General features: G+C 52.7%; 101 protein-coding genes and 1 tRNA gene (2 of these 102 running past the window's edge). 52 read left to right on the forward strand and 50 right to left on the reverse strand.

Annotation, left to right across the window (positions count from 1 at the left end; translation table 11 throughout):
• Positions 1 to 1,016, forward strand: partial view of a ligand-gated channel protein gene (locus FDW97_RS07455; RefSeq protein ID WP_137350840.1) — the 3' portion only. Its footprint begins 970 nt before the window's first position; 1,016 of the gene's 1,986 nt are visible here — the last part of the coding sequence; the start codon falls outside the window, past its left edge; it ends in the stop codon at positions 1,014 to 1,016.
• An 860-nt stretch (positions 1,017 to 1,876) separates the two neighbouring features.
• Here FDW97_RS07455 and lysP read toward each other — a convergent pair.
• Both lysP and yieE read right to left on the reverse strand, forming a co-directional pair.
• Positions 1,877 to 3,346: a lysine-specific permease gene (lysP, locus tag FDW97_RS07470; protein ID WP_038642000.1), complete on the reverse strand. Its 1,470-nt coding sequence runs from the start codon at positions 3,344 to 3,346 to the stop codon at positions 1,877 to 1,879.
• 195 nt (positions 3,347 to 3,541) lie between these two features.
• Complete coding sequence (gene yieE, locus FDW97_RS07475) at positions 3,542 to 4,423, reverse strand: DNA-binding transcriptional regulator YeiE (protein WP_069323445.1); 882 nt, start codon at positions 4,421 to 4,423, stop codon at positions 3,542 to 3,544.
• A gap of 244 nt (positions 4,424 to 4,667) precedes the next feature.
• On the opposite strand from yieE, the gene FDW97_RS07480 reads away from it, so the two are divergent.
• The 3 genes from FDW97_RS07480 to FDW97_RS07490 all read left to right on the forward strand — a co-directional run bounded on the left by FDW97_RS07480 (position 4,668) and on the right by FDW97_RS07490 (position 7,738).
• Complete coding sequence (locus tag FDW97_RS07480) at positions 4,668 to 5,717, forward strand: YeiH family protein (protein ID WP_038642005.1); 1,050 nt, start codon at positions 4,668 to 4,670, stop codon at positions 5,715 to 5,717.
• Positions 5,718 to 5,789: 72 nt separating this feature from the next.
• Positions 5,790 to 6,647 carry a deoxyribonuclease IV gene (nfo, locus tag FDW97_RS07485; RefSeq protein WP_137350842.1) on the forward strand — a complete coding sequence of 286 codons (858 nt, stop codon included), beginning with the start codon at positions 5,790 to 5,792 and terminating at the stop codon, positions 6,645 to 6,647.
• Between the two features lie 2 nt (positions 6,648 to 6,649).
• On the forward strand, positions 6,650 to 7,738 hold the full coding sequence (locus FDW97_RS07490) for a sugar kinase (RefSeq protein WP_069323444.1): 1,089 nt from the start codon (positions 6,650 to 6,652) through the stop codon (positions 7,736 to 7,738).
• Between the two features lie 42 nt (positions 7,739 to 7,780).
• Here the strand turns inward: FDW97_RS07490 and FDW97_RS07495 are convergent, their stop codons facing one another.
• The 4 genes from FDW97_RS07495 to hypT form a co-directional block, all read right to left on the reverse strand.
• On the reverse strand, positions 7,781 to 9,031 hold the full coding sequence (locus FDW97_RS07495; protein ID WP_121529287.1) for a NupC/NupG family nucleoside CNT transporter: 1,251 nt from the start codon (positions 9,029 to 9,031) through the stop codon (positions 7,781 to 7,783).
• 96 nt (positions 9,032 to 9,127) lie between these two features.
• The gene (locus tag FDW97_RS07500) at positions 9,128 to 10,063 is read right to left on the reverse strand and encodes a pseudouridine-5'-phosphate glycosidase (RefSeq protein ID WP_137350843.1); all 936 of its coding nucleotides are present in this window, start codon (positions 10,061 to 10,063) and stop codon (positions 9,128 to 9,130) included.
• Positions 10,051 to 10,992, reverse strand: coding sequence for a pseudouridine kinase (locus FDW97_RS07505; protein WP_085047870.1), 942 nt, complete (start codon positions 10,990 to 10,992; stop codon positions 10,051 to 10,053). Before FDW97_RS07505 ends, FDW97_RS07500 begins: the two co-directional genes overlap by 13 nt.
• 303 nt (positions 10,993 to 11,295) lie before the next feature.
• The gene (hypT, locus tag FDW97_RS07510; RefSeq protein ID WP_079226151.1) at positions 11,296 to 12,207 is read right to left on the reverse strand and encodes a hypochlorite stress DNA-binding transcriptional regulator HypT; all 912 of its coding nucleotides are present in this window, start codon (positions 12,205 to 12,207) and stop codon (positions 11,296 to 11,298) included.
• A 353-nt stretch (positions 12,208 to 12,560) separates the two neighbouring features.
• On the opposite strand from hypT, the gene FDW97_RS07515 reads away from it, so the two are divergent.
• Both FDW97_RS07515 and FDW97_RS07520 read left to right on the forward strand, forming a co-directional pair.
• Positions 12,561 to 13,280 (forward strand): aspartate/glutamate racemase family protein, encoded by a 720-nt coding sequence (locus FDW97_RS07515; RefSeq protein ID WP_137350844.1) that lies wholly within the window; start codon positions 12,561 to 12,563, stop codon positions 13,278 to 13,280.
• Between the two features lie 74 nt (positions 13,281 to 13,354).
• Positions 13,355 to 14,653: an anaerobic C4-dicarboxylate transporter gene (locus FDW97_RS07520; RefSeq protein ID WP_085047868.1), complete on the forward strand. Its 1,299-nt coding sequence runs from the start codon at positions 13,355 to 13,357 to the stop codon at positions 14,651 to 14,653.
• A gap of 64 nt (positions 14,654 to 14,717) precedes the next feature.
• On the opposite strand, the gene FDW97_RS07525 is transcribed toward FDW97_RS07520, so the two are convergent.
• From FDW97_RS07525 to fruB, 4 genes are all read right to left on the reverse strand, one after another.
• Complete coding sequence (locus FDW97_RS07525) at positions 14,718 to 14,954, reverse strand: YgdI/YgdR family lipoprotein (RefSeq protein ID WP_038642021.1); 237 nt, start codon at positions 14,952 to 14,954, stop codon at positions 14,718 to 14,720.
• A 145-nt stretch (positions 14,955 to 15,099) separates the two neighbouring features.
• Positions 15,100 to 16,788 carry a PTS fructose transporter subunit IIBC gene (gene fruA / locus FDW97_RS07530; RefSeq protein ID WP_085047867.1) on the reverse strand — a complete coding sequence of 563 codons (1,689 nt, stop codon included), beginning with the start codon at positions 16,786 to 16,788 and terminating at the stop codon, positions 15,100 to 15,102.
• Between the two features lie 16 nt (positions 16,789 to 16,804).
• Entirely contained in the window at positions 16,805 to 17,743 is a 939-nt protein-coding gene (gene fruK / locus FDW97_RS07535; RefSeq protein WP_006683781.1) for a 1-phosphofructokinase, read from the reverse strand.
• Positions 17,743 to 18,873: a fused PTS fructose transporter subunit IIA/HPr protein gene (fruB, locus tag FDW97_RS07540; RefSeq protein ID WP_137350845.1), complete on the reverse strand. Its 1,131-nt coding sequence runs from the start codon at positions 18,871 to 18,873 to the stop codon at positions 17,743 to 17,745. The genes fruK and fruB overlap by 1 nt, the downstream gene beginning before the upstream one ends.
• A 368-nt stretch (positions 18,874 to 19,241) precedes the next feature.
• Here fruB and setB point away from each other — a divergent pair, with 368 nt between their 5' ends.
• Positions 19,242 to 20,423, forward strand: a complete 1,182-nt coding sequence (gene setB, locus FDW97_RS07550; protein WP_137350846.1) for a sugar efflux transporter SetB — start codon at positions 19,242 to 19,244, stop codon at positions 20,421 to 20,423.
• Here the strand turns inward: setB and FDW97_RS07555 are convergent.
• Entirely contained in the window at positions 20,420 to 20,674 is a 255-nt protein-coding gene (locus FDW97_RS07555; RefSeq protein WP_005129254.1) for a YkgJ family cysteine cluster protein, read from the reverse strand. The genes setB and FDW97_RS07555 overlap by 4 nt on opposite strands.
• Positions 20,675 to 20,831: 157 nt before the next feature.
• Here FDW97_RS07555 and yeiP point away from each other — a divergent pair, with 157 nt between their 5' ends.
• On the forward strand, positions 20,832 to 21,404 hold the full coding sequence (gene yeiP, locus FDW97_RS07560; RefSeq protein ID WP_038642029.1) for an elongation factor P-like protein YeiP: 573 nt from the start codon (positions 20,832 to 20,834) through the stop codon (positions 21,402 to 21,404).
• Between the two features lie 791 nt (positions 21,405 to 22,195).
• Here yeiP and torD read toward each other — a convergent pair.
• From torD to torC, 3 genes are read right to left on the reverse strand one after another with little or no spacing between them, the layout of a single operon-like run.
• Positions 22,196 to 22,828 (reverse strand): molecular chaperone TorD, encoded by a 633-nt coding sequence (gene torD / locus FDW97_RS07570; RefSeq protein ID WP_087857395.1) that lies wholly within the window; start codon positions 22,826 to 22,828, stop codon positions 22,196 to 22,198.
• Complete coding sequence (gene torA / locus FDW97_RS07575; RefSeq protein ID WP_137350847.1) at positions 22,818 to 25,319, reverse strand: trimethylamine-N-oxide reductase TorA; 2,502 nt, start codon at positions 25,317 to 25,319, stop codon at positions 22,818 to 22,820. The genes torD and torA overlap by 11 nt, the downstream gene beginning before the upstream one ends.
• 9 nt (positions 25,320 to 25,328) lie before the next feature.
• Positions 25,329 to 26,462 carry a pentaheme c-type cytochrome TorC gene (torC, locus tag FDW97_RS07580; protein WP_137350848.1) on the reverse strand — a complete coding sequence of 378 codons (1,134 nt, stop codon included), beginning with the start codon at positions 26,460 to 26,462 and terminating at the stop codon, positions 25,329 to 25,331.
• A gap of 165 nt (positions 26,463 to 26,627) precedes the next feature.
• On the opposite strand from torC, the gene FDW97_RS07585 reads away from it, so the two are divergent.
• The gene (locus FDW97_RS07585; protein ID WP_137350849.1) at positions 26,628 to 28,100 is read left to right on the forward strand and encodes a PLP-dependent aminotransferase family protein; all 1,473 of its coding nucleotides are present in this window, start codon (positions 26,628 to 26,630) and stop codon (positions 28,098 to 28,100) included.
• 45 nt (positions 28,101 to 28,145) lie between these two features.
• Here the strand turns inward: FDW97_RS07585 and uxuA are convergent, their stop codons facing one another.
• Positions 28,146 to 29,336, reverse strand: coding sequence for a mannonate dehydratase (gene uxuA / locus FDW97_RS07590; protein ID WP_137350850.1), 1,191 nt, complete (start codon positions 29,334 to 29,336; stop codon positions 28,146 to 28,148).
• A 202-nt stretch (positions 29,337 to 29,538) separates the two neighbouring features.
• Between uxuA and FDW97_RS07595 the strand changes: the two genes are divergently transcribed.
• The 9 genes from FDW97_RS07595 to yejF all read left to right on the forward strand — a co-directional run bounded on the left by FDW97_RS07595 (position 29,539) and on the right by yejF (position 41,196).
• Positions 29,539 to 31,005 (forward strand): mannitol dehydrogenase family protein, encoded by a 1,467-nt coding sequence (locus tag FDW97_RS07595; protein WP_137350851.1) that lies wholly within the window; start codon positions 29,539 to 29,541, stop codon positions 31,003 to 31,005.
• A 119-nt stretch (positions 31,006 to 31,124) separates the two neighbouring features.
• Positions 31,125 to 32,111 (forward strand): GTP-binding protein, encoded by a 987-nt coding sequence (locus FDW97_RS07600; RefSeq protein ID WP_069323434.1) that lies wholly within the window; start codon positions 31,125 to 31,127, stop codon positions 32,109 to 32,111.
• 34 nt (positions 32,112 to 32,145) lie between these two features.
• Positions 32,146 to 32,859 carry a phosphatase PAP2 family protein gene (locus FDW97_RS07605; RefSeq protein ID WP_069323433.1) on the forward strand — a complete coding sequence of 238 codons (714 nt, stop codon included), beginning with the start codon at positions 32,146 to 32,148 and terminating at the stop codon, positions 32,857 to 32,859.
• A 413-nt stretch (positions 32,860 to 33,272) separates the two neighbouring features.
• Positions 33,273 to 33,842 carry a bifunctional murein DD-endopeptidase/murein LD-carboxypeptidase gene (gene mepS, locus FDW97_RS07610; RefSeq protein ID WP_003027474.1) on the forward strand — a complete coding sequence of 190 codons (570 nt, stop codon included), beginning with the start codon at positions 33,273 to 33,275 and terminating at the stop codon, positions 33,840 to 33,842.
• 168 nt (positions 33,843 to 34,010) lie between these two features.
• Entirely contained in the window at positions 34,011 to 35,570 is a 1,560-nt protein-coding gene (locus tag FDW97_RS07615) for a cyclic di-GMP phosphodiesterase (RefSeq protein ID WP_069323432.1), read from the forward strand.
• Between the two features lie 100 nt (positions 35,571 to 35,670).
• Complete coding sequence (locus FDW97_RS07620) at positions 35,671 to 37,485, forward strand: extracellular solute-binding protein (RefSeq protein ID WP_121529292.1); 1,815 nt, start codon at positions 35,671 to 35,673, stop codon at positions 37,483 to 37,485.
• A complete protein-coding gene (locus FDW97_RS07625) occupies positions 37,486 to 38,580 on the forward strand; it encodes a microcin C ABC transporter permease YejB (RefSeq protein WP_038642053.1) in 1,095 nt (364 codons plus the stop codon).
• The gene (locus FDW97_RS07630) at positions 38,580 to 39,605 is read left to right on the forward strand and encodes an ABC transporter permease (RefSeq protein ID WP_061382084.1); all 1,026 of its coding nucleotides are present in this window, start codon (positions 38,580 to 38,582) and stop codon (positions 39,603 to 39,605) included. Before FDW97_RS07625 ends, FDW97_RS07630 begins: the two co-directional genes overlap by 1 nt.
• 1 nt (position 39,606) lies before the next feature.
• Complete coding sequence (gene yejF, locus FDW97_RS07635) at positions 39,607 to 41,196, forward strand: microcin C ABC transporter ATP-binding protein YejF (RefSeq protein WP_087857387.1); 1,590 nt, start codon at positions 39,607 to 39,609, stop codon at positions 41,194 to 41,196.
• A 3-nt stretch (positions 41,197 to 41,199) separates the two neighbouring features.
• Here the strand turns inward: yejF and FDW97_RS07640 are convergent, their stop codons facing one another.
• The 3 genes from FDW97_RS07640 to rsuA all read right to left on the reverse strand — a co-directional run bounded on the left by FDW97_RS07640 (position 41,200) and on the right by rsuA (position 43,792).
• Positions 41,200 to 41,544, reverse strand: coding sequence for a YejG family protein (locus FDW97_RS07640; protein WP_029139605.1), 345 nt, complete (start codon positions 41,542 to 41,544; stop codon positions 41,200 to 41,202).
• Between the two features lie 334 nt (positions 41,545 to 41,878).
• Positions 41,879 to 43,069, reverse strand: coding sequence for a Bcr/CflA family multidrug efflux MFS transporter (locus FDW97_RS07650; RefSeq protein ID WP_042307254.1), 1,191 nt, complete (start codon positions 43,067 to 43,069; stop codon positions 41,879 to 41,881).
• Positions 43,070 to 43,084: 15 nt separating this feature from the next.
• Positions 43,085 to 43,792: a 16S rRNA pseudouridine(516) synthase RsuA gene (gene rsuA, locus FDW97_RS07655; RefSeq protein ID WP_061382086.1), complete on the reverse strand. Its 708-nt coding sequence runs from the start codon at positions 43,790 to 43,792 to the stop codon at positions 43,085 to 43,087.
• Between the two features lie 151 nt (positions 43,793 to 43,943).
• Between rsuA and FDW97_RS07660 the strand changes: the two genes are divergently transcribed.
• Both FDW97_RS07660 and rplY read left to right on the forward strand, forming a co-directional pair.
• The gene (locus FDW97_RS07660; protein ID WP_137350852.1) at positions 43,944 to 45,704 is read left to right on the forward strand and encodes a DEAD/DEAH box helicase; all 1,761 of its coding nucleotides are present in this window, start codon (positions 43,944 to 43,946) and stop codon (positions 45,702 to 45,704) included.
• Between the two features lie 124 nt (positions 45,705 to 45,828).
• Positions 45,829 to 46,113 (forward strand): 50S ribosomal protein L25, encoded by a 285-nt coding sequence (gene rplY / locus FDW97_RS07665; RefSeq protein WP_006683755.1) that lies wholly within the window; start codon positions 45,829 to 45,831, stop codon positions 46,111 to 46,113.
• Positions 46,114 to 46,213: 100 nt separating this feature from the next.
• On the opposite strand, the gene yejK is transcribed toward rplY, so the two are convergent.
• The gene (gene yejK, locus FDW97_RS07670) at positions 46,214 to 47,221 is read right to left on the reverse strand and encodes a nucleoid-associated protein YejK (protein WP_006683753.1); all 1,008 of its coding nucleotides are present in this window, start codon (positions 47,219 to 47,221) and stop codon (positions 46,214 to 46,216) included.
• Positions 47,222 to 47,355: 134 nt separating this feature from the next.
• Here yejK and FDW97_RS07675 point away from each other — a divergent pair, with 134 nt between their 5' ends.
• From FDW97_RS07675 to narP, 7 genes are all read left to right on the forward strand, one after another.
• On the forward strand, positions 47,356 to 47,583 hold the full coding sequence (locus FDW97_RS07675) for a YejL family protein (RefSeq protein ID WP_003027506.1): 228 nt from the start codon (positions 47,356 to 47,358) through the stop codon (positions 47,581 to 47,583).
• Positions 47,584 to 47,614: 31 nt separating this feature from the next.
• Entirely contained in the window at positions 47,615 to 49,375 is a 1,761-nt protein-coding gene (gene yejM, locus FDW97_RS07680) for an LPS biosynthesis-modulating metalloenzyme YejM (RefSeq protein WP_038642064.1), read from the forward strand.
• A 74-nt stretch (positions 49,376 to 49,449) separates the two neighbouring features.
• Positions 49,450 to 49,526, forward strand: a tRNA-Pro gene (locus FDW97_RS07685).
• Positions 49,527 to 50,257: 731 nt separating this feature from the next.
• Entirely contained in the window at positions 50,258 to 50,818 is a 561-nt protein-coding gene (locus FDW97_RS07690) for a type IV secretion protein Rhs (protein WP_137350853.1), read from the forward strand.
• Positions 50,815 to 51,159, forward strand: a complete 345-nt coding sequence (locus tag FDW97_RS23790; RefSeq protein ID WP_137350854.1) for a putative T6SS immunity periplasmic lipoprotein — start codon at positions 50,815 to 50,817, stop codon at positions 51,157 to 51,159. The genes FDW97_RS07690 and FDW97_RS23790 overlap by 4 nt, the downstream gene beginning before the upstream one ends.
• A gap of 2 nt (positions 51,160 to 51,161) precedes the next feature.
• Positions 51,162 to 51,659, forward strand: coding sequence for a type VI secretion system tube protein Hcp (locus FDW97_RS07700; RefSeq protein ID WP_121529294.1), 498 nt, complete (start codon positions 51,162 to 51,164; stop codon positions 51,657 to 51,659).
• 494 nt (positions 51,660 to 52,153) lie between these two features.
• Positions 52,154 to 52,801, forward strand: a complete 648-nt coding sequence (gene narP / locus FDW97_RS07705; RefSeq protein WP_016153764.1) for a nitrate/nitrite response regulator protein NarP — start codon at positions 52,154 to 52,156, stop codon at positions 52,799 to 52,801.
• 101 nt (positions 52,802 to 52,902) lie between these two features.
• Here the strand turns inward: narP and FDW97_RS07710 are convergent, their stop codons facing one another.
• The 15 genes from FDW97_RS07710 to napF form a co-directional block, all read right to left on the reverse strand.
• Positions 52,903 to 53,952 (reverse strand): cytochrome c-type biogenesis protein CcmH, encoded by a 1,050-nt coding sequence (locus FDW97_RS07710; protein WP_137350855.1) that lies wholly within the window; start codon positions 53,950 to 53,952, stop codon positions 52,903 to 52,905.
• Positions 53,949 to 54,506 carry a thiol:disulfide interchange protein DsbE gene (dsbE, locus tag FDW97_RS07715; RefSeq protein WP_003834613.1) on the reverse strand — a complete coding sequence of 186 codons (558 nt, stop codon included), beginning with the start codon at positions 54,504 to 54,506 and terminating at the stop codon, positions 53,949 to 53,951. The genes FDW97_RS07710 and dsbE overlap by 4 nt, the downstream gene beginning before the upstream one ends.
• On the reverse strand, positions 54,503 to 56,458 hold the full coding sequence (locus FDW97_RS07720) for a heme lyase CcmF/NrfE family subunit (protein ID WP_137350856.1): 1,956 nt from the start codon (positions 56,456 to 56,458) through the stop codon (positions 54,503 to 54,505). Before FDW97_RS07720 ends, dsbE begins: the two co-directional genes overlap by 4 nt.
• Entirely contained in the window at positions 56,455 to 56,934 is a 480-nt protein-coding gene (ccmE, locus tag FDW97_RS07725; RefSeq protein ID WP_038642175.1) for a cytochrome c maturation protein CcmE, read from the reverse strand. The genes FDW97_RS07720 and ccmE overlap by 4 nt, the downstream gene beginning before the upstream one ends.
• Positions 56,931 to 57,143: a heme exporter protein CcmD gene (gene ccmD, locus FDW97_RS07730; protein WP_085047853.1), complete on the reverse strand. Its 213-nt coding sequence runs from the start codon at positions 57,141 to 57,143 to the stop codon at positions 56,931 to 56,933. The genes ccmE and ccmD overlap by 4 nt, the downstream gene beginning before the upstream one ends.
• Positions 57,140 to 57,877 (reverse strand): heme ABC transporter permease, encoded by a 738-nt coding sequence (locus tag FDW97_RS07735; RefSeq protein WP_006683732.1) that lies wholly within the window; start codon positions 57,875 to 57,877, stop codon positions 57,140 to 57,142. Before FDW97_RS07735 ends, ccmD begins: the two co-directional genes overlap by 4 nt.
• A gap of 75 nt (positions 57,878 to 57,952) precedes the next feature.
• Positions 57,953 to 58,612: a heme exporter protein CcmB gene (gene ccmB, locus FDW97_RS07740; protein ID WP_038642180.1), complete on the reverse strand. Its 660-nt coding sequence runs from the start codon at positions 58,610 to 58,612 to the stop codon at positions 57,953 to 57,955.
• On the reverse strand, positions 58,609 to 59,229 hold the full coding sequence (gene ccmA / locus FDW97_RS07745) for a cytochrome c biogenesis heme-transporting ATPase CcmA (RefSeq protein ID WP_038642182.1): 621 nt from the start codon (positions 59,227 to 59,229) through the stop codon (positions 58,609 to 58,611). The genes ccmB and ccmA overlap by 4 nt, the downstream gene beginning before the upstream one ends.
• A gap of 20 nt (positions 59,230 to 59,249) precedes the next feature.
• Positions 59,250 to 59,852: a cytochrome c-type protein NapC gene (gene napC, locus FDW97_RS07750; protein WP_003027548.1), complete on the reverse strand. Its 603-nt coding sequence runs from the start codon at positions 59,850 to 59,852 to the stop codon at positions 59,250 to 59,252.
• Between the two features lie 9 nt (positions 59,853 to 59,861).
• Positions 59,862 to 60,311 (reverse strand): nitrate reductase cytochrome c-type subunit, encoded by a 450-nt coding sequence (gene napB / locus FDW97_RS07755; protein ID WP_038642185.1) that lies wholly within the window; start codon positions 60,309 to 60,311, stop codon positions 59,862 to 59,864.
• Complete coding sequence (napH, locus tag FDW97_RS07760; protein WP_137350857.1) at positions 60,308 to 61,171, reverse strand: quinol dehydrogenase ferredoxin subunit NapH; 864 nt, start codon at positions 61,169 to 61,171, stop codon at positions 60,308 to 60,310. Before napH ends, napB begins: the two co-directional genes overlap by 4 nt.
• Positions 61,158 to 61,853, reverse strand: coding sequence for a ferredoxin-type protein NapG (napG, locus tag FDW97_RS07765; protein WP_038642189.1), 696 nt, complete (start codon positions 61,851 to 61,853; stop codon positions 61,158 to 61,160). The genes napH and napG overlap by 14 nt, the downstream gene beginning before the upstream one ends.
• A 6-nt stretch (positions 61,854 to 61,859) precedes the next feature.
• On the reverse strand, positions 61,860 to 64,346 hold the full coding sequence (napA, locus tag FDW97_RS07770; RefSeq protein WP_038642191.1) for a nitrate reductase catalytic subunit NapA: 2,487 nt from the start codon (positions 64,344 to 64,346) through the stop codon (positions 61,860 to 61,862).
• Positions 64,343 to 64,606, reverse strand: coding sequence for a chaperone NapD (gene napD / locus FDW97_RS07775; RefSeq protein ID WP_137350858.1), 264 nt, complete (start codon positions 64,604 to 64,606; stop codon positions 64,343 to 64,345). Before napD ends, napA begins: the two co-directional genes overlap by 4 nt.
• Positions 64,596 to 65,087, reverse strand: a complete 492-nt coding sequence (gene napF, locus FDW97_RS07780; protein WP_038642195.1) for a ferredoxin-type protein NapF — start codon at positions 65,085 to 65,087, stop codon at positions 64,596 to 64,598. Before napF ends, napD begins: the two co-directional genes overlap by 11 nt.
• Positions 65,088 to 65,500: 413 nt before the next feature.
• Here napF and eco point away from each other — a divergent pair, with 413 nt between their 5' ends.
• Positions 65,501 to 65,998 carry a serine protease inhibitor ecotin gene (gene eco / locus FDW97_RS07785; RefSeq protein WP_038643271.1) on the forward strand — a complete coding sequence of 166 codons (498 nt, stop codon included), beginning with the start codon at positions 65,501 to 65,503 and terminating at the stop codon, positions 65,996 to 65,998.
• A 93-nt stretch (positions 65,999 to 66,091) separates the two neighbouring features.
• Here the strand turns inward: eco and mqo are convergent, their stop codons facing one another.
• Entirely contained in the window at positions 66,092 to 67,753 is a 1,662-nt protein-coding gene (gene mqo / locus FDW97_RS07790; protein ID WP_085047851.1) for a malate dehydrogenase (quinone), read from the reverse strand.
• A gap of 277 nt (positions 67,754 to 68,030) precedes the next feature.
• Between mqo and FDW97_RS07795 the strand changes: the two genes are divergently transcribed.
• Positions 68,031 to 69,275, forward strand: coding sequence for a SulP family inorganic anion transporter (locus FDW97_RS07795; RefSeq protein ID WP_137350859.1), 1,245 nt, complete (start codon positions 68,031 to 68,033; stop codon positions 69,273 to 69,275).
• Here the strand turns inward: FDW97_RS07795 and mgtE are convergent.
• The 6 genes from mgtE to FDW97_RS07830 all read right to left on the reverse strand — a co-directional run bounded on the left by mgtE (position 69,238) and on the right by FDW97_RS07830 (position 76,562).
• Positions 69,238 to 70,674: a magnesium transporter gene (gene mgtE, locus FDW97_RS07800; RefSeq protein ID WP_069323415.1), complete on the reverse strand. Its 1,437-nt coding sequence runs from the start codon at positions 70,672 to 70,674 to the stop codon at positions 69,238 to 69,240. The two genes, FDW97_RS07795 and mgtE, sit on opposite strands and share 38 nt — an antisense overlap.
• A gap of 105 nt (positions 70,675 to 70,779) precedes the next feature.
• A complete protein-coding gene (locus tag FDW97_RS07805; protein WP_137350860.1) occupies positions 70,780 to 72,423 on the reverse strand; it encodes a multidrug ABC transporter permease/ATP-binding protein in 1,644 nt (547 codons plus the stop codon).
• 75 nt (positions 72,424 to 72,498) lie between these two features.
• On the reverse strand, positions 72,499 to 73,149 hold the full coding sequence (gene alkB, locus FDW97_RS07810) for a DNA oxidative demethylase AlkB (protein WP_137350861.1): 651 nt from the start codon (positions 73,147 to 73,149) through the stop codon (positions 72,499 to 72,501).
• The gene (gene ada / locus FDW97_RS07815) at positions 73,149 to 74,213 is read right to left on the reverse strand and encodes a bifunctional DNA-binding transcriptional regulator/O6-methylguanine-DNA methyltransferase Ada (RefSeq protein ID WP_137350862.1); all 1,065 of its coding nucleotides are present in this window, start codon (positions 74,211 to 74,213) and stop codon (positions 73,149 to 73,151) included. The genes alkB and ada overlap by 1 nt, the downstream gene beginning before the upstream one ends.
• Positions 74,214 to 74,292: 79 nt before the next feature.
• Positions 74,293 to 75,345, reverse strand: coding sequence for an FAD:protein FMN transferase ApbE (gene apbE / locus FDW97_RS07820; RefSeq protein ID WP_137350863.1), 1,053 nt, complete (start codon positions 75,343 to 75,345; stop codon positions 74,293 to 74,295).
• A gap of 116 nt (positions 75,346 to 75,461) precedes the next feature.
• On the reverse strand, positions 75,462 to 76,562 hold the full coding sequence (locus tag FDW97_RS07830) for a porin OmpC (protein ID WP_137350864.1): 1,101 nt from the start codon (positions 76,560 to 76,562) through the stop codon (positions 75,462 to 75,464).
• Positions 76,563 to 77,303: 741 nt separating this feature from the next.
• Between FDW97_RS07830 and rcsD the strand changes: the two genes are divergently transcribed.
• From rcsD to FDW97_RS07860, 6 genes are all read left to right on the forward strand, one after another.
• Positions 77,304 to 80,108 carry a phosphotransferase RcsD gene (gene rcsD / locus FDW97_RS23625; RefSeq protein ID WP_137350865.1) on the forward strand — a complete coding sequence of 935 codons (2,805 nt, stop codon included), beginning with the start codon at positions 77,304 to 77,306 and terminating at the stop codon, positions 80,106 to 80,108.
• Positions 80,105 to 81,490, forward strand: a complete 1,386-nt coding sequence (gene atoC / locus FDW97_RS07840) for an acetoacetate metabolism transcriptional regulator AtoC (RefSeq protein WP_137350866.1) — start codon at positions 80,105 to 80,107, stop codon at positions 81,488 to 81,490. Before rcsD ends, atoC begins: the two co-directional genes overlap by 4 nt.
• Positions 81,491 to 81,688: 198 nt before the next feature.
• Positions 81,689 to 82,348: an acetate CoA-transferase subunit alpha gene (atoD, locus tag FDW97_RS07845; RefSeq protein WP_038642220.1), complete on the forward strand. Its 660-nt coding sequence runs from the start codon at positions 81,689 to 81,691 to the stop codon at positions 82,346 to 82,348.
• Between the two features lie 2 nt (positions 82,349 to 82,350).
• Complete coding sequence (locus tag FDW97_RS07850) at positions 82,351 to 83,001, forward strand: 3-oxoacid CoA-transferase subunit B (RefSeq protein ID WP_038642222.1); 651 nt, start codon at positions 82,351 to 82,353, stop codon at positions 82,999 to 83,001.
• Positions 82,998 to 84,320: a TIGR00366 family protein gene (locus tag FDW97_RS07855; RefSeq protein WP_085047840.1), complete on the forward strand. Its 1,323-nt coding sequence runs from the start codon at positions 82,998 to 83,000 to the stop codon at positions 84,318 to 84,320. The genes FDW97_RS07850 and FDW97_RS07855 overlap by 4 nt, the downstream gene beginning before the upstream one ends.
• Positions 84,321 to 84,350: 30 nt before the next feature.
• Complete coding sequence (locus FDW97_RS07860) at positions 84,351 to 85,535, forward strand: acetyl-CoA C-acetyltransferase (RefSeq protein ID WP_137350867.1); 1,185 nt, start codon at positions 84,351 to 84,353, stop codon at positions 85,533 to 85,535.
• A gap of 42 nt (positions 85,536 to 85,577) precedes the next feature.
• Here FDW97_RS07860 and gyrA read toward each other — a convergent pair whose 3' ends face one another.
• Positions 85,578 to 88,214 (reverse strand): DNA topoisomerase (ATP-hydrolyzing) subunit A, encoded by a 2,637-nt coding sequence (gene gyrA, locus FDW97_RS07865; RefSeq protein WP_087857376.1) that lies wholly within the window; start codon positions 88,212 to 88,214, stop codon positions 85,578 to 85,580.
• A gap of 158 nt (positions 88,215 to 88,372) precedes the next feature.
• Here gyrA and ubiG point away from each other — a divergent pair, with 158 nt between their 5' ends.
• From ubiG to yfaE, 4 genes are all read left to right on the forward strand, one after another.
• Positions 88,373 to 89,101 (forward strand): bifunctional 2-polyprenyl-6-hydroxyphenol methylase/3-demethylubiquinol 3-O-methyltransferase UbiG, encoded by a 729-nt coding sequence (ubiG, locus tag FDW97_RS07870; protein WP_038642230.1) that lies wholly within the window; start codon positions 88,373 to 88,375, stop codon positions 89,099 to 89,101.
• 420 nt (positions 89,102 to 89,521) lie between these two features.
• On the forward strand, positions 89,522 to 91,807 hold the full coding sequence (gene nrdA, locus FDW97_RS07875; protein ID WP_085047838.1) for a class 1a ribonucleoside-diphosphate reductase subunit alpha: 2,286 nt from the start codon (positions 89,522 to 89,524) through the stop codon (positions 91,805 to 91,807).
• A 111-nt stretch (positions 91,808 to 91,918) separates the two neighbouring features.
• A complete protein-coding gene (gene nrdB, locus FDW97_RS07880) occupies positions 91,919 to 93,049 on the forward strand; it encodes a class Ia ribonucleoside-diphosphate reductase subunit beta (RefSeq protein WP_003027605.1) in 1,131 nt (376 codons plus the stop codon).
• A complete protein-coding gene (gene yfaE, locus FDW97_RS07885) occupies positions 93,049 to 93,303 on the forward strand; it encodes a ferredoxin-like diferric-tyrosyl radical cofactor maintenance protein YfaE (RefSeq protein WP_038642236.1) in 255 nt (84 codons plus the stop codon). Before nrdB ends, yfaE begins: the two co-directional genes overlap by 1 nt.
• Positions 93,304 to 93,306: 3 nt before the next feature.
• Here the strand turns inward: yfaE and FDW97_RS07890 are convergent, their stop codons facing one another.
• Positions 93,307 to 94,497: an MFS transporter gene (locus FDW97_RS07890; RefSeq protein WP_038642238.1), complete on the reverse strand. Its 1,191-nt coding sequence runs from the start codon at positions 94,495 to 94,497 to the stop codon at positions 93,307 to 93,309.
• A 161-nt stretch (positions 94,498 to 94,658) separates the two neighbouring features.
• Between FDW97_RS07890 and FDW97_RS07895 the strand changes: the two genes are divergently transcribed.
• Positions 94,659 to 95,537, forward strand: coding sequence for a LysR family transcriptional regulator (locus FDW97_RS07895; protein WP_137350868.1), 879 nt, complete (start codon positions 94,659 to 94,661; stop codon positions 95,535 to 95,537).
• Between the two features lie 60 nt (positions 95,538 to 95,597).
• On the opposite strand, the gene glpQ is transcribed toward FDW97_RS07895, so the two are convergent.
• Both glpQ and glpT read right to left on the reverse strand, forming a co-directional pair.
• Positions 95,598 to 96,665, reverse strand: coding sequence for a glycerophosphodiester phosphodiesterase (gene glpQ, locus FDW97_RS07900; protein WP_038642242.1), 1,068 nt, complete (start codon positions 96,663 to 96,665; stop codon positions 95,598 to 95,600).
• A 3-nt stretch (positions 96,666 to 96,668) separates the two neighbouring features.
• Complete coding sequence (gene glpT, locus FDW97_RS07905; RefSeq protein WP_038642244.1) at positions 96,669 to 98,027, reverse strand: glycerol-3-phosphate transporter; 1,359 nt, start codon at positions 98,025 to 98,027, stop codon at positions 96,669 to 96,671.
• A 270-nt stretch (positions 98,028 to 98,297) separates the two neighbouring features.
• Here glpT and glpA point away from each other — a divergent pair, with 270 nt between their 5' ends.
• The 4 genes from glpA (at position 98,298) to FDW97_RS07925 (ending at position 102,969) form a co-directional block, all read left to right on the forward strand.
• Positions 98,298 to 99,926 (forward strand): anaerobic glycerol-3-phosphate dehydrogenase subunit A, encoded by a 1,629-nt coding sequence (gene glpA / locus FDW97_RS07910; protein ID WP_137350869.1) that lies wholly within the window; start codon positions 98,298 to 98,300, stop codon positions 99,924 to 99,926.
• Positions 99,916 to 101,175, forward strand: coding sequence for a glycerol-3-phosphate dehydrogenase subunit GlpB (gene glpB, locus FDW97_RS07915; protein ID WP_085047833.1), 1,260 nt, complete (start codon positions 99,916 to 99,918; stop codon positions 101,173 to 101,175). Before glpA ends, glpB begins: the two co-directional genes overlap by 11 nt.
• Positions 101,172 to 102,362 carry an anaerobic glycerol-3-phosphate dehydrogenase subunit GlpC gene (gene glpC, locus FDW97_RS07920; protein ID WP_038642250.1) on the forward strand — a complete coding sequence of 397 codons (1,191 nt, stop codon included), beginning with the start codon at positions 101,172 to 101,174 and terminating at the stop codon, positions 102,360 to 102,362. Before glpB ends, glpC begins: the two co-directional genes overlap by 4 nt.
• 151 nt (positions 102,363 to 102,513) lie before the next feature.
• Entirely contained in the window at positions 102,514 to 102,969 is a 456-nt protein-coding gene (locus FDW97_RS07925; protein ID WP_137350870.1) for a hypothetical protein, read from the forward strand.
• A gap of 38 nt (positions 102,970 to 103,007) precedes the next feature.
• Here the strand turns inward: FDW97_RS07925 and FDW97_RS07930 are convergent, their stop codons facing one another.
• Entirely contained in the window at positions 103,008 to 104,204 is a 1,197-nt protein-coding gene (locus tag FDW97_RS07930; protein ID WP_085047831.1) for a nicotinamide mononucleotide deamidase-related protein YfaY, read from the reverse strand.
• A 79-nt stretch (positions 104,205 to 104,283) separates the two neighbouring features.
• Positions 104,284 to 104,826 (reverse strand): YfaZ family outer membrane protein, encoded by a 543-nt coding sequence (locus FDW97_RS07935; protein WP_038642254.1) that lies wholly within the window; start codon positions 104,824 to 104,826, stop codon positions 104,284 to 104,286.
• A gap of 315 nt (positions 104,827 to 105,141) precedes the next feature.
• On the opposite strand from FDW97_RS07935, the gene nudI reads away from it, so the two are divergent.
• From nudI to arnF, 8 genes are all read left to right on the forward strand, one after another.
• On the forward strand, positions 105,142 to 105,567 hold the full coding sequence (nudI, locus tag FDW97_RS07940; RefSeq protein WP_137350871.1) for a nucleoside triphosphatase NudI: 426 nt from the start codon (positions 105,142 to 105,144) through the stop codon (positions 105,565 to 105,567).
• Positions 105,568 to 105,858: 291 nt separating this feature from the next.
• The gene (arnB, locus tag FDW97_RS07945; protein ID WP_137350872.1) at positions 105,859 to 106,998 is read left to right on the forward strand and encodes a UDP-4-amino-4-deoxy-L-arabinose aminotransferase; all 1,140 of its coding nucleotides are present in this window, start codon (positions 105,859 to 105,861) and stop codon (positions 106,996 to 106,998) included.
• 2 nt (positions 106,999 to 107,000) lie between these two features.
• Complete coding sequence (arnC, locus tag FDW97_RS07950) at positions 107,001 to 107,984, forward strand: undecaprenyl-phosphate 4-deoxy-4-formamido-L-arabinose transferase (RefSeq protein WP_087857371.1); 984 nt, start codon at positions 107,001 to 107,003, stop codon at positions 107,982 to 107,984.
• Positions 107,981 to 109,963: a bifunctional UDP-4-amino-4-deoxy-L-arabinose formyltransferase/UDP-glucuronic acid oxidase ArnA gene (gene arnA / locus FDW97_RS07955; RefSeq protein WP_137350873.1), complete on the forward strand. Its 1,983-nt coding sequence runs from the start codon at positions 107,981 to 107,983 to the stop codon at positions 109,961 to 109,963. Before arnC ends, arnA begins: the two co-directional genes overlap by 4 nt.
• The gene (arnD, locus tag FDW97_RS07960) at positions 109,960 to 110,862 is read left to right on the forward strand and encodes a 4-deoxy-4-formamido-L-arabinose-phosphoundecaprenol deformylase (RefSeq protein WP_137350874.1); all 903 of its coding nucleotides are present in this window, start codon (positions 109,960 to 109,962) and stop codon (positions 110,860 to 110,862) included. Before arnA ends, arnD begins: the two co-directional genes overlap by 4 nt.
• Positions 110,859 to 112,514 carry a lipid IV(A) 4-amino-4-deoxy-L-arabinosyltransferase gene (arnT, locus tag FDW97_RS07965; protein WP_085047825.1) on the forward strand — a complete coding sequence of 552 codons (1,656 nt, stop codon included), beginning with the start codon at positions 110,859 to 110,861 and terminating at the stop codon, positions 112,512 to 112,514. Before arnD ends, arnT begins: the two co-directional genes overlap by 4 nt.
• A complete protein-coding gene (arnE, locus tag FDW97_RS07970; protein WP_085047824.1) occupies positions 112,511 to 112,846 on the forward strand; it encodes a 4-amino-4-deoxy-L-arabinose-phosphoundecaprenol flippase subunit ArnE in 336 nt (111 codons plus the stop codon). Before arnT ends, arnE begins: the two co-directional genes overlap by 4 nt.
• Positions 112,846 to 113,232 (forward strand): 4-amino-4-deoxy-L-arabinose-phosphoundecaprenol flippase subunit ArnF, encoded by a 387-nt coding sequence (gene arnF / locus FDW97_RS07975; RefSeq protein WP_110497346.1) that lies wholly within the window; start codon positions 112,846 to 112,848, stop codon positions 113,230 to 113,232. The genes arnE and arnF overlap by 1 nt, the downstream gene beginning before the upstream one ends.
• Positions 113,233 to 113,234: 2 nt before the next feature.
• On the opposite strand, the gene pmrD is transcribed toward arnF, so the two are convergent.
• The 3 genes from pmrD to menC form a co-directional block, all read right to left on the reverse strand.
• Positions 113,235 to 113,498, reverse strand: coding sequence for a signal transduction protein PmrD (pmrD, locus tag FDW97_RS07980; RefSeq protein ID WP_087857366.1), 264 nt, complete (start codon positions 113,496 to 113,498; stop codon positions 113,235 to 113,237).
• A gap of 95 nt (positions 113,499 to 113,593) precedes the next feature.
• Complete coding sequence (menE, locus tag FDW97_RS07985) at positions 113,594 to 115,006, reverse strand: o-succinylbenzoate--CoA ligase (RefSeq protein ID WP_137350875.1); 1,413 nt, start codon at positions 115,004 to 115,006, stop codon at positions 113,594 to 113,596.
• Positions 115,003 to 115,343: the end of an o-succinylbenzoate synthase gene (gene menC, locus FDW97_RS07990; RefSeq protein WP_137350876.1), read on the reverse strand. The gene runs 622 nt beyond the window's last position; the window shows 341 of its 963 coding nt (coding positions 623–963); its start codon lies off the right edge, out of view; its stop codon occupies positions 115,003 to 115,005. The genes menE and menC overlap by 4 nt, the downstream gene beginning before the upstream one ends.

Consider the following 115,343-nt stretch of genomic DNA (forward strand, 5'->3'; position numbering starts at 1 on the left):
ATCAGAACCAGATTTTCCTCGGGGCGCACACCCTGACAGTGGGTGGACAGTACCGTTATGAGAAACTGCGCGATAACGGCAATCAGTTGCAAGCTGCCGATGGGCTGAACAAACTGACCCGCTGGAGCTGGGCGCTGTTTGCTGAAGATGAATGGGCTATTACCGATACCTTCGCGCTGACCGGCGGTCTGCGTATGGATAAAGATGAAAACTACGGCGACAACTGGACACCACGCGGTTACGGCGTATGGCATCTGAGCGATCAATGGACCTTGAAAGGTGGCGTATCTGCAGGCTATCGCGCACCGGATCTGCGTCAGTCTTCTGCCAGTTGGGGACAGGTCACCGGCGGCGGCCGTCTGAACGGGATCATTGTCGGCAACCCGGATCTGAAGCCAGAGAAAAGCCTGAGCGAAGAGATCGGGTTATTGTGGGATAACGGCAACGACCTCAACGCGGGCGTGACGCTGTTCAATACCGACTTCAAAAACAAAATTACCGAAGTGCGTCGCTGTAACAGCAGTTCCGACCCGGCCTGCACCATCGGTGGCACCCATTATGATTTCGTCAGCGATCGTGTGAACGTCGATAAAGCCAATATGCGCGGCGTAGAATCCACCTTCGGCTGGAAAATCACCTCCGACGTCAACTGGACGGCGAACTACACCTATACGGAATCTGAGCAGAAAAGCGGTCAGTTCTCCGGTCAGCCATTAAACAAAATGCCAAAGCATATGTTTAACACCACCCTGGACTGGCAGGCAACGCAGGATCTCGGTTTCTGGAGCCGTCTGAATCTACGCGGTAAAACGTCTGAGTACCTGAGCCGTACCTCCATGGCACAGGGTACGCCATCGTATACGCAGGTCGATGTTGGTTTACGCTACTATGCTACCAAGGATCTGCTGATGACCGCCGGCGTGTATAACGTGCTGGATAAGCAAATCGATTATGACACCTACGACACCGTTCTCGATGGCCGTCGTTACACGGTTGGCCTGACTTACAGCTTCTAAGTTTGGCGCAATAAAAAAACCCCGGCAAGGTGAATGCCTAATGCCTGTTAGTTAAGCATGTATGGAGAACATTTTATTCCGCTACGGGGTTCCGTTCACCTCAGCGGTATCACTTCTCTGAATCACAGATACCCGTGAACGTGCAAGGGAGGCTCACCGCCGCCTCCCTTGCATCCCAGGCTCCCGGCGGGAAAATCGTCGCTGCGCGATTCATTCGTCTTATGCCGTCTGCCTGTCGGGTCGGGGCCGAGCCTGCGTCCCTGCAGGCCATCCCCTCTGCCCGCATCCCTGCGGGCAGACCCGGTCAGCCGTCAACGACTCATCGATTTTCAGCCGGACCGGAGTCATCGCTTCAACGCTCTGACTTCCAGTTAAATCTGTTTTGCTGTTCAGACCAAAAAACGCAGATGGTGAAGTGTGGGCTGGTCCGGCTGAAAATTGCCGACGTGTTTCCGTAAGGCCGGGAGAGCCAGCATGGATGCTGGCTCAGGGCGCGCTTTGCAAGGACGCTACCTCGCGCCCGGCCCGGTAGCCTGAAGGAATAAGCGGAGGGTATTGCGCAGCAACAATTTTCCTGCCGGGAGCCGGGATTGTTAAGGGTGCGGCGATAGCACCCTTAACACGTTCACTGGCGTTCAGTGTACAGAGAAGCGATGAACATGAGGTGAACGGAACCCTTTCTCAGAGAGAGCATGTTCATTATCCCGCCAACACATGTTGATGCTTTCTGAAACTGAGATGTTAACTGAACATGGTGAGTGGCGGGGGGGTTATTGTCTGCCGGATGGCAGCATGGAGGGCTTACCCGACCTACACTATCTTACGTAGGTCGGATTAGCACGGTGCCATCAGGTACAAGATTACTTCTTCACGCGTCCAGGGAATTTCATTTCACTGTAGCGAACGAAATGAGTCCCTTTCGTCAGCTTGTAACCAAACCAGATAATCAGGAACAGTGGAATACCGATATAGGTTGCCATCACGCCGCCCCAGTCAATACTATCCTTCAGGAACGCTTCGTAGTTCTGACCCAGAGTGATGATCAGGCACAGCACAAAGGCAAAGATCGGCCCCAGCGGGAAGAAGCCAGAACGATACGGCAGATCCTGCACATCATGCCCCTGCAGCACATAACCACGACGGAAACGATAATGGCTGATAGCAATCCCTAACCAGGCGATAAAGCCCGTCATCCCGGAAGTATTCAGCAGCCACAGGTATACGGTCTGGTTGCCAAACATTGAGGTCAGGAAGCACAGCCCCGCCACCACCGTAGTTGCATACAGTGCGTTACGCGGCACACCGCCACGAGACAGTTTGGCGAAGATACGCGGCGCTTTACCGTCGCAGGCCAGGGTGTAAAGCATACGCGTTGAGGCATACATCCCGGAGTTACCCGCAGACAGTACCGCCGTCAGGATAACCGCGTTCATTACCGCTGCCGCAGACAGCAGACCCGCATGCTGGAATACCAGCGTGAACGGGCTAACGCTGATGTCTTTCACATCGTTACGCAGCAGGCTTGGATCGGTGTACGGAATGATCAGGCTAATAATCAAAATCGCGAACACATAGAACAGCAGGATTCGCCAGAACACCTGACGCACCGCGCGTGGAATATTCTTCTCAGGATCTTCCGATTCACCTGCCGCGATACCAATAAGCTCAGTTCCCTGGAATGAGAAGCCGACAATCATCGCCACGCCAATCATAGCGGCAAAACCACCGGCAAACGGCGCATCACCGGTCGTCCAGTTGCTCCAGCCCACCGGCTGAGCGCCTTTGAAGATACCGAAGATCATCATTACGCCAACCACGATAAAGATAATCACGGTGGTCACTTTGATCAGTGAGAACCAGTACTCCGCTTCGCCAAACCCGCGCACGGAAATGTAGTTCAGCAGGAAGATAACGCCGAGGAACAGCGCACTCCAGATCCAGCCTGGCGTGTCCGGGAACCACCAGCTCATTACCAACTGTGCGGCCACCAGGTCAACGGCAATTGTCACCGCCCAGTTGTACCAGTAGTTCCAGCCCAGCGCGAAGCCGAAGCCTTCTTCTACATAGTTCTGACCGTAGGTGGAGAACGAACCGGAAACCGGCATGAAGGCTGCCAGTTCACCGAGACTGGTCATCAGGAAGTACACCATCAGACCAATCAGAATATACGAGAACAACGCGCCGCCAGGACCCGCCGCAGAAATAGTTGCACCAGATGCAACAAAAAGACCTGTACCGATGGAGCCTCCGATGGCAATCATCGTCAGGTGACGCGCCTTCAGTTCACGACGTAGCGTGGGCGCTTCTGTGGTTTTAGTTTCGGAAACCATGTGAAAATGCTATCCATCCAAAAAATGAGGCGCGATTGTAGCAGACGAATGGGCTTTCTTCCGGCACAAATGCGCTGTTATAAGAGACCTTCATGACTGGCCGCGGATTATAAGTAAAGCAGAAAATGGGCGGAGCATGGCGGTTAAGACGAAACCGCCGTTATACATAGAGGTGATATTACGCCAGTGAGTGCCTTATTCGCCCTGCGCAACCTGATCGCTGTAATGTAAAAAGCGCGTAATGGCATTAGAGAGATGCTTTTGTCGATGATGAACGCGCCAGAGCGTGCGAACTAAACGCGGCAGCGGCACAGGGACTTCACTCAGCGTACCCGCCTGTAACTGTTCTGCAATGACCCGACGCGACAAACAGCTGATACCGAGCCCATGGCGGACCGCATGCTTAATGGCCTCGGAGTTACCCAACTCCATCGCCATCTGGAATCTCGGCAGATGCGATAACAACAGATAATCTACCAGTTCACGCGTACCGGAGCCTCGCTCACGTAAAATCCACGGCGAAGCAGCCAGTTGATCCAGCGTCACGGGACCTTTTGTCAGCGGCGAAGATGGGGCGGCAAACACCACCAGTTCGTCCTCCAGCCATGGTTCAGAGATAATTTCTGTGCTGTGACACGGTCCTTCGATCAGCCCAATATCTACCCGAAAATCCAGAACAGCGTTGATCACATCCTGGCTGTTACCCACGCTTAGCTCCAGCGGTAAATCGGGAAAATCCTGGCGATAGCGGGCGATCATGGCGGGCAAAATGTAATTGCCAATGGTGCTGCTGGCATAGACGCGAATCGCGCCATTATCCTCACGAAAAAGCTGTTCGATTTCTATCGTTTGCTCAAGTAACGCCAGCGCGCGCGGGTAGAGCAAGCGCCCGTGCTCATTGACCACCAGCCGCTTGCCAACGCGGTCGAAGAGCTGTACGCCAAGCTGCCCTTCCAGATCGGTAAGCGCCGCACTCACCGCCGACTGCGACAATGCCAGCATGACAGATGCCTGAGTCGTCGAGCCGCTTTTCAGTACCTCAGCAAACACTTCAAGTTGTCGCAGGGTGATATGCATAGTCGTTTTCCACCGGATATCCGTTACTTATACCCTAAATAATTCAAGTTGCAGGAAGGCGGCAAGAGAGAGCATCCCCGGGAGCGTACTTAAGTACGTGACTGGGGTGAACGAGCGCAGCCAACGCACATGCAACTTGAAGTATGACGGGTATACCACTTATATAGATTAATTATAAATATATAATCAATTTTATTTTTAAACCACATCGCCGTACTCTTTTACCCAGATAAAGGAGAAGGATATGACAGAACTCACCTTACAGACTCATCGTCGTACAGCGTGGCATTTTATTCCGGGGCTTGCCCTGAGTGCAGTTATCACTGGGGCCGCCTTATGGGGGGGATCCATTCCCGCCGTCGCAGGTGCCGGGTTTAGCGCCCTCACCTTAGCCATCTTGTTTGGGATGGTTATCGGCAACACCGTGTATCCACAAATCTGGAAAAGCTGCGATGGCGGCGTACTGTTTGCTAAACAACATTTATTACGCCTGGGGATAATCCTCTACGGTTTCCGCCTTACCTTCGCGCAAATTGCTGACGTCGGCGTCAGCGGTATCGTAATCGACATATTAACGCTCAGCAGCACCTTCATGATTGCCTGCTTCCTTGGGCAGAAAGTGTTTGGTCTGGACCGTCATACCAGTTGGCTGATTGGCGCGGGGAGCAGCATCTGTGGCGCCGCCGCGGTACTGGCAACAGAGCCTGTCGTTAAAGCCGAAGCCAGTAAGGTGACGGTCGCCGTCGCCACGGTGGTTATCTTCGGTACTATCGCTATCTTCCTGTATCCGGCGATGTATCCGCTGTTAGCGCACTGGTTTACTCCCGAGACTTACGGGATTTACATTGGCTCCACCATGCATGAAGTTGCGCAGGTTGTTGCCGCCGGACACGCCATTAACCCGGATGCTGAAAACGCCGCGGTTATTGCCAAAATGCTGCGCGTCATGATGCTGGCTCCGTTCCTCATCCTGCTGGCCGCACGAGTAAAACAACTGTCTCCGGCAACCGGTGGTGAGAAGAGCAAAATCACCATTCCATGGTTTGCCATCATGTTCATTGTGGTGGCGATTTTTAACTCTTTCCACCTGCTGCCGCAGTCGGTAGTGAGTATGCTGGTGACGCTGGATACCGTGCTGCTGGCAATGGCGATGGCCGCACTGGGACTAACCACTCACGTGAGCGCCCTGAAAAAAGCTGGTGCTAAACCTTTGCTGATGGCGCTACTGCTGTTTGTCTGGCTGATTGTAGGCGGTGGTGCGATTAACTTCGCCATCCACGCGCTAATGGCATAAACGATCACGACTAACGTTAGTTGACCCGCTATACTCTTCCTTTTTTGAATTTGAGTATGGCGGGTTTAATTCATGAAATACATCGGAGCGCACGTAAGCGCCGCTGGCGGTCTGGCTAACGCCGCTATTCGGGCCGCAGAAATCGAAGCTACCGCATTCGCCCTGTTCACCAAAAATCAGCGTCAGTGGCGCGCCGCGGCGTTGACCACTGAAATCATTGATGATTTCAAATCCGCTTGCGAGAAGTATCACTATACTTCCGCTCAGATCCTGCCTCACGACAGCTACCTGATTAATCTCGGCCACCCGGTCAGCGATGCGCTGGAAAAATCACGCGATGCATTTATCGATGAAATGCAGCGCTGTGAACTGCTCGGTTTATCGCTGCTCAACTTTCATCCGGGCAGCCATTTGATGCAGCTCCCGGAAGATGAATGTCTGGCGCGCATTGCTGAATCTATCAACATCGCCCTCGCTCAGACCCAGGGGGTTACGGCAGTTATCGAAAATACCGCCGGACAGGGCAGCAATCTCGGATTTAAGTTTGAGCACCTTGCCGCCATTATTGATGGTGTTGAAGATAAATCCCGTGTTGGCGTCTGTATTGATACCTGCCACGCTTTCGCTGCCGGTTACGATTTGCGTTCTGTCGAGGAATGCGAAAAGACGTTTGCGGAATTTGAACGTATTGTCGGTTTCAGCTATCTACGCGGTATGCACCTGAACGACGCCAAGAGCACGTTTGGCAGTCGTGTCGACCGCCACCACAGCTTAGGTGAAGGGAATATTGGCCACGACGCTTTCCGTTGGATCATGCAGGACAGTCGTTTTGACGGCATTCCGCTGGTGCTGGAAACGATTAATCCGGATATCTGGGCAGAAGAGATTGCCTGGCTGAAAGCCCAGCAAACAGAACAAGCGGTGGCGTAATCATGAACGACAGGGAAAAGCAGATCCTTAAGATCCTGCGTCGCAATCCGTTGATTCAGCAGAATGAAATCGCCGATATTCTGCAAATCAGCCGTTCACGCGTCGCTGCGCATATTATGGATTTGATGCGTAAAGGCATGATCAAAGGTAAAGGTTATATCCTTACCGAACAGGATTATTGCGTGGTTGTCGGAGCAATCAACATGGATATTCGTGGTGTTGCAGACATCCATTATCCTCAGGCGGCCTCTAATCCTGGCAGCATTCACTGCTCGGCAGGCGGCGTAGGACGCAACATCGCCCACAACCTGGCGCTGCTGGGCCGTGACGTTCACTTAATTTCCGCTGTTGGCAGTGATTTCTATGGGGAAACATTGCTGGAACAAACGCGTCAGGCCGGCGTTAACGTTGCAAGTTGCATACGCCTGCATGGGCATAACACCTCAACCTACCTGTCGATCGCTAATCAGCAGGAAGAAACCGTACTGGCAATTAACGATACCCATATCCTGCAGCAATTAACGCCGCAGTTGCTGAACGGATCGCGAGATTTGATCCGCCATTCCGGTGTCGTACTGGCAGATTGCAATCTGACCGCCGAAGCCATTGAGTGGGTCTTTACTATTGCTGATGATATTCCGGTATTCATTGACACCGTTTCAGAGTTCAAAGCGGCAAAAATGAAGACATGGTTTACGCGTATTCATACGCTAAAACCAACGCAGAAAGAGCTGGCGATTTTGTGGGGCCAACCTATCCATTCAGATGCCGATCGCGTACTGGCCGTCAATAGTCTGCATCAGCAAGGGGTAAAACGGATCTTTGTCTGTCTGGAAGATGAATCTGTTTTTTGCAGCGAAAAGGACGGAGAACAATTTTTACTGACGCCTCCCAATCATACGATCGTAGACAGTTTTGGCGCCGATGACGCTTTTATGGCCGGATTGCTGTACAGCTTTCTGGAAGGTAGCGAGTTCCGTGAAAGCGCTCACTTTGCCATGGCCTGCGCGGCATTATCGCGAGCCAGCGTCAGCATTAACAACCCAACCCTTTCGGCAGATAACGCCTTATATTTGCTGCAAACAGCTTAAATGTAATGCCGGATAGCGCCACGCTTATCCGGCATTATCTCACTATGCTATACCGATAAAGAAACCCGCTATGGTGGCGCTCATCAGGTTTGACAACGTTGCTGCTGCCAGCGCGCGCATTCCAAGCTGCGCGATTTCCGGGGCTCGCTGTGGTGCTATCGCCGAAAACGCGCCGACAACAACGCCAATCGAACCAAAGTTAGCGAACCCGCACAGCGCAAACGAGATAATCGCAATGGTCTTCACATCCAGTGTCCCGCCGGTTTGCAGATACGGCGAGAAGTTGAGATAGGCGACAAACTCGTTGATTGCCAGCTTCTGTCCAATCAGGCTACCTGCCAGCGTCGCCTCGCTCCAGTCAACGCCCATAATCCACGCCAGCGGGGCTAACACATAGCCGAAGATCCCTTCCAGGGTGGCATGACCAAAACCAAACCAACCACCAATTCCGCCGATAATGCCGTTAATCAGCGCAATAATGGCGACAAATGCCATTACTACCGTTGCCACGCCTGCGGCAATTTTCAGCCCGGTCATCGCCCCACTCGCCGCTGCTTCGATGATGCTTTTCGGCGGCGTTTCGGTAAATGACAGGTTCTCAAAGGTGACGCGAGATTCTTCAGTTGCCGGACTCAGCATACGCGCGAATAAAATACCACCAGGGATTGCCATCAACGATGCCGCCAGCAGATAGTCAATCGGAACGCCCATTCCAGCGTAACCAATCATCATTGAGCCAGCAATCGAGGCCATCCCGCTACAGATAGCGGTAAATAGCTCATTGCGATTCAGCCGGTCAATAAACGGTTTCACGATTGCCGGGATCTCGTTTTGCCCGAGGAAAATCGTGGTTACTGCGACAAATGACTCGATCTTACTGATGTTCAACGCTTTCTGGAAAATACCGCCAAGGATGCGGATCAACAGCCCCATCACGCCAATGTAGTAGAGTAGACTGATCAGCGCGGTCACAAAAATGATGGCCGGGAGCACCCGAAAGGCGAAGATAAACCCGGCTCCGTCGAACAGCACATCCATTTTTGGCCCGACCAGGGAGCCAAAGATAAATGCACTACCCGCGTCACTGTATGACATCACCTTGTGGACACCGAGCGCGGCCTGTTCAACCAGCCATTTCCCCGGCGGGAAATAGAGCATAATGCCGCCGATTGCAATTTGCAGCACCAGTGCTGCCCCGACCGTACGCAGACTAATACGCTTTTTATTTACTGACAGCAGAAACGCGATAGTCAGTAATACCACCATACCCACAACACTTCTCATTATATCCATAATGAAATTCCCTTCATGCCAGGAAACCCGGCGTTACCGCCAGGTTTTGGTAGGTTTGCTATCCGCGGGCGACCGCATTCTGCCCGGAAAATTTGGTCAGGCGAGGCGTTGATACTCCTTCGCAATTTCACAAGCCAGTACCGCGTTGTTGAACACCAACTGAATATTTGATTTCAGGCTGTCACCGCCGGTCAGCTCCGCAACACGCGCCAGCAGGAACGGCGTACTCTCTTTGCCCACAACCCCCTGCTCTTCCGCTTCTTTTACCGCCCGATCGATTGCCGCATTAATTTTCTCTTCAGCCATCGCAAACTGTTCCGGGATTGGGTTTGCAACAACCAGACCGCCGTCGAGACCTGTCTGCCATTTCACCGCCATGGCACGGGCAATCTCTTTTGCGCTGTCCAGACGGATACTGACCTCAAACGGACTGGTTCGGCAGAAAAATGCCGGCAACGCCTTAGTCTGATATCCAATTAACGGCACGCCAAAGGTTTCTAAATATTCGGTCGTTAAACCGAGATCAAGAATAGATTTCGCCCCGGCACAAATTACCGTGACATTGGTATGCGCCAGTTCTTGCAGATCTGCGGAAATATCAAAGGTATGTTCAGCACCACGGTGAACACCACCAATCCCGCCCGTCGCAAATACTTTAATTCCAGCCAGGGAGGCAATAATCATGGTTGAGGCAACTGTCGTCGCACCATTTTTCCCTGCAGCAACCACAAATGGTAAATCACGACGACTGACTTTAGTAACGCTATGCCCCTCTCTTCCAAGCAACTCAATTTCATCTTTGCTTAAACCAACTTTCATTACCCCGCCAATAATGGCAATGGTCGCAGGAACTGCCCCGTGCTTACGAATAGTTTCTTCTACTTCAATAGCAGTCTGGGCATTCTGCGGAAATGGCATACCATGAGAAATAATGGTTGACTCGAGGGCAACAATCGGTTTTTTACTGTTTAATGCTTCCTGTACTTCTGGAGATATTTGTAATAATTCAGAGGAAAGAGTTAATTCAGACATTCTGTGTTCTCCACGATTGAGATAACATTCGCAACAGACAAATCAGGGTTATTGGTATATTCACAGGCTAATGCCATTGATGAACAACCCTGCGCAAATCGAACCGAATCAATAAAGGGCATGCCGTCTACCCAGCAGGAAGCCAGTCCCGCCATCATCGCATCGCCAGCCCCGGTAACATTAATGACGTGAGTTTTAATCGGCAGCGACCAACCGCAATCCCCCGCAATATCACTGTAATAAACTCCGTCACCGCCCATGCTGAGCACCAGGCGATTTAAGCCGCGATCGTGAAACCAGGCGGCCACTTTGCCAACATCATCACGCCCGGAAAGCGCAATACCGCTCAGCGTTTCGGCTTCAAGCCGGTTAGGTTTGAGGGTGTGAATTTGTCCAAGCCGCTCGCGAACTTTGACGCATTTCCATGCCGATACCGGGTCGACAAACACCGGAACATCTCCGGCATTATCCAGCACCCATGCAAGGGCGTCTTCGCTGATATTGCAATCGGCGACGATAACTTTCGCCTGCCGAATAAAATCATGCTGCTGCGATAAAAAACTCGGTGAAATATGTTCGGTAATGCTCATATCATTAATGGCAACCAGCATTTCACCGGTGTTATCAAGCAGAGATAAATAACTCGATGTATTCTCTCCCGGAACGATAAGACACTTATCAACATGTACTCCGGATAGATTAGTTTGCGCCAATAACGATTGACCATAAAAATCATTACCAACCGCAGTCAGTAACCACGAATTTTTACCCAGTAGCGCGAGATTATGTGCAATGTTGCGTCCAACTCCGCCGGGGGTGAATTTTATCTTTCCTGGATTCGAATCCGCATAATTTAGAGAAGCATGCGAATACCCAGCAACATCCATATTGGCTGAGCCAATAGTTACTATGTATTCCTTTTCACGCATAGCACGTCCCCTGGCAATTATCTTGCCACAAATGAGTTCGTTAAGAATAACCACCGCCACACACAAAATTATTAGAGCACATGTTCAGTATCGAACATGTGTTTATAGTAAGCATGTTTTTGACAAAGTAAATCTATCTGCAAGAACCAAAGTCAATAGATATGAACAGAATCACAATTTTTTATAGATACAGTTTGTAAGGGAGAGAGAAAATGAGAGGTAGTACACAAATTAAGCAGGCTAAAAAGTATAACTCCGGTATAACCGGAAATTTTTCAGATGCGCCAGGCGAGCTGGCGCGTCTCAGGTAAGCGAAACCAGGTCCTCTGGCATATGGTTGTACAAAATACGCCAGAAATGTTCAGCCGTTTTATTCAATCGGGTATCCATCCGGTAAATATAGGCCTGAATAGGTACCATCAGTTCAGGTGTCTCCAGGCGCACTAGACGCTTATCGCGCAGCTCGTTGACGATCGACCACGCTGGTAGCCAGGCGATCCCATGCCCATCCAGCGCCATGTTTTTCAACAACTCACTCATCGAAGACATAAACAACGTTCGTGCTGAAATGCCGCCAACTTCCGCTAACTGACGGTTTACCAATCTTCCCATGTAGGATGTGCTGGTATAGTTCAGAATCGGCGCCTGCGGCTGATAGATATCAAACAACGCGTTCCCCTGTCCATCGGTAGCACAGACAGGATAGAGCTCTGACTCAAAAACCTTCAAGCCACAGAAAGGCGACTGCATTAAATCCTCATCACGAAACGAGATAATAAAATCACTTTTCCCCTCGCGCAGGGTATTCACCGCTTGCACCACATCAATCGCCTCGACGTGCCAGACAAATTCTTCCCCCCAGGCCGCCATTGAATGCACTAACCGGGGCAACATGGTCAGCGACAAAGAATGCGCTGCCGCGATTTTTATGTTGGGGACCCCAAGCAGATTGTGACCACTGAGTTCGTCCAGATTACATTCCAGCTGTTGTAGCAGGCTACGCGTTTGCGAATGGAATAACTTGCCCTCCTCCGTCAATTGCAGCGGCGTCGTCGTGCGATCAAACAGCTGCACCCCCACGGCTGATTCGAGCGCTTTGATCCTCCGGCTAAATGCCGGCTGAGATATATTGCGCTCCTCCGCAGCCTGGGAAAAATGACGGCATGCCTCCAGCGTCAGGAAATCATATAACCATTTTGTCTCAATATTTTTCATGCCTGTCACGCGGATGTTTAAATATGTTGATGAGCCTAACAACATCATGCCTGAAGAATTCCAGAGATGGTATTGACGATTAGCCCATAATGATTCGTTTTTTGCATCAAGCCTTCGTTTTTGACATTGACATGTCAGCGTCACCATCCAGCCGCAACCCTACTCTGCTTGCAGATCTTCAGGCTCCGCACCCTATCCTGACCTCATGGAACGGCGAAAAAAACTACAGTCATGCGGTTTTTGCATTAAGCCAAACATTATTGCATTTCTCGTCGCGACGCTCTGCTGTTAAACATTAGGGCAAGATAAAACACAGCCTGAATATTATTTAATGGTTAAACGAGGTATATATCGTGAAAGGTTTAATTGGCGTACTTGGTGGTATGGGACCTGCTGCAACCGTCGATCTATTTAATAAATTCGTCACATTTACTACAGCGCAACGCGATCAGGAACATATTCCATTAATTATTTCATCCATTCCTGATATACCCGACCGTACTGACGCATTAATGCGTCATGGTAATTCCCCGCTTCCGGCCATGCGCGATTATATGCATAAACTCGAAGATGCTGGCGCGGAGTGTATTGTGATCCCGTGTAATACCGCCCACTTTTGGTTTAAAGAGTTAAAAGAATCCTGTCATACGGAGTTGCTGAGTATTGTGGAGACAACCCTGGGTGAGGTCAGAAGCTGCGGAAAATCGCGCATCGGACTGCTGGCTACCAATGCCACGTTGTACATGGGGCTCTACCAAAAAGGGATAGAGTCTCTTGGGTTAACCTGCGTCAGCCCTGATTCTTCCAGCCAGGAAAAAGTCATGGAAAGTATTTATTGCCTGAAAGCAGGAGAGGTTAAGCAAGCACAAAAATTAATGAATGAACAGGCTGAAGCACTTTTTGCACGCGGCGCGGAAGTCATCGTTCTGGGATGTACTGAAGTCCCCGTTATCCTTGCTGAAGCCGTCAAGAAATCACCAGCAAAATATATTGATTCAACCGGTTCATTGGTTCGTGCCGGAATTAAGTGGTATGAAAAACGCGTTGGAAAAAGCCACCTTCTGGCGCAATAAATAAAACCACAATTTAATCATCACATTTAATAAAAGCCATTCTTATAGCGAATTATTATCTGGCGGAGGCCATTATGCTTTGGTTGGAAATTATCGTAGTATTAGGCGCAATATTTTTCGGCATCCGCCTCGGCGGAATTGGTATCGGTTTATGCGGTGGGTTGGGGTTGGCTATTTTAACCCTGGGGTTTGGTCTGAAAATTGGCTCGCCGCCTGTGGACGTCATTCTTATTATTATGACGGTGGTTGTGGCGGCATCAGCGCTACAGGCAGCCGGAGGCATGGATTATCTGGTACGCATTGCCGGTAATTTTATGCGTCGTAATCCTAAATATATCAATGTTATTGCACCGATTATCACCTGGTCGATGACCATAATGGCGGGAACAGGTTTCATTGTCTTTTCCACCCTGCCGGTGATTGCCGAAGTTGCGAAAGAGTCAGGCATCCGCCCTTCTCGTACGCTCGCAGGCTCCGTAGTGGCATCTCAGGTTGCAATATCCGGCTCGCCGATCAGCGCCGCAATGGCCGCGATGCTGACCATCATGGAAGGCAACGGTATCAGCTTTATCCAGGTTATGGCGGTATGTCTGCCCGCCTCGTTTGTTGCCGCGATGGTTGGGGCATTCATCGCCTCGCGCCAGGGATGTGAACTCCAGGACGATGAGGTCTATCTGGAACGCCTGCAGAAAGGGCTGGTGCGCAAATACGAAGGGCAAAACAGTACCACACCGGGTGCAAAACTTTCCGTCGCCCTGTTTATGCTGGCCACGGTGCTCATCGTTATTCTTGCCGCATTCCCGCAGCTACGCCCTGGATTTGATGTTGGCAGCCCAATGAATACGCGGGATATCATTATTATCTGCATGCTGGCTGCCGCTTGCCTGATGGTGGTGCTGTGCAAAACATCTACAGATGCCATTGTCCTGACGTCAACTTTTCGCGCCGGGATGAGTTCGCTGGCAGTCATTCTCGGCATTGTTACGCTGGGAACCACATTCATTGACGCGCACCTAGCGGAGATTAAGGACATCGCGGGGAATATTCTGCAGGCCTACCCGATGCTGCTGGCTCTGGTATTGTTTGGCACCTGCGCGCTGCTCTATTCGCAGGGAGCCACCACGCCGTTGATTATCCCGCTTGCCGTCGCGCTTGGCGTTCCTACCTGGGCAATTCTGGCTTCCTATGTGGCTGTGACCGGCGTGTTTGTTCTCCCAACGTACCCGACTTCACTGGCGGCGATGGAGTTCGACACCACCGGGACAACGCGCGTAGGTAAGTATGTCTTAAACCATCCGTTTATGTTGCCAGGACTGGGTGGGATCATCGCGGGCGTTGCCTTTGGCTTTATCATCGCCCCAATGATTGCCTGAGCCGTCTTATTCAGGGGCGCGAAAGATTTCGCCCCTGAATGATTCTCTATTCACTTGACCCGGCTCACCACATCAATACCGTCTTACCTTTATCTATTTGCTTCACATCGCTGCTTTTAATCACGCGGTGATAACCATAGGCGTCAGCATATTTTGTCAGTCCTGTCCCGGGGTCTTGCTCAGGCTTGCCTTGCGTCTCTATTGTTGCACCTGATGTTGTCGTCATCACCCAGGTGGTTGAACATCCCGTCAGCAGCAGCGTCGCGAGTGACAGAGCAGCAAAAATGGGCGCTTTTTTCATATTCGATTTCCGTGACCAGTTTGATTTAAAGGCACTTTATCGAATTTGCTTAAGGCAGGATGGATTATTGTGGCGATGCTGCAACGGTAAGGGTTAAGGCATAAAAAAGGGCAGAGATTTCTCTGCCCTGGATTTCAGCGCTTAATCAGACCGCCTTTGCCACAACCTCTGCTTCCGGGCGCTTCAGCACCGCGTAGGAGAGACCGGCTACCAGCGTACCGGCAATAATGGCCAGCAGGTAGCCAACCACCGGTGTAATTGCGCCAGGGATTAACAGCACGAACAGACCGCCGTGGGGCGCCATCAGCTTAGCCCCTACCGCCATGGAGAGAGCGCCGGTAATCGCACCGCCAACGATACAGCAAGGCAGAACGCGCATCGGATCACGCGCGGCGAATGGGATAGCCCCTTCGGTGATAAAGCACAGGCCCAGCACCAGCGCAGCTTTACCGCCCTCCTGCTGGGCTTTGTCGAACTTACGACGCGCAACCAGCGTTGCCAGACCCAGCGCCAGCGGAGGTACCATACCCGCCGCCATAATGGCAGCCATCGGCGCATAAGTTTGCGTACTCAGCAGGCCCACACCAAAAGCATACGCCGCTTTGTTAACCGGACCGCCCATGTCAGTGCACATCATGCCGCCAAGAATCGCACCGAGCAGCACCGCATTCGCCGTACCCATGGTTTGCAGCCAGTGGGTCAGACCTTCCAGAATGCCGGCTACCGGTTTACCGATCAGGTAGATCATGGCCAGACCCACCACCAGGCTTGAAAGCAGCGGAATGATCAGAATCGGTTTCAGCGCTTCCATACTCTGTGGGAGTTTCAGCCTGGTGCTAATGAGCTTCGCCACATAACCGGCAAGAAAACCGGCAATAATCCCGCCAATAAAGCCAGAACCGGTGCTCACTGCCAGCATACCGCCGATAAGACCTGGCGTCAGACCCGGACGGTCAGCGATGGAAAACGCGATATACCCCGCCAGAACCGGCACCATCAACGCAAAGGCTGAACCGCCGCCAATCTGCATCAGCGCCGCCGCCAGCGTGCCCTGCTCTTTAAACGCTTCAATACCAAAGGCGAATGAGAGCGCAATACACAGACCGCCAGCAACAACCATCGGCAGCATGTAGGACACGCCCGTCAGCAGGTGGCGATACGCGCCAGCGCTCTCTTTCTTCCCTTCGGTTGCCGCAGACTGCGCCTTGCCGGTTGGCTGATACGGCGTCGCCTCTTCCAGCGCTTTATCCAGCTCCTGTTTGGTTTTCTTCAGCGCCAGGCCAGTAGACGTGCGGTACATTGGTTTTCCGGCAAACTTCGCCAGATCAACTTCAATGTCAGCCGCCACAATCACCAGATCCGCCTGAGCCACCTCTTCCGGGGTAATGGCATTGCCTGCCCCGACCGAGCCACGGGTTTCAACTTTTACCCACCAGCCACGTTTTTTCGCTTCTGTTTCAATAGCTTCAGCAGCCATAAACGTATGGGCAACGCCGGTCGGACAAGCCGTCACCGCCACCACGCGTTTTGGGCCACTGCTGGCAACAGACGTTGTCGCAACCGGGGCGCTGTAAGGTTTTGCATGACCTTTCGCTTCGCTGAGGAAGAGTTCAGGATGCGCAACCGCACGACCGATATCGCCGAGCCAGACTTTTTTGCCGTTCAGCGAACTGTCAGCAGGAAGCGTGTCGCCCAGAACAATCGCCAGTTCTGCATCATTCGGATTATCAATAATTTCCAGATGCGCTTTTTGCGCCGCCGCTCCAAGCAGGGTTTTCGCCATGTAAGCGCGAGCCTGGCCGAGATTGGCGTCAATAATCAGCAGCGTTTTCATTATGCCTCTCCTGCTGTCAGTTAAACGGTTTTAAGTCGACACGCGCCATCATTGCGGCCAACTGAGGACGATCGGTAATGCCCACGTTACTTTGGCTTACCGCCAGAGCGGCAACAGCCGTTGCCAGACGCAGGGTATGTTCGCTGGACTCACGCATCAGCAGGCCATAAATCAGACCACCAACCATCGAATCACCCGCGCCAACGGTGCTGACCACCTCAACTGACGGCGGTTTTGCGATCCACTCACCCGAAGCGTTGACCCACAGCGCGCCTTCCGCACCGAGGGAAATCACCACATGAGCAATACCCTGCTCGCGCAGCGCATGCGCCGCATCAATCACATCTTTCATTTCAGGCAGTTTACGACCCGCCCAGATTTCCAGTTCACGACGGTTTGGTTTCACCAGCCACGGCGCCGCCTTCAGACCTGCCACCAACGCTTCACGACTACTATCAAAGATAATGCACGGACACTGACTGCGCAGACGCGTCATCCAGTCGGTGAAAGCTTCCGGGCTCACGCCGGTCGGCAAACTACCGCTAACGCACACCATGTCGAACTGGCCCAGCCAGCTCAGCGAATCGTTCACAAAGCGTTCCCAGTCAGCGGGGGTGACTTCAAAGCCAGAGAAATTGAAGTCGGTGACTTCACCGTCTTTTTCGGTCAGTTTGACGTTGATACGGGTACGCCCTTGTACAACCTGAAAACGGTTGGCAATGCCCAACTCGCTGAACAACTGCTGAAAACCATCCTGGTTGTCTTTACCCAGAAAACCGCCCACCGTGACATCGATACCTAAATCTTTCAGGACTTTAGCGACGTTAATCCCTTTTCCCGCCGCATGCAGACCGGTGGTTTTCACCAGGTTCACTTCGCCACGTTCAATTTCCGGGCAGAAACCCACAAGGTCGTAGGCCGGGTTAAGGGTGATAGTAGCAACACGTCTGCTCATTACGCGCCCTCCCCAAGACCTGCAGCGATGGCTTCGCCAATCGCTTTCAGCGCCTGTTCAGCATCCTCGCCCTGGGCGGTAAAGCGCAGGTGATGTCCTTTTTTCACGCCTAATGCCACAACTTTCATCAGACTGCGTCCATTTGCCGGTTTGCCGGTTCCATCAAGATTTGTCACGGTAATTTCACTGTTAAATTGTTTAATCGTATTCACCAGCATGGTGCCCGGACGGGCGTGTAAACCATGCTCATTGCGCACAACAAATTCGGCGCTCAGTACATCATCGGTTAAGGCGTCATCGCTGGTCAGCAGCGCCAACACCGTTGCCGCATCCGCTTTCAACAAACGGTCAGCTTTATTATTCAGCAGCAGATCGCCAAGGCGCTTCAGCACCGCAACCGGTTGATCGTCATTCATCGCGACGGTTACCAGCAGGGCTGCCGCATCCCCCTGGACATCAAACGGCGTTGCTGCGCGGCTGACCGCAACGGCACTGCGCACGTTACCTTCAGCACAGTCATTCAGCCAGATCCCCTGACCGAGATTCATCGGCTGCTCATTGATTGCCCTGGCGACAAATGCGGCATCAACCGCACCAATTTCTTTCAGCCGCGCAGCGTTGAGCGCCTGCAGCGTCACCAGCGAGCTAGCAACGACGTCCAGCGACAGCGTTTCGTTATCAAGCTTTAATTGTTCGCTCTGCTTTTCGCCCATCAGCAACGCGCGCAGCTCTTCCGCCGAAGTCGCTGATTTCAGCTGTTCAGCAACGGAGTCATCGCTCAACACATGCGTTAGCTGACGCAGTAAACCGAGGTGCTCATCAGAGCTGGCGGCAATACCGATCGCCACATACGCGACCTGTCCTTCGCCCCAGACCACGCCCTGCGGAAACTGAAACACCTGCACACCGGTTTTCAGCACCCGATCGCGCGTGTCCGTCGTCCCGTGAGGAATAGCAATACCGTTGCCTAGAAACGTGGACGTTTGTTGTTCACGCGCCAGCATGCCATCGACGTAGCCTTCCGCAACGTTACCCGCTTGCACTAAGGCCGCGGCAACCTGGCGAATAGCCTCTTCTTTATTCCCGGCCTGTTCGCCCGGGTGAATATCCTGAACAGATAACTGGAACATGGTTCTCCTCTCCCGCTGAATTGAAACGATTCAGCCAATATGAGAAAAAAGGCGTCACCTGACTCCATTAGTTATGGCAAGATGACGCTGAAACGTTTCAAGAAGTCTTGATCTTTTTTCTTCAGCACACAAGTAAAGTTGACAAATTACTTGCTGAATTTAGAGATAACGCACATTTTCTTCTGGGGAGAGATAAAATTGCTGAAGCAAAAATGGCGTCAGCGTGTCAGATTCAGCAACATCAGCAAACAGCATTCTTTGACTGAAATGCTATTTTGATTTTTGATGCCGATTTTGATTTGGCTACCTGTTTATTTTCTGGCAAGCAGCGTAAACTCCGCGTCTCTTCACATCATTGATATCAAAACATGCATAACACCCCCGTAGCCGCCACACCTAAGGCGTTCGATTTAACGTCTGCGGCGTTCCTGCTTGTCGCGTTTCTGACGGGTATCGCCGGCGCTTTGCAGACACCAACGCTGAGTCTTTTTCTGACCGATGAAGTCCATGCCCGTCCCGGTATGGTCGGGTTCTTTTTTACCGGCAGCGCCGTAATCGGTATCCTGGTGAGTCAGTTTCTGGCCGGGCGCTCGGATAAAAAAGGCGATCGCAAAAACCTGATTGTCTTCTGTTGTGTACTGGGCATGCTGGCCTGCGTGCTGTTTGCCTGGAACCGTAACTATTTTATTTTGCTGTTTGTCGGCGTCTTCCTCAGCAGCTTTGGTTCAACCGCCAACCCGCAAATGTTTGCTCTCGCTCGCGAGCATGCCGACCGTACAGGCCGGGAAGCGGTCATGTTCAGCTCAATTTTACGTGCGCAGGTATCGCTGGCCTGGGTAATTGGCCCGCCGCTGGCCTACGCACTGGCAATGGGATTTAGCTTCACGGTGATGTACCTCAGCGCGGCGGTTGCTTTTATTGTCTGCGGCGCAATGGTTTGGTTGTTCTTACCGTCAATGAGTAAAAATGTGCCTCTCACCACTGGCGTGGTGGAGGCGCCACGGCGCAATCGTCGCGACACGCTGCTCCTTTTTGTTATCTGCACATTAATGTGGGGGACCAATAGCCTCTATATCATTAATATGCCGCTGTTTATTATCAATGAACTGCATCTGCCGGAAAAACTGGCGGGTATCATGATGGGAACCGCTGCCGGGCTGGAAATCCCGACCATGTTGATTGCCGGATACTTTGCGAAGCGTCTGGGCAAGCGTCTGTTGATGCGAATTGCCGTCGTGGCCGGCTTTTTCTTTTATGCCGGTATGCTGTTGGCCCACTCTCCGGCGGTATTGCTTGGTTTACAGCTGCTGAACGCGATTTATATCGGCATCCTTGGCGGGATTGGCATGCTCTATTTCCAGGATTTGATGCCAGGACAAGCAGGTTCAGCCACGACCCTTTATACGAATACCATTCGCGTAGGCTGGATTATTGCCGGATCGTTGGCAGGTATTGCCGCTGAAATCTGGAATTATCACGCCGTGTTCTGGTTTGCGCTGGTGATGATCGTCGCCACCATCGTGTGCCTGGCGCGCATCAAAGATGTTTAAGGCGCGGTCAGCGCTTCAAGCTCAATAAGATACAGCATGGCCTGGTGCGTCGTCTTCCCACACATTTCCGCACTGGGCTGCAAACCGGCACATACTTTTGGCCGCAGCGGCGAAGCAAAAATTTTGCAGCGCAAGGATTCATCCAACTGAACGCATGGCGTATTAGCGGGCTTGCCATCAGGCATACCAGGGATAGGGCTGGAGATTGAAGGCGCGGTGCAGCATGCACCACAATCCGGACGGCATTCCATACAGTATTCTCTTTATCGTAAACCATCGGATTGTGAGAGAAGCGCACAGTAACACCTTTTTTGCACCAGCAAAAGCATCAATTCCACTTGCCTGAATGCCCCGGCGCGAGTAGTTTTACGCGATATTTTAGACACTCCTCACTACAGGATTTTTTCGATGCCAAGAGCGAACGAAATTAAAAAAGGTATGGTACTGAATTACAACGGCAAGCTGCTGATTGTAAAAGATATTGATATTCAATCACCAACCGCACGTGGCGCCGCCACGCTGTACAAAATGCGTTTTTCTGATGTCCGTACTGGCCTGAAAGTTGAAGAGCGTTTCAAGGGCGATGATATCGTTGATACTGTCACCCTGAGCCGTCGTGGCGTCGACTTTTCCTATGTCGATGGCAACGAATATGTCTTTATGGATAAAGAAGACTATACCCCGTATACCTTCACCAAAGACCAGATTGAAGAAGAACTGCTGTTCATGCCGGAAGGCGGGATGCCGGACATGCAGGTTCTGACCTGGGACGGCCAACTGCTGGCGCTGGAACTGCCGCAAACGGTAGACCTGGAAATTGTTGAAACAGCGCCGGGCATTAAAGGGGCATCAGCAAGCGCGCGTAACAAACCTGCGACCCTGACTACCGGCCTGGTGATCCTGGTTCCTGAGTATTTGAGTGCGGGCGAAAAAATCCGTATTCATATCGAAGAACGTCGCTACATGGGCCGTGCAGACTAATTTTCTGCTGCCCATTGACGAAAAGGGACAGCGCAGGCTGTAAGGCTTGTTAGTTTACAAAGATGAATGATCGTAACGATATCTGAGAGTGGAACAATCGGAGGTATTGAATCTTTTACCTCCGGCGTATTGTGACGTTCACCCTATGTTTATCACTTCTCTGAAACGATACTGTCTGTGAACGTGTTAAGGGTACTATCGCCGTACCCTTAACAATCCCGGCTCCCGGCGGGAAAATTGCCACTTCGTGGTCCCCTCCGCTTATTCCTTCAGGCTTTCGGGCCGGGCGCGAGGTAGCGTCCTTGCAAAACGCGCCCTGAGCCAGCATCCATGCTGGCTCTCCCGGCCTTACGGAAACACGTCGGCAATTTTCAGCCGGACCAGCCTACACCTGACCATTTGCGTTTTTTGTTTAAACAGCAAAACAAATTTAACTGGAAGTCAGAGCGTTGAAGCGATGACTCCGGTCCGGCTGAAAATCGATGAGGCGTTGACGGTTGACCGGGTCTGCCCGCAGGGAGGCGGGCAGAGGGGACGGCCTGCATGGATGCAGGCTCGGCCCCGACCCGACAGGCAGACGGCATGAGCCGAATGAATCGCATCGCGACGATTTTCCCGCCGGGAGCCTGGGTTGCAAGGGAGGCGGCGGTGAGCCTCCCTTGCACGTTCACGGGTATCTGCGCTTCACAGAAATGACTCCGCTGAGGTGAACGGAACCCTATGCTGCAATAAAATATTCTCCATAATGCTTAACTGGCTGGCATTACAGCACCAGCTGTCCCTTTTTATTTTCAGCGCTGACTGCTGAGATAAAAATCATCCATTAACAGCGATTCCAGATACTGTTCATCCTCGCGCATAAAACTCACTATCAGATTGACCGCCTGCGGGTAAAACCCCTGTTCATCTCGCGCCAGGCAGGCATCGCGTAGCAATGGCGCCCAGCACATCATATGGTGATGCAAAAAGTAATACTGCGCAGATACCGCCTCCTCTTTAGCAACCATCTTCGCCATCAATGCCAGTTGAATGGCGATATGATCGGATGGCTCATTTTCCCGTGCGGTCAGACCGTGTTCGATCAGCAGCACATTCATTTGTTGACGTTCTGCTGACGCGGTCGTATGCGGATAGTGCCCTGCATAGGGAGAGACTCCGCCAGGCGGCGCCAGCAGAAACAGCGAGGCAAAATCCGCGGCGAGTTCCAGCTGTCGGGAATCACGGCGTAAAATCCGGGTCAGACTACGCTCAAAATGCTTAACCTTGCCAGACAATCCAGGAATCGCCGCCAGTGAGACAATCCACGCCCGATTATCGTCGTTTTCAAGGCTGGCAAGTTGCTTTTCGTCCAGCTCACGGAACAGCAATTGCGAGAACCACTGGTACATGTCCACCCGCTGCTGATGTATTTGGTTATGCTGCACTTCCCCCCTCCTCTTTTACTGTCTCCGGGCCGCCGAATGCCGTTACCGATGGCGCTTTTTTCTGCTGATAACGTTCGACCTCCACCAGCACGGTATGCGCTGAAGGGCCTTGCGCCAGCTGTGAAGTACCAATATCGGCGCTCAGGACATTCGGGTCGCCATAAGTGCATAACGTCCCGGCTTTTCCACCCTCCTGCGGGGAATACCAGGCCCCTTCATGAATGCGGATTACGCCAGGGGTAAAATCCGGGCTAATCACCACCCCAGCCAGCACCTGACCACGGTCATTGAAGACGCGAGCGATATCACCTGCTTTCAGACCACGGGCAGTGGCATCCTGCGCGCTGATATAAAGCGGTTCTCTTCCGGTAACCGCATAGGTATTGCGAAACGCCTCGCTCGAGCACAACTGTGAGTGCAGACGTTTATCCGGATGGCAGGATTGCAGATGCAGCGGATATTTATTTTTTTTAGCGGCATGATTACGTTCAAACGGTTCCATCCATACCGGATGACCGGGACAATCCTCGTAGGCAAAGCCAGCAATGGTTTTACTGTAGATTTCAATCAGACCTGACGGCGTTCCCAGGGGATTAAGATCTGGTTGGTCGCGAAACTCACCGTGACGCACCCACGGCTGTCCGGCCGGATATTCAATGTATCCTTCGCCCTGCCAGAACGTAGTAAAGTCCGGTAAGGAGACACCGAGCGACGCGCCCATCTTCACACCTTCGTCGTAGAGCGCCTGTATCCACTGCATTTCATCACGGTTCTCGCGGTACACCGCCTCTTTATCAAAGCGCTTACATAATCCGGCAAAAACGTCAAAATCATGCCGCGCTTCATATTGCGGTTTAACAATCTGATGCAGGGCCATCAGCCCTTTGTTCGAATGCGTACCAAACTGTTCAATATCGTTACGTTCAAAGCGGGTGGTAACAGGCAGGACGATATCGGCAAATCGACACGACGCGGTCCATTGATGATCCAATACCACCACGGTTTCCAGCTTCTTCCATGCCTTGATCATGCGATTACGATCCTGCTGCGCATGGAATGGATTCGCCGCGCTGTAGATCGCCATTTTAATATCAGGCCAGGTTAACGTTTCGCCGTTAAAGGCAACCTTTTTGCCCGGCTCCAGCAGGCAGTCAACGATGCGTGAGGTGGGGATATGCTCCGATGCGCCGCGAAAATCCGCTTTATACTTCGCCGGTGGAGGATTCGCGATCCCTCCCAGCCCGGACAGTACAGGTCCGGCGGATGTCACCGTACCACCGCCGTTGTAATGCCAGCCAAACCCTACGCCGCCGCCCGGCAAGCCAATTTGCCCAACCATACTGGCCAGCACCACCAGCATCCAGGGATACTGTTCGCCATGATGCATGCGTTGTACGCACCAACCGCCCATAAATTGGGTCCGGCCTTTGACCAGCAGGCGGGCGAAATCACGGATCTGCTCCGCCGTCAGGCCACAGATTTGCGCTGCCCATTCGGCATTTTTCGGCTGCTTATCACTCTCCCCAAGCAGATAGGGCAAAAACTGCTCAAAACCCACGGTGTAATCGTTAATAAACGCCGTGTCATACAGTTTTTCTTCATACAGCGTATGGGCGAGTGCCAGCATTAACGCGACATCGGTTTGTGGTCGTAGCGCCAGTTGTTCACAGCCAAGGTAGTTTTGCGATTTGCTACGCACTGGATCGACGCTGATAACGCGCATTTTACCCTGCGCAACCGCTTCTTTAATCTGTTGCCAGTAGCCAAACGCATCGTGATCGGGAACCAGGAACTCGATCTGCAAGTTTTTGATCGGATCGCATCCCCACAGCACGATGGTATTACTGTTCTGAATAACCAGCGGCAGTGACGTTTGCTGTTCATAAACTTCCAGCGAACCAATCACATGCGGCAAGATAACCTGCGCAGCTGCTGCAGAGTAGTCGCCAACGGTCGTCACATAGCTACCATGCAGACCAAGCCCTCTGTCCATCGCCCCGCCCGCTTTATGGTATTTCCCTACCATTTGCCAGTCGGCCAGCCCGGTAAATACCCCCGATGAGCCGTAGGTTTTTTGTACCCGTTCCAGCTCTTCGTAAAACAGATCCAGCGCCTGATCCCAACTTACCCGCACAAAACGATTATCTCCGCGCTGGCTGCGATCCGATTTCTCGCGTTTACGTAACCAGTCCAGACGAACCATTGGATAACGCACCCGCGACGGGTTATAGACCACTTCACGCACCGCGTTCAGCATATCGCAAGGGTATTTGTCATGTTTGAAAGGCCGGGTTTCTGTCCACTCGCCGTTGACAACCTTGGCTTCAAAAGCGCCAAAATGCGAACCGGATTGAATCCACTGTGCGGGGTTTTCTCCCGCTGCCCATACTTTTGATATCAGCGGATTCGGCGCCAGCGCACTGGCCGCGCCCACCGCTAGCATACCGCTCAGAAAACGGCGGCGAGACGGGTTAAATTCATGAATATCCATATATTTTCCTTAATTTTTGTTAGGTTCAGACACATCACTGGCATGGGTCTGGAGGTATTTCAACAACGTACGTTCTTCCACCGGATTCAGTCGGTAATAGGTGGACATCGCTTTCAATCCGGCGATCCAGCCGTTGGCGGTATATCGGGTCGTAGGAGGAGTGCTATGACAGGCGCTACAGGTGGATTGCAGCATTTGATCCGAATATTCCCAGATCGGTGCAATATTGCTGATAAGCCCCTGGGCGGAGGTCCAGGCGGTCACGCTCACCTGCTGCCATTGCTGGTGTGAGTCAGGATCGACCTGGGTTTGTAGTACTTTTACGTTCGCCATCAAGGCGTCATCAAGCACGGCCGAGAACACACGCTTACCCATATACTGGGTTATCACCCGCCCGCGTCCTTTGCTTTCACGCCAGCCCGTCAGTTCAAGCTGCACGTTGCTGCCCTCTTTTTTCAGCACTTTGACCTCGGTGGCAGGAAATAACAGCGCTTTACCTGCGGGGCTTCCGGCCGTTGCCGTCAATGCTTTTTCGCTTAACGAGAACAGCGTGCTCGCATTCGATAAAGACGCTCCCTGCTGCTGCAACTGCTTATAGCGATCGCGGAAACCGCTGCTCATATCGGGTTTGTGATGGGCAATACCTTTATGGCAATCAATACAGTTGCTGTCTTTTGCCGCCGCCGCGGTCATTTGCGCCGCCGCATTCGCAGATTGTTTGCCGTGATCCATCGCCTCATAGCTGTGGCAAGATTTACATGCCGCCGAATTGTTAGCGCTCATTCGCGCCCACTCTCGCTGGGCCAATTCCGCTCGTTTTGCGGCAAATTTTTCAGGGGTATCAATCGAAGGAGAGATAAAGGTGTGGTAGAGGTCGTTTAAGGCTTCCGTTTTACGAACCAGCGTCGGGACGATCCCTGGCGGAATATGACAATCCTTACACTCAGCACGCACGCCAGAAGCATTGCGAAAATGCACGCTGGTTTTATATTCCTCTCCTGGTGTACGCATCGAGTGACACGATAAACAAAATTCGGTGGTACTGGTGTAATGAACGCCTTGCCACGTCCCCCAAATTGCAAGGGCCATTGCTACTGCCCCGACGAATGCGCACCACAGTGCGTTCTTTCTTATCCACGACATGCTTGCCTCCATTTTTTTAATAGCGACACGCTAAGCGATCATAAAAATCAAAAATAGAGACAGCAAAAGCAGCTTATAGGAACAGCATCTACTCTATGAGGTGCATCAAAACGTAAAGAAGAGAAGCTCGTAATATAGTGCGTATATATACATAAGGAATTCCTCATGCTAACACTGACTCTCGATCGAGAAAGCCGTACCCCGCTGCAATTGCAGATATTTCAATTTTATTTCCAGGCCATTCAGCGCGGTGATTTGCTTTGTGGAGATAAACTTCCCTCTATTCGCGAGCAGGCACAGGTATTAAACGTTGCCAAAATAACGGTCGTGATGGCCTATGATAAGCTCATGGCCGCGGGATTAATTAAGAGTCGACAAGGTATCGGCTACGAGGTCATCTTCACCACACCTGTACGCACAACGCCAGCAATCGTGCCCGTCGCGCAGGGTTCCCCGCCGATGAAACCTAAAGCGGCTGGGATCCCCACCGATGTTTATGCAGAGCCTGGGCGAGAGTGCTATTGCCAAATGAGCGTTCCCGATCCCAATGCTTTTCCCTGGTCAAGCTGGCGCAAATGGAATAACGCCCCCAGCGTCCTCAAGGAACAATTATTCACCCGATATCATTCACCAAATGGATTATTTTCACTGCGTGAACAATTGGTCAGATACCTTAATTTATCTCGCGGTATTAATACTCGAGCAGAGAACATCATTATTACTAACGGGATTCAGGAAGGACTGTCACTGATCAGTCAACTCTTTATTAACCATCATACTTTCAGTCAGCAAAAAAAGTGCCATATTGTAACCGAGTCCCCTTGTTATTCGGGGGCCTGGCATCTGTTTAATTATTACGGCGCAGACATTACGCCAATTGCTGTCGATAACCACGGACTGCAAACAGATAATTTACCGGAATATGCTACCCAGCTTTGTTATGTTACTCCAGCGCATCAGTATCCGCTGGGTAGCGTCCTGTCACTGGAGCGGCGTCAGGCATTATTAACATGGGCGCAGCGCGTCGGCGCTTACATTATTGAAGACGATTACGATGCCGTTTTTACCTATGGAGAAAATCCCCTTCCCGCGCTGAAAGCCATGGATTATCACAACCGGGTTATCTATATAGGGACATTTTCCAAAACATTGGGACCAGGAGGACGTCTTGGCTATCTGATTTGCCCTGACGAACTGCTTCCGGCCGTACAGAATATGAAAGCGCTCAACAACAACGGGAGCCAGTGGTTGTTGCAGCAATTTTTGGCCGAATTAATGCAAAATCAGGTGTTTTATACGCATATCAGCAAGCTGGCCTGCAATTATGCGGCACGTCTTACGCTATTACGCGACGGCCTATCCGCACTGTTTCCCGAAGGGAAAATCGCTGGCGCAACGGCAGGTCTGCACCTCTCATTACGCATTGCCTGGTCCCCCGAAATTATCGCCAGGCTACAACAACGCTGCCTGCTGGCCGGGATTCGTTTCGATACGTTGCCAGATATAGAGAATGGCTCAGAAGCCGCATGGCGTGAAGAGAACAGCGACGCAGTTATGTTTTTTGGATTTGGTGGATTGCAGTTACAGCAGATAAAAAGAGTCCTGGCGGTACTGGAGCAGGCGCTATCGCAGCCTTAATGGATTACAGGGATCGAGCCTGCCGCTCAATCCCTGTTGTTCGCCTTACAGCAGATCGCGGAACTGTGTTTGTTTCAGCGCCAGCTCAACGCCACGGACTTCCGCCAGTCCTTTCAGACGACCAATCGCAGAGTAGCCCGGGTTGGTTTTTTTATGCAAATCATCAAGCATCTGGTGCCCGTGATCGGGGCGCATCGGGATTGGACGCAGATCGCCCGCCTTTTTACGACGCTGCTCTTCGCTCAGAATCGCCGCCACCACCGATACCATATCCACATCGCCCTGCAAATGCGCACCTTCGTGGAAGGTTTTCGGGTTATCTTCACGGCAAGTTGAACGCAGATGCGTGAAGTGAATACGATCGCCAAAGGTTTCAATCATTTTCACCAGATCGTTATCGGCGCGTACGCCGTAGGAGCCGGTGCACATGGTGAAACCGTTATTGATGCTGTCGACGGTGTCTTTCAGCCACTGCATATCTTCGATGGTCGAAACGATGCGCGGCAGGCCAAGGATCGGACGCGGCGGATCGTCCGGGTGTACGGCCAGACGCACGCCGACTTCTTCTGCCACTGGCACTATCGCCCTCAGGAATATCGCCATGTTATTGCGCAAGTCGTCTTTGCTGATGCCGTCATATTCAGCAAGGCGCGCACGGAACTGATCCAGGGTATACCCCTCTTCGGCACCGGGCAGACCTGCGATGATATTGCGCGTCAGTTTTTCAATATCGGCCTCGCTCATGGCATTGAAATAGTCCAGCGCCTGGCGTTGTTCTTCCGGGGTGTAATCCGCCTCAGCCCCTGAACGTTTGAGGATATGCAGCTCAAAGGCAGCAAAAGCGATCTGGTCAAAACGCAGCGCTTTGGAGCCGTCCGGCAACTGATATTCGAGGTCAGTACGCGTCCAGTCGAGGATCGGCATGAAGTTATAGCACACGGTATCGATGCCGCAGGTCGCCAGATTACGGATACTCTGCTGATAGTTAGCAATCCACGTTTGATATTGACCAGAGTGCGTTTTGATATCTTCGTGGACGGGGATACTTTCCACCACTGACCAGGTCAGCCCTTTTTCAGCCAGAATAGCCTGCCGCTTTTTAATCTCTTCAACCGGCCAGACTTCACCGTTGGCAATGTGGTGCAAGGCGGTCACAACACCCGTTGCGCCAGCCTGACGCACATCATCAAGCGATACTGGATCGTTAGGTCCGTACCAACGCCAGGTTTGTTCCATGGTTTCACCTCACAAGTTGTTATACCAAATTAGATTCACTTAATGACGACTACCATACAGGCATCTGGGCGAGGATCAACGAATCCGCAATGATTGGTTGATCCAGCTCACATTACCCGGATAAATGAGGCACACCAATTCAATTTGCTGTCATATAACTTTATACTGCCATTGTTAATTAATGGTTAATCAGGTGTATTGAATGAAAACTATTGCCTCAGTGCCGCTCGCGAAAAATGTCATGATGCCGCAGTACGATCGCCAACAATTAAAAACGCGGATTGTGCATTTTGGTTTCGGTGCTTTTCACCGTGCCCATCAGGCATTACTGACCGATCGGGTACTGAATGCACAGGGTGGGGACTGGGGAATTTGTGAGATAAGTCTGTTCAGCGGCGATCGACTAATGAGTCAGCTTCGCGAGCAGGATCATTTATTTACCGTGTTAGAAAAAGGGGCGAATGGCAACCAACCGATTGTTATCGGCTCCGTCAAAGAATGTCTGAACGCCACGCTGGATTCGCTGGCGGCCATTATCGAAAAATTCTGTGAACCTCAGGTGGCGATTGTCTCGTTAACGATTACGGAAAAAGGCTACTGCATCGATCCGGCAACAGGCTCGCTGGATCTTTCTCATCCACGCATTATTCATGATCTACAGACTCCGGCTGAGCCACATTCCGCACCCGGCATTATTGTTGAAGCGCTGCACCGCCGACGTGAACGCGGGCTGCAACCTTTTACCGTCCTCTCCTGCGATAATATCCCGGATAATGGCCATGTGGTAAAAAACGCCGTACTGGGAATGGCGGAGAAACGCTCACCTGAGCTGGCCCACTGGATCCAGGAACATGTCAGCTTCCCGGGTACCATGGTGGACAGGATTGTTCCTGCCGCCACCGAAGAGTCACTGGCTGAAATCGCCCGCGAGTTGGGGGTGGCCGATCCCTGCGCAATCAGCTGTGAGCCCTTTATTCAGTGGGTGATTGGAGACAATTTTGTGTGTGGTCGTCCGCAGTGGGAAACCGCCGGCGTACAAATGGTTGAAAACGTTCTGCCGTGGGAACAAATGAAATTGCGAATGCTGAACGGTAGTCATTCGTTTCTCGCGTATCTCGGCTATCTGGCCGGGTTTCAGCACATCAGCGACTGCATGCAGGACAGCGCTTTTCGTGAAGCCGCCTACCGTCTGATGCTCAACGAACAGGCGCCTACCCTGCAAATCACCGATGTTGATTTAGACCAGTATGCCGCTAGCCTGCTGGAACGCTTTGCCAACCCGGCGTTGAAGCATAAAACCTGGCAAATCGCGATGGATGGTAGCCAAAAATTACCCCAGCGTATGCTGGAAGGGATCCGCGTACATTTAGCACGGCGCAGCGAGTGGCCGCTGCTGGCGCTCGGCGTCGCAGGCTGGATGCGTTACGTGAGCGGAGTGGATGATTCAGGTGCGACCATTGATATTCGTGATCCATTGAGCGAGAAAATCAGCGCGCTTGTGAAGCAGAGTACAGACTCAGAACGCGTCAGCGCCCTGCTGTCTCTGCATGAGATTTTCGCCACCGATCTGGTACAGAATCCGCAGTTTGTTGCGGCTATTCAGCTCGCCTGGCAGCGTATTGCCCAATATGGTGCGCATCAGGCTGTCATTGAAACGTTAAAAAGTTAACGATTTCTGCCATTAATCAGGACGAAGCGCGTCTTCGTCCTCTCACCCCTTCTCTTTTTCCCCGTTTTTCGCCAGGATTGTTAAATGCCATTACGGCAATTTATGATTCTGGAGTAAATGTGACTAAAACCAATCTCATCACCGGTTTTCTCGGCAGTGGCAAAACCACCTCTATTCTTCATTTATTGGCAAACAAAGATCCCGCAGAGAAGTGGGCCGTACTGGTCAATGAGTTTGGCGAAGTCGGTATTGATGGCGCCCTGTTAGCCGACAGCGGCGCATTGCTAAAAGAGATCCCCGGCGGCTGTATGTGCTGTGTTAACGGTCTGCCAATGCAGGTTGGCCTCAATACGTTGTTGCGTCAGGGAAAACCCGACCGACTGCTCATTGAACCTACCGGCCTCGGACATCCCAAACAGATTTTGGATTTACTTACCGCGCCGGTTTACGAACCGTGGATCGATTTGCGCGCGACCCTTTGTATTCTTGATCCTCGCCAGCTACTGGATGAAAAAAGCGTCGCCAATGACAATTTCCGCGATCAACTGGCTGCCGCCGATATCATCGTCGCCAACAAAGCCGACCGCGCCACAACGGAAAGCGAAAACGCCCTGCAAACCTGGTGGCAGCACTATGGCGGCAATCGCCAACTGGTCCATGCCGATCATGGAAATATTGCCGGTCAATTACTGGATTTGCCCCGACTAAACCTGGCGCAGCTTCCCGCAAGCGCTGAGCACGCCCATAGTCATGCTGACAAGAAAGGGCTGGCGGCGTTAAGTTTGCCCGCACAACAGCGTTGGCGTCGCAGCCTGAACAGCGGTCAGGGTCATCAGGCCTGCGGCTGGATCTTTGACGCCGATACGGTGTTCGATACCATCGGCCTGCTGGAATGGTCGCGCCTTGCACCCGTTGGGCGTGTAAAAGGTGTAATGCGTATCAAAGAGGGGCTGGTGCGCATTAACCGTCAGGGAGACGACTGGCATATTGAGACGCAAAACGTCGCTCCGCCGGATAGCCGTATTGAACTCATCTCCGATACCGACACCGACTGGAATACGTTACAGAGCGCATTGTTGAGACTTCGTTTAGACGGTAGCGCGTAAGGTTGCCTTCGTTTTATAGCAATGGTAAACGACGATGAAAACCCGATACCCTCTTATTATACTGCTCAATATTGCAGGTATAGCGCTGTTTCTGTCCTGGTATATTCCCGCCGGGCACGGGTTCTGGTCCTCACTGGATACGGGCGTCTTCCGTTTCTTCAATCAGAAGCTGGTTGAAAGCCCGCTGTTTCTGTGGATTGTTGCGATCACCAATAACCGGGCATTTGATGGCTGCTCGTTGTTGGCTATGGGCGCACTGATGCTGCACTTTTGGCTGAAGGATACGGCGGAAGGTCGCCGGCGTATTGTGGCTATTGGTCTGGTGATGCTGCTCACCGCAGTGGTATTAAATCAGTTGGGCCAGGCGCTTATTCCGGTTAAACGCGCCAGCCCTACTCTGATGCTGGATAATATTTATCGCGTCAGCGAACTGCTGCATATTCCAACCAAAGATGCCTCCAGAGACAGTTTTCCTGGCGATCACGGCATGATGCTGCTTATTTTTTCCGCATTTATGCTGCGTTATTTCGGAAAAGTTGCAGGCATAATCGGCCTTATTATCGCTGTGGTTTTTGCTTTTCCACGCGTAATGATCGGCGCTCACTGGCTCACCGATATCGTGGTCGGCTCCATGACGGTTGTGCTGATTGGCTTACCCTGGTGGCTAATGACGCCATTAAGCGATCGTCTGGTCACGCTGTTTGTGAATTATCTGCCCGGCAAAAACAAACAATTTTCAAACAAATAACGCAAAACAATTAACATCATCAGGGAAACTTCTGATTCCCTGATGATGACGACCGATATTCCATCATTCTGATTGTCATTCTCCTGTCATCTTATTCATGTTTAGAATGAATGGCTTGCATATTTTTTACGCTAATTGTTCTTAATTTAGCCAATGCCGTTTATTCACTTTCTGTATCAATTTTTCTTATAAGAAATCACATAAAATCTCTCGCAATGACTGGGGCGATCGGGTAACCTCGAACTCGTTTTGCCTCGCGGGACAATTATTCCCTTTCTGAATAAATTTGTGCGTTCTGCCACAGATTTGACCTTAAGGAATTGTCTCATCGTGCGATGGTAATTAGTCTCGTCACGTTTGGCATTTTTTATAACGATATTTATCGTTAAGGACTTCAAGGGAAAACAAACAAAATGGTCAAATCTCAACCGATTTTGAGATATATCTTGCGGGGCATACCCGCGATAGCAGTTGCGGTTCTGCTTTCTGCATGTAGTACCACGAACACCGCCAGAAATATGCATTCTGAGACGCATGCTGTGGGCAATGGAGATAACTCTTCACTGCAAGCCTCTCAGGATGAATTTGAAAATATGGTCCGTAATATCGATGTTAAATCACGTATTATGGATCAGTATGCTGACTGGAAAGGCGTGCGTTACCGCCTTGGCGGCAGCACAAAAAAAGGTATTGATTGCTCCAGCTTCGTACAGCGTACGTTCCGTGAGCAGTTTGGTTTAGAGCTTCCGCGCTCAACCTACGAACAACAGGAAACGGGTAAATCCGTTTCGCGTACTAATCTGCGCACAGGCGATCTGGTTCTGTTCCGTGCTGGCTCCACAGGCCGCCACGTCGGTATCTATATCGGCAACAACCAGTTTGTTCATGCCTCGACCAGCAGTGGCGTTATCATTTCCAGCATGAACGAGCCTTACTGGAAAAAACGTTACAACGAAGCTCGCCGGGTTCTGAGCCGCAGTTAATTTCGTTTGGCAGCTATCCCTTGGCTATCCTGATGAGACATATCAAAAGCACTGCTTCGGCGGTGCTTTTTTGTTTCGCCTCTCGACTAAGAAAAATCTCACAGCATGGACCATTTCAGGTTATATTCATACAGAATAAGCGGTTACTACAGGTAAACATAAGGAACTATGTTCAGACGCAGCTCTTCATCCGGTCGGAAAATCCTGCTTTCCTGTATGTTAACGGGGCTTATCGTCGCATTGCTCGTGAGTACCCTGCAATTTTTGGTTACCTGGCATAAGCGAGAGGTTAAGTACGAAACGCTGCTTGCCGATATCCAGAATTATGTCAGTAGTTACTTTGCAGATCTCAAAACCACCACAGATGCGCTTCAACCCCTGCTGGAAAAGAACTGCCAGCAAGTTGCTGCAAAACTTACCTCCAGTGCGGCTTTTAACCTCAACGTTCGCGCTTTTTTGCTGGTAAAAGACGGCATTGCTTTTTGCTCCTCCGCAACAGGCGCAATGAACGCCCCCATTTTGTCGCTGATCCCCAAGCTGAATATCAACAAAGATGTTGATGTGGAAATACTTTCCGGGACGCCCATGATGCCGGATAAGCCAGCGATAATGATTTGGCACCGCAATCCCTCGTTCCATAACAGCGGCGTATTTTCTTCATTGAATATCAACCTGGCGCCCTATCTGCTTTATACCGCCCGCGAGGATAATTTTAATGGTATTGCCGTTATTGCTGGCGACACGGCTATTTCAACATTTTCATCCCGAATTATGGACGTCTCTGCGCTGCCTAACACGCCATGGCGCCAGGCGACGCTTAAAGAGGTACCGCTGAAGATTCGTTTGTATGCGCAAGAGTGGACGTACAACGACATCTGGTACGCGATTATGTTGGGATGTATGGCCGGGATTATCACCGGGGTTCTCCTCTGGTATTACATCTTCACTGTCCGGTTACGCCCTGGTAAAGATATCCTCCACGCCATCAAACATAATCAATTTTATGTGGTGTACCAGCCCGTCGTAGAGATGCAAACGCTGGAGGTAAAAGGTGTTGAGGTGTTATTACGTTGGCATCATCCATCAACGGGTGAGATCCCACCGGATGCCTTCATTCATTATGCAGAATCGCAGAAAATGATTGTCCCGCTGACCCAACACCTCTTTAAGTTAATAGCGCAGGACGCCCCGACGCTGCAAAAAGTGTTTCCTGCTGGCGCCAAACTGGGGATTAACATCGCACCAACGCACCTGCACGGCGAGAGTTTTAAAGATGACATCCGACGGCTGCGCGCCTCGCTTCCCGCGAACCATTTTCAGTTAGTGCTGGAAATCACTGAACGCGATATGCTTAATCAACACGAGGCGACACAGCTATTCGAATGGCTACACTCTGTTGGCTTTGAAATTGCTATTGATGATTTCGGCACCGGTCATAGCGCGCTTATCTATCTGGAACGCTTCACCGTTGACTACCTGAAAATCGATCGCGGGTTTATTAACGCCATCGGCACAGAAACCCTGACCTCTCCGGTTCTGGACGCCGTGTTGACACTCTCTAAGCGTCTTAATATGCTGACGGTTGCTGAAGGGGTAGAAACACCTGAGCAAGCTCGTTGGCTGCGCGATCGTGGAGTACATTTTTTCCAGGGATACTGGATTAGCCGACCGTTAAAGCTTGCTGATTTCGTGCGTTGGATGGCGCAGCCCAATAAGCCAACGTGGTGATCGCAGTTTGCGATTCATATACTCTTACTCGCCGCCACCCCCCTTATCTCTCAGGCATGATGCCCGTCGGGTTGTGACAGGAAAAGGAAAGCGCTTTTATATGATCCCTCGCCTACTGCTGCTGTTTATCGCCCTCATCGGGTTTAGCGTTCAGGCGCAATCCATCAAAGAAAGCTATGCGTTTGCCGTACTGGGCGAACCGAAGTACGCGTTTAACTTTAACCACTTTGATTACGTTAACCCAGCCGCGCCCAAAGGCGGGCAAATCACCCTCTCCGCGATTGGTACGTTCGATAACTTCAACCGCTATGCAATGCGTGGCAATCCCGGCGCGCGCACCGAAACGCTGTACGATACGCTTTTTACCACCTCTGACGACGAGCCTGGCAGCTATTACCCGCTCATTGCCGACAGCGCGCGCTATGCTGACGACTATTCCTGGGTAGAAATCGCCATTAATCCACGGGCGCGTTTTCACGATGGCTCCCCCATTACCGCCAGCGATGTCGCCTTCACCTTTCACAAATTTATGACTGAAGGCGTGCCGCAGTTTCGCCTCGTCTACAAAGGCACAACGGTAAAAGCCATTGCGCCGTTAACCGTGCGTATTGAATTAGCCAAACCGGGCAAAGAGGATATGCTCAGCCTGTTTTCATTACCCGTGATGCCTGAGAAATACTGGAAGGATCATAAACTCAGCGATCCCTTATCTTCCCCACCGCTTGCCAGCGGCCCGTACCGCATCACCCAGTGGAAAATGGGCCAGTATATTGTCTATTCGCGTGTCAAAGATTATTGGGCCGCGAACCTGCCCGTTAACCGCGGGCGCTGGAACTTTGATACCATCCGCTACGATTACTATCTTGATGACAACGTCGCCTTTGAAGCGTTTAAGGCCGGTGCGTTTGATCTGCGTCTGGAGAACGATGCCAAAAACTGGGCGACACGTTATACCGGCAAAAATTTCGCAAATCATTACATCATCAAAGATGAGCAGAAAAACGAATCCGCACAGGATACGCGTTGGCTGGCCTTTAATATTCAGCGTCCGGTATTCAGCGATCGACGCGTACGTGAAGCCATCACGCTGGCCTTTGATTTTGAATGGATGAATAAAGCCCTGTTCTATAACGCCTGGAGCCGGACAAACAGCTATTTTCAGAATACCGAGTATGCCGCAAAAAATTACCCCGATGCGGATGAACTGGTGATACTCGCGCCATTGAAAAAAGATCTCCCCCCTGAGGTCTTCAGCCAAATTTATCAGCCGCCAAAATCAACAGGTGATGGTTACGATCGTGACAACTTATTGAAAGCCAATACCTTACTGGAACAGGCTGGCTGGATACTAAAGGGACAGCAGCGCGTGAACAGCGCCAGCGGTAAACCCCTGAGCTTCGAACTGTTGCTCCCGGCGGGCAGTAACAGCCAGTGGGTACTGCCGTTCCAGCACAACCTGCAGCGCTTAGGCATCACCATGAACATCCGCCAGGTTGATAATTCGCAAATCACGAACCGCCTGCGCAGTCGCGACTATGACATGATGCCGAGGTTGTACCGCGCGATGCCGTGGCCGAGTTCAGACCTGCAAATTCTGTGGGCCTCTGAATACATTGATTCCAGCTACAATGCGCCCGGCGTGCAAAGCCCGGTGATTGATAAATTGATCAATCAAATCATCGCGGCGCAAGGTGATAAAGCCAAACTGATCCCGCTGGGACGGGCGCTGGACAGGGTATTAACCTGGAACTACTACATGTTGCCGATGTGGTACATGGCCGAGGATCGTATCGCCTGGTGGGACAAATTTTCACATCCTGCTATTCGCCCAATTTACACCATCGGCCTCGACAACTGGTGGTATGACGTCAACAAAGCGGCGAAGCTACCCGCAGCCAGACGACAGGGAGAGTAAATGGGCGCTTATCTGATTCGACGTCTGCTGCTGGTGATCCCGACGCTCTGGGCCATCATCACCATCAACTTTTTTATCGTGCAAATTGCCCCCGGCGGTCCCGTTGAGCAGGCCGTCGCCGCTATTGAGTTCGGGCAAAGTGGCGCCTTACCCGGCGCGGGCAGCGAAGGCGTTCGCGCCAGCCACGCGCAAACCGGCGTGGGTAACATCAGCGACAGCAATTATCGCGGAGGCCGCGGTCTGGATCCGGAAGTGATTGCAGAAATCACCCGCCGCTACGGGTTCGATAAACCTATTCATGAGCGTTACTTCAAAATGCTCTGGGACTACATTCGTTTCGATTTCGGCGACAGCCTGTTTCGTAGCGCTTCGGTGCTGACGCTTATCAAAGACAGCCTGCCCGTTTCCGTTACGCTTGGGCTGTGGAGCACACTCATCATCTATCTGGTGTCGATCCCGCTAGGTATCCGTAAAGCGGTACACAATGGCAGTCGATTCGATGTGTGGAGCAGCGCATTCATTATTATCGGCTATGCCATCCCGGCATTTCTGTTTGCGATTTTGCTGATCGTCTTTTTTGCCGGGGGAAGCTACTACGATCTGTTCCCGCTGCGCGGGCTGGTTTCCGCCAACTTTGACTCTCTGCCCTGGTATCAAAAAATAACCGACTACCTGTGGCATATTACCCTGCCGGTGCTGGCGACGGTGGTTGGCGGGTTTGCCGCGCTGACCATGCTGACTAAAAACTCATTTCTGGATGAAGTCCGCAAACAGTATGTCGTCACCGCGCGCGCCAAAGGAGTAAGCGAGAAAAATATTCTATGGAAACATGTGTTTCGCAACGCGATGTTACTGGTGATAGCAGGTTTCCCGGCAACGTTTATCAGCATGTTTTTTACCGGCTCGCTGCTGATTGAAGTCATGTTCTCGCTTAACGGACTGGGGTTACTGGGGTATGAATCCACCGTATCACGCGACTACCCGGTGATGTTTGGCACGCTCTATATCTTCACCCTGATCGGACTGCTGCTGAATATTCTCAGTGATATCAGCTATACGCTGGTCGATCCCCGTATTGATTTTGAGGGACGCTAATGTCGCGATTAAGCCCCGTCAATCAGGCCCGCTGGGCGCGTTTTCGTCATAACCGCCGCGGCTACTGGTCGCTGTGGATTTTTCTGGTGTTGTTTGGCCTTAGCCTGTGTTCCGAACTGATTGCCAACGATAAGCCGCTGCTGGTGCGCTATGACAGCAGTTGGTATTTCCCTCTGTTCAAAAACTACAGTGAAAGCGACTTTGGCGGACCACTGGCGACCAAAGCTGATTATCAGGATCCCTGGCTACAGCAGCGCCTGGAGAAGCAGGGATGGATCCTGTGGGCGCCCGTACGCTTTGGGGCCACCAGCATTAACTTTGCCACCGATAAGCCCTTCCCTTCCCCACCTTCTGCGCAAAACTGGCTGGGGACGGACGCCAACGGCGGCGACGTGCTGGCGCGTATCCTCTACGGCACGCGTATCTCGGTCCTGTTTGGTTTAATGCTGACCCTGTGTTCCAGCGTGATGGGCATCATGGCTGGCGCTATTCAGGGCTATTATGGCGGCAAGGTGGACCTGTGGGGGCAGCGATTCATTGAGGTTTGGTCTGGTATGCCAACGCTGTTTCTGATCATTTTGCTGTCGAGCGTGGTCCAGCCCAACTTCTGGTGGCTGCTGGGCATTACCGTGCTGTTTGGCTGGATGAGTCTGGTTGGCGTGGTGCGTGCGGAATTTTTACGTACCCGAAACTTTGATTACATTCGTGCCGCGCAGGCGCTCGGCGTGAGCGATCGCAGTATTATTCTGCGTCATATGCTACCCAACGCGATGGTCGCCGCCCTGACTTTTTTACCGTTTATATTATGCGCCTCGATAACCACCCTGACCTCGCTGGATTTTCTCGGATTCGGCTTACCGCTTGGCTCGCCATCGTTGGGAGAACTCCTGTTACAAGGTAAAAATAACCTGCAGGCGCCGTGGCTTGGGATCACTGCGTTCATCTCCGTTGCCCTGCTTTTATCGCTACTGATCTTTATTGGTGAAGCGGTACGCGACGCGTTTGATCCCAATAAGGCGATTTAAAATGACACAACCTCTGTTAGCTATTGAGAATTTATCGGTAGGTTTTCGCCACCAGGAGAGCGTGCGCACCGTGGTCAACACTCTCTCATTGCGGGTTGATGCCGGGCAAACGCTGGCGCTGGTGGGCGAATCTGGCTCAGGGAAAAGTGTGACCGCGCTTTCTATTCTGCGCTTATTACCGTCCCCTCCTGCGGTCTATCTTGCCGGTGATATTCGTTTCCATGGTGAATCATTGCTTCACGCCGACGAGCAGACGCTTCGCGGCGTACGAGGGAACAAAATCGCCATGATTTTCCAGGAGCCGATGGTGTCACTGAACCCGCTTCACAACCTGGAAAAACAGCTTTACGAGGTGCTATCGCTGCATCGGGGAATGCGTCGCGAGGCCGCCCGGGCAGAGATTCTGACCTGTCTGGACCGCGTCGGGATCCGTCAGGCGGCCAAACGTCTCGCAGATTACCCGCACCAGTTGTCCGGCGGTGAGCGCCAACGTGTGATGATCGCCATGGCGCTGCTAACGCGGCCAGAACTGCTGATTGCCGATGAACCCACCACCGCGCTGGATGTCTCCGTCCAGGCGCAGATCCTGCAACTGCTGCGGGAGTTACAGCGAGAGCTGAACATGGGATTACTGTTCATCACCCATAACCTCAGCATTGTGAAAAAGCTGGCCGATACCGTGGCGGTCATGCAAAACGGCCTGTGCGTTGAGCAAAATCGTGCCGCACAACTGCTCTCTGCGCCCTCGCATCCGTACACGCAGAAATTGTTAAACAGCGAACCTTCCGGTGACCCGGTCCCCTTACCTGTAGGGCAAGCTCCCTTGCTGGAAGTGGAAAAACTCCGCGTCGCCTTCCCTGTCCGCAAAGGCATTCTGAAGCGCGTAGTAGACCATAACGTCGTGGTCAACGACGTCAGTTTTTCCCTGCGGCCCGGTGAAACGCTGGGGCTGGTCGGTGAGTCAGGTTCCGGGAAAAGCACCACCGGGCTGGCGCTACTGAGGCTAATCACATCGCAGGGGAGTATTGTGTTCGATGGCCAGGCGTTGCATACCTTAAATCGTCGCCAGCTGTTACCCGTACGTCACCGCATTCAGGTGGTATTTCAGGATCCTAACTCCTCGCTAAACCCACGTTTAAGCGTGCTACAAATTATTGAGGAGGGACTACGCGTTCATCAACCGACACTTACTGCCGAACAACGTGAAGCGCAGGTGAAAGCGGTCATGACGGAAGTGGGGCTGGATAGCGAAACGCGACATCGTTATCCCGCAGAGTTTTCCGGAGGTCAACGTCAACGCATAGCCATTGCCCGGGCGTTGATTCTAAAACCTTCGCTGATCATTCTGGATGAGCCGACATCCTCACTCGACAGGACCGTACAGGCGCAAATCCTGATGTTGTTAAAGTCCTTACAGGAAAAGCATCGTCTGGCCTATATTTTTATCAGCCATGATTTGCATGTCGTACGCGCGTTGTGCCATCAGGTTATTGTGCTAAGGCAGGGAGAAGTTGTGGAACAGGGGCAATGCGAGCACGTATTCAACGCGCCACAACAGGCCTATACGCGTCAGCTGCTCGCGCTAAGCTGACGCTCAAAACGGATTGTTATTTGAAAAAGGTTCTGCGATTGCCACGCCGAAATTTTTCAGTCTGCAGGTCGCAGCAAACTCATCCTGACGATTCACAAACAGGCACGGCTCCCCTTCGCATTCCAGAACGGAACAAGGAACCTCAATGTCACTGAGGGCCTGGCTGAGTTTATGCATGACTGACCACGCGCTATCACCATCCGGGCTGAGCAATTTGAGCGCCACCAGGCTGTTCTCATTGCTCTGGCCGTTTTGCGGAATCGGTTCAACTTTCGAACCTGCGAAACCCACCGACCAACGATAGCACTGCGGCAGACGATGAACGATTGAGAGTTGTAATGTCATCACTTTCTTTCCCTGGAAGCACAATCACTTCACAATTATTTTACATCAATATTAACACATCATTGACAAAACGTCTTTAAACAGTTGGTAAACGTTTACACCCATGTCCATATGCTGCTTTCCGAACCAGGTATTTAAATTTATTCAATGGTTCTGGCAAATTTCCGGGCTATATGTACTCGTTTCTGCGATCTAACTCAACCTTTTTAACTACAATGATGTGACTTTTTACATAAATTGATTTTACATAAAATAAACATAAGCAGGAGAATTGATAGATTTGCGGTTGATATACATCAACTCTGGAGGCCTTATGACCTCCAGGTTGTGTATTAGATCACCGTTTTTTAGCGCGACTGGCGTAGAGATAGAAGAGAATAGAGCTGGTGGCGCAAAACGCTATCGACCAAATCATCGGCCAGGCCGAGTTAAAGGTCGCCAGTGACAACAGTGCCCCAACAATAGCGCCAATGCCAAATCTGAACGTCCCCGCCAAAGATGATGCCGTTCCCGCCATGTGCGGGAATTCATCCAGGATGACCGCCATCGCGTTAGATGACACCATCGACACGCAGCCGACAAATGCCGCCACGCCCACCACCAGCGCCCAAAAACCTACCCCGAACAGCGCACTGAAAACCATCCAGCCCGCCATCACAAACTGGATCCACAGCCCCGCACGGAACATATTCAATGCCCCAACCCGGCGAACAAAGCGGCTGTTGATGATGGTCATCACGAACAGGAAAACAATATTCAGCGCGAAGTAGTAACCGAAATGCTGCGGTGAAACATGGTTAATCTCAATGTAGACAAAAGGCCCGGCGCTAAGGAAAGAAAACATTCCGGCAAAGCTGAACCCGCTGGCCAGCATATAGCTCAGTACGCGCTTATGACGAAACAACGAGGCAAAGTTGCCAAGAGTAGTGCGCAAGCGAAACGGCTGGCGACGCTCTACGGGCAATGTTTCTTTGATCAGCGTAAAGATCATCACTGAAGCCAGAATAGCCGCCACGGCGAGGATCCAAAAGATATAGTGCCAGCTCAGCCATACCAGCACCCAGCCGCCCACAATGGGCGCCAGCAATGGCGCTATCGTGGTGACCAACATGACGAATGACATCATGCGCGAGAACTCTTCCTTCGGATAGATATCGCGCATCAGGGCGTTGATAACCACGCTCGCCGCCGCAGCCGCCAGACCATGGAAGAAACGCATTATGATCAGTTGATCGATAGTTTGCGCCAGCGCACAAGCAACTGCCGCCGCCGCAAACACCAGCGTTCCGCCCAGTATTACCGGCTTACGCCCAATGCTGTCTGCCATTGGACCATACAGCAACTGCCCCACCGCAAAACCTAAAATATAGGTACTGAGGGTCATCTGCGCGCTACCGGCAGGCACACCAAACTGTTCAGAGATAACAGGCAGCGCCGGAAGATACATATCAATCGACAACGGCATCAGCATGGCTAACAAGCCAAGGATAAAGACAATGGCAATTGACGAGTTCTGCCGGGTGGTCACATTTAGCTCCTGAGATTAACGCGGGGTTAAGTTAACGCTGGCAATTTCTTCTTCAGTTAATGGACGGTATTCGCCAGGCTCAAGGTCATCATCAAGCTTAATGGCGCCGATCCGTTCACGGTGCAGTTCAACAACGTGGTTCCCCACGGCGGCGAACATGCGTTTCACCTGATGATAGCGCCCTTCGCTGATGGTCAATCGCACCTGAGTTGGCGTAATGACTTCCAGCACGGCCGGCTTTGTCAGGTCTTTTTCGTTATGCAGTTGTACGCCACGAGCAAACTGCTCGGCGGTATCATCCGCCACCGGCGATTCCAGCGTCACCAGATAGGTTTTCTCACAATGGTGACGTGGCGAAGTGATGCGATGCGACCACTGTCCGTCATCGGTCATCAACACCAGTCCGGTGGTGTCGATATCCAGACGGCCTGCCGCATGTAATTTGTGTGCGACGGGTTCATCGAGGAAATAAAGAACCGTCGGGTGATCCGGATCATCCGTTGAACAAACATAGCCCTGCGGCTTATTCAGCATAAAATAGCGCGGGCCATTCTGTTGAATCAGGGAATTGCCGTCATATTCGACGTCATGTTCTGGCAGCAGCTTAAAGGCGCTATTTCTGACGATTTCACCGTCGACGGTAACGCGGTTAGCACGGATCTCACGCCCGGCAATAGCGCGGCTGACGCCGAGTTGCTGAGCGATAAATTTATCAAGTCGCATGAGTGTGATTTTTGCCTGTAAAAATACGAGAATCGGGTTTGCGCCCGAAAAGTGGGACTGTTATCCGCCCAGTATAGCGGCGTTACACCATCCCTCAAGGGAAATGATTCATGGCATACTATTCATTGTTACTGTTTACCTTAGTGAGCCCATGATTTTTACTCTTCGCCCGTACCAAAAAGAAGCCGTGGACGCCACGCTCAACCATTTTCGCCACCACCGCACGCCGGCGGTTATCGTCCTGCCAACCGGCGCGGGCAAAAGCCTGGTGATAGCGGAACTGGCCCGCGTGGCGCGTGGTCGCGTGCTGGTACTGGCGCACGTCAAAGAGCTGGTCGCGCAAAACCACGCCAAATATTGCGCGTTGGGGCTGGAGGCCGATATTTTTGCCGCCGGGCTGAAGCGTAAAGAGAGCCACGGAAAAGTGGTATTTGGCAGCGTACAGTCGGTGGCGCGTAATCTGGATGCCTTTCAGGGAGAGTTTTCCCTGCTGATCGTCGATGAATGTCACCGCATCGGTGATGATGAAGAGAGTCAGTATCAGCAAATCCTCACTCACCTGACCAACGTCAATCCCCACTTACGCCTGCTGGGGCTTACCGCCACGCCTTTTCGTCTGGGTAAAGGCTGGATTTACCACTTTCATTATCACGGAATGGTGCGCGGCGATGAAAAAGCGCTGTTTCGCGACTGCATTTATGAATTACCGCTGCGTTACATGATTAAACACGGCTACCTGACGCCGCCGGAACGCCTCGACATGCCGGTCGTGCAGTATGACTTCAGCCGCCTGCAGGCACAAAGTAACGGCCTGTTCAGCGAGGCGGACCTTAATCGGGAATTAAAAAAGCAGCAGCGAATCACGCCGCATATCATCAGCCAGATTATTGAGTTTGCCCAGACGCGCAAAGGGGTGATGATTTTCGCCGCCACCGTTGAACACGCCAAAGAAATTCTGGGCCTGCTGCCTGCTGACGATGCCGCGCTTATTACCGGAGATACGCCAGGCGCGGAGCGTGACGTACTGATTGAAGAGTTTAAAGCCCAGCGCTTTCGCTTTCTGGTGAATGTGTCGGTCCTGACTACCGGCTTCGATGCCCCACACGTCGACCTTATCGCCATTCTCCGCCCGACGGAATCAGTCAGCCTGTACCAACAAATTGTTGGTCGCGGACTGCGCCTGGCCCCAGGTAAAACCGACTGTCTGATCCTCGATTACGCGGGCAATCCCCACGATCTGTACGCCCCGGAAGTGGGCGCGCCGAAGGGAAAAAGCGACAACGTGCCGGTACAGGTGTTCTGCCCTGCCTGCGGATTTGCCAACACCTTCTGGGGCAAAACAACAGCTGACGGCACGCTGATTGAACACTTTGGTCGCCGCTGCCAGGGATGGTTTGAAGATGATGACGGTCATCGCGAACAGTGCGACTTTCGTTTCCGTTTTAAAAATTGCCCGCAGTGCAACGCGGAAAATGACATTGCCGCCCGCCGCTGCCGTGAATGCGATACGGTGCTGGTCGACCCGGATGACATGCTGAAAGCGGCATTGAGGCTAAAAGATGCGCTGGTTCTGCGCTGTAGCGGGATGGTGTTACAAAATGGCCAGGATGAAAAAGGCGAATGGCTAAAAATCACCTATTACGATGAAGACGGAGCCGACGTCAGCGAACGCTTTCGTCTACACACTCCCGCGCAGCGTACGGCATTCGAACAACTGTTTATTCGCCCGCACACCCGTACCCCCGGTATTCCCTTACGCTGGATAACCGCCGCCGATATCCTCGCCCAGCAGGCGCTGTTACGCCATCCTGATTTCGTGGTTGCGCGCATGAAAGGTCAGTACTGGCAGGTGCGTGAAAAGGTCTTCGATTATGAAGGTCGCTTTCGCCGGGCACATGAATTACGCGGTTAATTGTACTTTTGATTGATGTACCAGCCGTTTGAGTATAGAATCTCGCCCGCTTTTGCATACGCAAAGCAGATCACTTACCTGTTGCTGGGTCGCCTGTAGCAGGAATTATTAAAGAGAGATTTAAATGTTTACTATCAACGCTGAAGTACGTAAAGAGCAGGGTAAGGGTGCGAGCCGCCGCCTGCGTGCCGCTAACAAGTTCCCGGCAATCATCTACGGTGGCGCAGAAGCCCCGATTGCTATCGAACTGGATCACGATGCAGTTATGAACATGCAAGCTAAAGCTGAATTCTACAGCGAAGTTCTGACCATCGTTGTTGACGGTAAAGAAGTTAAAGTTAAAGCTCAGGCTGTACAGCGTCACGCTTTCAAGCCGAAGCTGACTCACATCGACTTCGTTCGCGCGTAATCGCCTGGACGTTGAAGAAAACCCCGCCTCGGCGGGGTTTTTTTATGGGGTTTATCCGTGGGCCGGATAGGGCTTTACGCAGCCATCCGGCATTAACGGTTTATTTCCCGCCCGACGTGCGGCGCTGGAGCTGGTCGCGCAGGTTCGGCGGCGTACCTTTGATGGTCAGGGTATCTGTAGCCGGATCCCAGAAAATACGCTCGCCCAGCAGCATGGCGTCAAAATTAATGGTTAACCCACCGCCGCTGCCGGCAAATTTGGTTAATTGGCGCAACGTACTGCGATCCGCCGGGAAGCTCTCTTCCAGCTCATACCCTTTATCAGCAGCGAATTCGCTGAAGCTGACTTCACTGACGCCGGAAAGCTCTTTAGACAGCGACTCCAGCTCAATCTCTTCACCGGCCTGTAGCTGCTCGTTGCAGTAGCTGTACACCTGCTGCCGCACGTTCTGGCGCTCGGCTTTATCCAGTTGCGCCTCATTGGTGAAGTCATCAACCGCCTGCAGCAGACCGCGGTTTTGCGCTTTGGCGTTCAGACCTTCGCTGGCGCCGAGAAAGTCCATGAAGAAATCGGCGACTTTGCGCCCTACCCGCCCTTTCAGGAACGTCAGATAGCGTGTGGACTCCGGATTGGTTTCCCACTCGGTTAAATCAATACGCGCCACGATGTCCGCATGATTGATATCCAGATAGTGCGTCGGATTGATATCCAGATTTTCATTGACGCGCATGCTGCTTAAATTGTTCAGTACGGCAACCAGCAGATACTCTACCGCCAGATAGCGGTAATGGCAGAACAAGACAATACCACCATCGGCAAAAGGATATTTCGCCAGCTCGTCCCGCAAACGCCCTGTCGCGGCACGGCTAAAGGCCAGAAAATCCTCTTCACCCTGACGCTGTAAACGCAGCGTTTGCGCCAGCTCGCTCTCTTCGCTGAACAGGCCATAGGCTTTATTCTTGGCGCTATACACCCGATGCAGTTCAGCCATCATATCGACAACGGTCGCTGTCGGTTCCAGTAATGAATCGCGCAAGACCAGCTCAAGGTTTTGCTCATCACGTTTGATAAGCTGGTGCAGGGCAATCTGGTTGATATCCAGACTCATGATAAACTCTCCTTTTAGACCGGGCGGTATTCAACCACCTGCCGGGCAGTGACGCAATAGAAGATAAAAAAGCAGAAAAAAAACTGTCCGTACGGTAATATGTTGCCCTTTCATGAACAGACTGATTTCGATTTATGCCACAAATTTCCCGCTATAGTGACGAACACGTTGAACAACTGCTGAATGAGATGCTCAACGTACTGGAAAAACATAAGGCGCCGACCGATCTTTCCCTGATGGTACTGGGAAACATGGTGACTAACCTTATCAATACAAGCATCGCACCGGCCCAGCGCCAGGCGATTGCCAACTCTTTTGCCCGCGCATTACAGTCTTCGGTAAACGACGACCAAGCGCATTAAGAGCCTGATCCGGGGAAACGAACAACAGTTTATGGTAACTCATCGTCAGCGCTACCGTGAGAAAGTCTCCCAGATGGTTAGCTGGGGGCACTGGTTTGCTTTGTTCAACATTCTGTTGGCCATGGTACTCGGTAGCCGTTACCTGTTTGTCGCCGACTGGCCGACTACGCTTGCAGGGCGCGTTTATTCCTACCTGAGCGTTGTCGGGCATTTTAGCTTCCTGGTGTTTGCCACCTATCTGCTGATCCTGTTTCCCCTGACGTTTATCGTCATGTCCCAGAGGCTGATGCGATTCTTATCAGCTATTCTGGCGACAGCTGGCATGACGTTGTTGTTAATCGACAGCGAAGTTTTTACCCGCTTCCACCTGCACCTTAACCCGATCGTCTGGGAACTGGTCATTAACCCTGACCAGAATGAAGCGGCGCGTGACTGGCAACTGATGTTTATCAGCGTGCCGGTTATTCTGTTAATCGAAATGCTGTTTGCGACCTGGAGCTGGCAAAAACTACGCAGCCTGACGCGTCGTCGCCATTTTGCTAAACCGTTAGCCGCATTCTTCTTCGTTTCCTTTATCGCCTCGCATGTGGTGTACATCTGGGCAGACGCCAATTTCTATCGCCCTATTACCATGCAACGCGCGAATCTGCCGCTCTCCTACCCGATGACGGCACGCAAGTTTCTGGAAAAACATGGTCTGTTGGATGCGCAAGAATATCAACGCCGCCTGATCGAGCAGGGAAACCCGGAAGCGGTTTCCGTGCAATACCCGCTCAGCGAACTGCGCTACCGCGATATGGGAACCGGACAGAACGTTCTGCTGATCACCGTAGACGGCCTGAACTACTCCCGTTTTGAAAAACAGATGCCAGCGCTGGCTGAATTCGCTGAGCAGAATATCGCCTTTACGCGTCACATGAGCACAGGCAACACCACGGATAACGGGATTTTTGGCCTGTTCTATGGCGTTTCCCCAAGCTATATGGACGGCATTTTGTCGACCCGAACGCCTGCGGCGCTGATCTCTGCGCTGAACCAGCAGGGATATCAGTTGGGGCTATTCTCCTCGGATGGCTTTACCAGCCCACTTTATCGCCAGGCGCTACTGTCAGATTTCTCTATGCCGAGCGTGCAAACGCAGTCTGACGAGCAGACCGCCAGCCAGTGGATCAACTGGCTGGGCCGCTACGCGCAGGAAGATAACCGCTGGTTCTCCTGGGTCTCCTTTAACGGGACGAACCTGAACGACAGTAACCAGAAGAACTTTGCCAAACGCTACGCCAATGCCGCTCAGGATGTGGATGCCAACATTAACCGGATCCTTAGCGCCCTGCGCGACTCCGGTAAACTGAACAACACGGTGGTGATTATTACCGCGGGTCGGGGCGTACCGCTGACTCAGGAAGAGAACAATTTTGCCTGGTCGCGCGGTCATCTGCAGGTTCCTCTGATTATTCACTGGCCGGGAACACCTGCTCAGCGCATCAATAGCCTGACCGATCATACGGACCTGATGACGACGCTCATGCAACGTCTGCTCCACGTCAGCACGCCAGCTAACGAGTACTCGCAGGGCCAGGATTTGTTTAATGCAACCCGCCGCCATTACTGGGTTACCGCCGCCGACGGCAGCACGCTGGCGATTACCACGCCAGAGATGACGCTGGTGCTTAACAACAACGGTAACTATCAGACCTATGATTTACACGGTGAGAAGATAAAAGATCAGAAACCGCAGCTGAGCCTGCTGCTGCAAGTTCTGACGGATGAGAAACGATTTATTGCTAACTGATTAATTATAAATCAGTTAGCAAACCATCCTCTTGCATTCACGCTGGAAAGCAGTAGTATTGTCAGCCATAGCGTCGGCACGTAGCGCAGCCTGGTAGCGCACCGTCATGGGGTGTCGGGGGTCGGAGGTTCAAATCCTCTCGTGCCGACCAAAAATCCCAATAAAACCAACCCTTGTGGTTGGTTTTTTTATACCTGTTTTCTGAACGGGGAAGTAACGGGGATTAATCGGGGAAAAATCCCCGACGCAAAGCGTCGACTTCGCGGTAAAATTTCAGCTATACACATCACCGGGAAGTCATCAACCTCATTTATGAAAAAGGAATTTTGATAGTCTGCCCGGTGCAAAAGATATCCTGAAGCAATGCTATTGTCAGAGAAAACGAATTTAAGGAACTCATCCTTTTGTTGCTTTTTCTGAAACAGTTGAGCTTCCCTTTCCACATCGCCATCATCTACCTATAGCTTACCCATTTCTGATGTCGTAGATAATTTCCCCACAATGGTCTTCAACCACAGACAACTTCGTATTAGCAACGTCAAATTTACAAAGTTGCTAAAGTAGCCAACCATCGACATAGCAAAGGCTGCTATTTTTGATTTATCATCACTTATCGTTTTCTGTCCAGCCAAATACACCGCGTACAGAACGCTTCCCAAATAGAATGAAGCCAAGAAGGTTTTAAAGTCACACAGGCCCCAGCCCAATCATAATATCCTGCATTCACTTTGTAATGACAAGGCTGATTTATTCAGTAAACAGATGATTTATAATAGTTTAATTTTAAAGGATTCAGAATTTATCCCGGAAAGAAACATTCCCAATGCTTTAGGGTAGGAGTACCATTAGCGCATAAAACAATACAAATAATATGGATATACTATGTCCGTAAACGGAACAATAAATCCCACGTCGGGAACTCCTATAGCCCCCGGAGGGGTCAGGCTACTTACAATAGGAGAGATTGCACTAGCCAGGACGCTGTTTGGTGAGAGCATTATCTATAGCAAGGTGTGGGTACACCGTGAAAGCTATCTCCCCTTCAACTTACAACCCGTAGATATTGCCATGACACCAAACGGTGAACTTTGGTTTAGAGAGGGTACGTATTCACCTGATTTTTCATTAGATATACTAGAGAAAAAACACAGATTCATGCATGAGATGGTTCACGCCTGGCAAGCACAGAAAGGTATGTTTGTTAGAACCAGAGGTTTATTCTCTCGTTTCGCTGATTACAGTTACAGTTTAGATAAGGCTGACTTTCTTCATTACGGATTAGAACAGCAAGCATCAATAGCCAGTGATTATTGGTTGATACAAGCATTTGGGCTTAACAGAGATACTTACGCCCTGGTTAAATACCGTAACCTCAATTCTAATGACTCTATTCATTCAATATTATCTATATATAAATCTGTTATGAAAGGATTCCCTGGATGAAAAGATTAATAATAATGCCATTGGTATTAATGCTATCTGGATGCCCCGGAGGTATGCCTGCACCACACCCAAGAGTTACTTTTATAAATGGCAATTATCTTTGTTTTAGCACTGATCAAAAAGATGTATTGAACTACTACCGAATCGAATCGAGTCGGAGCAAGGGATATCACATTGAAAAATCCGAATATGACTTACAACTTTCATATCCGAGTGATTGCATTCATTTTAAATGGAGTTATGGTTATTCCTATACAGTGTCATATGGATTGAATGGCAAGGACTATGTACATAAATTTTTTATTGATAATAATGGACAGCTAACAAATATGGTGTATTAATTATGTCATTACCAGCTTATTTATTTTTATATGATGAAAACGGAATGCAGATTCCGGGAGATTGTTTATCCTTAGGCCGTGAAGGTGCTATTGAAGTCATGAATAGTAGTTACGGTGTGAGACAGCCTGTTGATAGCAACACTGGCAGCATGACAGGCTGTAGGCAGCATAATCCCGTAATTGTGCATAAGCAACTTGATAAAGTCAGCCCTTACCTGGCTGTAGCTGTTTGTGAAGGGAAGAGACTGCAAAAGGCAGTCATTAAATATTATGAGACTATAGAAGCAGGGATCGAAGTAGAGATTTATAATATTACTCTGGAAGATGTCGTTATATCCTCTGTAGATTTTACACATGTCTACTATCCCGGTAGTTCATCTCCTAATATGCATGAGGTAGTAGGTCTTAGATTCCGTGACATTGAATGGAATTATGTTAGAGGGAATATTAAATACAATGATGCCTGGATGAAACCAGCAAAAAAAGAACAGCAACAATAAATAAACGGGCATCACGCGCCCTCTATTTCATCAATCAATTTTAAACTCAACAATATCAGAACGTGGGTAACGTTTTTGTACCTGGGTACCCATTCCTGATGAAGAACGACGGCTGATGCGTAAAGACGTACGGGTCGATCCTCAATGCTACAGATTGTTACACCATAACCATTTGTGAACGTTGGTTCTCAGTAAGTCGCTGTAACTATACATTACTGACAGAACCGTAACCGTATGCAGGATCGGCCCGATTACAGACACTGAAAAGTTATGCCATAGCCTGATCCCATTTTCCCCCGCCCCCCAGCACCCTCACGGCGTCTTACCGTTCTTGAGCATCACATTGTCCAGGTATTCTCCCTCTCTTCAGCACAGGTTTTACTACTTACCCATGCACAAATTGGGGTAAAATTTATCCTCTCATCAGCGCGATGAATCTGGACGATTGATGCGCTGAAAACAATAATGATACTAATAAAACTCAGGAGAATAGTATGCCTGAAGCAACGCCTTTTCGGGTGCTGATTGTCGATGACCACCCACTGATGCGGCGGGGAATTAGTCAATTATTGCAACTGGATCCCGCATTTAACGTAGTAGCTGAAGCAGGTGACGGCGCAAGTGCGATCGATCTGGCAAACCGTCTGGACCTTGACGTGATCCTGTTGGATCTCAATATGAAAGGTATGAGTGGGCTGGATACCCTGAATGCGCTGCGTCGGGACGGTGTGACCGCACAAATTATCATTCTGACCGTTTCGGATGCCGCCAGCGATGTATACGCCCTAATTGACGCGGGTGCGGATGGTTATTTGCTCAAAGACAGCGATCCTGAAGTCCTGCTGGAAGCCATTCGCAGCGGAGCCAAAGGCGGTAAAGCGTTCAGTACACGCGTCAGTGAATATCTGCGCGAACGCGACCTGTTCGGCGCACAAGAAGATCCGTTCAGCATTCTCACCGAACGCGAGCTGGATGTATTACACGAACTGGCTCAAGGGCTGTCGAATAAACAGATTGCTTCAGTGCTGAATATTTCCGAACAGACGGTGAAGGTGCATATTCGCAACCTGCTGCGCAAACTCAACGTGCGCTCTCGCGTTGCTGCCACTATTCTGTTTTTGCAAACGCGCGGTATGCAATAACCAGATATTGCCCGATAGCGCTACGCTTATCGGGCCTACACGTCACGTGCATCGCCAGGCCGGATAAGACGCGTTGCGTCGCCATCCGGCATCTTCCACTCTTACTTCTCCTGCGGCGTTAGCTGCTCCATCGCCTGTTTAATACTGCGCTCGATTACCGCCCGACGGGTATCGTTGGCGGGTAATAATTTCAGCATCATCTCCCACGCCGCAACCGCTTCGCCGAAGCGCTGCTGTTCGAAAGCGTTAAACGCGTACATGCTCAATACGCGCACGTTGGCATGTTCGCCGCGTATTAGTTGACGTAACAGCTCCCCGCCCCGACGGTTATCATTAGGGTCGGATGAACGGGTCAGCGCTTCCGCATAGCCCAGCGCCGCATCGCTGTTTTTCGGATCCAGCCGATAAGCATTGGCATAGGCTTCAGTAGCCGTGCTGGCGTTGCCGAGCACCATGCCAATGCGTCCAAGCATAATCCAGCCTTCAACGTTTGCGGGCTCGGCCTGTAAGCGAGTGCGCAGCCCCAGTGCCAGACGCGTCATGTCTTCTTCATTCAACGGGTCGGCTTTTGGATCCAATGCCCGCTCCAGCAGCGCTGGGGCCTGAGCGGTGGCCTGCTGCCAGACCTGCACCTGTTTATAGTTCCCGGTTTGATAATAGCTCACCGCGCCGACCACCAGCGCCACCACGATGCCGGGCACAAAGAGTCCGAATCCACCGCGCTTGCCATCCGGGATGATGTCGTCAGGAAACTCTTCTTGTTTCACCCGCACGCGTCGGCGAGTACGGGCGAAAATAATCCAGCCCCCGAGACCAATCGCTACCACCGGCATCACCCACAGCAGCACGGTCAGCGGAGTTAACGGCGGATCGTAAGTGACGAAGTTACCGTAGCGCGCCACCATGTAGTCAACAATTTCTTTCTGACTTTTGCCTTCCTGCATCAGTTCGTACACTTTCTGCCGCAGGTCGGTGGCAATCATTGAGTTAGAGTCGGCAATGCTGTTGTTCTGACACTTAGGACAACGCAGTTGCTCGGTAAGCTGGCGGAACTGCTGCTCCTGCGCTTCATCCTTAAACTGCATTACGTCGATAGTCGCCAGCGCGGATCCCGAGATAACCAGCATCAGCAGGCCCAATAAAAATCTCATTGCGCAGCCTCCTTACTGTACTTGTCCCACAACGGTTTGATCTCGCTTTCCCACACCCGGGCGTTAAGATCACCGGCATGGCGATAGCGAATAATACCTTTCCCGTCGATCAGGAATGTCTCCGGCGCGCCGTACACGCCAAGATCGAGGCCTAGCATACCGTCGCCGTCAAACAGACTTAATGAGTAAGGATTGCCCAGCTCTTTCAGCCAGACAATGGCTTTCTGACGATCGTCTTTATAGTTCAGGCCCACTACCCGCACGCCTTGCGCAGACAGCTGATTCAGATACTGATGCTCGGCGCGACAGGTCGGACACCAGGTCGCCCAGACGTTCAGCAACACCGGCTTGCCCTGCGTCAGCACATCGGCCTGATAATGCTGACCCGGGTTTTCCAGCGATTCCAGGCGGAACGTCGGAACAGGTTTGCCGATCAACGCCGACTCCAGATTAGTAGGGTCGTCTCCCTGCGCGTTACGCGCTAACTGCCACAGCAGCGCCGCCGCAATAATGAGAAAAATAATAAACGGAATTAACAGTGCGTTGCGCTTCATACAGCCTCCGACGCTTTTTTTTGCACCGCGGCGCGAGGGCGCGTGCGCTGGCGATAGCGTGGATCAAACAGGCAGAACACCCCGCCCAGCGCCATTAGCAATCCTCCGGCCCAAATCCAGCGAATAAACGGTTTGTAATACAAACGTACAGCCCATGCGCCGTTATCCAGCTCTTCACCCAGCGCAGCATACAGATCGCGCGTGAACCCGCCGTCAATCGCCGCTTCGGTCATCATCGAACTGGTACTGTTATAGAAACGTTTTTCCGCATGCAGCGTGGCTGCCGGTTTACCATCACGCGTGACGCCAATAATAGCGACCCCGCCCCGGTAGTTTGGTCCGGTAATATCTTTCACTTCACGGAAAGTAAACTGATAGTCATGGATGCTGACGCTATCACCCGCTTTCATACGGACATCGCGTTCCACGCTGTAATTCTGGCTAAAGGCAATACCAACAATGGTAATCGCCAGCCCAACGTGAGCCGATACCATCCCCCAGTAGCTGGGCGTCAGCTTCGTTCCACGAGAAATGCGCAGGTACGCTTCGGACATGGCCAGCACAAAAATCCAGCACGCCATCGCCAGCCCCACCACCGTCATGGCGGCAATACGATCCTCAAACAGCCACGGCAGCAGCAGCGACAGAATAAGCGTGGTGACAAACGCGATAATCAGTAACGTTTTCAGTTTACGCGGTTGGTCACGGCCCCAGCGCACTAATGGCCCAATGCCCAGCAGCAGCGCAAACGGCGCCATCAGCCAGGTAAACATGGTATTGAAGAACGGCTCGCCAATCGAAATGCTGCCCAGCCCAAGCTGTTTGTGCACCAGCGGCAGCAGTGTACCCAATAACACCACCAGCATAGCGGCGATCAGCAGGACGTTGTTGCCCAACAGCAGCGATTCACGCGACCACAGCGCGTTGTTTACCCGCGAGCGAACCTTATGCCCACGCACTGCAAACAGCAGCAGGGAACCGCCAATCACCAGCACCATGAAGGCCAGTATAAACATCCCTCGCGACGGGTCTGAGGCGAAAGCATGCACCGAAACCAGTACGCCGGAGCGTACCAGGAAAGTCCCCAACAGGCACAGCGAGAAGGCGCTGATTGACAGCAGCAAGGTCCAGGCTTTGAAGCTGGCGCGCTGTTCGGTTACCGACAGCGAGTGCATCAGGGCTGTGCCCACCAGCCATGGCATAAAGGAGGCGTTCTCAACCGGATCCCAGAACCACCAGCCGCCCCAGCCCAGCTCGTAATAGGCCCAGGCCGAACCGAGTACAATCCCCAGCGTCAGAAACACCCACGCCGCCAGCGTCCATGGACGCGAAAAGCGAGCGAAGGTGCTGTCCAGACGCCCGCTCATCAACGCGGCGATCGCAAACGCGAAAGCTACCGAGAAACCGACATACCCCATGTACAGCAACGGCGGATGGAAAATCAGTCCCGGATCCTGCAACAGCGGATTCAGATCTCGCCCTTCAACAGGGAAATTGGGCAACGTGCGGGCAAACGGATTAGAGGTAAACAGGATAAACAGCAGGAAGCCGACGCTGACCATCCCCATCACCGCCAACACGCGGGCGACAATGTCCAGCGGCATGCGCTGGCTGAACGCCGCGACGGCGAACGTCCAGCCGCTCATCAGTAGCACCCACAGCAGCAGCGAACCTTCATGCGCGCCCCATGTCGCTGCCACCCGGTACCAGACAGGAAGCTGGGTATTGGAGTTACTGGCGACGTAGGTCACGGTAAAGTCATTAACCACGAAGGCATTAACCAGAATCAGGAACGCCCCCATCACGCAGATAAACAAGACCCAGGCAAAGGGCCGTGCTGAGGCCATCATCCGCACGTCGCCGCGCGCCACGCCCCACAACGGATAGACCGACAGCAGTAGTGCAACGCCAAGCGCAAGGCACAACAGCGCATTGCCAATTTCCGGCATCATGACGTTTTATCCTTATAAACACTTTCCGGGCGACGGTGGTTTTCCTGCATCGCTTTTTCGACTTCCGGCGGGGTGTAATTTTCATCATGTTTGGCCAGAACCTCTTTAGCCTGCACATGATTTCCCTTGTCCAGCTCGCCCTGAACAACAACCCCCTGCCCTTCGCGGAACAGGTCCGGCAAAATGCCTTCATAGGTCACATCCACCACACCTTCGGCGTCATAGATGCTGAAAGTTACTTTAAGCGATTGCGGGTCGCGCTTCACGCTGCCTGGCATCACCATCCCACCCACACGCAGACGCTGACCGACTTCAGGCATCTGCTGTGTCTCGCGCTTACCGTAGAGTATCTCTCCCGGGGTGTAGAACAGATCGATATTGGAACGCAGCGCGTAGAGCACCAGCGAAATGGTCAACGCCAGACCTGCCAGTACCGCGCAGGCTATCCATAGCCGATTTTTACGTCGAATATTCACGCCGCCTCCCGTTGTACTTGCGCTGCGCGCATGCGCGCTTCCCTCGCCCGCTGCTGGGCCACGCCGCGTAAGATTGCGCGATGCTGTAATGTTGAATGCAGCACCAGCACCAGCAGCGGAATAACGCTCATGGCAACAGCCAGCCAGACATACAAGGCGTAACCGCCCATCGCGAAAAAATCACTCCATGATGCAAATGCAGGGGTCATTGGCGGCCTCTTTTTAAGATCAGTTCGCTCACCCACGGGCGGCGTTTTTCCATCATCAAAATCAGGTTACGCATGCGCATTAGCGCCAGCGTGACAAACAGCAACAGGTAACCGACAATCGCCAGACGCAGCGGTGCGCGCATTGCCGGATCGATGCTTTGCTGCATACGGGTTGACCCCTGATGCAGCGTGTTCCACCACTCGACCGAGTAGTGAATAATCGGTAAGTTGACCACACCAATCAACACCAGAATACCGGCGGCACGCCCTGCCAGGCGGCGGTCGTCAAACGCATGCCACAATGCAATGGCGCCAACGTAGAGAAACAGCAACACCAGTTCAGAGGTGAGTCGGGCATCCCAGACCCACCAGGTTCCCCACATCGGTTTGCCCCATGCGGACCCCGTCACCAGCGCAATAAAGGTAAACACAGCGCCAATGGGCGCCATCGCAGCCAGCGCCAGATTGGCCATTTTCATCTGCCAGACCAGGCCGATAAACGCCGCAACAGCCATCGAGGCATAAATTCCCATCGACCAGATTGCCGCCGGAACGTGCAGATAAATGATGCGATAGCTCTGTCCCTGCTGATAATCAGCCGGCGCGAAGCCAAAGCCCCACACCCATCCGGTTATTAATACCACCGCGCTGGCAATCGCCAGCCACGGAATAAACCAGCCGCAGATCTGATAGAGCCGAGGGGGCATCGCCAATTGATGAAGTGTTTTCCACATAGTTCAGTCACCAGACTCCATTAATTAATATCCGTTTTGCCGGAGCGCCTTGCCCGGCCTGCAAATCCTGTCGCATTACTGCACGCTGATCCGTAACGCCGCAGCCGTGGCAAACGGGCTTAACGTGGCGCTGCCTACCAACAACGCCCCCAGAATCGCCATGTATCCTTCAACAGGCAAGTGCATGGAGGCCGCATCCATCGCCGCGGTCGCAAAAATCAGTAGTGGAATAGTAAGCGGGAGAACCAGCACGCTTAACAGCACGCCGCCGCGCTTTAAACCCACCGTCAGACCTACGCCAGGCGCGCCGAGAAAACCCAGCGTCGGCGTGCCGAGCAGCAAAGTCAGCGCCATAATTTTCCAGCCGTACATATCCATGCCCAGCAGTAATGCCACCAGCGGAGAGAGGATTAACAGCGGCAAACCGGTTACGACCCAGTGCGCCATCACTTTCGCCAGCACGACCGCCGGAAGCGGCAGCGACAGCAGCATCAACTGCTCAAGGCTGCCGTCCTGTAAGTCATCACGAAACAAGCGCTCCAGCGCCAGCAATGACGCCAGCAGCGCCGCAACCCAGATAATGCCTGGCGCAATACGCGCCAGCAGCTGTGGCTCCGGCCCAATGCTCAGAGGAAACAACGTGATAACAATCAGAAAGAACCATAAAGGATTGGCGATTTCCGCACTATGACGAAACGCAACTCGCAGTTCTAAACGGAAGATTCGCCACATCATTGCGTTGCCCTCTCGCTGGTCAGCGCAATACGTCGCACTTTATTGGTCTCAACATTAAGCGGCTGGTGGGTAGTGAGAATGACAATACCGCCCTGTTCCGTATGCTGTGCCATACGCTGAGTCAGTCGCTCAACGCCGTTTACATCAATGGCGGTAAAGGGTTCATCGAGGATCCACAGCCGGGCGCGGGTCAGCCACAAACGGGCCAGCGCCACGCGCCGCTGTTGTCCGGCGGAAAGCTGATTCACCGGAATATCTTCGTATCCGGCAAGTCCCGCCTGCGCCAGCGCGTCCAGACACTGTGCGATGTCGCCATCGTGATGGAAAAAACGCAGGTTCTCCAACGCCGAAAGCCGGGTTTTTATCCCCGGCTGATGTCCGATCCACAGCAATTGCTGATGGTAGCTGTCCCGCACGTGATGCAGGGGTTGCTCTTGCCAGCAAACCTCCCCTGCGTCGGGACGCGCCAGCCCGGTAAGCAACCGCAGCAAAGTGGTTTTCCCCGCGCCGTTGCTGCCGGTAATTTGTACCCATTCCCCTGCGTTGACGCGAAATGACAGATCGCTGAACAGTATTCTGTCATCCCGCTCGCAAAGTAATTCTCTGGCTTCAAGCATACCTGGTTATCTACATCCTGTTAAAAGCCCGGTTTGACTTCGCGCATATCAGGCAGTTTGTGCGCTATCCCTTTATGACAGTCAATACAGGTTTGCCCGTCTTTCACGGCCTGGTCATGCATTTTGGCCGCAACGCCTTTCTGGGCGGTTAAATCCATAAACTCGAAGTTGTGACAGTTGCGACACTCTTGCGAATTATTATCTTTCATACGCCGCCACTCATTTTGCGCCATCGTCAGACGATGATCTTCAAATTTCTGCGGTGTATCTATTAACCCCAGCGCCTTCGCGTACAGCTCTTTACTGGCCTTGATCTTACGGATCATTTTCGGGCCCCACTCATGTGGGACGTGGCAATCAGGACAAGTCGCACGCACACCGCTGCGGTTGTTGTAGTGTACGGTTTCCATATATTCCTGGTACACCGTATTGCGCATTTCGTGACAGCTAATGCAGAACTCTTCCGTATTGGCCTTTTCCATACCGGTATTAAAGCCGCCCCAGAAAATAATGCCGCCCACAAAGCCGATTAACAACAGCGTGCCGAGCGCCAGACGGCTGGGGCGACGCCACCATTGCCAGACGCGCTTAATCCAGCCTGGTTTACGGTTAGAATTTTCCATAATGACCTCTTATTTCCCGTAACCTTTCGAGGGGGTGAAGGTATTTTCAACAATCGGCGCAGCGTCAGCCTGCGGGACGTGACATTGCAGACAGAAATAACGACGCGGCGCGACTTCAGCCAATACCTTGCCGTCGCTGTCCATAAAGTGCGTCGGACTGATGCGCGGCGCGCCGGTGGTGCGATAGCTTTCCACACCGTGGCACTGCAGGCAGCGGTTAGTATTGGTCGTCACCTGATACCCTTCAACGCTGTGCGGAACCATTGGCGGTTGATTCACATAGTTCAGCGGCATACGCTCCTGCTCTTTCGGCATGCGAATCGCCCCTTCCTGCGTCCCTGAGACTTCCGGTGACTGGCTTAGGTCCACTCCGTTTGCAGCCCAAACGGCCCCACTGACGACCAGGGCAAGCAGGGCCGTCCATTGACTCAGCTTTTTAATCAGGTCATGGCTTTTCATGATTTCGCTCCCGAACTCCATCGTGTTGTTATTGTAAAAACATCCTCAGAACAGACATCCACGCAGCGACCGCAGGCCATGCAATCGCGACTGGTTACCTGCACCGGGCTTTGCTCATCCAGCACCGGCGCACGTAGCACATGCGGTTCCGGGCAAACATGAAAACAATCCATACAGCGGTTACATCTGTTACGTTCTTTTGCCGAAACGGTTAATGCGCCTTTACTTCCCACTACGCTATACAGTGCGCCCAGTGGGCAGAGATGCCCGCACCAGCCATGCTCAACGACCAGTAGATCAAATAAAAACAGCGCCAGAATCAGCAGCGCTCCATTGCCAAATCCCATTATCAGACTCCGTCCGAGCAGAGAGACAGGATTTATCCATTCCCACAGCAGCGTACCGGTCAAGGCGGAACCGACCAGGATAACCACCAGCAGGACATACCGTATATAGCGCGGTAGGGTCGCGGACTGATTCAGGTCAAACCTTCTGCGTAACCAACTGGCTAAATCGGTGACCGGGTTCATCGGACAAACCCAGCTGCAAAACAGACGCTTACCCGCAAGGGCATACAGCACCGTGATGACGACCGCCCCCGTTAACGCAACCGTTGCCGGCAGGTGTCCGCTGGCCAGGCTTTGCAACGTAATTAGCGGATCGGTGAATGGGACAGTATCCAACAGCAGGCTGCCACTGTAATTGCCATGCAGGATCCATACGCCAAACCACGGGCCGCTCAGGAACATCGCCAGTATCAGAAACTGACTCAGACGACGCAGCAGCAGCCAGCGATGACTCTTCCACCACCCTTTTTTTGCCTGCGCTTCACGCCCGGCGTCACGTTTACGATTTGCCATTGTTCCCCTCCAGCCAGCCGAAGCGGTAATGGTGTCCTAACTCCCCTTTCGCCAGCGACAGCGGCAGCACTTTTATTGCCGGCTGCTCCAGTACGCAGACTTTTTCGCATTTCCCGCAGCCGGTACAGGCATCGCTATGGACGGTTGGAATAAACCGCGCATGCTTGCCGGTACGCATATTGCGGTCCAGCTCAAGGGTGATAGCCTCATCGATTTTCGGGCACTCGCGATAGCAAACATCGCAGCGTAGCCCTTGATAGTTGAGGCAGTTTTCGTGATCCAGCAGTACCGCCAGCCCCATACGCGAATCGTCAATGGATTCAATTTCCTTGTCCAACGCGCCGCTGGGGCAGACTTTGGCGCACGGAATGTCCTCACACATTTCGCAAGGAATATCGCGGGCGACAAAATAGGGCGTACCTGCTGCCAGCCCGGAGGCCAGCGTCGCCAGTTTCAGCGTGTCATACGGGCATGCCTGAACGCACTGACCGCAGCGCACACAGGCGCTGGCGAATGCCTCCTCGCTCAGTGCGCCTGGCGGGCGTAACCGCACGCCGGTTGCACGTGCGGTTTGCTGTTGTAACCCCAGCGCCACGCCAACGACGGCCAGCCCGCCCGCCGCGCGAACCATGTCGCGCAGAAAACGGCGGCGGCCATTTTGGGGTTTTGCTGACCGGGACATAACGCGTTACACCTTCGCCAGTTTCACGGCGCACTTCTTGAAATCCGTCTCTTTGGAGAGCGGATCCGTCGCATCCAGCGTCAGATTGTTCACCAGCTGTGCGGCATCGAAGAACGGCATGTATACCAGCCCCTGCGGCGGACGGTTACGCCCGCGCGTTTCAACAATCGAGATAACTTCGCCACGGCGGGAAACCACTTTGACTTTATCGCCACGGCGCAGATCGCGCGCTTTTGCATCCAGCGGGTGGATAAACAGCACAGCTTCCGGGAAGGCGCGGTGCAGTTCAGGCACACGACGCGTCATGCTGCCGGTATGCCAGTGCTCCAGCACACGTCCAGTGGAAAGCCACAGGTCATACTCTTTATCCGGCGCTTCAGCGGCAGGTTCAAATGGCAGCGCGAAGATGACCGCTTTGCCGTCCGGCTTACCGTAGAACTTGTAGCTTTCCCCCGCTTTCACGTACGGGTCGTTGCCTTCGCTGTAGCGCCACTGGGTCTCTTTGCCCTCAACGACCGGCCAGCGTAAACCGCGCGCTTTGTGGTAATCGTCGAATGGTGCGAGATCGTGCCCGTGGCCACGGCCAAACCAGGCGTACTCTTCGAACAGCCCTTTTTGCAGATAGAAGCCCAGCTCGCGGGATTCATCGTTGAGCTGATCTTCAGCCAGTTCAGCTACCGGGAATTTGGTCACGGCTGGCGTGGCGAACAGCACGTCATACAGCGTTTTGCCGCGCAGCTCCGGTTTCTGCGCCAGTAGTTCTTCCGGCCATACCTCTTCTGTTTTGAAGCGACGGGAAAACTGCACCAGTTGCCACAGATCCGATTTCGATTCACCCGGCGCTTTAATCTGCTGACGCCAGAACTGAGTGCGTCGTTCCGCGTTACCGTAAGCCCCTTCTTTCTCTACCCACATTGCGGTCGGTAGGATCAGATCGGCTGACAGGGCGCTGACCGTCGGGTACGGATCGGAGACGATGATGAAGTTGCGCGGATCGCGCCAGCCCGGCATACGCTCTTCGTTGATGTTCGGACCGGCCTGCATGTTGTTGGTGCACATCGTCCAGTAGACATTGAGTTTGCCATCTTTCAGCGCACGGTCTTGCGCCACGGCATGCAGCCCGACCTTTGCCGGAATGGTCCCTGATGGGATATTCCAGTGCTTCTCACAGATATCGCGGTGTTTTTCGTTGGTGACCACCATGTCCGCAGGCAGACGATGGGAGAACGTCCCAACTTCACGCGCGGTACCGCAGGCGGAAGGCTGACCGGTCAATGAGAACGGACCACAGCCTGGCTGAGAAATTTTACCGGTCAGCAGGTGCAGGTTATAGACCAGGTTGTTGGCCCACACGCCGCGGGTATGCTGGTTAAAGCCCATCGTCCAGTAGGAGATGACTTTTTTCTTCGGATCGGCATACAACTGCGCCAACTGTTCCAGTTGATCTTTCGGTACGCCGGTCATTTCGGCGGTTTTATCCAGCGTGTACTCAGCAACGAAGGCTTTGTAATCCTCAAAGCTCATCGGTTCAGAGGCATCGGAACCTGGATTCTTCGCCGCTTTTTCCAGCGGATGGGTTGGACGCAGGCCGTAGCCGATGTCCGTCACCCCTTTACGCAGGTTAACGTGCTTGCTAAAGAAATCCTGGTTGATCGCATTGTTTTGAATGATGTAGTTTGCGATGTAGTTGAGGATCACCAGATCGGTTTGCGGCGTGAAGACCATACCGTTATCCGCCAGCTCAAAACTACGATGCTGGAAGGTGGAGAGCACCGCGACGGTAACATTCGGATCGGACAGACGACGGTTGGTGATGCGCGACCACAGAATCGGGTGCATCTCCGCCATATTCGCGCCCCACAAAACGAAAGCATCGGCATGCTCAATATCGTCATAACAGCCCATCGGCTCATCCATACCAAAGGTACGCATAAAACCAACCACCGCTGACGCCATGCAGTGACGCGCGTTCGGGTCGATGTTATTAGAACGGAAGCCGGCTTTAAACAATTTGGCGGCGGCGTAACCTTCCCAAATCGTCCACTGACCCGAGCCGAACATGCCGATAGACTCTGGGCCTTTTTCTTTCATGGACGTTTTGAATTTCTCTTCCATCACGTCAAAGGCCTGCTCCCAGCTAATCGGCGTGAATTCACCCTCTTTGTGATACTTTCCGTCCTTCATGCGCAGCATCGGCTGTGTTAAACGGTCTTTTCCGTACATGATTTTCGGCAGGAAGTAACCTTTGATGCAGTTAAGCCCACGGTTAACCGGCGCATCCGGATCGCCCTGGCATGCCACTACACGCCCTTGCTGCGTCCCGACCAATACGCCACAGCCTGTCCCGCAGAAACGGCACGGGGCTTTGTCCCATTTGATGGCTTCTTGCTGACCGACTACCGCGCGGGCTACGCCCGGCACGCTTAACCCGGCAGCCGCCGCAGCGGCCGCAACGGCGTTAGCTTTCATAAAGCTACGACGACTGAGTTTCATGGTGTTTCCTCACCTTGCTCATCCTGCTGGTGATAAACCAGCGACACCGCCAGCACGCCCGCAACGTTGCGCACTGACTCAATAGTTTTCATTAACGTTTCACTTTGCTCTGCTTCCACCACCACAATGAGCTGGCCGCTTTCCACATCGCTAAGTGCAACTTCGCAACCCGGAAACAAACGCAACTGCGTGGCGATATCATTGATATGCTGACTTTTGGCCTGAACGACCAGGCTGCAGACCTGCCAGTTACTGTCCATGGTTGTACTCCGCATTAATGGCTGATACCGGGCAAATCGCGACACACGCGCCGCATCCGTTACAGGCCTGATTGTCGAGCTGTGGCTGATAAATACCGGACAGCGTGGGGCGAAAGGTTATGGCCATGGGTTCACAGCTATCCTGACAGCGATGACACTCAACTGACTGGTGTGCGAGACAGTTTTCCCCGATCGTAAAATTCAGATCCCATGCCCTGGTGTGGCGCGGAAGAAAAAGTGATTCTGGACAGGCCTCTGCGCAGGCATAACAAAAGCTGCACTCGCCGTGTTTGAAATTTACGCTCGGATAACCACCCTGGCCTCGCTGCAGGATGTCGGTTTCACACGCCTGGATGCAGGCGTCACAACGAAGGCAATGGGCCAGAAAGTGAGAGTCTTCCTTGCTCCACGGCGGACGGATCCCTGCGTTGGCGTTACGCCAACTGCCTGTCAACATGCCTCGACGGGATAAATCAACCATGACATTGTCCTTCCATAATGACGCTCTCCCCCGGCGGGTTGAACGACATAAAAAACTGCACTATTTATGAGTAGTTATTTTTAGTCGTAAGATATTTCAGGATGTGTAAGAGGAGCATACCCCGATCGGGGTAAATGCTGTTGCCGGATCAAAAGAGTGTTGAGTTGACGGGAAAAAATGCGCTTTTGCTCACATTTCAATTGGTTATATAATAAATTACACAACGAATACATCACAAAGAGAATAATCTTAAAATTAAGATAAATCTTAGAATATATCGCTACACATAACCAACAACGCTAAAATACTCACTGAAAATATAAGTAAATCCAGATTAATAGATAATGCAAATATGTTAACCTGCCCGAGACTCGTTCATAAGACAGAAGAAAGGAAACACTGTGAACAATAAGATGAAGACAATTGTCCCTGCCGTGCTTTTCGCCGCCTTTGCCAGCACCTCTGCCTGGGCTGGCAGTAACGATACCGGTGCTCAGCCGCTGGAAAAAGTCGCCCCGTATCCTAAAGCGGAAAAGGGTATGAAGCGCCAGGTAATCCAGCTTCCCCCTGAGAAAGATGAATCTACCCTGAAAGTAGAACTATTGATCGGCCAGACGCTGGAGGTCGACTGCAACCAACATCGCCTGGGCGGAGAACTGGATAGCAAAACGCTGGAAGGTTGGGGATACGACTACTATGTTTTCGACAAAGTCACCTCTCCGGTTTCAACCATGATGGCCTGCCCTGACGGTAAAAAAGAGAAGAAATTTATTACCGCGTATCTGGGTGATGACGGTATGCTGCGCTACAACAGCAAGTTGCCGATTGTGGTCTACACCCCAGAAAACGTGGAAGTGAAATACCGTATCTGGAAAGCGGAAGAGAAGATTCAGGACGCAGTCGCGCGCTAAGTGAGAATGTGCCGGATGGCGGCGTTCCGCCTTATCCGGCCTACAGACGCGTGAACCAGGCCGGATAAGCGCTGCGCTTATCCGGCATTTTATTTACAGCGCGATATCCGCCACAGCTTTCTGCTCAGGCTGCGGTTGAGCCTGAGGTTTCAACTGCGGTTTTGGCGCTTCATCGGCAACCTGCGGCTTGTCGTATTTCAGACCCAGAACTTCGCTGGTGTATTGCAGCTCTTGTTCAGTTGCCTCAACGTTTCCGTTCAGTTTAGTACCATAAGACGGAATAATCGTTTTCAGCTTCGCCTGCCACTCGGGGCTGGCGACTTTATCTTTAAACACTTTTTCCATCAGATGCAGCATGATCGGCGCCGCGGTTGATGCACCAGGCGAAGCGCCCAGCAGTGCAGCAATCGTACCTTCTTTATCGCTGACCACTTCAGTTCCCAGACGTAGCACGCCGCCCTTTTCTGCATCACTTTTAATGATCTGCACACGCTGACCCGCCTGCCATAGACGCCAGTCCTCTTTTTTCGCCTGCGGATAGTATTCTTGCAGTGCGGCAAAACGGTCGTCATCGCTCAGCATCACCTGACTTACCAGATATTTCACCAGATCGAAGTTATCCAGACCTACGTTGACCATCGGCATAAAGTTCGACGTCGTGGTCGAGCTGAGCAGATCCCACAATGAACCGTTTTTCAGGAACTTGGTGGAGAATGTCGCGAATGGCCCAAACAGCACGACACGCTTGCCATCCAGGATACGGGTATCGATGTGCGGTACCGACATCGGCGGCGCGCCCACAGAGGCCTGACCATACACTTTCGCCAGGTGGCGATTCACTACGTCCGGGTTTTCTGCCACCAGGAACTGGCCGCCAACCGGGAATCCGGCATAGCCTTTCGCTTCTGGAATGTCGGTTTCCTGCAACAGCTTCAGCGCAGCGCCACCGGCACCAATAAAGACAAACTTCGCCTTGATATCATGTTCCGCTTCGTTGTTTTTCAGATCGGCGACCGTAACGGTCCAGCTATTGTCTGCATTACGCTTAAAGCCTCGTACTTCGGTGCTCAGTTGCAGCGCAAAGTTGGGCTTCTTCTGCAACGAGGCAATCAGTTGGCGCGTGATTTCACCATAGTTAACGTCAGTACCAATCTCGGTGCGTGTTGCCGCGACTTTCTGTTTCGGATCGCGACCTTCCATGACCAGCGGCGCCCACTCTTTAATCTGCGCGTGATCTTCGGAATAACGCATACCACGGAATAAGGTGCTCTGCTGCAGTGCGGTGTAACGGGCGCGCAGGAAATTCACGTTCTCGTCGCCCCAGACAAAACTCATATGCGGGACGGTAGTGATAAATGAGCGCGGTTCATGCATCACACCATTATTGACCTGATAAGCCCAAAACTGACGGGAAATCTGGAAGGCTTCGTTGATTTCGACTGCCTTTTCAATGCTGATGCTACCGTCGGCCTTTTTAGGCGTGTAGTTCAGCTCCATCAGTGCGGAGTGGCCGGTTCCGGCGTTGTTCCAGCCGTTCGAACTTTCCTGAGCGACGCCATCCAGTCGCTCGACCATGGTCATTGACCATTGTGGCTCCAGCTCTTGTAAATAGGTTCCCAGCGTGGCGCTCATGATACCGCCGCCAATCAACAGTACATCCGTTTCCTGCTCTTCCGCCGCTTTCGCTTTTGCTGCCATTGAGACAACGTTCAGCCCTACAGCCATGGTGAAGAGCATGGCAGTCACTTTTTTCATAATGTTAATGCCTTACTTTTAGTATCGCTTTTTGCTTTTAATGCAGGTGAAAATCGAGCGGCACCAACGGTAACACTTAAGTAAAAATAATTAAATATTGTTTATAAATTATATTTTAATTTTAAAAATGTTATTAATACGTTGATAATTTATACGGTTATTGACAATCACTTCTGGAAACCTGCCCGCCAGACGCGTACTATGCTGCGCTTTGCTATTCACGCACGGATGCCTGTCGGTCTGCTGTTATCAGGCCCTTTCTGACCTGAGAGTTACTATGTCTGCAACACACTCCTCCCCTGCGGTGACAGAACAGAGCACCCGCGCCGTACTGCGACAACCCCGCCTGTTGGTACGAGAAACGCTGGCGGGGGTGGTAACCGCCCTGGCGCTGATCCCGGAAGTGATCTCTTTTTCCGTTATTGCGGGCGTCGATCCTAAAGTCAGCCTGATCGCTTCCGTCGTGTTGTGCCTGGCAATGTCTTTTTTAGGCGGCCGTCCGGCAATGGTTACCGCCGCGGCAGGGTCGGTTGCGCTGGTGATTGGTCCGATGGTGCATCAACATGGCGTGCAGTACATTCTGCCTGCGGTGGTGCTGGCTGGGATGATTCAGATCCTGTTTGGCGTATCAGGGATGGCGCGTCTGATGCGATTCATTCCTACAGCCGTCATGACCGGCTTTGTCAACGCCCTGGGCATTTTGATTTTCTTTGCCCAGGTCCCGCATTTCTGGGGGAAAAGCCCGCTAATCTGGGGACTGTTTATCCTGACGCTGCTGATTGTGCTGTGGGTTCCGCGATTGATTAAAACAATCCCCGCGCCGCTTATCGCCATCGTGCTGCTGACGATATTTACTGTAAGCAGTGGGCAACTGTTACCAACCGTCGGTGATGGAGGTTCAATGAGCGGTAGCCTTCCGGGGTTAACGCAGTTGTTAGTGCCGCTCAACCTGCAAACATTGGCCATTATCTGGCCCTGTGCGCTGAGCATCGCTTTTGTCGGTTTGATGGAGTCGCTGTTAACCGCCCGTCTGGTAGATGATCTGACGGTGACACCGTCGAATAAGAATCGAGAGAGCACTGGACTGGGGATAGCCAATATTCTGGCCGGATTTTATGGCGGCATTGCCGGGTGCGCGATGATTGGTCAGACCATCGTTAACGTCGAGATGGGCAAAGGACGCAGCCGCGTTTCGACGATTGCCGCCGGGCTGGTGTTGCTGCTGCTAGTCACCGCGTTGAGCGAAGTCATGGCGAAAATACCCATGTCGGTGCTGGCGGGAATTATGGTGATTGTGGCGGTGAAAACCTTCAGTTGGCAGAGTATCCAGCCCGCGACACTGACGAAAATCCCCGTTACTGAAACGCTGGTCATGCTGATAACCGTCGGCGCAACGGTCGCTACCGGCAACCTGGCGATTGGCGTGGTTGCCGGGGTGATGACGATGCTCATCCTGCCGCGCATCGTCAGACGTAAACGCGCGGCTACATCAGAAATAGCGTTGCCAGACCGAGAAAAATAAAGAAACCGCCGGTATCGGTGATTGCCGTAATCATGACGCTTGAGCCGACCGCCGGGTCGCGCCCGAGCTTCACCATCGTCATGGGAATAATCACCCCCATCAACGCCGCCATCAGCAGATTAAGCATCATCGCCAGGGTCATCACGCCGCCGAGCGCCATATCATCGTACAGCCACCAGGTAATGCCGCCCATAATCCCACCCCAGACGAGGCCATTTACCAGCGCCACGCCCATCTCGCGCAGGATCAAAAATGTCAGGTTTCCCGGCTGAATATTTTGTAGCGCCAACGCGCGAACAATCATGGTAATAGTTTGATTTCCGGTATTGCCGCCGATCCCTGCCACAATCGGCATCAGCGAGGCCAGCGCCACCAGTTGCGAGATCGTATGTTCAAAGCCATCAATGACCCGCGAGGCGATAAAGGCGGTACAGAGATTAATGGCCAACCATGCCCAGCGGGTTTTTACCGCTTTGGTAACAGGAGCAAACACATCCTCTTCGGCGCTCAAGCCCCCCATTCGACGCAGATCGGTATCGGTCTCTTCGTATACCACATCAACGATCTCATCAATGGTCAAACGGCCCATCAACTTACCGGCAGGATCAACCACCGCGGCACTGACCAGGTTGTCACGTTCGAATGTACGCGCGGCGTTTTCGGCAATGTCTTCCGGGGAAAAGGTGAGTGGGTCATCTTCCATCACCTCGCTGACTTTACGCTGCACATCATTGAGCAGGATACAGGTTAGCGTCAGTTCGCCGACCAGCACCTTATTGCGATCGGTTACGAAAAGTTTATCGGTGTTCTCCGGCATCCTGCCCAGCCGCCGTAAATAGCGCTGCACCACTTCCAGCGTCACGTCCGGGCGCACGGTGATGACTTCGAACTCCATAATCGCACCGACGCGATTCTTCTCATAGTGCAACACCTGGCGCACGCGCGCCCGCTCCTCTGCGGGTAACGTTGCCAGCAGACGGCCTGTGAGATTACGCGGCAGATGCTGGACCAGATAAATCTGTTCATCGATGTCGAGATATTGCAGGGCATCCAGCAGCTCGCGGTCGCTCATCTCATCAATCAGATCGTCCCAGACGTTTTCTGACGCCTCAAGCAGGACGTTACCGCGTTTTTCATTTTGGACCAGCCGCCACAGGGCGTGGCGCTCTTCAGAAGGTAATGCTTCGAGGGTATCGGCCAGATCGGGCGGCGGCAGGTGCGCCACCAGCGCCCCTACCTCAGCAATATCGTCGGCTAAGGTACCGACGTCATATTGCTCAGCCAGGGTAAGCTTGCCCAACAGCGTGGAAATAATGGCTTTATCAGTGGTCAGCAGCCAGATGAGGCGCGCACGCTCTTCATCACGCAGTCTGGCGCTGTTTTTGTTGAATGCGGACATTAATCATAAATCCATGATATGAAATATCATTAATCATGATGCCGATTTATGTAAATAACAATAAACGCAACCGCCGGGCGGCTAAAAAACCGGCGGTTGCAGGGATTACGCAGTACGAGCGACGGCATCTCGCGAGGCGGCGTCACGCTCATTACCCACTAATTCACTTAACTGTCCGTTACGCATCTCCAACAGACGATCGGCGTGAACAAAATAGTGATCGTCATGGCTAATAGCGAAGATGGTTTTACCCATTTCCTGCATCAGCGGCAATAACACCTGATAGAACTCACGGCGGAAGTGCGGGTCCTGATCGGCAGCCCATTCATCCAGCAGAATAATGTCACGCTCCTCCGCCAGCGCCAGCAGCAGCGCCACGCGTTTTTTCTGCCCTTTCGACAGCTTGAGATTGAGAATACGCCCATCGTTCAGCTCAAGCTTGTGACCCATCTTCAGATGTTCCAGCCACTTCGCCACCAGTGCCGGATCGGCCTCTTTACCTTCCGGACCGAGCAGTTTGTCGAACAACCAGACGTCGGTAAACACGGCGGAGAACAGCTTGCGATAGTCCTCTGGTTTTTCGACAGCAACCGCTTTGCCGTCGAGCAGGATCTCGCCTGACTGCGGCTGATACAACCCGGTGAGTAACATAGCCAGTGTGGATTTCCCGCTACCATTGCCGCCAATCAGGAAGATCAGTTCCCCGCGACGAATAGTCAGATTTACCGGTCCGACAGAGAACGCATTATCCTGATAGTGGAATACCACGTTACGCAGCTCCAGCGTTTGCCAGTCCGGAAACGCGGTTGGTCGCGGGAATTCGGCCTTAAAGGGCGCCAGTGAGAATTTATTCAGCTTGTTAAAAGCGACCTGTGCGGTGAGCAGCGTCGGCAATGCGCCAACGGCAGAAAGCAGCGGCGTACGCAGGAATAACAGCGTCAGCGAATAGGTCGCCGCCACGGCGGTATCCGCCCAGCCCAGACTGTTAGCCATCCAGAACACCAGGCCAATGGCGCCCAGCATCATAATGTTCGACCAGTTCACCGCGCTGAGGTGGAAGGTATCGGCACGGATAATATGGTGACGATATTCTTTAGCGTCCGGGACGTATAATTGATTAAAGATATGCTCGGCGCGCTCGCGGTTGAGCGTCAACTCTTTGCGCCCTTCCAGCACCGTCTGGTAATCGTTGTACAATTTGTCTTCTGTTTCGCGCAGGGTCGCCATATGTTTATATACCCGCGCAACCAGCACAAACCCGCCCCAGATGGTGATTGCCATCCAGATTGCCGTCACCAGCAGCATTTTGGTTGATAGCATCGCCAGATACGCCGCCGACCCAATAGTCAGGATAATCCCCTGCACCAGCTCAGGCAGACGAACAAAAGCAATGGTGATGTTGCGGATATCGCTGGTTAAACCGGCCAGCAACGAGGCGCTGCCAAGTTGTTCGATACGCTCGACGTGGGTGTCCAGAATACGCTTGATAAATTCACTACGCAGGCGGTAAACAAAGTGGTGTCCCAGCGTGGTTAACGCCAGCTGTGAGCCAAGGGTAACAATCATCAACAATAGCAGCAGGCCAAGAAACTCCGGCAGCACCATCAACGTGGTGTCGACCGTTTCAATCAGGCGCTGGTTAATAAACGCAATCAGCCCAATTCCCAATGCAGCGCTGGCGAGGCTGAGCGCCATGACGCTGATAAATGGCCAGCGATACTGCCGCCAGACAAGAAGTAAAAGTTCCATGCAAACAACCCGGACAAGTAATAACAGCCCGCAGTTTAAACATCTCTTTGCCGACAGCAATAATAATTCTTATTTTTATTCTTTTTTACCAGCCTGGCGAAACGTCAGATTGTAACGACAGTCACCGGTTAACGGATGATACCCTGTCTTAAGCGGCTGGATCCCATGATAAAACAGCCGTGAGTTCCCACCCCATACCACGACATCGCCATGCTCCAGCAGTAAACGTTTTAAAGGGTCATTACGGCGCAAACCGCCAAACTGAAAGATGGCCGATAACCCCAGCGAAACAGAAACGATAGGCGCCCGCAGGTCAGGTTCGTCTTTATCCTGATGTAATGACAGTTTCGCCCCTGGCGTGTAGCGGTTAATAAGGCAGGCATCGGGTTGAAAATCGGCATAGCCCGCCGCCGTTGCCGCCTGCTGGCACAGCGCAGCGAAAGCATCCGGCATCGGCGGCCATGGCGCACCGGAAAGCGGGTCAAACGGAGAATAAAGGTAGCCATGTTGATCCGTCGTCCAGCCCAAATGACCGCAGTTGGTCATCGCCACCGACATCGTGTAACCGCCGGGCGTCACCATCTGGCGAAACGGCGACTGTCGGGCGACAGCCGCGATCGCCTGCAGCAAAGACGGTGCGGACTCAAAGGCAAAACGCCGCAAAATTACCGCGCCGGATGCCAGCGGTTCCTGCCAGGGTTTCTCATCCGCAAAGAGATCAAGCATTACGTTTCCTCCCCAGTAGTTTCTCGTTGCAGTAACTGCGCTTTGCGCGCAATACCCCAGCGGTAGCCCGAAAGCGCGCCATCATTACGGATCACCCGGTGACACGGGATGACAATCGCCAGTTTGTTGGCTCCGCAGGCGCTGGCCACCGCGCGCACCGCTTTCGGTTTACCGATGGCGCTGGCTAACTGCTGGTAACTAACCGTCTTACCACATGGGATTGCGCGCAGCGCCTGCCACACCTGCAGCTGGAATGCGGTCCCGCGGATATCCAGCGGCAGCGACAGTGGCGTATTGCGCGTATTGATCACGGCGATGACCTCACGCACATGCTGCTGGAAATCAGCATCGGCTGCTTCATCCTGAGCGGCGGGAAACAGCTCATGCAGTTCCGCGACCAATGTAGCATCATCATCACCCAGCAAGATCGCGCAGATACCGCGTTCGCTTTCCGCCACCAGGCAACGCCCCAGGGCGCAATCTGTCAGGGTATAGCGCACAGAAACGTTGTCGCCGCCTTTGCGAAATTGCCTGGCGGTCATACCTAGTGCCTGATCCGCTTGTCGGTAATAACTGCTGCTGTCGGGGAATCCGGCGTTCAAAATCGCCTCGGTTACTGGCGCCCCTTTTGCCAGGGCATCGCGCAGACGACGAGCGCGCCAGGACTGCTGCCACGCTTTCGGGGTCATGCCCGTCGTGGCTTTAAACAGACGGTGCAAGTGATACGGGCTCATCGCCACCTGCTGCGCCAGCTCATCCAGCGTGAGGGGCGACTCCTGCTCCAGCAACTGACAGGCGTGGGCTATTTTGTCCAGCCGATGCTGCTGCGCGCTGTCTTTATCCGGCTGGCAGCGTTTACAGGGCCGAAACCCGGCGGCCTGCGCCTGCTGGGCATCAGCAAAGAAACTGACATTTTTGCGCAGCGCATGTTTCGCCCGACAGGACGGACGGCAGAAAATACCGGTGGTGTGGACGGCGAAAACAAACTGACCGTCGGCGTCAGCATCACGATCCACAACAGACTGCCAGCGGTCATCATCCGTTATGCGTAAACGACTTTTCATTATGGACTCCTTTGTTAAGCATAGCGCTTAGCCTCAGTGTGTCCTGATAGCCAGGTATAAAAACCCGCAATCTTGCTTTTTAATTTTTTTCGCTGAGCAGAAAGCTTTTAAACTGCGGCGACATCCAGGTTTTAAACCCTTGCCCCTCTTTCACAATCATATAGACCGCCAGCCCTTCACGACGCACCACTTCTTTGGCCTTTTCCGGGCCGAGCACCATCAAACCGGTATCCCAGCCGTCAGCCTCCAGCGCCGTAGGGGCTATCACCGTCACAGACACCAGATTGTGTTCGATCGGACGCCCCGTTTGCGGATCGATAACATGCGACAGGCGTTTACCGTCCAGCTCGTAATAGTTACGGTAGCTACCGGAGGTACTGATGCCGTGCCCGTTAATGTCGACAACCGCTTGCACCGCGTTTTCACGATCGGTGGGTTTCTGGATCGCCACCCGCCATGGATGGCCTTCCGCATTCATACCACGGCTGTTTAGCGCACCGCCAACGGAAACCAGATAACGGGCGATCCCCTCTTGCTCCATCAGTCGCGCCAGATGATCGGCGGCATAACCTTCACCAACGGTAGACAGATCCACATACAGATCCGGCAAGTCTTTTTGCAGGTAATCCCGATGAGCCTCATTAATCACTTTCAAATGTGAAAGTCCGGTTTGCGCTTTTGCGGCGTCAATTTGCGCCTGAGTGGGAATGTGTACGGGTTGCTGATACGGACCGAAACCCCACAGGTTGACCAACGGTCCCACGGTGATATCCATCGCCCCATCGGTTTTCGCGCCAATTCTCAGCGCCGACGTGACGATATCCGCCATAGCGTCATTGACCGGCCACGGCGACAAGCTTTTCGACAGATTAAAGCGCATCAGGGCAGAATCATTTTTATAGGTTGAAAGAAGCTGATCGTCAGCATCAAGCTGAGTCTGGATCTTCGCCTGCAACTCCCTGGCGCGTTTGGCATCCACGCCCACCGCGCTGACCCGCCAGAAGGTGCCCATCGTTTTACCTTCCAGAACGGTGGCGGATTGTGCGGTCTGAGCCGGTTTCGGGGCCTCATCGCACCCGACAAAAAAGATCGTCACAGCCAGCAGCGCTGCGCGATAAAAATTCATTTCCATACGTAATTATCCTCATGCGAACGGGCGCAAGAGTACACCAAAAATCGTTGTTTGTACGGCGGAAAAAAAGCATTAAAAAAGGCCCCGCAGGGCCTTTTAACAATAATAAGCGCAGATTAGAACTGGTAAACCAGGCCCAGTGCTACGATATCATCGGTAGAGATGCCAGCATCACGGGTGAACTGGTTGTCATCCAGCAGGTTGATTTTGTAATCAACATAGGTGGACATGTTTTTGTTGAAGTAGTAGGTTGCGCCAACATCAACATATTTCACGATGTCCTGGTCACCGTAACCATTGTTCAGGTCTTTACCTTTAGACTGCAGGTAAGCCACAGACGGACGCAGACCGAAGTCGAACTGGTACTGCGCAACAGCTTCGAAGTTCTGTGCTTTGTTAGCCCAGCCCAGTTTACCCGCACGCGTTGCGTTGTAGGTCTGGGTGTACTGTGCTGCCAGGTACACGTTGTTCGCGTCGTATTTCAGACCACCAGTGTAAGTTTCAGCACGATCGCCAGTACCGAAGTTCAGCTTGTTCTGCTCGTCAGTACGTTTAGAGCTGGTGACTGCAGTACCCAGGGAGAAGCCTTCACCGATATCATAGGTGATAGATCCGCCAACGCCGTCGCCGTTCTGATTCAGTGCATCACGACCGTTGCCGGTCACACCCGTCATGCCTTCGCCTTCCGGGCTACCGTTTTTACCCTGGTACTGAATGGCAAAGTTCAGGCCATCAACCAGACCGAAGAAGTCGGTGTTACGGTAGGTCGCGAAGCCGTTACCACGCTGCTGCATGAAGTTGTCCGCACCATAGGTGTCACCGCCGAATTCCGGCAGAACGTCGGTCCAGGACGTTACGTCGTAAACCACGCCGTAGTTACGACCATAGTCGAAAGAACCTGCATCAGCGAACTTCAGACCAGCAAACGCCACACGGGTCCAGGCGTTGTTTTCGTTTTCAGAGGAGTTACCCATGATCTGGTATTCCCACTGGCCGTAACCGGTCAGTTGGTCGTTAACCTGGGTTTCGCCTTTGAAGCCGATACGCATATAGGTCTGATCACCATCTTTAGAAGAGTCATCAGAGAAATAGTGCAGACCATCGACTTTACCGTACAGGTCTAATTTGTTGCCGTCTTTGTTGTAAATTTCAGCCGCATTTGCTGCGCCTGCTACCAGCAGAGCCGGTACCAGGAGGGACAGTACTTTAACTTTCATGTTATTAACCCTCTGTTATATGCCTTTATTGCTTTTTTATGCCACTGCTCACTGGCTAACCCTCATTAACCAGTCGGCAACTTCATTCTCCGCAAAAACACAGAATAATCCAACACGAATATGATACTAATACTTTAAAGATGTTTCATTTATCTATGTAGATGTTTCAAAATATTAACAAAAGGGAACTTTTTTTAATTAAGAAAATGGAGAGAATAAGCACAAATAGTCAAGAATCATTATAAAATACATATAAATCAATGAATTAAACAAAACACAACCATAGCACTGAATGATAAAAAAAAATCTTCACTCGCAACTAAAATAGACTCGCTATCATCATTAACTTTATTTATTACCGTCATTCATTCATGAATGTCTGTTTACCCCTATTTCAACCGAATGCTCTGCGTTCGGTTTTTTTTTACTCTTCTTTACACAAAACTGACTGCTCTGTGCTACCGATGAAAAACTATCACGTCTATTAATCATCCCGTCACGTCGAGATCAGAAATAAACCTTATTATTAATTTCTTGTTATTTAATGCTAAATGTATACATTCATTACAAAATATTTGTACCCGTTATTATCCGCTGTACACCTTTGCACCATCAAGGGTTGCAGCAAAATGTGACGTAGACAATGCAAACTCTGTGGCATGGTCCAGGTATGGCAATTCATACATTACCCTTTATACTGCCCCTTCAACTTTCGCGTCGTTTAACAGGTCATAAACACGAATGAGTCAGTCTGACACAACGGCTTCTACCCGATTCTCCCTACTACCGGGAAATATTACCCGTTACTTCTTATTACTGATCGTGGTGCTGTTGGTGATGATGGGCGTCATGGTCCAGAGCGCCGTCAATACCTGGCTAAAGGATAAGAGCTATCAGATTGTCGATATCACCCATGCCATTCATAAAAGGGTCGATACCTGGCGATACGTGACCTGGCAAATTTATGACAATATTGCCGCCACGCCGAGCTCGCCTGGCGCAGAAGGGCTGCAGGAAACTCGCCTGAAACAAGATGTCTACTATCTTGAAAAACCTCGCAGAAAAACCGAGGCGCTGATTTTCGGCTCGCATGACAGCTCTACGCTGGAGATGACCCAACGAATCTCAACCTATCTGGATACGCTGTGGGGCGCGGAAAATATTCCATGGTCAATGTATTACCTTAATGGTCAGGACAATAGCCTGATCCTTATCTCAACATTGCCGCTAAAAGATCTGACTTCCGGCTTTAAGGAATCGACGATCGGTAATATTGTCGACTCCCGGCGCGCTGAAATGTTGCAGCAGGCCAATGCGCTGGATGAGCGCGAAAGCTTCTCGTCGTTGCGCCGTCTGGTCTGGCAAAACGGACATTACTTCACGCTGCGCACGACCTTTAATCAGCCGGGACATCTGGCAACGGTTGTCGCCTTTGACCTGCCGATTAATGACCTGATCCCTGCCGGCATGCCGCTGGACAGTTTCCATCTGGTACCTGATGCCAGCTCAACGACTGAACATGTTAATGAAAAAGAGTCGCCTGACAGCGTCAGTATTAGCTTCAACAACAGTAAAATTGAGATCTCATCGGCGCTGGACACGACGGATATGCGGCTGGTCTGGCAGGTTCCATTTGGCTCATTGCTACTCGATACGCTGCAAAACATTCTGCTGCCGCTGTTACTGAACATCGCGTTGCTGGCCCTGGCGCTGTTTGGTTATACCACCTTTCGTCACCTCCCTGCCCGTTCAACCGAAGTGGCGCCAAATCATGCGGCAAATAATGAACTGCGGATCCTGCGTGCGATCAATGAAGAGATTGTTTCCCTGCTGCCGCTGGGATTGTTGGTGCACGATCAAGAAGCCAACCGCACGGTAATTAGCAATAAAATTGCCGACCACCTGCTGCCGCATTTAAATCTGCAAAATATTACCAGTATGGCGGAACAACATCAGGGCGTTATTCAGGCCACTATCAATAATGAATTGTATGAAATCAGGCTGTTTCGCAGCCAGATCTCATCGCGAACGCAGATCTTTATCATTCGTGACCAGGACCGTGAAGTACTGGTTAATAAGAAGTTGAAGCAAGCGCAGCGGCTGTATGAGAAAAACCAGCAGGCCCGCGCGGCCTTTATGCAGAATATTGGTAATGCGCTGAAGGACCCGGCTAAAACACTGGCTGCTAATGCCGCCGCGCTCAATACCCCCGACAGCCAAAAACTGGCCAATCAGGCCGACGTTCTGGTTCGCATGGTGGATGAAATCCAGTTGGCTAACTTGCTGGAAAGCGACGCCTGGAAAGGTGAATCGACGCTGTTTTCCGTGCAGGCGTTGATTGACGACGTGGTCCCGGAGGTGTTGCCGGCTATTAAGCGTAAAGGGCTGCAGCTACTGATTAAAAATCACCTTAGCGCTCATGACGAACGCCGTGGCGACCGCGATGCCCTGCGTCGTATTTTGCTGTTGCTGATTCAATATGCGGTAACCACCACGCAGATTGGTAAAATCACACTGGAGGTTGATAATGCCGCAGATGGTGTGATCGCCATCGACAGACAAGGTGACGTCACCACCATGAACCCGGCGGCAGAGCAGATAACGGGTTACTCGCTGCATGAACTGGTGGGTCAATCTTATGCGACGCTGTTTGCCAACACGCAGTTTCATAGCCCGGTACTGGATACTCTCGAGCACGGTACTGAGCACGTGGCTCAGGAGATTAGCTTTCCGGGACGTGAACGCACCATTGAGATAAGTGTTACCACCAGCCGGATCCATAACGCACACGGCGAACTGATTGGAGCGCTGGTTATTTTCTCCGATTTAACCGCCCGGAAAGAGACCCAGCGTCGGTTGGCGCAAACCGAAAGGCTCGCCACTCTGGGTGAACTGATGGCCGGGGTCGCGCATGAAGTGAGAAACCCGCTGACCGCAATCCGTGGCTACGTCCAGATCATCCGCCAGCAAACCTCCCTGCCGGAACATCAGGAGTATTTATCTGTTGTGCTTAACGAAATTGATTCCATCAATAAAGTTATTCAACAGCTGTTAGATTTTTCACGTCCGCGACAAAGCCAGTGGCAGCAGATTCAGCTCAATGCGTTGATTGAAGAGACGCTAATCCTGGTGCAAACCGCCGGCCTTCAGGCACGGATTGGTTTTACCACGGAATTAGATCCCAGCCTGCCGCCGATCGTCGCCGATCGCGAACTCCTCAAGCAGGTGATCCTCAACATTTTAATCAATGCAGTACAGGCGATCGCTGCGCGAGGCGAAATTCGCATTCGCACCTGGCAATACTCGGCCTCACAACAGGCCGTGATGATTGAAGATAATGGCAATGGTATCGATCTCGCCATTCAGAAGAAAATATTCGATCCCTTTTTTACAACGAAAGCATCAGGCACTGGTCTTGGACTGGCGCTGAGCCAGCGCATTATCAATGCGCATCAGGGGGATATCCACGTAACCAGCCAGCCTGGCTGTGGGGCGATATTTACCCTGATTTTACCTCTTAACCCGCTGGGAAATCCGTCAGAATGAAAACGACATACCGTATTCTCATCGTTGATGATGAAGAAAATGTTCGCCGTATGCTTGCCACCGCATTTTCCCTGCAAGGGCATGAAACGCATTGCGCCAGCGACGGGAAAGCCGCGCTGAGCCTGTTTAGCGAAACGCAGCCAGACATCGTGCTGATGGATATTCGCATGCCGGAGATGGACGGCATCGACGCGCTGAAAGTGATGCGCGCCCAACAACCACGCATCCCCGTCATTCTGATGACCGCCTATGCCGAAGTCGAAACCGCCGTAGAAGCGCTACGTAGCGGCGCATTTGATTACGTGATTAAGCCCTTTGATCTCGACGAGCTAAGCATGGTGATTCAACGCGCCTTGCAACTGCAGGAGATGAAACAGGAAATCCGCAATCTACACAAAGCGTTGAGCACCAGCTGGCAGTGGGGGCATATTCTGACCAACAGTCCGCGTATGATGGATATCTGTAAAGACACGGCGAAAATCGCCCTCTCACAGGCCAATGTTCTGATAAGCGGTGAAAGCGGCACAGGAAAAGAGCTGATCGCCCGCGCCATTCACTACAACAGCAAACGCGCCAATGGCCCATTTATCAAAGTTAACTGCGCGGCTCTGCCGGAGTCGCTGCTGGAAAGCGAGCTATTTGGTCACGAAAAAGGCGCTTTTACCGGAGCACAGACGTTGCGTCAGGGGTTATTCGAGCGCGCTCATCAGGGAACGCTGTTGCTTGATGAAATTGGTGAGATGCCGCTGGTGTTGCAGGCCAAACTGCTGCGTATTTTGCAGGAGAGAGAGTTTGAACGCATCGGCGGGCACCAGACCATTCGCGTTGATATTCGTATCGTCGCCGCCACCAACCGCTGCCTGCAAACCATGGTGAAGGAAGGAACGTTTCGCGAAGACCTGTTTTACCGGCTCAACGTTATCCATTTAACTTTGCCTCCCTTACGCGAGCGTCGTGAAGACATTGCCTTACTCGCCAACCACTTTTTACAAAAATTCAGCGCTGAAAATCAGCGCGATATTATCGAGATCGACCCGACGGCAATGTCGATGCTCACCGCCTGGTCCTGGCCGGGTAACATTCGTGAACTGTCAAACGTCATCGAACGTGCCGTCATTATGAATACTGGCGCGATAATTTTTGCCGACGATCTCCCCGACGCTTTCCGCAACCCGGTGAGCGCCACGACAGAGACAAAACCGACTCACTCCGGGGAGCGCAATCTGAAAGAAGAGATTAAGCGTGAGGAAAAACGCATTATCCTCGAAGTCCTCGACAGTCAGGACGGAAACCGCACCCGCACGGCGTTGATGCTGGGGATTAGCCGACGCGCCCTGATGTATAAATTACAAGAGTACGGCATCGACCCTTCGGGTTCCTGATACGCAAATTTGCTATGCAGAATTTTGCACACTGCGCAAAATTCTGCATAGCCCCTCGCTTTACCTCCCCGTTAGAAATATAGAAATACATTAATAAATTCAAGCGATTAAAGATTAATACGTCTTTTAAAGCATCCTGGCATTCTGCTTGCACTTCCCTGAGCGTACCCAAAATGGAGTATGCAAAAGGGAAACATAATGAAAACAAAACTGATTACCTTACAAGACGCTGCAGGCTTCTTTCGTGACGGCATGACCATCATGGTCGGTGGTTTTATGGGGGTAGGCACACCGCCTCGCCTGGTTGAAGCTCTGCTGGAATCCGGCGTCAGAGATCTGACGCTGATTGCTAACGATACTGCATTTGTCGATACCGGTATCGGGCCACTGATCGTCAATGGGCGGGTGAGCAAAGTCATTGCCTCGCACATTGGCACCAACCCGGAAACCGGTCGTCGCATGATTGCTGGCGAGATGGACGTACAGTTGGTACCACAAGGTACCCTGATCGAGCAAATTCGCTGCGGCGGCGCGGGTCTTGGTGGTTTTCTGACGCCTACCGGCGTTGGCACCATCGTGGAAGATGGTAAGCAGACCATCACGCTTGAGGGCAAAACCTGGCTTCTTGAACGCCCATTGCGCGCCGATTTAGCGCTTATTCGCGCCCATCGCTCTGACATGCTTGGCAACCTCACCTACCAGCTCAGCGCCCGAAACTTTAACCCTCTGATTGCTCTGGCCGCTGACATCACGCTGGTTGAACCGGATGAAATGGTTGAAACAGGCGAGCTGCAGCCTGACCAGATTGTTACCCCCGGCGCCGTTATCGACCATATCGTCATTCCACAGGAGAGCTAATCATGGATGCTAAACAACGTATTGCGCGCCGGGTGGCGCAAGAGCTTCGCGATGGCGATATCGTCAACTTAGGTATTGGCCTGCCAACCATGGTAGCCAACTACTTGCCTGCAGATATTCACATTACGCTGCAATCTGAGAATGGTTTTCTGGGACTGGGCCCGGTGACCACCGCGCATCCTGACCTGGTAAACGCGGGCGGCCAACCGTGCGGTATTTTGCCAGGCGCGGCGATGTTTGATAGCGCCATGTCGTTCGCGTTGATTCGCGGCGGTCACGTTGATGCCTGTGTATTGGGTGGGTTACAGGTCGATGAGCAGGCAAACCTTGCCAACTGGGTGGTTCCCGGCAAGATGGTGCCCGGCATGGGGGGCGCTATGGATCTGGTGACCGGTGCACGGAAAGTCATTATTGCCATGGAGCATTGCGCGAAAGACGGCTCAGCAAAAATCCTGCGGCAATGCACCATGCCGCTCACCGCGCAGCATGCTGTGCACATGCTGGTCACTGAACTTGCCGTATTCCGCTTTATTGACGGCAAAATGTGGCTGACTGAAATTGTCGAAGGATGTGATATCGCCACGCTGCGTGAAAAAACCGAAGCGCAGTTTGCTATTGCCGACGATCTGCTCATCCTGCGAGGTGACGCATGATTGGCCGCATCGCTCGCTTTATGACACGGGTGGTCAGTCGCTGGCTGCCCGACCCGCTGATTTTTGCCATGTTGTTAACATTGCTGACCTTCGGTATCGCGCTATGGTTAACGCCACAGACGCCTATCAGCATGGTGAAATTCTGGGGTGACGGTTTCTGGAACCTGCTGGCGTTTGGTATGCAGATGGCGCTAATCATCGTGACCGGCCATGCGTTAGCCAGTTCCGGGCCGGTGAAAAGCCTGCTGCGTACGGCGGCATCCGCTGCCAAAACCCCTGCCCAGGGCGTAATGCTGGTCACTTTTTTTGGTTCGGTTGCCTGCGTTATCAACTGGGGATTCGGTCTGGTGGTTGGGGCGATGTTCGCCCGCGAAGTCGCTCGTCGGGTACCGGGTTCCGATTATCCGTTACTGATTGCCTGCGCCTACATCGGCTTCCTGACCTGGGGCGGTGGTTTTTCCGGCTCAATGCCTTTGTTGGCGGCAACGCCTGGCAACCCGGTCGAGCACATAGCGGGATTAATTCCCGTCGCGGATACCCTGTTCACCGGCTTCAATATCTTCATCACCGTGGCGCTGATTGTGGTAATGCCGTTCATCACGCGCATGATGACGCCAAAACCTGCAGATGTGGTGAGCATCGATCCGAAACTATTACTGGAAGAAGCTGATTTTCAGAAGAAGCTGCCGCCAGACGCGCCGCCGTCGGAAAAACTGGAAGAAAGCCGCATTCTGGCACTGATCATCGGTGCATTAGGTATTGCCTATCTGGGCATCTACTTTGCTGAGAAAGGTTTCAACATCACCATCAATACCGTCAACCTGATGTTTATGATTGCCGGTCTGCTGCTGCATAAAACACCGATGGCCTATATGCGCGCCGTCAGCGCTGCCGCACGTAGCACCGCCGGGATTCTGGTGCAATTCCCCTTCTACGCCGGTATTCAGTTGATGATGGAGCACTCCGGTCTCGGTGGGCTTATTACCGAATTTTTCATTAACGTCGCCAACAAAGATACCTTCCCGCTGATGACCTTCTTCAGTTCAGCGCTGATTAACTTTGCCGTGCCGTCCGGCGGCGGCCATTGGGTTATTCAGGGACCGTTCGTCATGCCTGCGGCGCAGGCGCTGGGTGCCGATCTTGGCAAATCAGTGATGGCCATCGCCTACGGGGAGCAGTGGATGAACATGGCACAACCATTCTGGGCGCTACCGGCTCTGGCCATCGCCGGGCTGGGCGTGCGCGACATTATGGGGTACTGCATCACCGCCCTGCTCTTCTCCGGCGTCATTTTTGTTATTGGATTGACCCTGTTCTGACGGCAACAACTTCTTAAAAGGAACTGAAAAATGAAAAACTGTGTCATCGTCAGCGCGGCACGTACCGCAATCGGCAGTTTTAACGGCGCACTGGCAACAACGGGTGCCGTCGAGCTTGGAGCCACCGTCATTAGAGCCGCCCTTGAGCGTGCTCACCTTGACCCTCAACGCGTGGACGAGGTGATTATGGGCAACGTGTTGCAGTCAGGACTCGGACAAAATCCGGCGCGTCAGGCATTGTTAAAAAGCGGCCTGTCCGACACCGTTTGCGGCTTTACCGTCAACAAAGTGTGCGGCTCGGGCCTGAAAAGCGTAGCGCTTGCTGCCCTCGCAATTAAGGCAGGACAAGCTCAGGCGATCGTGGCGGGAGGGATGGAAAACATGAGCCAGGCCCCCTACCTGTTAGACGCAAAGGCCCGCTGGGGATATCGTCTTGGTGATGGGCAATTGTCAGACGTTATTCTGCGCGACGGCCTGATCTGCGCCGAGCATGGGTACCACATGGGGATCACCGCAGAAAATGTCGCCAAAGAGTACGGCATCAGCCGCGAAATGCAGGATGAACTGGCACTGCAGTCACAACGTAAAGCCGTGGCTGCCATCACATCCGGCGCATTCGAGGCTGAAATCGTGCCCGTCAGCGTGTCGTCCCGTAAAAAAACCATCATCTTTGAGCGCGACGAGTTCCCCAAAGCTGACTCAACGGCGGAAGGGCTCGCCGCCTTACGCCCGGCCTTTGATAAAACAGGAACCGTCACCGCAGGCAACGCTTCGGGGATCAACGACGGTGCGGCGGCATTAGTGGTAATGGAAGAGTCTGCGGCACTGGCGGCAGGGCTGAAACCGCTGGCGCGGATCAAAGCCTGGGCCAGCGGCGGCGTGGCACCGGCGATGATGGGGATGGGGCCGGTTCCAGCCACGCAAAAAGCGCTACAGCTGAGCGGGCTGCAGCTGTCCGATATCGATCTTATCGAAGCCAACGAGGCATTTGCCGCGCAGTTTCTTGCCGTCGGCAAAACGCTGGGGTTCGATCCGCAAAAGGTTAACGTCAACGGCGGGGCCATTGCGCTGGGACATCCTATTGGCGCCAGCGGCGCACGAATTCTGGTTACGCTGCTGCATGCGCTACAGGCACGCGATCAAACGCTTGGGCTTGCCACGCTGTGCATTGGCGGCGGTCAGGGAGTCGCAATGATTGTGGAACGCATGAATTAAAAAAAGGGCCGGATTTCTCCGGCCCTTTTCATAACATCTCAATTACTCGTCAGCGTCATCCGCTGCATCATCATCGGTTTCTGCTTCAGGCGCGATATCCTCGTCGCCCTCAGCCGCACTTCCGTCGATGGAGTCGAGTTCTTCATCATCAACCGGCTCAGCAACGCGTTGCAGACCCACAACGTTTTCATCTTCCGCAGTACGGATGAGGATCACGCCCTGGGTGTTACGCCCTACTACGCTGATTTCCGACACGCGAGTACGCACCAGCGTACCTGCATCGGTGATCATCATGATCTGGTCGGTATCTTCAACCTGTACCGCGCCAACAACAGAGCCGTTGCGCTCGGTCACTTTGATGGAGATAACGCCCTGAGTCGCACGAGACTTGGTCGGATACTCTTCTGCCGCGGTACGCTTACCGTAGCCGTTTTGCGTCACGGTCAGGATAGCGCCTTCGCCGCGCGGAATAATCAGAGAAACGACTTTGTCTTCGCCTGCCAGCTTGATACCGCGTACGCCGGTCGCGGTACGACCCATCGCACGAACGGCATCTTCTTTAAAGCGCACTACTTTACCCGCGGCAGAGAACAGCATGACTTCGTCACTACCGGACGTCAGGTCAACGCCAATCAGCTCGTCGCCTTCGTTCAGGTTAACCGCAATGATACCGGCGGAACGCGGACGGCTGAACTCGGTCAGCGCGGTTTTCTTCACGGTACCGCTGGCGGTCGCCATAAAGACGTTCACACCTTCTTCGTACTCGCGTACCGGTAGAATAGCGGTGATACGTTCGTTCGCTTCCAATGGCAGCAGGTTGACGATTGGTCGTCCACGCGCGCCACGGCTGGCTTCCGGCAACTGATAAACCTTCATCCAGTACAAACGACCACGGCTGGAGAAGCAGAGGATCGTGTCATGGGTGTTGGCCACCAGCAGGCGGTCAATAAAGTCTTCTTCTTTAATACGTGCTGCTGATTTGCCTTTACCGCCACGACGCTGTGCTTCGTAATCGGTTAACGGCTGATATTTCACGTAGCCCTGATGAGACAAGGTCACGACAACATCTTCCTGGCTAATCAGATCTTCGATATTGATGTCAGCGCTGTTGGCGGTGATTTCGGTACGACGTTCGTCGCCGAACTGCTCGCGAATCAGCTCCATCTCTTCACGGATAACTTCCATCAGACGATCTGCGCTGCCCAGAATATGCAGCAGTTCAGCGATCTGCTCCAGCAGCTCTTTGTATTCGTCGAGCAGTTTTTCATGCTCAAGGCCGGTCAGTTTCTGCAAACGCAGATCCAGAATCGCCTGGGCCTGCTGTTCAGTCAGGTAGTACTGACCGTCACGCACGCCAAATTCCGGCTCCAGCCATTCAGGACGCGCGGCGTCATCACCAGCACGTTCCAGCATGGCGGACACGTTACCCAGCTCCCAAGAACGCGCAACCAACGCAGCTTTCGCTTCTGCCGGGGTCGGCGCGCGGCGGATCAGTTCAATGATTGGGTCAATGTTCGCCAGCGCAATCGCCAACGCTTCAAGGATATGCGCACGGTCGCGGGCTTTACGCAGTTCAAAGATAGTACGACGCGTTACGACTTCACGACGGTGGCGTACAAACGCGGCAATAATATCTTTCAGGTTCATGATCTTCGGTTGACCATGGTGCAGCGCAACCATGTTGATACCGAAAGAAACCTGCAGTTGGGTCTGGGAATAAAGGTTGTTCAGAACCACTTCCCCGACCGCATCGCGTTTCACTTCAATCACGATGCGCATACCGTCTTTATCAGACTCGTCACGCAGCGCACTGATGCCTTCAACGCGTTTGTCTTTTACCAGCTCGGCGATTTTCTCGATCAGGCGCGCTTTGTTCACCTGATACGGAATTTCATGGACGATGATGGTTTCACGGCCGGTTTTGGCGTCGGCTTCGACTTCCGCGCGGGCGCGAATGTACACTTTGCCGCGACCGGTACGGTAGGCTTCTTCGATACCACGACGACCGTTAATGATCGCGGCGGTCGGGAAGTCCGGACCCGGAATATGCTCCATCAGCCCTTCAATGCTGATGTCTTCATCGTCAATGTATGCCAGACAGCCGTTGATCACTTCCGTCAGGTTGTGCGGCGGAATGTTGGTTGCCATACCTACCGCGATACCGGACGAACCGTTCACCAGCAGGTTAGGAATTTTGGTCGGCATGACGTCAGGAATTTGTTCGGTGCCGTCGTAGTTATCGACGAAATCAACCGTTTCTTTTTCCAGGTCAGCCATCAGCTCATGGGCGATTTTCGACATACGGATTTCCGTATAACGCATCGCCGCTGCGGAGTCGCCATCGACAGAACCAAAGTTACCCTGACCATCTACCAGCATGTAACGCAAGGAGAATGGCTGCGCCATACGAACAATGGTGTCGTAAACGGCGGTATCACCATGAGGGTGGTATTTACCGATTACGTCACCAACGACACGGGCAGATTTTTTATAGGCTTTATTCCAGTCGTTGCCCAATACGTTCATGGCGTAAAGTACGCGACGGTGAACCGGTTTCAGGCCATCTCGGACGTCTGGCAGCGCACGGCCAACAATGACCGACATCGCATAATCCAGATATGAGCTCTTCAGCTCTTCCTCAATGTTGACCGGTGTAATTTCTCTCGCAAGGTCGCTCATCTAACCGCTATCCCTCTACTGTATCCCGGATTCAAAGGTCGCAAATTATAACACATTCGCACAGATTCAGGTAAATGGATTCCCCCTGACAGAGGCTTTATTCATCCCGTCAGGCTGATATACTCATTTGCATCGCAAATTTAGGAGTAGAAGCCCCAATGAATGCCGAAAAACCCCCGGTAAGTCACAACGTTGACCATGAAGAAATTGCCAAGTTTGAAGCAGTCGCGTCACGCTGGTGGGACCTTGAGGGGGAATTTAAGCCACTGCACCGCATTAACCCGCTGCGTCTGGGCTACATCACGGAGCGCTCAGGCGGCCTGTTTGGTAAAAAGGTACTCGACGTCGGCTGCGGCGGCGGCATTCTGGCGGAAAGTATGGCGCGCGAAGGCGCAACCGTCACGGGCCTGGATATGGGCTTTGAACCGTTACAGGTAGCAAAACTGCATGCGCTGGAGAGCGGTATCCAGGTCGAGTACGTCCAGGAAACCGTCGAAGAGCACGCGGAAAAACATGCGCACCAGTATGACGTGGTGACCTGCATGGAAATGCTGGAGCACGTGCCGGACCCGCAGTCGGTGGTCAGCGCCTGCGCCAGGCTGGTCAAACCGGGCGGCGAAGTGTTTTTCTCCACGCTTAACCGCAACGGCAAATCCTGGCTGATGGCCGTGGTCGGAGCGGAATATATTTTGCGCATGGTGCCGAAAGGCACGCATGATGTGAAAAAATTTATCAAGCCTGCAGAGTTATTACAGTGGGTAGATCAGACCGTGCTGAAAGAGCGTCATATGACCGGCCTGCATTACAACCCGATCACCAACAGCTTTAAACTCGGTCCGGGCGTAGATGTGAACTATATGGTCCATACCACTGCCAGCGTTGATTAACCGCTTCCTGTAGGCCGGATAAGGCGTCCAACGCTGCTATTCGGCATGCTGACAGGAACAGGGCCTGATGGCGCTTCGCTTATCAGGCCTACAATTCCTGTGCCAGATCATAAGAACTTTCTTCGCCTTAGATGAAGAAATCAGCACTCGATCAAATTTTCTATTTTTTTTCTCAATTATTGACATCCCCGCCAGGCCTTATAAGACGCGCACTTAGCGATTCTTACCCTTTTGCAACCTCAATTTAACGTCAAAATCAACTCTTGTGCTGAAAAGAATCCCTACTAGAATACTCACCATATAGCGTCTATTTTATCAAACAACCCCTACATATAGTATTTATCCACAGACTTAGTCACAACATGACTCTGTGGATAATATGGGGGATATTTTTTCTTTCACGGACAGGTAAAAAACCACATGAATCAGAGTCTGCTGGTGACAAAGCGTGATGGTAGTACAGAGCGCATCAATCTCGACAAAATCCACCGAGTTCTGGATTGGGCGGCAGAAGGACTGAATAACGTATCGATTTCTCAGGTCGAGCTGCGCTCTCATATTCAGTTTTATGACGGTATCAAAACGTCCGATATCCATGAGACGATCATCAAAGCAGCCGCCGACCTGATCTCCCGCGAGGCACCGGATTATCAGTACCTGGCTGCCCGCCTGGCCATTTTCCACCTGCGTAAAAAAGCCTACGGCGAGTTTGAACCGCCTGCACTTTACGACCATGTCGTGAAAATGGTTGAAATGGGCAAATACGACAATCATCTGCTGGAAGACTACACGGAAGAAGAGTTCAAGCAGATGGACTCGTTCATCGTACACGACCGTGATATGACCTTCTCCTACGCTGCGGTGAAGCAGTTAGAAGGTAAATATCTGGTGCAAAACCGTGTCACCGGTGAGATTTATGAAAGCGCGCAGTTCCTCTACATTCTGGTAGCGGCCTGCCTGTTCTCTAACTATCCGCGTGAAACGCGTCTGCAATATGTAAAACGTTTCTACGATGCCGTTTCAACGTTCAAAATTTCTCTGCCGACGCCAATTATGTCCGGCGTGCGTACCCCAACCCGTCAGTTCAGCTCCTGCGTACTGATCGAGTGCGGCGACAGCCTGGATTCCATCAACGCCACCTCCAGCGCTATCGTGAAATATGTTTCTCAGCGCGCCGGTATCGGTATCAACGCCGGCCGCATCCGTGCGCTGGGTAGCCCGATTCGTGGCGGTGAAGCGTTCCACACTGGCTGTATTCCGTTCTACAAGCACTTCCAGACCGCGGTGAAATCCTGCTCGCAAGGCGGCGTGCGCGGCGGTGCGGCCACCCTGTTCTACCCGATGTGGCATCTGGAAGTCGAAAGCCTGCTGGTGCTGAAAAACAACCGCGGCGTTGAAGGCAACCGCGTGCGTCATATGGACTACGGCGTGCAGATCAACAAGCTGATGTATACCCGTCTGTTGAAAGGCGGCGACATCACCCTGTTCAGCCCGTCCGACGTCCCGGGCCTGTATGATGCGTTCTTCGCCGACCAGGACGAGTTCGAACGTCTGTACACCCAATATGAAAACGACGACAGCATCCGTAAACAGCGCGTGAAAGCGGTTGAACTTTTCTCCCTGATGATGCAGGAACGTGCCTCTACCGGCCGTATCTACATTCAGAACGTTGACCACTGCAACACCCATAGCCCGTTTGATCCGGTTGTTGCGCCGGTGCGCCAGTCCAACCTGTGTCTGGAAATCGCCCTGCCGACCAAACCACTGACCGACGTGAACGACGAAAACGGCGAAATTGCGCTGTGTACGCTATCCGCATTTAACCTGGGTGCTATCAACAGTCTGGACGAGCTGGAAGAGCTGGCCGTACTGGCGGTACGCGCGCTGGATGCGCTGCTGGATTATCAGGATTACCCAATCCCGGCCGCCAAACGCGGCGCAATGGGCCGTCGTACGCTGGGTATTGGCGTCATCAACTACGCCTACTGGCTGGCGAAAAACGGTAAGCGTTATTCTGACGGTAGCGCCAATAACCTGACCCACCAAACCTTCGAAGCCATTCAGTATTACCTGCTGAAAGCTTCTAACGAGCTGGCAAAAGAGCAAGGCGCGTGCCCGTGGTTTAACGAAACAACTTACTCCCAGGGTATTTTACCGATCGATACCTATAAAAAAGACCTTGATGCTATCTCTGACGAGCCGCTGCATCTGGACTGGGAACAGCTTCGCGAGTCCATCAAGACGCACGGCCTGCGTAACTCCACACTCTCTGCGCTGATGCCGTCGGAAACCTCTTCGCAGATCTCTAATGCGACCAACGGTATTGAACCACCGCGCGGCTACGTGAGCATCAAAGCGTCTAAAGATGGGATTCTGCGTCAGGTCGTGCCGGACTACGAACACTTGCACGACGCCTACGAACTGCTGTGGGAAATGCCGAGCAACGACGGTTATCTGCAACTGGTAGGTATCATGCAGAAGTTTATCGATCAGTCGATTTCCGCCAACACCAACTATGATCCGACGCGTTTCCCATCAGGAAAAGTGCCGATGCAGCAGTTGCTGAAAGACCTGCTCACCGCCTACAAATTTGGCGTCAAAACGCTGTATTATCAGAACACCCGCGATGGCGCGGAAGATACTCAGGACGATCTGGTGCCGTCCATTCAGGACGATGGCTGCGAAAGCGGCGCATGTAAGATCTGATGAATATTGCCGGGTGGCGCTACGCTTACCCGGCCTACGATTGCACGGTTTGTAGGCCGGATAACGTGTTTGTACCACATCCGGCGCTCATCCCACAAAGGATTCACATTAATGGCATACACCACTTTTTCACAGACGAAAAATGATCAGCTTCTGGAACCGATGTTCTTCGGCCAGCCGGTGAACGTCGCCCGCTACGATCAGCAAAAATATGACATCTTCGAAAAACTGATCGAAAAGCAGCTCTCTTTCTTCTGGCGTCCGGAAGAGGTCGATGTTTCCCGCGATCGCATCGACTTCCAGGCGCTGCCGGAGCATGAAAAGCATATCTTCATCAGCAACCTGAAGTATCAGACGCTGCTGGACTCCATTCAGGGACGTAGCCCGAACGTCGCGCTGCTGCCGTTAATCTCGATTCCTGAACTGGAAACCTGGGTCGAAACGTGGGCGTTTTCTGAAACGATCCACTCGCGTTCTTACACCCATATCATCCGTAACATCGTCAACGATCCGGCGGTGGTGTTTGACGATATCGTCACCAACGAGCAGATCCAGAAGCGCGCGGAAGGCATTTCCAGCTACTATGATGAATTGATCGAGATGACCAGCTATTGGCATCTTCTCGGTGAAGGCACCCATACAGTTAATGGCAAAACGGTTGTCGTGAACCTGCGTGAGCTGAAGAAAAAGCTGTACCTGTGCCTGATGAGCGTGAACGCGCTGGAAGCCATTCGCTTCTACGTCAGCTTCGCCTGCTCCTTCGCCTTCGCCGAACGTGAACTGATGGAAGGCAACGCGAAAATTATTCGTCTGATCGCCCGCGACGAAGCCCTGCATCTGACCGGTACGCAGCACATGCTGAACCTGCTGCGCAGCGGTGTAGACGACCCAGAGATGGCGGAAATCGCAGAAGAGTGTAAGCAAGAGTGCTACGACCTGTTCGTGCAGGCCGCGCTGCAAGAGAAAGAGTGGGCGGACTATCTGTTCCGTGACGGTTCGATGATCGGCCTGAACAAAGATATTCTGTGCCAGTACGTTGAGTACATCACCAACATTCGTATGCAGGCTGTTGGGCTGGATCTGCCGTTCCAGACGCGTTCTAACCCGATCCCATGGATCAACACCTGGCTGGTGTCCGATAACGTACAGGTTGCGCCTCAGGAAGTGGAAGTCAGCTCCTATCTGGTCGGCCAGATCGACTCCGAGGTTGATACCGACGATCTGAGTAACTTCCAGCTCTGATGGGCCGCGTTACTCTGCGCATCTCTGGCACACAGCTGCTGTGCCAGGATGAACACCCCTCCCTGCTTGCCGCACTCGAATCGCACAATGTTGAAGTCGAATACCAGTGTCGTGAGGGTTACTGTGGTTCCTGCCGTACCCGCCTGGTGGCGGGACAGGTGGACTGGATCGCCGAGCCTCTGGCCTTTATTCAGCCGGGCGAAATATTGCCCTGCTGTTGCCGGGCAAAAGGCGATATTGAAATCGAGCTGTAACGGTTAGTGCACTTCGTGTGCGCTAACTAACGGCATCGCCCCGCGGCGCTTCATCTGCGCAATGTACAGCGCCCCGGCTAAAACCACCAGCAGGGCCCCTACCAGATAAATCGCCCGATAGCCCACGCCCTCGACCATCATCCCCATAATGAACGCGCCGATCGCCATTCCCGCATCCATCGCATTGAAGAAAAGCGAATTGGCGATGCCAATTTTATGCGGCTCCACCGAGCTAATAATTTGTGTCTGGAATACCGGCGTGACGGAACCGTAACCAATGCCGATTAATCCCCCGGCAATAATCATCATGATACTGCCGTTGGTGTAGCCAAGCGCCACCAGTCCGATGGTAAAGGCCAGCAAACACGGATATACCACGTATTTCGGCCCCTTTTTATCACAAATATTGCCGGTAAAGGTTCGACAGATCATCAGACAAATGGCGTAGCACAACAGGAAATTACTGGCGGCGGCCATCAGATCCAACTCGCGCGCATACAGCGCAAGAAAAGCAGAAACACCCGCATAGGAGAAAGTCATGAAAAACGTCACCATCGCGAAAGGCAGCGCGGCGCGATCAAACATTGCCGCAAATCCCAGCTTCGGTTTTGAGCCGTCGGCATGACGGATGACCGGCGGTACGGCGACGATCAATGACAGGATAATACCCAGTACGGCAACCGCGCTACACAGCCAGAATGCGGTGGTAAAAGCTTCCCAGCGTGCCATATTCAACCCTACCCACGGCCCCACAACCATTGCCAGTCCCATGGCCAACGAGAAAAAACTGATGCCCTCCCCACGTCGGGAGGCCGGTATCAGCCGCGCGGAAATCGTTCCTTTTACCGTGGTAATGACGCCAAACGTCACCCCATGAAGCACCCGAATAAACAGCAGCGATTCAATTGAGTGGCAAACAGGATACAGCGCAGTGACAACCAAAAAGGCCAGAGAAGAGAGCACCAGAATCGTTTTATTCGAATATTTCCCCACCCATTGCCCGGCGAACGGACGCACAACAATTGCGGCACCTAAAAAGAAGGTGACCAATAAGCCGGCTTTATCTGGCGTGGCGTGCAGGCGATCCGAAATATAGATCGGTAATAACGTAAGCAGGACATAAAACACAAAGAATATAATGAAGCTAATTATCGTGATTGCCCAAAAATCTTTCGTCCACAGTTTTTCTTTCATATTCGACAGCCTGTCCAGACGGCGCACGCAGGCAACGCTCAGCTCAACTGAGCAACGGAGAGGTGCGTCAAAATGTGATTTATACGGTAGACCGCAAGTGTAAACAGATTCATCATATTAGAGAAATTAATCGTTTTAATATTGTTAATTAGAAGGAACTAATGACATTAACCCAGATCCACGCCCTGCTTACCGTGCTTGAATGCGGCGGTTTTACCGAAGCCAGTAAGCGGTTGTATATGACCCAATCCGCTGTAAGCCAGGCCATTTCGGCGCTTGAAGAAGAGTTGGGAGTCGAATGTCTTATCCGCGAGCGCCGTAAAGACATTCAGCTCACCCCGGTTGGAAGGCGGATCGTTCCGCACCTGCGCATGATCGTTGCAGAAACCAACGCGGTGAAAGAGATTGCCGAGCAGGAGCGAAAAAACCCAGCCCGAACCCTGCGCATCGGCTGCTTTCCCAGCGCCTGCGCCTGCATTTTACCGGGCATTATCAACCACTTCGAACAGCATCATCCGCACATCAAAATCATTCCCTTCGAAGAAAACAGCACGGCGATCGTTGATTCCCTGCGCAGTGGGGACATTGATGCCGGATTTGTGCATTTTCCGGTGAGCGGCATGTACTGCGTACCGGTCTATCGCGACAAATTTACCGTCGTGGTTCCCGAAAGCCATCCTCTGGCAGCCCATACCGCGGTTACGGTTGAACAACTGGTGGGAGAACCGCTGATTATCAGTAAAGGTCGCTATGAATTAAGCATCATGACGCTATTTAAAGAGAAAGGTATCGAGCCGGTTATTAAATACGAATTTAACCATCCGGATACCGCGATGAGTTTTATTCGTCAGGGGCTGGGTATTGCGTTATTACCGGAGTTAACGCTGAAAGCCGTTGGCGGGGAGATACGCTCGGTGGCGCTGGAGCCGACGTTCTATCGACAGATATCGTTACTGGCAAAAGAGCCGCCGGTGGACGGCAGCCCTTTATTTCTCCTGCAGGCTTGTATGGAAACGTTGACAGCAGACGGCCTTATCTAACAGTTTATAACGTTACCCAATGAGGCCTGTGACCGGAGGTGCATCACAGGCCTTGTGCCATCACTCTTTATTCAGGAATTTCACTGCTTTGTCGGGGAAGTCGGTGAACAACCCGTCAACGCCCGCCTTGTTATACAGAATGTCATACAGCTGGTTTACGTCAGTGGTGTAATCCGGTAGCTGATCGGCACGAACAGTATAAGGATGCACCACCATCTTGTTCTGATGCGCGTCCTGAACCATGCCAGTTAACGAGATATTGCCTTTTTTCGACTTCTCATCAACCAGCATGTGGTAGTCCGGCCCAATGCCGTCCGCATACTGCGCCACCTGCTTCATGGCACCCGGTTTAAACATCCAGTCATAGTTGTAATTAACCCAACTACCGTCCGGCTTTTTCTCCTGGGTTTCATTCCAGTCAGTGTACGCAATCAACTGCACCAGATTGAGATCCATCCCCATCTTTGGTTCCAGTTCATTTTTAATGCGCTTTAACTCCGCGACATCAAAACACTGTAGGTAAACCTTGTCGTTTTTGCTGGTATACCCGTACTTTTTCAGCACTTCCAGCGTTTTCGCTGCGATGTCCTTCCCTTCCTGGTGATGGAACCACGGCGCCTTCATTTCCGGATAAATGCCGATGTTTTTACCGGTTGAGTGATTCAGTCCCTGAACGAACTCTATCTCTTCTTCGAAGGTGTGCACGCGGAAATCAGATTTACCCATCGGGAAGCGCCCAGGGTAAGTCTGTACCTTTTTGCCATTCTCGATATCAAAGCCTTCGGTAAATTTCAGCGATTTGATCTCGTCCAGCGTAAAGTCGATGGCGTAATAACGTCCATCTTTACGCGCACGATTTGGAAAACGCTCAGCGACATCGGTGACGCGGTCCAGATAGTGGTCATGCAGGACGACCAGATGGTCATCCTTGGTCATTACCAAATCCTGCTCCAGATAATCCGCGCCCTGAGCATAGGCCATCGCTTTCGCGGGCAGCGTATGCTCCGGTAAATAACCGCTTGCCCCACGATGCGCAATCACGATTTTATCGGCGGCGACCGCCGCGCTGCTAACGACCATACCAGCCAGCATCAGCGCCACGCTGAGACTTTTCAATGTGGTTTTCATTAATTAGCCCCCGTTACGTTTCAGCTGTACTTCTTCGTGGTGACGTTTTTCACCAATCATGACGACCACCAGCAGAATGACCGCCAGCACGCTACCGCCAATCATCACCATAAAGCCGCCGTCCCAGCCGAAGAAGTCAACGGTGTAGCCGACAATGGCGCTCGCCGCCACAGAACCGCCGAGATAACCGAACAGTCCGGTAAAGCCTGCCGCCGTGCCCGCCGCTTTTTTCGGCGCCAGTTCCAGCGCGTGCAGGCCAATCAACATGACCGGGCCGTAGATCAGGAAGCCGATGATAATCATACAAGCCATATCAACGTTCGGGTTACCTGCCGGGTTCATCCAGTAAACGATGGTCGCGATAGTCACCAGCGTCATAAAGAACACGCCGGTCGCGCCACGGTTGCCACGGAAGACTTTATCCGACATCCAACCACACAGCAGCGTGCCCGGAATACCCGCGTATTCATACAGGAAGTAGGCCCAGGATGATTTATCGAGTGCGAAATGCTTCACTTCTTTCAGGTAGGTTGGTGACCAGTCCAGGATGCCGTAGCGCAGCAGATAAACGAACACGTTGGCGATAGCGATGTACCACAACAGTTTGTTTGGCAGTACGTACTGCATGAAGATCTGCTTGGCGGTCAGCTCTTCTTCGGCTTTCTCGTTGTAATCGTCCGGGTAGTCGTTCTTATACTCTTCGATAGGCGGCAGACCGCAAGACTGCGGCGTATCGCGCATCATCGCAAAGGCGAACAGCGCAACCACAATCGCACCGAAAGCAGGCATATATAGCGCCGCTTTCCAGTCATTGAACCAGGCCATACCGAGCAGGAACAGCAGAGGAGGCAGACCGCCGCCCACGTTGTGCGCACAGTTCCAGACGGAAACAATGCCGCCACGTTCTTTCTGCGACCACCAGTGCACCATGGTACGGCCACACGGCGGCCACCCCATCCCCTGGAACCATCCGCAGAGGAACAGCAGCACAAACATAATCGCAATGCTCGATGTCGCCCACGGCACAAAGCCCATAAACAACATCACTGCGGCAGCCAGAATCAAACCTGCTGGCAGGAAAACGCGCGGATTCGAGCGATCCGAAACGGACCCCATGATGAATTTCGAAAATCCGTAAGCGATGGAGATACCGGACAAGGCAAAACCCAGATCGCCGCGAGAGAAACCCTGCTCAACCAGATATGGCATCGCCAGGGCAAAGTTCTTACGTACCAGATAGTACGCGGCATAACCAAAGAAAATCCCCAGGAAAATCTGCCAACGCAATCGACGATATGTCGGGTCGATCTCCGTAGCAGGCAAACGCGCCTTATGTGGCGCTGGTTTAAAAATACTCAACATAGCGTAGCCTCCGTGGCCGTCTTTCATTCGAAGTAAACACTGCAGTTCGTCATTACTACCCTACCGCTTCCAGTGTGGCCGCGATGTTAAGGAAAGATACCTAACAAAAATGTGAAACACAGCACAAATTGTTACAGATTTATGACAAATGTTCATAAAGGCGCACGAAATCACGTTTCATTTTCGAATAATGAGCGATTATGCGCGAAATCAAACAATCCATGTTTTTTATGTGGCTAAATGATAAAAAACGAACTGTGAGGAAAAACAATGAAAACTCGCGACTCGCAAACAAGTGACGTGATTATCATTGGTGGAGGAGCAACAGGTGCAGGGATCGCACGCGACTGTGCGCTGCGCGGGTTGCGCGTCATCTTAGTGGAACGCCACGATATCGCCACGGGCGCGACCGGACGTAACCATGGCCTGCTGCACAGCGGTGCGCGCTACGCCGTCACCGACGCTGAATCTGCCCGTGAGTGCATCAGCGAAAACCAGATTCTGAAACGTATCGCCCGTCATTGCGTTGAGCCGACGGACGGTCTGTTTATTACCCTGCCGGAGGATGAGCTCTCCTTCCAGGCTACCTTCATTCGCGCCTGTGAAGAGGCCGGTATTCGCGCAGAAGCGATTGACCCTCAGCATGCGCGCATTATCGAACCCTCCGTCAACCCACAGCTGATTGGCGCGGTCAAAGTGCCGGACGGTACGGTCGATCCCTTCCGCTTAACCGCCGCCAACATGCTGGATGCGCGTGAGCATGGCGCGGTTATCTTAACGGCCCATGAAGTGACGGGGCTGATTCGCGAAGGGACAACGGTTTGCGGCGTTAACGTGCGCAATCATCTGACGGGTGAGATGCAGTCCCTGCATGCGCCGGTGGTGGTGAATGCCGCCGGGATCTGGGGCCAGCGCATTGCCGAATATGCCGATCTGAGTATCCGGATGTTCCCGGCCAAAGGATCGCTGCTGATTATGGATCATCGCATAAACCAGCATGTCATTAACCGCTGCCGTAAACCCTCTGACGCCGATATTCTGGTGCCTGGCGATACCATTTCGCTCATTGGTACCACCTCGCAGCACATTGATTACGACGATATCGACAGCAACCGCGTCACCGCAGAAGAGGTCGATATTCTGCTGCGCGAAGGTGAGAAACTGGCGCCGATTATGGCGAAAACACGCATTTTACGCGCCTACTCCGGTGTGCGACCGCTGGTCGCCAGCGACGACGATCCAAGCGGTCGTAACGTCAGCCGCGGTATTGTGCTGTTCGATCACGCTGAACGTGACGGACTGGATGGGTTTATCACCATTACTGGCGGCAAACTGATGACCTACCGTCTGATGGCGGAATGGGCCACCGATGCCGTTTGCCGTAAGCTGGGCAATTCTCAACCTTGCACCACAGCAGACACCGCGCTGCCCGGCTCGCAGGAATCCACCGAGCACACGCTGAAACGCGTAATTTCGTTGCCCGCGCCGTTGCGCGGTTCGGCGGTCTACCGTCACGGCGATCGCACCCCGGCATGGCTTAGCGAAGGTCGTCAGCACCGTAGCCTGGTCTGTGAATGTGAAGCGGTCACTGCGGGCGAAGTGCAATACGCCGTCGAGAATTTAACCGTCAACAGCCTGCTGGATTTGCGTCGCCGTACCCGCGTTGGTATGGGGACCTGCCAGGGCGAATTGTGCGCCTGCCGCGCCGCAGGTTTGCTGCAACGTTTTAATGTCACCACCGCTGCGCAATCTATTACCCAGCTTTCCGATTTCCTCAACGAGCGCTGGAAAGGCGTGCAGCCTATCGCCTGGGGCGACGCGCTGCGCGAAAGCGAATTCACGCGCTGGGTCTATCAGGGATTGTGCGGTCTGGAAAAGGAGCACCAGGATGAAATTTGATACCGTCATTATCGGCGGCGGCCTGGCAGGACTGCTGTGCGGCCTGCAACTGCAAAAAAGCGGGTTGCGCTGTACGATTGTCACGCGCGGCCAAAGCGCCTTGCATTTTTCCTCCGGCTCACTGGATTTGCTCAGCAACTTGCCCGATGGTCAACCGGTGATGGAGATAGAAGCCGGTCTGAATGCGCTGCGTACTCAGGCGCCCACGCATCCGTATAGCATCATCGGAACACAGAACGTCCTGGATCTTGCCCACCAGGCGCAGGATCTGCTGGAAGAATGCGGAACGCATTTGCAGGGCAAAGTACGCCAGTCACATCAACGCGTAACCCCGTTGGGAACCCTGCGCTCAACCTGGTTAAGTTCCCCAGAAGTTCCGGTGTGGCCACTGTCCGCACAGCGTATCTGCGTTGTCGGTATCAGCGGTTTACTGGATTTTCAGGCGCATCTCGCCGCGGCCTCGCTGCGCCAGCGCAATCTCAGCGTCGAGACGGCGGAAATCGATCTGCCTGAACTGGATGTCCTGCGTGATAACCCAACCGAGTTTCGCGCTGTCAATATTGCGCGCCTGCTGGACAACGAAGATAAATGGTCGCTGCTCTATGATGCTTTACTGCCACTGGCAAAAACCTGCGACATGATTATTATGCCAGCCTGTTTCGGCCTGGCGGATGAGCGCCTTTGGCACTGGCTTAACGAGCGCCTTCCCTGCTCGTTGACGCTGTTACCGACTCTACCGCCTTCTGTACTGGGTATGCGTCTGCACAACAAATTACAGCGCCAGTTTGTGCGCCAGGGCGGTGTCTGGATGCCGGGTGATGAAGTGAAGAAAATCACCTGTCAGGATGGCGTCGTCAATGAAGTCTGGACCCGTAACCATGCCGATATCCCGTTGCGTCCGCGCTTCGCCGTGCTCGCCAGCGGCAGCTTTTTCAGCAGCGGTCTGGTCGCCACGCGCGAGGCCATTCACGAACCGATCCTCGGACTGGATGTACAGCAAACCGCCACCCGCGCCGAGTGGTATCAGCGTGATGTCTTCGATCCGCAACCGTGGCAACAGTTTGGCGTTACAACCGATGCCACTTTGCGCCCGTCGCTGGCGGGGAAAACGGTAGAGAACATGTATGCCATCGGTTCTGTTCTCGGTGGTTTTGACCCTATTGCCGAGGGTTGCGGAGGCGGCGTATGCGCAGTCAGCGCCTTACACGCCGCACATGACATTGCGAAACGTGCAGGAGGACAGCAATGAGCGACACACGTTTTGAAAGTTGTATCAAGTGCACGGTGTGCACCACCGCCTGCCCGGTAAGCCGCGTCAATCCGGGCTACCCTGGCCCAAAACAGGCCGGACCGGACGGCGAGCGTCTGCGTCTGAAAGATGGCGCGTTATACGACGATGCGCTGAAATACTGCATCAACTGTAAGCGCTGCGAAGTGGCATGTCCGTCAGATGTGAAAATTGGCGATATCATCCAGCGTGCGCGCGCCAAATATGACACTACGCGTCCATCGCTGCGTAATTTTGTTTTAAGCCATACGGATTTAATGGGAAGTGTATCCACCCCGTTCGCGCCGATAGTGAATACCGCCACCTCGCTGAAACCGGTACGCCAGTTGCTGGACTACGCGCTGAAAATCGACCATCGCCGTACGCTGCCGAAATACTCCTTTGGTACGTTCCGCCGCTGGTATCGCAGCGTTGCCGCACAGCAGGCGCAGTATCCGGAGCAGGTCGCCTTTTTCCACGGCTGTTTTGTTAATTACAACCATCCGCAACTCGGCAAAGACCTGATCAAGGTCCTGAACGCCATGGGAACCGGCGTACAGCTGCTGAGCAAAGAGAAATGCTGCGGCGTACCGCTGATCGCCAACGGCTTTACCGATAAAGCGCGCAAACAGGCGGTCAGCAACGTGGCCTCGCTCAGGGAAGCAATTGACGGGAAAGGTATTCCGGTGATCGCCACCTCATCAACCTGTACCTTTGCACTCCGCGATGAGTACCCGGAAGTGCTGGACGTCGACAACACCGGTCTGCGTGAACATATTGAGCTGGCAACCCGCTGGCTGTGGCGCAAGCTGGATGAAGGCAAAACGTTGCCGCTGAAGACGCTACCGCTGAAAGTGGTCTATCACACGCCTTGCCATATGGAGAAAATGGGCTGGACGCTCTACACGCTGGAGCTGCTGCGCCAAATTCCGGGACTGGAGCTGACGGTATTAGATTCTCAGTGTTGCGGAATCGCCGGAACATACGGCTTTAAAAAGGAAAACTACCCGACGTCACAATCGATTGGCGCACCGTTATTCCGCCAGATTGAAGAAAGCGGTGCCGATATCGTTGTCACCGACTGTGAAACCTGTAAATGGCAGATAGAGATGTCTACAAGCCTTCGCTGTGAACATCCGATCACCCTGCTTGCCAAAGCATTGGGTTAACTCTGTTGCCCGGTGGCGTTTGTTACCGGGCATTTTTGCGTACTCTGTTCCGCCTATCTGAATACGTTGCAATCGGGCGTATTTATCTCTGATTCACTCACGCAAATAGCCAAATCCCCCAATGCAGCTCTGATTAAAAGTGAGTACCGTCATGCCATCTTCTCCTTCAGGTGACGGACTACCATGGATAAATCAACCACCGCTACACCGCATGATGCAGCGTGATTTGATGGGGCTGGTGGACCGTCTGGTCTCGCTTTTAGTTACAAGCACCGCTAATGACAGCCAGCTGCAAACGCTATTAAATTACCTGCTACGATACGGCAATGTTTCTCACGTCAGCGCATTTATCCATGAGGTTGCCGAACGTTCCCCCCATCACAAGGAGAGGTTGATGACGATCGCAGAGAGGCTAAGACAAGAAGGCCACCACCATGGCCTACAAGAAGGGATACAGCAAGGATTAGAACAAGGATTAGAACAGGGAGTGCAGAAAGGTACGCAAGAAGAAGCCTTACGTATCGCTCGCATGATGCTGGAAAATGGAATTGATCATAATTTGGTTCAGTTAATTACCGGGCTATTGCCTGGCGATGTTACAGAGTGAGTCAGGTTGGGAAGGTTTGTAGCCTTCCCAATCAATGTTTAAATCGTCAGCGATTCAACCACTTCTATCCAGCCGTGTTCGCTGGCGATATCCTGGCCGTTTAGCCAACGACGCAGCATATTCAGCGCCATCATCGCGCAAACTTCCTGACGAATCGGCAAACTGTAGCGATTAGCGCTAAGCCTTACGCGCAAGGCATGTGTCCCATCCGGTGTTGCCAGCGCAAAGTTAATATGTTCGCTTTCGAATGCCGATACTGCCAGCGCCAGCCCGGCATAATGTTTGGCGCGTCGCTCGGTAATCCAGTGCGCCGTTTGCGCCAGCGTTTCTTCCTGAGACGGAACCACTTCACTCGCTAGCAGAGGAGCATTAGCGCGAGAGAGCTGGAGTGCAACTAAGCCACCGGTGAACTGTTCGCTCAGCGTCAGACTGTATTGTCGCTCCTGCAACGTGCGGGCGATTTGCGCCGGCAAACCTTCCGTACCTTCGAATATCATATTCTGCCCGGCAACCCGCTTCACTTCAGGCCACAGCGCCAGCATGGCGTCTCGTTGGGAATCAGGCCCGGTCAGCTTCAGCTCAATAATCGGCATCGACGAGCGGTAACCCATTGTCACTCCCGGCGGCAAAGGCAGCGGATCCAGACTCTGCGCCAGATCGCTTTCGGAACGGCCAAAGGTGGTTAATCGCAGGCAGAGAGGTGGTTGAGGCAGAGAAAAACGCTCACGCAAACGCGGCAGAATCTCATGCTCAACCATGACTTTAAATTCCGATGGCACGCCAGGCGTAAAGAACATCAGGCAGCGGTTTAGCTTCACGGCGAACCCGCACGCGGTGCCGACAGGATTATTGATAAATTCAGCGCTGGCAGGAAGCTCAGCCTGTTTGCGGTTGCTCGGCGCCATCACGCGGCCACGGTCGCGGAAATAACGCTCCATCTCGGCCAGCCAGGCTTCATGCAATACCAGCCCCTCGCCTTTTGCCGTTGCCGCCGCCTGCGCGCTTAAATCATCGCTGGTTGGCCCCAGACCGCCATTAACGATCAACACATCGGCGTGTTCGCTACGCTCACGTAGAATAGCGACCAAATCGTCAAGATTGTCCCCTACCGTATTGCGGCGGGTTAACGGTAATCCCTGATTAAAGAAAAAATCAGCCAGCCAGGCGGCATTGGTGTCGACGATTTGTCCGTGCAACACTTCATCCCCGGTGGATAGCATCTCCACGTTTAACATCGTGTTCTCCTGCTTTTATGATGAAAACACTATAGCGCATGGAGGGGGGAAGGCGCGACTGAACGCCGCGCCAGAAATGTCAGAAGCTGGCGTTAACCCCAACGTACGGACCATCAGCAATCGCGTTATCGCGGTTGCCATCTTTACCCGCCAGGTTCAGGTAGCGATAACCGGCTTCAATGCTCAGCGGGCGCATAATTGTCAGACGCGCACCGGCATTGGCTTCTTCATAGCTGTCGATACCGCTGGAAAGCGAATCAGGAGAGTAATAGTACTCGCCAAACAGGCGGAAACTATCGCCAATCGGCCACTGCAAACCGCCACCAACTGCCGCCGCGTAGCCTTCATCACCATCATTAGGGTTAGTATAAATACCTTTCCCTCCGACGGTTGCCAGCAACGGACCAAGTGGAATATTCAGACCCAGTCCCAGACCGGCTGCATCACCGTCGTCATCGTTATGCATCCAGTTACCGCTGACCGCCAGTCCGGTAGATTCAGTCCCCATACCAAACCCAAGGTTGGTGTAATCTTCGCCCGCCTGGCCACTAATGCTAATTGCGCTCGCCGACGCGGAAACAAACAGCATTCCGGCAAAACCCAACATTAAACTTTTTTTCATTTTCTATCCTTTCCAGCAAGAATCAAAACATAGCCCCAAAACCGAGGAATTGTACTGCCAGATGACAAGGAATCAATGAGCTAAAAAAGCGATGCAATGGCATATTGTAACCAAATACTACTTACAAGTTTGAGTTAAGGTTAAATTCCAGGGCTATTTGCAGAATCGACATAGCAGGCCCCCGTTTTCAACAAACATCCCCTTCTCCCCTGATAAAGCAGGGTTAAACGTCATGGAAGCGTTTTTTCTGCCGCCAGCAAAAGGTAAGATGGGTACACAATGGAATTCTCAGCATCCCCTACAAGGACCCAACCTATGCGCCAAAGAACGATTGTTTGTCCATTAATTCAAAATAATGGCTGTTATTTACTGTGCAAAATGGCTGATGACCGTGGCGTTTTCCCCGGCCAGTGGGCGCTTTCTGGCGGCGGTGTTGAAGCGGGCGAACGCATTGAAGAGGCTTTGCGTCGGGAAGTAAGGGAAGAACTGGGCGAACAGCTCGTGTTGTCAGAAATTAGCCCCTGGACCTTCAGTGATGATATTCGCACCAAAACCTATGCCGATGGCAGCCAGGAAGAGATTTACATGATTTACCTCATCTTTGATTGTGTCGCGGCGAATCGTGAAGTGAACATTAACGAAGAGTTTCAGGCATTCGCCTGGGTTAAACCGGAAGATCTCGGCACGTACGACTTAAATGTCGCCACGCGTAAAACATTAACCCTGAAAGGATTACTGTAAATTATCATTCTAATAGCGGCATAAAATACCTTCCTGAATTGCGGCATTGCATTGACCTGGCTACAGCAACCAGCAATGCCGTTTACGCCACGCCATTTCTGTAAAATTCATTTAATTTCAAAATAATAAATTAAAAACACCGTTATTTTCCTTTATATCTCGAACCTTAAACTCTTAAGGATAAATTAACCTTCAGTCATTAACCTTTGAAGCCTGATAAATAATTAACGACGCGCCTGTTTATCGCGAAAAATAAAACGTCGGTGCGTTAAATGGCTTGAAGGAATAATGATGTCTGACTTTTTGCCTTTCTCTCGCCCGGCGATGGGAGCTGAAGAGCTTGCCGCAGTGAAGGCGGTTCTGGACTCGGGATGGATAACCACCGGCCCGCAAAATCAGCAGTTGGAACAAGCCTTCTGCCAGCTCACGGGAAATCAGCATGCCGTCGCCGTCTGCTCCGCCACCGCTGGAATGCACATCACGCTAATGGCGCTGGGCATCGGTGCGGGCGATGAGGTCATCACGCCATCGATGACGTGGGTTTCTACCCTCAATATGATTGTCCTGCTGGGTGCGACGCCGGTCATGGTCGACGTTGATCGTGATACGCTCATGGTCACGCCAGAGCAGATTGAAGAGGCCATCACCCCACGAACCAAAGCGATTGTTCCGGTACATTACGCAGGCGCCCCGGCCGATCTTGACGCGATTTATGCCATTGGCGAGCGCTATGGCATTCCGATCATCGAAGATGCGGCGCACGCCGTAGGGACGTTATATAAGAATCGTCATGTCGGCACGCACGGCACCGCTATTTTCTCGTTTCACGCCATCAAAAATATTACCTGTGCGGAAGGTGGGCTGATTGTTACCGACGACGGCCAGCTTGCCCAGCGGCTTCGCAGTCTGAAGTTTCACGGCCTGGGCGTTGATGCTTTTGATCGACAAACCTACGGCCGCGCGCCGCAGGCTGAAGTGCTGGCGCCAGGATACAAATACAACCTCACGGATATCAATGCCGCCATCGCGCTGGTCCAGCTGAAGAAACTGGAGCAACTGAACTCACGCCGCGCACAAATTGCCCGGGAGTATCAACAGGCGCTGGCCGATACGCCATTTCAACCGTTGAGCCTGCCCCAGTGGTCTCACGTTCACGCCTGGCATCTGTTTATCATTCGTGTTGATGAAGCGCGCTGTGGCCTGAACAGAGATGCCTTAATGGAAGCGCTGAAGGCCAGAAATATCGGCACCGGTCTGCATTTTCGTGCGGCCCATACGCAAAAATATTATCGCGAACGCTTCACCACGCTTTCGCTGCCCAATACAGAGTGGAATAGCGCACGCATCTGCTCGCTGCCGTTGTTCCCCGATATGACCGCCACTGACACCCAGCGAGTTATTACGGCACTTCGCGAGATTGCAGGACAATAACCATGTTTGAAGCAACACCGATCAAAAAAGTCTCGGTGGTCATTCCCGTTTTTAATGAACAGGAAAGCCTGCCAGAGCTAATCAGACGTACCAGCGCCGCCTGCGAAAAATTGGGCAAAGAGTATGAAATCTTGCTGATCGATGACGGCAGCAGCGACCATTCCGCGCAACTGATGATGGACGCGTCTCAGGCGCCGAACAGCCATATTGTTTCTATTCTGCTGAACCGCAATTACGGCCAGCACTCGGCGATCATGGCCGGTTTCAGCCATGTCAGCGGTGACTTGATCATCACGCTGGATGCCGATTTACAAAACCCGCCGGAGGAGATCCCCCGGCTGGTCGCCACCGCAGATGAAGGCTTCGATGTGGTCGGAACGGTACGCCAGAACCGACAGGACAGCGTATTTCGTAAAACCGCCTCGCGCATGATCAACCACCTGATTCAGCGTACTACCGGTAAAGCAATGGGCGACTACGGCTGCATGCTACGCGCCTATCGTCGCCATATTGTCGATGCCATGCTGCATTGTCAGGAGCGCAGCACCTTTATTCCGATTCTGGCCAACATTTTTGCCCGTCGCGCCACGGAGATCCCGGTACACCATGCAGAGCGTGAATTTGGTGATTCTAAATACAGCTTCATGCGCCTGATCAACCTGATGTATGACCTGGTGACCTGTCTGACCACCACGCCGTTACGTATGTTGAGCCTGCTCGGCAGCGTGATTGCCGCCACGGGCTTTACGTTGTCCGTTCTGCTTGTTGTGTTGCGCCTGACGCTCGGCCCGCAGTGGGCCGCGGAAGGGGTATTCATGCTGTTTGCCGTCCTGTTTACCTTTATCGGCGCACAGTTTATCGGCATGGGTTTACTCGGCGAATATATCGGTCGCATCTATAACGATGTCCGCGCCCGCCCCCGCTATTTTGTTCAACACGTTATCCGCCCACAAACCACGCAGTCAACCGAGGAAAACCGCGCATGAAAGCCGTCGTATTTGCCTATCACGATATGGGATGTCAGGGTGTCCAGGCCTTGTTGGATGCAGGTTATGAAATCGCCGCAATTTTTACGCACACCGACAACCCGGGTGAAAAAGCGTTTTTTGGCTCTGTTTCCCGCCTCGCCGCCAGCGCCGGTATTCCGGTTTACGCCCCGGACGAGGTTAATCATCCTTTGTGGATCGAGCGCATTAGCCAACTGGCACCCGATGTTATCTTCTCGTTCTACTATCGCCATTTACTGAGTGAGGAGATCCTCAGACTTGCGCCCAAGGGAGCATTTAATCTGCACGGCTCGCTGCTGCCGAAATATCGCGGCCGCGCGCCGCTGAACTGGGTATTGGTCAATGGCGAAACCGAAACCGGCGTCACGCTTCATCGCATGATCAAACGCGCGGATGCGGGCGCTATTATCGCCCAGCAGTCTGTCGCTATCTCTCCGGATGATGTGGCGTTAACGCTGCACCATAAATTGTACCAGGCTGCGCGTCACCTGCTGGAACAGGCGCTGCCCGCGATTAAAACGGGGGATTACGCAGAACGCCCTCAACAGGAAGCAGAGGCTACCTGTTTTGGCCGCCGCACACCGGAAGATAGCTTCCTTGACTGGAACAAACCCGCCGCGGAGCTGCATAACCAGGTCCGCGCCGTCAGCGATCCGTGGCCGGGCGCATTTAGCTATGTCGGCACGCAAAAGTTCACCGTCTGGTCATCGCGTGTTTGCACAAATAACCTTGCAGCCCAACCGGGCACCGTCATCTCCGTGTCGCCTTTGCTGATCGCCTGTGTCGATGGCGCACTGGAGATCATTACCGGGCAAGCTGGCGATGGTATTGCAATGCAGGGCTCACAGCTGGCGCAGGTTCTGGGCCTCGTACCCGGTTCTCGTCTGAACAGCCAGTCAGTTACCACCAGCAAACGTCGTACTCGCGTGCTGATCCTCGGCGTTAATGGCTTCATTGGTAACCATCTGACCGAGCGCCTGCTGCAAGAAGACAATTACGAAGTATATGGACTCGATATTGGTAGCGACGCCATTGGGCGTTTCCTGCAACATCCGCGTTTCCATTTCGTTGAAGGCGACATCAGTATTCACTCCGAATGGATTGAATATCATGTAAAAAAATGCGACGTCGTATTGCCGCTGGTCGCGATCGCCACGCCAATCGAATATACCCGTAACCCACTGCGCGTGTTTGAGCTTGATTTTGAAGAGAACCTGAAAATCATTCGCTACTGCGTGAAGTACCGTAAGCGCATCATTTTCCCGTCAACATCCGAAGTTTACGGCATGTGTACCGATAAAGTCTTCGATGAGGACAGCTCGAATCTGATCGTCGGTCCGGTGAATAAACCGCGTTGGATCTACTCCGTTTCCAAACAGTTGCTGGACCGCGTGATCTGGGCATACGGCGAAAAAGAGGGATTGCGCTTCACCCTGTTCCGTCCGTTTAACTGGATGGGACCGCGTCTGGACAGTCTGAATGCCGCGCGAATCGGCAGCTCACGCGCCATTACCCAATTGATTCTCAATCTGGTGGAAGGCTCACCGATTAAGCTGATTGAAGGCGGCAAGCAAAAACGCTGCTTTACCGACATTCGCGATGGTATCGAAGCCCTGTACCGCATTATTGAAAATGAAGGCGGACGTTGTGACGGCGAGATTATCAATATCGGTAACCCGGAGAACGAAGCGAGTATTCAGGAACTGGCAGAAATGCTGCTTTCCTGCTTTGAAAAACATCCATTACGTCAGCATTTTCCGCCGTTTGCCGGTTTCCGCGACGTCGAAAGCAGCACCTACTATGGTAAAGGTTATCAGGACGTTGAGCATCGTAAGCCCAATATTCGCAACGCAAAACGTTGCCTGAACTGGGAACCCACCATTGAGATGCAGGAAACGGTAGAAGAGACGCTGGACTTCTTCTTACGCAGTGTGGATATCACGGAACACACATCATGACCAAAGTTGGCTTGCGCATTGATGTCGACACGTTCAGGGGGACGCGCGAAGGCGTGCCCCGCCTGCTGGAGACATTGAACCGACATAACGTTCGGGCAAGTTTTTTCTTTAGCGTGGGACCTGACAACATGGGACGCCATCTCTGGCGTCTTGTGAAGCCACAATTTCTGTGGAAGATGCTGCGCTCAAACGCAGCATCGCTCTACGGATGGGATATTTTGCTGGCGGGTACAGCATGGCCGGGAAAAGAGATCGGCCAGGCCAATGCGGCAATAATTGCGCAAACCGCCCTGCTTCATGAAACCGGTTTGCATGCCTGGGATCACCATGCCTGGCAGGCGCGAAGCGGAAACTGGAATGACAAAGAACTGATTGACGATATTTCACGCGGCATTACCGCCCTTGAAGCTATCATCAATCAGTCCGTTACCTGCTCCGCCGTTGCCGGATGGCGTGCCGACGACCGCGTCGTCCATGCCAAAGAAACGTTCCATCTGCGCTATAACAGCGACTGTCGGGGAACGTCGTTATTCCGTCCTGTGCTGGCATCCGGGAAAACAGGTACGCCGCAAATTCCTGTCACATTACCCACATGGGATGAAGTGGTGGGTCAGGAGGTCCAGGCTGTGGACTTTAACGCTTATATTCTCTCCCACATCCGGATGAGCAGAGGGACGCCGGTGTACACCATTCATGCAGAAGTGGAAGGTATCGCCTTTCAGCAGAATTTTGACGAGCTGCTCACTCGCGCTGCCGACATGGGCATTACGTTTTGCCCGCTCGGGGATCTGCTACCGGACGATATCAGTACGCTGCCAACAGGGCGGATCGTGCGTGGGAAAATTCCCGGCAGAGAGGGATGGCTCGGCTGTCAGCAACCCGTGGATATGACACAATGAAATCGGTACGTAACGCCCTGGCATTTATCGCTTTTATCGCGCTGTATTTTATTTTACCTATTAATAGTCGTCTGCTGTGGCAACCTGATGAAACGCGCTATGCCGAAATCAGCCGGGAGATGCTGACCTCTGGCGACTGGATCGTTCCGCACTTTTTAGGGCTGCGTTATTTTGAAAAACCGATTGCCGGATACTGGTTGAACAGCATCGGGCAATGGCTGTTTGGCGCCAATAATTTTGGCGTCAGAGCGGGCGCTATTTTTGCCACCTTGCTGACTGCGCTACTGGTAGCCTGGCTTACTATGCGAATATGGCAGGATAAGCGTACCGCAGTACTCTCTTCAGTCATCTTTTTAACTTTTTTTTCGGTCTATAGCATCGGTACCTACGCGGTACTTGATCCTATGATCGCACTCTGGCTGATGGCGGGCATGTGCTGCTTTTGGGAGGGGATGCAGGCCACGACCAGAACACGCAAAATCATCGCCTTTCTGCTGTTAGGGTTAACCTGCGGCATGGGCGTGATGACCAAGGGTTTCCTGGCGCTTGCCGTTCCTGTGCTCAGCGTACTGCCGTGGGTTTTCGTGCAAAAACGCTGGAAAGACCTGATCATCTACGGCCTGTTGGCAGTCGTCGGCTGCGTCGTGATTGTGCTGCCGTGGGGAGTTGCGATTGCTCAGCGTGAGCCGGACTTCTGGCATTATTTCTTTTGGGTCGAACACATTCAACGCTTCGCCCAGGATGATGCCCAACATAAAGCCCCTGTCTGGTACTACATTCCCGTGCTTTTGGCTGGCGCGTTACCGTGGCTCGGGCTGCTTCCCGGCGCGCTGCGCACAGGCTGGCGGGAACGCGATGTTTCGCGCAGCACACTATACCTGCTAAGCTGGATTATCATGCCGATCCTGTTTTTCAGCATCGCAAAAGGAAAACTGCCGACCTATATTCTTTCCTGCTTTGCGCCGTTGGCGATATTAACGGCGCGGTTCGGCCTGCAGGCCGCGCAAAAAGGTTCAGCCGCGCTGCGTGTGAATGGCTGGATCAACGTTCTGTTTGGTGTGGCGGGCATTATCGCCACGTTTATTGTTTCCACGCTGGGACCGTTGAAAACGCCTGTCTGGTCGCATATCGAAACCTATAAGGTTTTTTGCGCATGGGGTATTTTTCTCACCTGGACGCTCTTTGGCTGGTATACGTTAAATAACCGCGAGAAGAACTGGCAATTTGCCGCGTTTTGCCCATTAGGACTGGCACTGTTGTTTGGCTTCTCCATTCCTGATCGGGTCATGGAATCTAAACAACCACAGTTTTTTGTCGAGATGACCAAAGAGTCGCTGGAATCCAGCCGCTATATTCTCACCGACAGCGTTGGCGTCGCTGCGGGGCTGGCCTGGAGCCTGAAGCGTGACGACATCATGCTATACGGACAAACAGGCGAGTTGAAATACGGCCTCAACTATCCGGATGCCCACGGGCGCTTTGTCAGTCGGACGGACTTTGTCGACTGGTTAGCCCAACACCGTCAGCAAGGAAATATTACCCTCGTGCTCTCGATTGATAAGAATGAAGATATTAATCAACTAGCCATTCCTCCCGCTGATTATATCGATAATCAGGGGCGACTGGTCCTGATTCAGTATCGACCGAAATGATCTGGATAGTCTTAATTTCCGCCAGCCTGCTCAGCGTATGCGGACAGTTATGCCAGAAGCAGGCAACCCGTCCGGTACCATCAGGCAGGCGAAAACGCCATATTACGCAATGGATTGGGCTGGCCCTGGCAAGCCTCGGCCTGGCTATGCTGCTGTGGCTGGTGGTGTTGCAGAATATCCCTGTTGGCATCGCCTATCCCATGCTGAGCCTGAATTTTGTCTGGGTGACGCTGGCCGCCTGGAAAATCTGGCGCGAACCGGTCGCAACGCGCCACTGGCTGGGTGTGGGGCTGATAATCGCCGGCATATTCATTCTTGGGAGCGCGGTGTAATGGGCATTTTTTGGGGATTATGTAGCGTTATTATCACCTCGGCCGCCCAACTGAGTCTCGGCTTTGCGATGGATAATCTGCCGCCGATGCTGCAACCGTTGAAATTTCTATCCGCCGTATTCGCCCTCAACACTGGCGCATTTGCTCTTTTTAGTGGGCTGGCGGGATATTTACTGTCGGTAATTTGCTGGCATAAGGCCCTGCATCAGCTCGCCCTGAGCAAGGCTTATGCCCTGCTCAGCCTCAGCTATGTTCTGGTTTGGATCGCATCTATGATTCTGCCCGGCTGGCAGGGCACATTTTCAGTGAAAGCGCTGGCTGGGGTACTGTGCATCATGGCGGGTTTAATGGCGATTTTTCTGCCTGCTGACCAGCATCGGCGCTGAGCTCATTTATCTGCCGACAGTCGTACCAGGCGCTCCCATTCGTCACATATGTACTGTCTGGCATCGATTATTTTAATCACGCGAGATGCATCACGATTAACACAATACTGGGCGTCTTTCAGCGGCGAAAGGAGATCGCCAGGTTTAACCTGCTCGGAAGATTGCGCCTCAGCAAGCATCTTAAGTGATCCACCGCTATCGCAAAGTACGATATAGAGCCTCCCTGCTTTCTTATGACAGCAAGACTTCTTCACATGCCATTCCATAGCGCACCTTTTGTTAATCAATTTCACATCAGGTTACACTTTAGCTGATAAACAAAACGACAATAGCGACGGAATGGCAAAAATGAGAAATGTAATTAATGTTTTCTTAATGTTAATGATGAAGCACTTACCCAATCCGCCAACGCGCGACGAGAGATTTTAATCCCTCCGGCTTTGAGCTCGGGCGGCAACGTCAGCCAACAAACCGGTTGCTGAAAACGGGCCAGCTTATCTTTAACCCACTCTGCAAGATTGGCGTCACCAGCATCGGTGTCATACTCAACGACCGCCACCGGACGATAACCAAACTCTTTATCTTCTAATGGGACAATAAAGGCCTGCAGAACCTGCGGATGCGCTGCAATCACGCGTTCCACTTCTTCTGGCTGTATGCCTTCCCCGCCGCTAAAAAACAGATTGTCCATGCGACCGATAATGGTTAATTTGCCGTCCTTTAACACCCCACGATCGCGGGTGGCAAACCAGCCTTCCGCGTTAACCAGAGGGGTAAGCTGCCCGTTGCGCCAGTAGCCTTGCGCCATGCTGGCCGCACGCAGCCAGACTTCGTCATCCACGATTCTGACTTCTCTGCCCGCTAAAGCTGAACCGACATCTGCCAGACCATCCGCCTCTTTCGCACAGACGGTGGAAGCGAATTCCGTCAGTCCATAACCGCACCAGCAGCGAATCCCCTGATCGCGCGCCTGCTCCGTCAACTCAACAGGAATAGCCGCGCCGCCCAGCAGCACCGCTTTGAGCGTGATCGGTGTTTTATTGACCAACAAGCGCCACAACTGAGTAGGGACCAGCGAGGCATGGGTGCAGCCGACCAGCATTTGTCCCAGCGGCTGCTTGTCGCGCACGGTCATTCGCGCTCCGGCAAACAACCAGCGCCATAAAATACCCTGGCCGGAGACATGAAACAGCGGCAGTGAAAGCAGCCAGTCATCTTCAGCACCAAACGGCATTAATGACAGCACCCCCTGCGCACTTGCCAGATGCGCCTGACAGGTGTGAACCGCCGCTTTCGGCAATCCGGTGGAACCTGAGGTTAACGTCATTGTGCTCAAGCGCTGAGGCAACCACGCGGCGGCATGTGCGCCAGGTAGCACCTGCATCTGCAACGGATTCAGCCCCGGGAACGCGGTAGCCGCCTCCAGATCCAACGCAAAACGTAGCGTTAAGTCCGGAACCAGCGCGTCAAGCAACGACTGTGGCAACTGCGGGTTCACAGGTAAAACCCGCGCCCCACATTGCAGCAGCGCGAGCCAGGCCAGTAAGGCTCGCGGATGATTCCATGCGCGGAGCAGGACGCCATCGCCCTCTTCCACGCCCTGAGCGGCAAACCCGCAGGCCAGATGATCGACGCGCGTGCAAAGCTCACTCCAGCTTAATACTTCATCGTTGAGGCGCAGGGCTGGCGCCTGCGCACGAACCTGTCGCCAGTCGCGCCAGGGCCAGTCAGTGCCCGCTAAGCTCGCGCTAGCAGGCGTTTCCCATGAGGTCATAGCAGGCGTTCCAGCGCATCAACGGCAATACACGGCAACGCGCTACCCGGCCAGGCGCGTACCTGCTGGCACTGCATCAGACTCAGCGTGTCCAGACCCGGAATGGTCTGCGGCGTCAGCCAGGCGGCAATTCTCGCCAGTTGGGTTAAGCCAAGACTCGACTCAATAGATGAACTGATAACGGCGGTGAGACCAAGCGCATGCGCTGCCGCAACCTGTTCACGCACTTTGTCGAGACTACCGGTCAGCGTCGGTTTGATAACCACAGCCTTGACACCCTCTTCGGCTTCAAAGGTGAAATCCGCTTCGCGCAGACTTTCGTCCCAGGCGATAGCGA

The sequence above is a fragment of the Citrobacter sp. wls708 genome, assembly GCF_005281255.1.
Taxonomy (GTDB): domain Bacteria; phylum Pseudomonadota; class Gammaproteobacteria; order Enterobacterales; family Enterobacteriaceae; genus Citrobacter; species Citrobacter werkmanii.

Coding starts and splice junctions, on each gene's coding strand:
- lysP (WP_038642000.1), bottom strand. CDS start 3,346: ATGGTTTCCGAAACTAAAACCACAGAAGCGCCCACGCTACGTCGTGAA.
- yieE (WP_069323445.1), bottom strand. CDS start 4,423: ATGCATATCACCCTGCGACAACTTGAAGTGTTTGCTGAGGTACTGAAA.
- FDW97_RS07480 (WP_038642005.1), top strand. CDS start 4,668: ATGACAGAACTCACCTTACAGACTCATCGTCGTACAGCGTGGCATTTT.
- nfo (WP_137350842.1), top strand. CDS start 5,790: ATGAAATACATCGGAGCGCACGTAAGCGCCGCTGGCGGTCTGGCTAAC.
- FDW97_RS07490 (WP_069323444.1), top strand. CDS start 6,650: ATGAACGACAGGGAAAAGCAGATCCTTAAGATCCTGCGTCGCAATCCG.
- FDW97_RS07495 (WP_121529287.1), bottom strand. CDS start 9,031: ATGGATATAATGAGAAGTGTTGTGGGTATGGTGGTATTACTGACTATC.
- FDW97_RS07500 (WP_137350843.1), bottom strand. CDS start 10,063: ATGTCTGAATTAACTCTTTCCTCTGAATTATTACAAATATCTCCAGAA.
- FDW97_RS07505 (WP_085047870.1), bottom strand. CDS start 10,992: ATGCGTGAAAAGGAATACATAGTAACTATTGGCTCAGCCAATATGGAT.
- hypT (WP_079226151.1), bottom strand. CDS start 12,207: ATGAAAAATATTGAGACAAAATGGTTATATGATTTCCTGACGCTGGAG.
- FDW97_RS07520 (WP_085047868.1), top strand. CDS start 13,355: ATGCTTTGGTTGGAAATTATCGTAGTATTAGGCGCAATATTTTTCGGC.
- FDW97_RS07525 (WP_038642021.1), bottom strand. CDS start 14,954: ATGAAAAAAGCGCCCATTTTTGCTGCTCTGTCACTCGCGACGCTGCTG.
- fruA (WP_085047867.1), bottom strand. CDS start 16,788: ATGAAAACGCTGCTGATTATTGACGCCAATCTCGGCCAGGCTCGCGCT.
- fruK (WP_006683781.1), bottom strand. CDS start 17,743: ATGAGCAGACGTGTTGCTACTATCACCCTTAACCCGGCCTACGACCTT.
- fruB (WP_137350845.1), bottom strand. CDS start 18,873: ATGTTCCAGTTATCTGTTCAGGATATTCACCCGGGCGAACAGGCCGGG.
- setB (WP_137350846.1), top strand. CDS start 19,242: ATGCATAACACCCCCGTAGCCGCCACACCTAAGGCGTTCGATTTAACG.
- FDW97_RS07555 (WP_005129254.1), bottom strand. CDS start 20,674: ATGGAATGCCGTCCGGATTGTGGTGCATGCTGCACCGCGCCTTCAATC.
- yeiP (WP_038642029.1), top strand. CDS start 20,832: ATGCCAAGAGCGAACGAAATTAAAAAAGGTATGGTACTGAATTACAAC.
- torA (WP_137350847.1), bottom strand. CDS start 25,319: ATGGATATTCATGAATTTAACCCGTCTCGCCGCCGTTTTCTGAGCGGT.
- torC (WP_137350848.1), bottom strand. CDS start 26,462: ATGTCGTGGATAAGAAAGAACGCACTGTGGTGCGCATTCGTCGGGGCA.
- FDW97_RS07585 (WP_137350849.1), top strand. CDS start 26,628: ATGCTAACACTGACTCTCGATCGAGAAAGCCGTACCCCGCTGCAATTG.
- uxuA (WP_137350850.1), bottom strand. CDS start 29,336: ATGGAACAAACCTGGCGTTGGTACGGACCTAACGATCCAGTATCGCTT.
- FDW97_RS07595 (WP_137350851.1), top strand. CDS start 29,539: ATGAAAACTATTGCCTCAGTGCCGCTCGCGAAAAATGTCATGATGCCG.
- FDW97_RS07605 (WP_069323433.1), top strand. CDS start 32,146: ATGAAAACCCGATACCCTCTTATTATACTGCTCAATATTGCAGGTATA.
- mepS (WP_003027474.1), top strand. CDS start 33,273: ATGGTCAAATCTCAACCGATTTTGAGATATATCTTGCGGGGCATACCC.
- FDW97_RS07615 (WP_069323432.1), top strand. CDS start 34,011: ATGTTCAGACGCAGCTCTTCATCCGGTCGGAAAATCCTGCTTTCCTGT.
- FDW97_RS07620 (WP_121529292.1), top strand. CDS start 35,671: ATGATCCCTCGCCTACTGCTGCTGTTTATCGCCCTCATCGGGTTTAGC.
- FDW97_RS07625 (WP_038642053.1), top strand. CDS start 37,486: ATGGGCGCTTATCTGATTCGACGTCTGCTGCTGGTGATCCCGACGCTC.
- FDW97_RS07630 (WP_061382084.1), top strand. CDS start 38,580: ATGTCGCGATTAAGCCCCGTCAATCAGGCCCGCTGGGCGCGTTTTCGT.
- yejF (WP_087857387.1), top strand. CDS start 39,607: ATGACACAACCTCTGTTAGCTATTGAGAATTTATCGGTAGGTTTTCGC.
- rsuA (WP_061382086.1), bottom strand. CDS start 43,792: ATGCGACTTGATAAATTTATCGCTCAGCAACTCGGCGTCAGCCGCGCT.
- FDW97_RS07660 (WP_137350852.1), top strand. CDS start 43,944: ATGATTTTTACTCTTCGCCCGTACCAAAAAGAAGCCGTGGACGCCACG.
- rplY (WP_006683755.1), top strand. CDS start 45,829: ATGTTTACTATCAACGCTGAAGTACGTAAAGAGCAGGGTAAGGGTGCG.
- yejK (WP_006683753.1), bottom strand. CDS start 47,221: ATGAGTCTGGATATCAACCAGATTGCCCTGCACCAGCTTATCAAACGT.
- FDW97_RS07675 (WP_003027506.1), top strand. CDS start 47,356: ATGCCACAAATTTCCCGCTATAGTGACGAACACGTTGAACAACTGCTG.
- yejM (WP_038642064.1), top strand. CDS start 47,615: ATGGTAACTCATCGTCAGCGCTACCGTGAGAAAGTCTCCCAGATGGTT.
- FDW97_RS07690 (WP_137350853.1), top strand. CDS start 50,258: ATGTCCGTAAACGGAACAATAAATCCCACGTCGGGAACTCCTATAGCC.
- FDW97_RS23790 (WP_137350854.1), top strand. CDS start 50,815: ATGAAAAGATTAATAATAATGCCATTGGTATTAATGCTATCTGGATGC.
- FDW97_RS07700 (WP_121529294.1), top strand. CDS start 51,162: ATGTCATTACCAGCTTATTTATTTTTATATGATGAAAACGGAATGCAG.
- narP (WP_016153764.1), top strand. CDS start 52,154: ATGCCTGAAGCAACGCCTTTTCGGGTGCTGATTGTCGATGACCACCCA.
- FDW97_RS07710 (WP_137350855.1), bottom strand. CDS start 53,952: ATGAGATTTTTATTGGGCCTGCTGATGCTGGTTATCTCGGGATCCGCG.
- dsbE (WP_003834613.1), bottom strand. CDS start 54,506: ATGAAGCGCAACGCACTGTTAATTCCGTTTATTATTTTTCTCATTATT.
- FDW97_RS07720 (WP_137350856.1), bottom strand. CDS start 56,458: ATGATGCCGGAAATTGGCAATGCGCTGTTGTGCCTTGCGCTTGGCGTT.
- ccmD (WP_085047853.1), bottom strand. CDS start 57,143: ATGACCCCTGCATTTGCATCATGGAGTGATTTTTTCGCGATGGGCGGT.
- FDW97_RS07735 (WP_006683732.1), bottom strand. CDS start 57,877: ATGTGGAAAACACTTCATCAATTGGCGATGCCCCCTCGGCTCTATCAG.
- ccmB (WP_038642180.1), bottom strand. CDS start 58,612: ATGATGTGGCGAATCTTCCGTTTAGAACTGCGAGTTGCGTTTCGTCAT.
- ccmA (WP_038642182.1), bottom strand. CDS start 59,229: ATGCTTGAAGCCAGAGAATTACTTTGCGAGCGGGATGACAGAATACTG.
- napC (WP_003027548.1), bottom strand. CDS start 59,852: ATGGAAAATTCTAACCGTAAACCAGGCTGGATTAAGCGCGTCTGGCAA.
- napB (WP_038642185.1), bottom strand. CDS start 60,311: ATGAAAAGCCATGACCTGATTAAAAAGCTGAGTCAATGGACGGCCCTG.
- napH (WP_137350857.1), bottom strand. CDS start 61,171: ATGGCAAATCGTAAACGTGACGCCGGGCGTGAAGCGCAGGCAAAAAAA.
- napG (WP_038642189.1), bottom strand. CDS start 61,853: ATGTCCCGGTCAGCAAAACCCCAAAATGGCCGCCGCCGTTTTCTGCGC.
- napA (WP_038642191.1), bottom strand. CDS start 64,346: ATGAAACTCAGTCGTCGTAGCTTTATGAAAGCTAACGCCGTTGCGGCC.
- napD (WP_137350858.1), bottom strand. CDS start 64,606: ATGGACAGTAACTGGCAGGTCTGCAGCCTGGTCGTTCAGGCCAAAAGT.
- napF (WP_038642195.1), bottom strand. CDS start 65,087: ATGGTTGATTTATCCCGTCGAGGCATGTTGACAGGCAGTTGGCGTAAC.
- eco (WP_038643271.1), top strand. CDS start 65,501: ATGAAGACAATTGTCCCTGCCGTGCTTTTCGCCGCCTTTGCCAGCACC.
- mqo (WP_085047851.1), bottom strand. CDS start 67,753: ATGAAAAAAGTGACTGCCATGCTCTTCACCATGGCTGTAGGGCTGAAC.
- FDW97_RS07795 (WP_137350859.1), top strand. CDS start 68,031: ATGTCTGCAACACACTCCTCCCCTGCGGTGACAGAACAGAGCACCCGC.
- mgtE (WP_069323415.1), bottom strand. CDS start 70,674: ATGTCCGCATTCAACAAAAACAGCGCCAGACTGCGTGATGAAGAGCGT.
- FDW97_RS07805 (WP_137350860.1), bottom strand. CDS start 72,423: ATGGAACTTTTACTTCTTGTCTGGCGGCAGTATCGCTGGCCATTTATC.
- alkB (WP_137350861.1), bottom strand. CDS start 73,149: ATGCTTGATCTCTTTGCGGATGAGAAACCCTGGCAGGAACCGCTGGCA.
- ada (WP_137350862.1), bottom strand. CDS start 74,213: ATGAAAAGTCGTTTACGCATAACGGATGATGACCGCTGGCAGTCTGTT.
- apbE (WP_137350863.1), bottom strand. CDS start 75,345: ATGGAAATGAATTTTTATCGCGCAGCGCTGCTGGCTGTGACGATCTTT.
- FDW97_RS07830 (WP_137350864.1), bottom strand. CDS start 76,562: ATGAAAGTTAAAGTACTGTCCCTCCTGGTACCGGCTCTGCTGGTAGCA.
- rcsD (WP_137350865.1), top strand. CDS start 77,304: ATGAGTCAGTCTGACACAACGGCTTCTACCCGATTCTCCCTACTACCG.
- atoC (WP_137350866.1), top strand. CDS start 80,105: ATGAAAACGACATACCGTATTCTCATCGTTGATGATGAAGAAAATGTT.
- atoD (WP_038642220.1), top strand. CDS start 81,689: ATGAAAACAAAACTGATTACCTTACAAGACGCTGCAGGCTTCTTTCGT.
- FDW97_RS07850 (WP_038642222.1), top strand. CDS start 82,351: ATGGATGCTAAACAACGTATTGCGCGCCGGGTGGCGCAAGAGCTTCGC.
- FDW97_RS07855 (WP_085047840.1), top strand. CDS start 82,998: ATGATTGGCCGCATCGCTCGCTTTATGACACGGGTGGTCAGTCGCTGG.
- FDW97_RS07860 (WP_137350867.1), top strand. CDS start 84,351: ATGAAAAACTGTGTCATCGTCAGCGCGGCACGTACCGCAATCGGCAGT.
- gyrA (WP_087857376.1), bottom strand. CDS start 88,214: ATGAGCGACCTTGCGAGAGAAATTACACCGGTCAACATTGAGGAAGAG.
- ubiG (WP_038642230.1), top strand. CDS start 88,373: ATGAATGCCGAAAAACCCCCGGTAAGTCACAACGTTGACCATGAAGAA.
- nrdA (WP_085047838.1), top strand. CDS start 89,522: ATGAATCAGAGTCTGCTGGTGACAAAGCGTGATGGTAGTACAGAGCGC.
- nrdB (WP_003027605.1), top strand. CDS start 91,919: ATGGCATACACCACTTTTTCACAGACGAAAAATGATCAGCTTCTGGAA.
- yfaE (WP_038642236.1), top strand. CDS start 93,049: ATGGGCCGCGTTACTCTGCGCATCTCTGGCACACAGCTGCTGTGCCAG.
- FDW97_RS07890 (WP_038642238.1), bottom strand. CDS start 94,497: ATGAAAGAAAAACTGTGGACGAAAGATTTTTGGGCAATCACGATAATT.
- FDW97_RS07895 (WP_137350868.1), top strand. CDS start 94,659: ATGACATTAACCCAGATCCACGCCCTGCTTACCGTGCTTGAATGCGGC.
- glpQ (WP_038642242.1), bottom strand. CDS start 96,665: ATGAAAACCACATTGAAAAGTCTCAGCGTGGCGCTGATGCTGGCTGGT.
- glpT (WP_038642244.1), bottom strand. CDS start 98,027: ATGTTGAGTATTTTTAAACCAGCGCCACATAAGGCGCGTTTGCCTGCT.
- glpA (WP_137350869.1), top strand. CDS start 98,298: ATGAAAACTCGCGACTCGCAAACAAGTGACGTGATTATCATTGGTGGA.
- glpB (WP_085047833.1), top strand. CDS start 99,916: ATGAAATTTGATACCGTCATTATCGGCGGCGGCCTGGCAGGACTGCTG.
- glpC (WP_038642250.1), top strand. CDS start 101,172: ATGAGCGACACACGTTTTGAAAGTTGTATCAAGTGCACGGTGTGCACC.
- FDW97_RS07925 (WP_137350870.1), top strand. CDS start 102,514: ATGCCATCTTCTCCTTCAGGTGACGGACTACCATGGATAAATCAACCA.
- FDW97_RS07930 (WP_085047831.1), bottom strand. CDS start 104,204: ATGTTAAACGTGGAGATGCTATCCACCGGGGATGAAGTGTTGCACGGA.
- FDW97_RS07935 (WP_038642254.1), bottom strand. CDS start 104,826: ATGAAAAAAAGTTTAATGTTGGGTTTTGCCGGAATGCTGTTTGTTTCC.
- nudI (WP_137350871.1), top strand. CDS start 105,142: ATGCGCCAAAGAACGATTGTTTGTCCATTAATTCAAAATAATGGCTGT.
- arnB (WP_137350872.1), top strand. CDS start 105,859: ATGTCTGACTTTTTGCCTTTCTCTCGCCCGGCGATGGGAGCTGAAGAG.
- arnC (WP_087857371.1), top strand. CDS start 107,001: ATGTTTGAAGCAACACCGATCAAAAAAGTCTCGGTGGTCATTCCCGTT.
- arnA (WP_137350873.1), top strand. CDS start 107,981: ATGAAAGCCGTCGTATTTGCCTATCACGATATGGGATGTCAGGGTGTC.
- arnD (WP_137350874.1), top strand. CDS start 109,960: ATGACCAAAGTTGGCTTGCGCATTGATGTCGACACGTTCAGGGGGACG.
- arnT (WP_085047825.1), top strand. CDS start 110,859: ATGAAATCGGTACGTAACGCCCTGGCATTTATCGCTTTTATCGCGCTG.
- arnE (WP_085047824.1), top strand. CDS start 112,511: ATGATCTGGATAGTCTTAATTTCCGCCAGCCTGCTCAGCGTATGCGGA.
- arnF (WP_110497346.1), top strand. CDS start 112,846: ATGGGCATTTTTTGGGGATTATGTAGCGTTATTATCACCTCGGCCGCC.
- pmrD (WP_087857366.1), bottom strand. CDS start 113,498: ATGGAATGGCATGTGAAGAAGTCTTGCTGTCATAAGAAAGCAGGGAGG.
- menE (WP_137350875.1), bottom strand. CDS start 115,006: ATGACCTCATGGGAAACGCCTGCTAGCGCGAGCTTAGCGGGCACTGAC.